Origin of the sequence: Pseudomonas iranensis (assembly GCF_014268585.2) — a bacterium.
Classification (GTDB): Bacteria; Pseudomonadota; Gammaproteobacteria; order Pseudomonadales; family Pseudomonadaceae; genus Aquipseudomonas; species Aquipseudomonas iranensis.
Genome location: NZ_CP077092.1, coordinates 2,002,304 through 2,115,901 on the forward strand (window position 1 = coordinate 2,002,304; position 113,598 = coordinate 2,115,901).

Consider the following 113,598-nt stretch of genomic DNA (forward strand, 5'->3'; position numbering starts at 1 on the left):
TGCCGGTGCACTGGGCGTCGAGTTGGGTGGCCCGGCGATCTATCACGGCGAACTGCATGAACGTCCGCAACTGGGCGAAGGTGCGCCGGCTGATGCCGATTCCATCGACCGTGGCTGGCAATTGGTCCAGCGCGGCGTATGGTTATGGCTGCTGATGCTTTGCCTGGGGGCGGAATTTTATGCTTGAGCACGGTGGCCGGCTGCGCAAGGCTGCACTCGATTACGGGATTGCCGAAGCCGACTGGCTCGACCTGTCCAGCGGCCTCGCGCCATGGCCGTTCCCGATCCCGGAGATCCCGCTACGCGCCTGGGCGCGCTTACCGGAAACCGATGACGGTCTGGAACAGGCGGCCTGCGATTATTACGGCGCCGCGCAGGTGCTACCGGTGGCCGGCTCGCAAATGGCTATCCAGTTGCTGCCGCGTCTGCGCCGGGCCGGCAAGGTCGGCGTGTTGTCGCCGTGCTATGCCGAGCATGCCGAAGCGTGGCGGCGCAGCGGTTACATTGTCCGTGAAGTGCTCGAGCAGGAAGTCGAATTCTTTCTCGACAGTCTTGATGTGCTGGTGGTGGTCAATCCGAACAACCCGACCGGCCTCAGCCTGACCCCGGCGCGCCTGCTCGACTGGCATGCGCGGCTGGCGCAACGCGGCGGCTGGCTGGTTGTCGATGAAGCGTTCATGGACAACACGCCGCAACTGAGCCTGGCGCCCTATGCGCATCAGGTCGGGCTGGTGGTGTTGCGTTCGTTCGGCAAGTTTTTCGGTCTGGCCGGGGTGCGCCTCGGTTTCGTTCTGGCCGAGCGCAAGTTGCTCAAACTGCTCGCCGAACAGGTCGGGCCGTGGGCGGTGAGCGGGCCGACGCGGGTGCTCGGTACGGCGTGCCTGCAAGACACCGAGGGCCATACCCGTCAGCGGATTCGCAGCGATGAAGCGAGCGAACGGTTGGCGGCGCTGCTGACCCGTTGCGATTTTGCACCGCAGGGTGGCTGCGCGCTGTTTCAGTGGCTGATCACCGAGCACGCCGAAGCGCTGCACGAATTCCTCGCCCGGCGCGGCATCCTCCTGCGCCTGTTCAGCCACAACAGCAGTGTGCGTTTCGGCCTGCCAGCGGATGCCGCGCAAGCGCTGCGTCTCGAACAGGCTTTGCAAGCTTTCACCAAGGACCATCCATGACCACGCTGATGGTGCAAGGCACCACGTCCGATGCCGGCAAAAGCACTCTGGTGACGGCGTTGTGCCGCTGGGCCACCCGCCATGGCGTGGCGGTGGTGCCGTTCAAACCGCAGAACATGGCGCTCAACAGCGCAGTGACCGCTGACGGCGGCGAGATCGGCCGCGCGCAGGCAGTGCAGGCGCAAGCGGCCGGTCTCGAGCCGCATACCGACATGAATCCGGTATTGCTCAAGCCCAACAGCGACACCGGCGCGCAGGTGATCATTCATGGCCGTGCGGTGACGACGATGAACGCCGTCGCCTATCACGATTACAAGGCCATCGCGATGCAAGCGGTGCTCGCCTCGCACGAGCGACTCAGCGCTGCGTATCCGCTGGTAATGGTCGAAGGCGCCGGTTCGCCGGCCGAGATCAATCTGCGCGCCGGCGACATTGCCAACATGGGCTTTGCCGAAGCGGTGGATTGCCCGGTTTTGCTGATCGCCGACATCAATCGCGGCGGCGTGTTTGCGCATTTGGTCGGTACCCTGGAATTGCTTTCACCGAGTGAACAGGCGCGGGTCAAAGGCTTCATCATCAACCGCTTTCGCGGCGATATCGCCTTGCTGCAACCGGGCCTCGACTGGCTGGAACAGCGCACCGGCAAACCGGTGGTCGGCGTGTTGCCCTACGTGATGGATCTGCACCTCGAGGCCGAAGACGGTATCGACCAACGCCAGACCGACAAGGCCGAGCAGGTGTTGAAAGTGGTGGTGCCGGTGCTGCCGCGCATCAGCAATCACACCGACTTCGACCCGCTGCGTCTGCATCCGCAGGTGGATCTGCAATTTGTCGGCCCGGGCCAGGCGATTCCCGCCGCCGATCTGATCATCCTGCCGGGCTCGAAAAGCGTGCGCAGTGATCTGGCTTATCTACGCGCCAATGGTTGGGACGCGGCAATCAATCGGCATCTGCGCTACGGCGGCAAGGTGCTGGGGATTTGCGGCGGTCTGCAGATGCTCGGCGAGCAGGTGCACGACCCCCTCGGGCTGGAAGGCGCTGCCGGCTCCAGCGCGGGGTTGGGGCTGCTGGCGTTCGATACGCAGCTCGAAGCCGACAAGCAATTGCGCAACGTGCGCGGGCGGCTGGCGTTGGAAAACGCCGCAGTCAGCGGTTACGAAATTCATGCTGGCGTAACCACCGGGCCGGCGCTGGAAAGTCCGGCGGTGCATCTGGACGACGGTCGTTGCGATGGTGCGCAGAGTGCCGATGGCCAGGTGTTCGGCACCTATCTGCACGGCTTGTTCGAATCCCCCGAGGCGAGCGCGGCGTTGCTGCGCTGGGCCGGGTTGAATGATGTGCAACAGGTTGATTACCACGGCTTGCGCGAACGCGATATCGAACGGCTGGCGGATCTGGTGGAGAAGCATCTGGATACCGGGCTGTTGCGTCAGCTCTGTGGGATTTGAGTTGTCCGGGCTGGCCTCTTCGCGAGCAGGCTCGCTCCCACAGGGAAATGCGATCAACGGTGGGAGCGAGCCTGCTCGCGAAGGGGCTGGTTGCCTTACCACACATTTTTGGATGAACCCATGCTCCAACTGATTCTCGGCGGCGCCCGCTCCGGCAAGAGTCGTCTGGCGGAAAAACTCGCCAGTGACAGCCATCTGGCGGTGACTTACATCGCCACCAGCCAGCCGCTGGACGGCGAAATGAACCAGCGCGTCGCCCATCACCGCGCGCGTCGTCCGGCTGAATGGGCGTTGATCGAAGAGCCACTGGAACTGGCCCGCGTGCTGCGCGAATCCGCCGGCGCCGAGCGCTGCCTGCTGGTCGATTGCCTGACCCTGTGGCTGACCAATCTGCTCATGCTCGACGACGCCGAACGTCTCGCGGCCGAGCGTGAAGCCTTGCTCGATTGCCTGGCGTCGTTGCCGGGCGAAATCATTTTTGTCAGCAACGAAACCGGAATGGGTGTCGTGCCGCTGGGCGAATTGACCCGCCGCTATGTCGATGAAGCCGGTTGGCTGCATCAAGCTCTGGCCGAGCGTTGTCAGCGAGTTGTCCTGACCGTCGCCGGCCTGCCCCTGACTTTGAAAGGACCTGCGTTATGAGCCCGACCTGGTGGCTGAACCCGTGCAAAACCGTGAACTCGGACATCATCGCGCAAGCGACCGAGCGCCAGCAGCAACTGACCAAACCGGCCGGTTCGTTGGGGCGCCTTGAATCGGTGGCCGTGCAACTGGCCGGTCTGCAAGGTCAGCTCAAGCCAACGCTGGAGCAAGTCTGGATCGCGATTTTCGCTGGCGACCATGGCGTGGTAGCCGAAGGCGTATCGGCTTATCCGCAAGAAGTTACCGGGCAGATGCTGCTCAACTTTGTCAGCGGCGGCGCGGCGATCAGCGTGCTGGCGCGTCAGCTCGGCGCGCAGCTGGAAGTGGTCGATCTGGGCACGGTGAATCCGGCGCTGAATCTGCCCGGCGTGCGCCATCTGAACATTGGCGCGGGAACGGCGAATTTCGTCCAGGGCGCAGCGATGACTCAGGCGCAGGGCGAATCGGCCTTGCAGGCCGGTCGCGACAGCGTCTTGCGCGCGAAAGCCGCCGGCACCCAGTTGTTCATCGGCGGCGAGATGGGCATCGGCAATACCACGGCGGCCAGTGCGCTGGCCTGCGCGTTGCTCGATTGCCCAGTGGCGCATCTGGCTGGTCCCGGCACCGGGCTGAATGCCGCTGGCGTCAGCCACAAGGCGCACGTCATCGAACGCGCTCTGGCGCTGCATGCCGCGCAGCGTGGCGATGCCTTGCAGACGCTGTTCAATCTCGGCGGGTTCGAGATTGCCGCGTTGGTCGGCGCCTATCTGGCCTGCGCGCAGGAAGGCATTGCGGTGCTGGTTGACGGCTTTATCTGCACGGTCGCGGCACTGGTCGCGGTGCGCTTGAATACGGCGTGTCGCGAGTGGCTGTTGTTCGGCCATCGCGGTGCCGAGCCGGGCCATCGCCATGTGCTGGAAACCTTGAGCGCCGAGCCGCTGCTCGAGCTCGGCCTGCGCCTGGGCGAGGGCAGTGGCGCAGCGTTGGCGGTGCCGTTGTTGCGTCTGGCCTGTGACCTGCACGGGCAAATGGCGACGTTCGCCGAAGCGGCTGTCGCGGATCGCCCGGCATGAGCCTGCGCCTGGATCTGCTGCGCCATGGCGAAACGGAACTCGGCGGCGGCTTGCGCGGCAGCCTCGACGATGCGCTGACCGCAAACGGCTGGACGCAGATGCGTGCAGCGGTGGTCGACGGCGGGCCGTGGGATCGTATCGTCAGTTCGCCATTGCAGCGCTGCGCGCGCTTCGCTGCTGAACTCGGCGAGCAACTGAACCTGTCCGTGCATCTGGACAAGGATCTGCAGGAACTGCATTTCGGCGCGTGGGAAGGGCAGAGCGCGGCGGCATTGATGGAGACGGATGCCGAAGAGCTGGGGCTGTTCTGGGCTGATCCCTATGGCTTCACGCCACCGCAGGGGGAGCCGGTCAGCGCGTTTTCCGCGCGGGTGTTGGCGGCGGTCGCGCGATTGCACGCGGCTTACGCCGGCGAACGGATTCTGCTGGTCAGCCACGGCGGCGTGATGCGTTTGTTGCTGGCGCAGGCACGAGAGCTGCCACGTGAACAGTTGCTCAACGTCGAAGTCGGCCACGGCGCGCTGTTTGCGCTAACGGTCGCTGCGGACGGCGCGCTCAAGGAAGGTCACTGAGATGTTGCCGCTGTGGATCGCCTTGCAGTTTCTCAGCAGCCTGCCGATTCGCCTCCCGGGCATGCCCGAGCCGCAACAGCTCGGCCGTTCGCTGCTGTTTTATCCGCTGGTGGGATTGCTGTTCGGGCTGATCCTCTATGCGTTGAATCTGTTGTTGGCCGGCGCGCCGTTGTTGCTGCATGCGGCGCTGTTGCTGACCGTGTGGGTATTGCTCAGCGGCGCGCTGCATCTCGATGGCCTGGCCGACAGCGCCGATGCCTGGCTCGGCGGTTTTGGTGATCGCGAGCGCACGCTGACGATCATGAAAGATCCGCGCAGCGGGCCGATTGCGGTGGTCACGCTGGTGCTGGTGTTGTTGCTCAAATTTGCCGCGCTGCTGGCACTGATCGAACAAGGGCATACCCTGGCGCTGATCATCGTGCCGGTGCTCGGGCGAGCGGCGCTGTTGGGGTTGTTTCTGACCACGCCGTATGTGCGTGCGGGTGGCTTGGGTCAGGCACTGGCCGATCATCTGCCGCGTAGAGCGGGGTGGTGGGTGCTGGGGTTGAGTGCGCTGGGCTGCGTGTTCGTCGCGGGTATCGGCGCGGTGCTGATTTCGCTGGTCGGGTTTGTCTGGCTGCGGCGTTTGATGATGCGGCGGTTGGGTGGGACTACCGGGGACACGGCGGGGGCGCTGCTGGAATTGCTGGAGATGGGGGTGTTGGTGGGGCTCGCTTTGGTCTGAAGGATTTGCGTAGATGATGCCGGCCCCTTCGCGAGCAGGCTTGCTCCCACCTTCGAATGCAATCCCCTGTGGGAGCGAGCCTGCTCGCGATGGCGGCCTCACCGGCGACAATGATGTTCAGAGTAAACTCATCTGTAACTTGATTTAACACACTCGCGGGTATATACACGCATCATGCTTCCTTCTCAGTGTTTGTGCACCAACCTGCGTCGCGCCGCGCGTGGCGTCAGCAGGCATTACGACGGCGCTCTCGACGGCTTCGGGATCAACGTTGCCCAGTATTCTCTGCTGTGCAATCTGCAGCGGCTGGAGCAACCGAGCATTTCCGAACTGGCAGAGGCCATGGGCCTGGATCGCAGCACGCTCGGGCGTAATTTGCGTGTGCTGGAGGGCGAAGGTCTGGTGGCGCTTGCCGAAGGCGAGGACATGCGCAACCGTATCGTGCGCCTCACCGAAACCGGCGTGCAGCGGCTGGCAGCGGCATTGCCGGCGTGGGAAGCGGCGCAACAGCGGCTGATCGACCGTCTCGGTGCCGAGAAGCGCGAAACCTTGCTCAAATTGCTCGACGAACTGGCCTGACGCCGGTTTTTTCGCGCTCAAGCGGGTATATACCCGCGACTGGAGAATAACAATGACATCGATGTGGCGTACGTGCGGTTGGGTGTTGCTGGGGAGTGCGCTGATCCTGGCGTTGTCATTGGGCGTGCGCCACGGGTTCGGTCTGTTCCTGTCGCCGATGAGCGCGCAGTTCGGCTGGGGTCGCGAAGTGTTTGCCTTCGCCATAGCCCTGCAAAACCTGATCTGGGGCCTGGCGCAGCCGTTCACCGGCGCGCTGGCTGACCGCTTCGGCGCGGCGAAAGTGGTGCTGGTCGGTGGGATCCTCTACGCGGCGGGCCTGGTGTGCATGGGCCTGTCTGATTCGGCAGTGACTCTGTCACTGAGTGCCGGCCTGCTGATCGGTATCGGTCTTTCGGGCACTTCGTTTTCGGTCATTCTTGGTGTTGTGGGTCGTGCTGTGCCGCCAGAGAAACGCAGCATGGGCATGGGTATCGCCAGCGCCGCCGGTTCGTTCGGCCAGTTCGCCATGTTGCCGGGCACGCTCGGTTTGATCGGCTGGCTCGGCTGGTCGGCCGCGCTGTTGGTGCTGGGCCTGTTGGTGGCGATGATTGTGCCGCTGGTGAGCATGCTCAAGGACAAGCCGCTGCCGGTGCTTGGCCATGAACAGACTCTTTCCGAAGCGCTGCGTGAGGCCTGCTCGCACTCCGGTTTCTGGCTGCTGGCGTTCGGCTTTTTTGTCTGCGGTTTCCAGGTGGTGTTCATTGGCGTGCACCTGCCGGCGTATCTGGTCGATCAGCATCTGCCGGCGACAGTCGGCACGACGGTGTTGGCATTGATCGGGCTGTTCAACATTTTCGGCACGTACACCGCTGGCTGGCTTGGTGGACGCATGTCCAAACCGCGCCTGCTGACGGCGTTGTATCTGCTGCGCGCGGTGGTGATCGTGCTGTTCCTGTGGTTGCCGGTGACGACCACCACGGCGTATCTGTTCGGCATGGCCATGGGCTTCCTGTGGCTGTCGACGGTGCCGTTGACCAACGGTACGGTGGCGACCTTGTTCGGCGTGCGCAATTTGTCCATGCTCGGTGGCATCGTCTTTCTGTTCCATCAGCTCGGCTCGTTCCTTGGCGGTTGGCTGGGCGGGGTGGTGTACGACCGAACCGGGAGTTATGACTTGATCTGGCAAGTGGCGGTTCTCTTGAGCCTGCTCGCGGCGGCGCTGAACTGGCCGGTGCGCGAGCGTCCGGTGGCCCGCCTGCAAGCCGCTGCGAGCGCAGCATGAACCGGATATGCACGCGGGTCGTTGTTGTCGCACTGGCGGCAGCGCTGTTGGCGCTGGTGTGGTGGGGCTGGCAGCGCGGCGGTCTGGCGCTGATGCAGTTGGGCATGAGTATTTGCTAGATGCCAGCGTGGCGAGTAACGTCGAAGCCTGATGACTGCCCAAGGAAATTCGACATGTTGATGCGCTGGTGTGCTGTTCCCGCGTTGCTGATGGCGTTGACTGGCCTGGCCCAGGCCGCCGATTGTCCTGAGCTGCTGCAAGGCTCGCTGCCCAAGCTGCGCGCCAAGGAATCCATCGATCTGTGCAAGCAGTACGCCGACAAGCCGCTGGTGGTAGTCAATACCGCCAGCTTCTGCGGTTTCGCCCCGCAGTTCGAAGGCCTCGAGGCGCTGAACAAGCGCTACAAGGCGCAAGGGCTGGAGATGCTCGGCGTGCCGTCCAATGACTTCAAGCAGGAGTCCAAGGACAGCGCCGAAACCGCCAAGGTCTGCTACGCCAACTATGGCGTGACCTTCAACATGACCGAGCCGCAGAAGGTTCGCGGCGACGACGCCACGCATCTGTTCCAGGTGCTGGCCGCGCAGAGCAATGCGCCGAAGTGGAATTTCTACAAGTATGTGGTCGACCGGCAGGGCAAGGTGGTGGCGAGTTTTTCCAGTTTGACCAAACCGGATGATCCGGAATTTATTGCGGCGATCGAAAAGGCCATTGCCTCCAAGCCGCTGAAGCCCTGATTAATGCTGTTCTCTGTGGGAGCGGGCCTGCTCGCGAAGCGATGTGTCAGTTAGCACATCAACATCTAACATACCGCCTTCGCGAGCAGGCTCGCTCCCACAAGGGTGATTTTGTCGTTCCAGTGAAAAGTTGCAGGCAAGAAAAAGCCCCGCCTCTGTAAAGAGAGCGGGGCTTTTTGGTGGGCGAGGGGTTAGCCTCGCCACGGTGCATCAGAAGCGGTAAGTCGCGCCGACACCGAAGCCGTTTGCCGAGTTTTCATACTTGGCATCGTAGGTCTGGCCACGCGCGTTTTCGTTGCGGATGTTGACCGACTCTTCTTTCAGGTACGAGTACGCGACGTCGATGGTCAGGTCGTCAGTCGGGCTCCAGCCGGCACCGATACTGAAGATGGTGCGGTCGCCAGTCGGGATGCGTGGCGAGCGGTCTTCGTTATTGGTTGGCGACTGGTCGAAGGTCAGACCGGTGCGCAGAACCCATTCCTTGTTCAACTGGTACGAGGTACCCACGGCGTAGGCCCAGGAGTCATGCCAGTTCTGGTCTTCGTTGATCGTACCGAACTGACCGGCCAGCAGAGGCTGCACCCCGGAGTTCTTCACGGTGATCTTGTCCAGCTGGCTCCAGCGGGTCCAGGTGGTACCGGCGTAGACGTTCCAGCGATCGTTGATCGCCTGGGTCACCGACAGGTCAACGGATTCCGGCGTGGTGATCTTCAGCGAAGCGTCGTACTTCTGGTTGGCGCCAACGCCCACCAGCGCCAGAGCGTTGTAGTTGACCTTGGTGTCGCCTTCGAGCTTGTAGTCGACCTTGGAGTGGTAGGTCAGGCCGACACGGGTGGTGTCGGTGGCCTGGACCAGCAAGCCGACGTTGTAGCCCAGCGCGGTGTCGTCACCCTTGATCTTGACCTTGCCGTCCGGCAGTGCCTGGGTGATCGACAGGTTGGATTCCAGCGAGCCGTCGATGCGGTTGATGGTCGGGCCGAAACCGATCGACACCTTGTCGTTGAAGGCGTAGCTGACGGTTGGCTGGAAAGTGATGACTTGTACTTCGGACTTGCTGCCGAAGTAACGACCGGCGAAGCCGTTTTCGTAATCCGTGATCAGACCGAACGGTACGTACACACCGAGACCGAATGCCCAGTGGTCATCGATCGGTTTTACATAGAAGCCCATAGGTACAGCGGTGAAGGGCACCATGTCGCCTTTGTTGCTACCGCCGTTAGGGCTGGAGCTGGCGTTGCTGATATCGGTGTGTGCATCGACGACGGCGACACCGCCGGTGACTTGTTCGCGCTTGATGCGCGCCATGCCGGCCGGGTTGCCATAAACAGTGCTTGCGTCGTCGGCAGAAGAAGATCGCCCGGCAAAACCAGTCCCCATCCCACTGATGCTTTGTTCGTTGAGGGCAAAACCTGCCGCGAAGATTTGTGTGGAGGCAAGGGTAACGGCGAGGCTAAGGGTGGTTTTGAGCATGACTTTTTTCATTATTAGAACTCCTGGTGATCACCGGGGCGAAAATTACCAACATTTTCGTCCCAGCGCTATAGCCTGTATGCCTTGAGTTAGAGCGGTTTTGTAGGACAATCCGACCAAAATGGCGGCCTGATGCAAGAACTTGTGAAACCGCCCGGTCAGCAAGCGACCTGATTCAGCGGTGAAACACAGGTTTGCCAGGCATAGGTGAAGTCGCGCAGACGACCTTGCGGTTGAAAGGTCTGGCGCCAGATACGCGCCATGCCGAGCAGGTCGGTCGGAGCGGGGAGGGTGGGGTTTTGTTCTTCTACCAGCAGCCAGGCGATGGCAGTGGCGTAACGCAGGTTGACGGTCAGTTCCAGATGCGGGCCGCTGAGGAACGCATGCTGACTGGCCAGGCCGCGCACCAGGCTGGCGCGCTCCGGATCGAGCGCCAGATAATCATCCCAGAGGGCCTGATGGCGATGCTCGGCAATCCGGTAGAGGCCGTGGCCACGGCGGTCATGCAGGGCAGACCCGAGGGCGGACTGGCTGGCGGCGATACCCAGCAGCAGGGATTCGGCAGTTGCGCAGTGGCGTCCCAGATAAATCAGTGTGGGACGGATCACATAGCGGCACAGTTCGCTGGCAGCGATACCCATAACACCCTCGGTTCTTGTTGTTGAGGGCGAGTCCTGAAGGGGCCTTGGCAGCAGTGGATCGACTCAGGCTCGCCGCAAGCGGGTCAAGCCGCTTGAGTTGAAGTGTAGTGTCATATTCAGCGTGTAAAGGCCTGTTTTTAAAATATTTCCGCCATCGCATCCCGGGCGTTAGATCGGAACATGCTTAGATGCGCAGCGCTAAAAGTGAAATATCAGGCGATAAAAAGCCCCGCTTTTCAGCAGGGCTTTGCTTTTTCAGCCTGTCCGGCTTTCAGGCAACCAGTGCCTGACGGGTACGCTCGATCACGGCCTGCAGCGGTTCGGCGCTGGAGTATTGATCGGGGTACAAACGCTCGCTGTGACGAGCGATGCCGTGTTCATTGACCACGGTGAAGCTGAAGCAGCCTTTGCGAGCGGCCATGATCAGGCAGTTCATTGGAGCAAAAGCGTTGGTTAGGGTGCGAATGGCATCCTGAGTCTGGATTTGAGTAGACATAGTTATTAGGTGTTCCTACAAATGACACGGATAAGAACCGTGCAACGTTAAAACGTTCCAGTAACGTTGATCACCATTGATCGAACGAAGAACCCGACTGGAACAAAGCAGCCAGTTTGAAGCGCTGATAAATGTGCGCGCTTGGGCTGGCAGGTAGGTACTTAGGAGGACAGGCATCACAGCGAGGGCAAAGGTTCTGGGCCCGGGGTGAAGATCCTGATCAATTTGCAGGTTGGTTCGGTCAGAGTAAGTGTTCTTCGCAACGCCCTTTGTTTTCGTTCAAAGGCAGCGTCGTCGCAAGATTTACCTGGAAACCATCGAGGGGTCGTTCCCGCTTTTTTCGGCAGTGTCTTCCTGTTGGAAGTTGACCGTGGGGAGATGTTCGACCGGAATTGACTTTCAGCTTGGTACTAACGCCGCGGATAGTAACGGATCCGTTCGGGCGAAGCAAACCCCCTGACCAAAAAAAGGATCACAGGGAAAGGTCGTGTCGCACCGTCCGTCGGCGTGCATGCTTTTCGCAGAGCCTCTCGGTCGCTCGCAGCTACGCAAAATGACCCGAAAAAGCGCACGCATATAACCGGCTCACAGGTACTTGTGCACATTAGTTGCGCAGAGCGTAACGCAACTGTCACATCGATCCTGACTCCAGTCGCTGCCTGTATCAAAAGTTTAAGTCAATGAAAAATATCGTCTTTTTTTGTTGGTGAAAAAATCGTCAGTTTGACTGCGAGCCCCATTCCATAAGGCTTTGCGGGGATCGTAGAGCGGTTGTCCACTGACTTATCCACAGCTTCTGTGGATTGTCCCTAGCGCTTGCTCTAGCACGGGCGTGCCGGGTTTTTTTCGACTTTACCTGTAAGAAAAAGAGAGTAAAGTGGCGCGCCTTCCGATCTGTCCCGCAGTGCTTTATGAAGTTTCGCTCAGTATCAGACTCTGTTACCTCCAACCCGACCTCTGTTACCGCTCCCAAGCGTTTTTCCGTGCGTGTGGCCGAATGGCTGCTCGATGCGCCGCGCCTGAGCGACAGTCCCAGCGCCAAGCACCTGGCCGGCCGTCTGCTCAAGCAACCGGCCCGTGAAGGTGTGGTCGCTGCACAGAGCCGTCTCGGCCAATTGATTTGCCGGGAGTGCGGCAATGCCCGTGACCGGCGTATCGGTCAGGAGTTGCTGCGTCAGGCCGCCCGTGCCGGTGACCGTCGCGCGCAGCAGGAACTCGGTCTGATCGAAGACTGAGCTGTCCAAGCCCTGACACCTTGGTTAACCTTCAGGCTTTATCCGATTGGCAGGAGTCGCTATGGCTATGGACTTGACCAGCGTATTGCTCGGTCTTGCGGCGGCAGGGTTGCCGCTGTTGGCGCTGGCTTGGCAACTGCAACGCAGGGCCAGCAACGCCCAGGCCGATCTGGCCTTGCTCGAAGAGCGCCTGGCGATGGCGCAACTGGCCCAGGACGGCCTCACCGCGCAGCTTGAAGCGAGTCGCGATGAGATCGCCGACCTCGGCCAGGCCAACGCCGCCAAACAGGCAGACCTCGCCGCGCTGCGCCGCGAAGTTGAATTGCTGCAGATCGAGCGCGACGACGCCCGCGACGCCTCCCACGCCTGGAACCTCGAACGCGCCAACAAGGATGCTGAGTTACGCCGCCTCGACGCCCACGCTGCCTCGCTGAGTGCCGAACTGCGCGAGCAACAGGAAAGCCATCAACAACGTCTCAACGACCTGCAAGGCTCACGCGATGAACTGCGCGCGCAATTCGCCGAGCTGGCCGGCAAGATCTTCGATGAGCGTGAGCAGCGCTTTGCCGAAACCAGCCAGCAGCGGCTCGGGCAGTTGCTTGATCCGTTGAAAGAGCGCATCCAGTCTTTTGAAAAACGCGTTGAAGAAAGCTATCAGGCCGAAGCCCGCGAGCGCTTCTCGCTGGCCAAGGAGCTGGAGCGTTTGCAGGCGTTGAACCTGCGCCTGAGCGACGAAGCGACCAATCTGACTCGCGCGCTCAAGGGCCAGAAAACCCAGGGCAATTGGGGCGAATTGATCCTCGAGCGCGTTCTTGAGCACGCGGGTCTGGAGAAGGGCCGCGAGTATCAGACTCAGGTCAATCTCAAAGGCCCGGACGGTGAGCGCTTCCAGCCCGATGTGATCATTTATCTGCCCGGCGACAAGCAGGTGGTGGTCGACTCGAAAGTCAGCCTCACGGCCTATCAACAATATGTTGCGGCTGATGACGACACGTTGGGGCAGATCGCGATCAAGCAGCACGTATTGTCGCTGCGCAATCATGTCAAAGGTCTGGCCGGCAAGGATTACAAGCGTCTGGAAGGCTTGCACAGCCTCGATTTCGTTTTGCTGTTCGTACCGATTGAAGCGGCGTTTTCTGCGGCATTGCAGGCTGAGCCGTCGCTGTTTCAGGATGCTTTCGACCGCAATATCGTGATCGTCAGTCCGACTACGCTGCTGGCCACGTTGCGGGTGATCGACAGTCTGTGGAAGCAGGAACGGCAGAGCCAGAACGCCCGGGAAATCGCCGAGCGCGCGGGCTGGCTGTACGACAAGTTCGTGTTGTTTATTCAGGATCTGGACGAAGTGGGCAATCGTCTGCAGCAACTGGACAAGGCTTACAGCTCGGCGCGTAACAAGCTGACAGAGGGGCGCGGTAATCTGGTCAGCCGCAGTGAGCAGTTGAAGCTGCTCGGTGCGCGGGCGAGCAAGAGCTTGCCGGCGGATTTGCTGGAGCGGGCGATGACGGATGTTGATGGGTTGGTTGAGTTGCCTGAATAAAGGCTTTGTTTGGCTGATTGGGGGCATATCCGTTGCTGCGGTGATGGCGGCTGGCGGTTTCGCCCTTACGGCGACTCACTTTTTTTACAAACGCCTAAAAAAAGTAAGCAAAAAAACGCTTGCTCCTACGTTCGGCCCTCGCAAGCTCGGGTCCCTTCGCTCCGGGATCGATCCGGGCGCAGCGGCTACGGTTTGCTTCGCTGCACCTCCTTCCGCTGTGTACGACTGCGTCGTACGGTCGCTGCGCTCCCACGCCCGGATCAATCCCTCCACTCAGCCTTCCGACGTCGCCGGTGGATCAAAAGCAAGATCAAAAGCACTCGAGCTAACGCTCATTGTTGAGTGGGGCGGCTTCGCCGCGGGCAGCTGCGCTGCCTTGCTTTTTGCTTTCTGTGGGAGCGAGCCTGCTCGCGAAGGCGTCTGCAAGATCACTCTCTACAACGGCAAATACCGACTCAGCAGTGCCCGCAATGCCGCCGGCTTCACCGGTTTGGCCAGGTAATCCAGGCCCGCCGCATGCACTTGCGCCACGGTCTCCGGGCGTCCATCCGCGCTGATGACCACGCCTGGCACGGGTTCACCCAGGCGTGTGCGCAACCAGGCCATCAGCTCTGTGCCGGTGTCGCCGTGGTCGAGGTGATAATCGACCAGCGCCAGTTGCGGCCGCACGCCTTCATTCAATATCGCTGCGCATTCTTCGCGATTGCGCGCCGTCCACACTTGGCAGCCCCAGCGGCTCAACAGGCTGTTCATGCCGATCAGGATGCTGTCTTCGTTATCGATGCACAGTACCTGCGCGCCGCTGAGCAGTTTTCCGTTCAGTTCCACCGTGGCGCTAACTGGAGGCGTTTGCGTGCGGGCGATCGGCACTGTCACGCTGAACACACTGCCGCGCCCCGGCCAGGAGCGAACGCGCAGGGTATGCCCGAGCACGCGGCACAAGCCATCGGCGATCGCCAGACCCAGGCCCAGGCCTTTTTCGGCGCGGGTCTGGTGGCTGTCGAGGCGTTTGAATTCTTCGAAAATCACTTGCTGCTTGTCTTCCGGAATGCCCGGGCCGCGATCCCAGACTTCCAGGCACAGTTCGCCACCGCGCCGACGCACGCCCAGCAGCACCGGGCCTTTGGCGTATCGGAACGCGTTGGTGAGGAAGTTTTGCAGAATCCGCCGCAGCAGTTTGATGTCGCTGTCGATGCGCAATTGACTGCCGCGCACCCGGAACGTGAGCTTTTGCTCTTGGGCCAGCGCCTTGAATTCTGCGCCGAGGGTGTCGAACAGTTCGTTGACAGCGAAGGCTTTGCGATCCGGGTTGATCTTGCCGTTTTCCAGGCGCGAGATGTCCAGCAGATCGCTGATCAGGTCTTCCGCCGAACGCAGCGAGCTGTCGAGGTGTTGCACCAGCTGCTGCGCCTCTGCGCTCAAGCCTTCATTCTGGTGGGAGAGGGCGGCGGAGAACAGTCGCGCGGCGTTCAGCGGTTGCATCAAGTCGTGGCTGACGGCGGCGAGGAAGCGGGTTTTCGACTGGTTGGCCGCCTCGGCATTGCCCTTGGCTTCGGTGAGCGCGACGTTGAGTTGCGACAGTTCCTGGGTGCGTTCGCTGACCCGTTGTTCCAGCCCTTCGTTAGCCTCGGTCAGCGCCTGTTCGGCTTCGCGGAACGCGGTAATGTCGGTGAAGCTCATGACAAATCCGCCGCCGGGCATCGGGTTGCCGATCAGCTCGATCACCCGGCCGTTGGGGAACAACCGTTCGGAAGTATGCGCGCGGCCCTGACGCATCCAGTGCAAGCGTCGCGCGACGTGCACTTCTGCTTCGCCGGGGCCGCACAAGCCGCGTTCGGCGTTGTAGCGAATGATGTCGGCAATCGGCCGGCCGACGCTGATCAGGCCGTCGGGGTAGTTGAACAGCTCCAGATAACGCCGGTTCCACGCCACCAGTTTCAGCGACTGGTCGACCACGCTGATGCCCTGGGTGATGTTCTCGATCGCGCCTTGCAGCAGCGCGCGGTTGAACTGCAGCACTTCCGAGGCTTCGTCAGCGATTCGGACTACGTCCTCCAACTGCATTTCCCGACCTTCGATGGCGGCCTTTACTACGGCGCGCGTCGAAGAAGCGCCGAGGACACCGGCGAGCAAGCGTTCGGTGTGGGCAATCCATTCGCTGTCGGCGTTCTGGTTGGGGTTGAAGCCCTTGCCCTGACGGTAGGCGAAGCGAATGAAGCTCTGCCGCGCGCGTTCTTCGCCGACGAAACGTGCCGCCAGTTGCAGCAGATCGTCGATCTGCACCGCCAGCATCGAGCGAGCATTAGGTCGCGCGCTGATTTCCTGGCCGATGAAACGCCCGGCCTGCCAGTGCTCGGAAACCCGCGTGCGCGAGAGCACCGAGACCCAGGCGAACAGGGTGAAGTTACCCGCCAGCGACAACACCACGCCTTGGGTCAGCGGCGTGATCGGCAGGTTCAGTGGATTGCTGTGCAGCCACGCCAACCCGGGGAAACTCGCCAGCGACCAGCCGAGACTGTGCGCGGCAATCGGCAGCACCAGCGTGTAAAACCACAGGAACGTGCCGGTGGCGAGGCCGGCGAACACGCCCCGGCGGTTGGCCTGTTTCCAGTACAGCGCGCCGAGCATGGCTGGCGCCAGTTGCGTCACCGCCGCGAAGGCGATCTGGCCGATGGTCGCCAGGCTCGCGGTCGAGCCAAGCAAGCGATAACTGACATAGGCCAGCAGCAGAATCACCACGATGCTCACGCGGCGCACCGAGAGCATCCACTGGCGGAACACCTCGAACGGGCGCTCGGCGTTGTTGCGGCGCAACAGCCACGGCAACAGCATGTCGTTGGAAACCATGGTCGACAGCGCGACGCTGGCGACAATCACCATGCCGGTCGCTGCCGATGCGCCGCCGATAAACGCCAGCATCGCCAGCGCCGGATGGGCCTGGGCCAGCGGCAGGCTGATCACGAACGAGTCGGGCAGCACATCACTGGGCAGCATCATCTGACCGGCAAGGGCGATCGGTACTACAAACAATGCGGCCAAAGCCAGATAGGCGGGGAACACCCATTTCGCCAGTCGCAGATCCTGCGGGTCGATGTTCTCCACCACGGTCACGTGAAATTGCCGCGGCAGGCAGATGATCGCCATCATCGCCACGCCGGTCTGCACCACCATCGATGGCCAGTTGATGGTTTCCTTCCAATACGCCTCAAGGCGCGGGGCGAGCATCGCCTGATTGAACAGGTCGTCGAAACCGTCATACAGGCCGTACGTGACGAAGGCGCCGACGGCGAGAAAGGCGAACAGCTTGACCAGCGATTCAAAGGCAATCGCCAGCACCATGCCACGGTGGTGTTCGGTGGCGTCGAGGTTGCGCGTACCGAAAACGATGGTGAACAGGGCTAGCACCAGCGACACGATCAGCGCCGTGTCTTGAGCGCGGGTGCCCATGGCATCGGCGCCGGCGCCGATCAACAGGTTCACGCCGAGGACGATGCCTTTGAGTTGCAGGGCAATATAGGGCAACACGCCGACCAGACAGATCAGCGCCACCACCACCGCCAGCGATTGCGATTTGCCGTAGCGCGCGGCGATGAAGTCGGCGATGGAGGTGATGTTCTCCTGTTTGCTGATCATCACCATTTTCTGCAGGACCCACGGCGCGCCGACCAGCAGCAGGATCGGCCCGAGGTAGATCGGCAGGAATGACCACAATTGTTCCGCCGCCTGACCGACCGCGCCGAAGAACGTCCAACTGGTGCAGTAAACCGCCAGCGACAGGCTGTACACCCAGGCGCGCACCCGTGGCGGCAACGGCGTGCTGCGACGGTCGCCGTAGAAGGCGATAGCGAACATGATGGCCATATAGGCCAGGGCAACGACGGCGATCAGCCCGGTGGACAACGACATGCAGCACTCCCGACAAAAAGACTCCCCGGCACTCCTGCCCGGGCGGACAGTCTCGCACGGGCGCGGCGGTTAGTCAGTGTCGACCAAGGTCGTGGCGTGGCGGGGTGTCGCAGGCGGGGTACCGGGTGGTTTTTGTGGTGACCGGGCGGGCCTCTTCGCGAGCAGGCTCGCTCCCACAATTGGAATGCATTTCCTTGTGGAAGCGAGCGCGTCAGTCCAGATGCAGCGCAATATCGATCAACCGATGCAACTCATCCACCTCCAGCGCCGTGGCCGAAAACAGAATCCGGAACACCACCGGCGCCACCACCAGATTGATCAAGCGGTCGACACTCGGTGTCTTTTCATCCGAATAGCGATCGACAATGGTCTGCAACTGCGCACCAATGATCGCCACGCAATAGCCCGGCGTCGCGCTCGCTTGCACGTCGCGCATCATGTTGCGCCCGACCTCTGAACTCATCTCGTCGAAATATTGCTCGGCCCAGGCGCGGATATCGCCGCGCAGGCTGCCAGTGTCCGCCGGCTCGCTGTCCGGGCGCATGCGGGCGAGGGCGACGTCCGCCAGCAATGCTGCCAGATCACCCCAGCGGCGGTAGATCGTCGACGGCGTAACCCCCGCGCGGGCGGCGATTTGCGGGACGGTCACGGTGGAACGTTCCTGCTCTTGCAGCAGCGCATTGACCGCCGAATGAATCGACTCCTGCACCCGGGCACTGCGGCCACCGGGGCGTAAACCTTCTTTAATAGCCATGCGGCAGACCTTAACACAAAGAATTTGCTTTAAGCGCTGGGCGGTAGCACACTGCGCAAAAGCAAAAAATTAGCTTTTGCGGAGTGTGCCCATGACCAGCCCCTTGAATAATTTCGCTTCCCACCGGTCCAGCTTGTGGTTTCTGGCGATCACCTTACTCAGTTTTCTCGCCGCTTCCACCGCGCCGACGCCGTTGTATCACTTGTATCAGGATCAACTGCGTTTCTCGGCAGCGATATTGACGCTGATCTTCGCCGTTTACGCTTTCAGTCTGTTGGCAGCGTTGCTGACGGTCGGTTCGCTTTCCGACCATTTGGGCCGCAAACCGGTGATCTTTACCGCCGTGTTGCTCAATGCGCTGGCCATGTTGCTGTTCATCCATGCCGATAGCGTGGCTTGGTTGATCAGCGCACGGGTGTTGCAGGGTTTTGCCACTGGCATGGCCACTGCCGTTTTGAGCGCAACGCTGCTCGACACCGACCGGCAGCAGGGGCCGCTGGTTAACAGCGTCGCGCCGTTACTGGGTATGGCTCTGGGCGGTTTGGGCTGTGGCTTGCTGGCAGAATTTGCACCCGCGCCGTTGCAACTGACCTATTGGTTGCTGTTGGCGTTGTTCGTGTTGCAAGGCATCTATGTCTGGCGTCTGCCGGAAAGTGTCTCGCGGCAAGGTGGGGCGCTGGCGTCGTTGCGGCCGACCCTGCACGTGCCGGTGCAAGCGCGTTCAACGTTGTGGCGCGTGCTGCCATTGAACACCGCAACCTGGGCGCTCGGTGGTTTCTACGCCTCGCTGGCGCCGTCATTGGTGCGCACGGCCACTGGCTCTACCTCCAATCTGATCGGCGGCGCTACGGTCGCGGCGCTCACCGTGACCGGTGCGTTGATGATTTTCATGATGCGCAATCGTCCGGCCGCTCAGGCGCTGCGGCTGGGCGCGAGCCTGCTGCCGGTCGGGCTGGTCCTGATTCTGCTCGGCGTGCATGGCGCCAGTCTGTCGTTGTTTTTCTTTGGCACCCTGGTCGCCGGTTGCGGCTTTGGTTCGGGCTTTCTCGGAGCGGTGCGCAGCCTGGTACCGCTGGCTTTGCCGCATGAACGAGCCGGGTTGATGTCGGCGTACTACGTGCTCAGTTATCTGGCGTTCTGTTTGCCGGCGTTGCTGGCCGGGTATCTGGCGCGCAACTTTGGACTGCTGGCGACCACCGACGGTTACGGCGTTGTGTTGATCGTGCTGGCCGTTGCTGCGCTGGTGCTCAGTCTGCGTCCGCAGACGGGCAGAGTTTGCAGCGCTCCTTAGCGCGTGTGGACGCTTATCTGCAAAATAGATAACAGTTAGAGATATTACCCGTTATATCGATATTCGATTCGGATCTACCATGGACTCAACCTCACCAGAGGACAGGAGTTCATGATGATTTGCCCCAACAGTGTCACCCCCGGCTACAAACCTTTCAGTCAGCTTCAACATCCTCGTGAAGTGATTCGTCAATTCACGCCGAACTGGTTCGCCGCAACCATGGGCACCGGTGTGCTGGCATTGGCACTTGCTCAGTTGCCGCTGGCCATTCCCGGATTGCGCGCCGTGGCCGAGGGGCTGTGGCTGTTCAACATTCTGTTGTTCAGCCTGTTTACCGCTGCCTACGCCGCGCGCTGGATTTTGTTCTTTGACGAGGCGCGGCGGATTTTCGGTCATTCCACCGTGTCGATGTTCTTCGGCACCATTCCCATGGGCCTGGCGACGATCATCAACGGCTTTCTGTTGTTCGGGCTGCCGCGCTGGGGCGACGGTGTCATTCAGCTCGTTGAAGTGCTGTGGTGGATCGATGTAGCGATGTCGCTAGCTTGCGGTGTGTTGATTCCGTACATGATGTTTACCCGTCAGGAACACAGCATCGATCAGATGACCGCGGTCTGGTTGCTGCCGGTGGTGGCAGCGGAAGTGGCAGCGGCCAGCGGTGGCCTGCTCGCGCCGCATCTGCCCGACGCCCATGGACAACTCGTCGCACTGACCACCAGCTATGTGCTCTGGGCATTCTCGCTGCCAGTGGCGTTCAGCATTCTCACCATTTTGTTGCTGCGCATGGCCTTGCACAAACTGCCCCACGAAAACATGGCCGCGTCGAGCTGGCTGGCGCTGGGGCCGATCGGCACCGGTGCGCTGGGCATGTTGCTGTTGGGCGGTGAGGCACCAGCGATTTTTGCCGCGAATGGTCTGCCCGGCGTCGGTGAAATTGCTTCAGGCCTGGGTCTGGTCGCTGGGATCACGCTGTGGGGTTTTGGTCTGTGGTGGATGTTGATGGCGCTGCTGATCACCGTGCGTTATCTGCGTGACGGCATTCCGTTCAACCTCGGCTGGTGGGGCTTCACCTTTCCATTGGGCGTGTATTCGCTGGCGACGCTGAAACTGGCAAGTATCCTCAACCTGACATTTTTCAGTGTGTTCGGTACGGCGCTGGTGATTTTGTTGGCGGCAATGTGGCTGATCGTCGGCAAGCGCACCGTGCAGGGCGCGTGGCGAGGCGAGCTGTTTGTCTCGCCGTGTATTGCAGGTTTGAAGAAATAATCCGAAAAGTTTAGGTAAGGTGTGGCCTGGATCGTGGTGCGGGATTCCAATAACAAGCACCCAGGCCTCACTACCTAACATCAGGAAACACGGAAGATGAGTCACCCCTCACAGTTCAACCTGTTGCGCACCCGGCGCTTTTTGCCCTTCTTTATTACCCAGTCGCTCGGCGCGTTCAACGACAACGTGTTCAAGCAGTCGTTGATCCTCGCCATCCTCTATCGGCTGACCATCGAGGGCGATCGCTCGATCTGGGTCAACCTCTGCGCGCTGCTGTTTATCCTGCCGTTTTTCCTGTTCTCGGCGCTGGCCGGGCAGTTCGGGGAAAAATTCGCCAAGGACGCGCTGATCCGTCTGATCAAACTCGCGGAAATCGCCATCATGGCCGTAGGATCGATCGGCTTCCTCTTCGATCATCTGTCGCTGATGCTGGTGGCACTGTTCGCCATGGGCACTCACTCGGCGTTGTTCGGCCCGGTGAAGTATTCGATCCTGCCGCAGGCCTTGCGCGACGATGAATTGGTCGGCGGCAACGGTCTGGTGGAAATGGGCACGTTTCTGGCGATTCTCGCCGGCACCATCGGCGCCGGGATCATGATGTCGTCCGAGCACTACGCGCCGGTAGTCTCCGCAGCGATCGTCGGCATTGCCGTGCTGGGTTATCTGGCCAGCCGCAGCATTCCGCGCGCGGCGGCCTCGTCGCCGGAAATGCGCCTGAACTGGAATATCTTCAGCCAGTCCTGGGCGACGCTGAAACTCGGTCTGGGCCAGACACCTGCGGTGTCGCGCTCGATTGTCGGCAACTCGTGGTTCTGGTTTGTCGGGGCGATTTACCTGACGCAGATCCCGGCCTACGCCAAGGAATGGATGCACGGTGACGAAACCGTGGTCACGCTGATTTTGACGGTGTTTTCGGTGGGCATCGCGCTGGGTTCGATGCTCTGCGAGAAGCTCTCGGGGCGCAAAGTCGAGATCGGACTGGTGCCCTTTGGCTCGTTTGGCCTGACCGTGTTCGGCCTGTTGCTGTGGTGGCATTCCGGTGGGATCCCGGACAGCGTCACCGGCCATAGCTGGATTGCCGTGCTGGGCTTCGTGCACACCTGGGCGGTGTTGATCGACATCCTTGGCCTGGGCATTTTCGGCGGCTTCTATATTGTGCCGCTGTACGCGCTGATCCAGTCGCGCACGGCTGAAAACGAACGGGCGCGGGTGATTGCCGCCAACAACATTCTCAACGCGCTGTTTATGGTGGTGTCGGCGATTGTTTCGATCGTCTTGTTGAGCGTCGCCAAGCTGTCGATCCCGCAACTGTTCCTGGTGGTGTCGCTGCTGAACATCGGCGTGAACGCCTACATCTTCAAGATCGTTCCGGAATTCAGCATGCGCTTCATGATCTGGCTGCTCAGCCATTCCATGTACCGCGTCGAGCACCGCAACCTTGAAGCGATCCCGGACGAGGGCGCGGCGCTGCTGGTGTGCAACCACGTGTCGTTCGTTGACGCCTTGCTCATCGGCGGTGCCGTGCGTAGGCCGATTCGCTTTGTCATGTACTACAAGATCTACAACTTGCCGGTGTTGAACTTTATTTTCCGCACGGCGGGCGCTATTCCGATTGCCGGACGCCAGGAAGATATCCAGATCTACGAAAAAGCCTTCACTCGCATCGCTCAGTATCTGAAGGACGGCGAACTGGTGTGCATTTTCCCGGAAGGCAAATTGACCGCCGATGGCGAGATCAACGAGTTTCGTGGCGGCGTGACGCGGATTCTCGAAGAGACCCCAGTACCGGTGATTCCGCTGGCGCTGCAAGGATTGTGGGGGAGTTTCTTCAGTCGCGATCCGAACAAGGGTTTGTTCCATCGCTTGTGGTCGCGGGTGACGCTGGTGGCAGGGCCGGCGATTACCGAAGGGACGGAGCCGGCGAAGTTGCAGGTGTTGGTGGGGGAGTTGCGCGGATCTGTTAGATAGTCGGTGTATCAAAAGGCCCCTTCGCGAGCAGGCTCGCTCCCACAGTTGACCCTGTTCCAATGACGGAACGCGGTTGAACGTGGGAGCGAGCCTGCTCGCGAAGACGGTATCGGCTTAAGCGCTGACTTTAAGGCCAATCAAACCCGTGACGATCAACGCCACACTGACCAGCCGAATCAACGCCATCGATTCACCAAACAGAATGATCCCGGCGATCACCGTACCCACGGCACCGACACCGGTCCAGATCGCATACGCCGTACCCAGCGGCAATTCCTTCATCGCCAGACCGAGCAAACCAAGGCTGATGGCCATGGCGGCAACGGTGAGGGCAGTGGGGAGCGGGCGGGTGAAGCCGTCGGTGTATTTCAGGCCGACGGCCCAGCCGACTTCGAACAGGCCGGCGCAAAACAGAATGATCCAGGACATGCAGGACCTCCATCGAGTGACGGGGTCGTCCCCAGATTAATGACTCGAGCGAGCCGCAGGGTCGTCCCCGCGTTGCGCAATATACTGACGAGCATTAACCCGAGGATCAAGTTTTCAGCCTCAATCGGCAGCCCGCTGTGCGAGGTTGTCGCGGTCTTCTTTTTCGCTCATGCGCCGGAAGTACGTCGACAGCAGTGCTCCGGAAATATTGTGCCAGACGCTGAACAGCGCGCTCGGCACCGCCGCCAGTGGCGAGAAGTGCGCACTGGCCAACGCGGCGCCCAAGCCAGAATTCTGCATGCCGACTTCCAGTGCCAGCGACTTGCGCTGAGCCAGCGGCAGGCCGAACAGGCGCCCGGTGAAGTAGCCGAGCAGATAACCGAAGCTGTTGTGCAGCATGACCACGGCCATGATCAGCAGGCCGGACTCGGCGATTTTCGCCTGACTGGCCGCCACCACGGCGGTGACGATAATCACGATGCTGACCACCGACACCAGCGGCAACACATCCACCGCATGCCGCACCTTGTCGCCGAGCAGACGCTGCGCGACCACGCCGAGAACGATCGGCAGCAGCACCACTTGCAGGATCGACCAGAACAGCTCCATGAACGATACCGGCAACCACGCCGAGGCCAGCAGCCAGATCAGTGCCGGGGTCAGCAGCGGGGCGAGGAGGGTGGTGACGGCAGCAATGGCCACGGAAAGCGCCAGATCACCGCGTGCCAGCCAGGTCATCACGTTTGACGAGGTGCCGCTCGGGCAGCAACCGACCAGAATCACCCCGACGGCGATTTCCGGAGGCAGGTGAAACACCTGGCAGAGCAACCACGCCACACCGGGCATGATCACGAAATGCGCAACCACGCCCAGCGCCACCCGCCACGGATGGCGAGCGACGGCAGCGAAGTCGTCGAGTTTGAGGGTCAGACCCATGCCGAACATCACCAGACCCAGCAGCGGTACGATCGCGCTTTTCAGGCCGATGAACCACGCCGGTTGCAGAAAGGCCACGACGGCGAATATCAGAACCCAGTAAGCGAAGGTATTGCCGACAAAGCGGCTGAGTGCAGCCAGTGCGCGCATGGCTTGATCCTTATTTTTGGTTACACCACAAAACATTGTGGGAGCGAGCCTGCTCGCGAAAGCGGTGAGCCAGACACATTAATGTTGTTGGCACACCGCATTCGCGAGCAGGCTCGCTCCCACAGGTTAGATACTCGTCAGAGTCAGATCCCCTGCGGCATCTCTTCCCCACCCAACGCTTCAACCAGTGCCGGCAGGAAGTCGCCGAAGGTCAGCATCATCAGGGTGAAGCTGGCATCCAGTTGGCCCAGGGCTTCGTCGCCACCGTCCTGTTCCGCCTGATCCTGCAACAGATCCTCGAATTTCAGGCGTTTGACGGTCATCTTGTCGTCGAGCATGAACGACAGTTTGTCCTGCCAGGCCAGCGACAGCTGAGTGACGACTTTGCCGGTGCTCAGGTGCAGCTGGATTTCTTCGCTGGTCAGGTCCTGACGCTTGCAACGGACGATGCCGCCGTCTTCGTGGGTGTCGCGCAGTTCGCACTCGTCCAGCACATAGAAATCGTCGGCGGCTTTCTGCGTGGTGACCCACTCGGTCATCACCGCAGTCGGTGCCATTTTCACGGTGAGCGGACGCACGGGCAGGGTGCCGATCACTTCGCGCAGGGTCGACAGCAGGTCTTCAGCACGTTTCGGGCTGGCCGAGTTGACCAGGATCAGGCCCTGTTTCGGCGCGATCGCGGCGAAGGTCGACGAACGACGAATGAACGCGCGCGGCAGAAACGCCTGGACGATTTCATCCTTGATCTGGTCGCGTTCCTTCTTATAGACCTTGCGCATCTGCTCGGCCTCGATCTCTTCGACCTTTTCCTTGACCGCGTCACGCACAACGCTGCCCGGCAGAATACGTTCTTCCTTGCGCGCAGAGATCAGCAGGAAATCGCCGCTGACGTGTACCAGCGGCGCATCTTCGCCCTTGCCGAACGGCGCAACGAAACCGTAAGTGGTCAGCTCCTGGCTTGCACACGGCCGCGCCAGTTTGGTCGCCAGTGCAGTTTCCAGCGCCTCGGCGTCGACAGGCAGGTCTTGGGTCAGGCGATAGATCAGCAGGTTCTTGAACCACATGGGGCGAGTCACTCCTTTATACAAAGGGGGGCATTATTGTCTTCGCCGGGGCATAGGCCAACCCTTCTCTAAGCCTTTGGAAGGCCTCGGAAAATTATTTAAAAAAGTGCTTGCCAGAGGTGGGGGTGCTCCGTAGAATGCGCGCCACACCGAAGCGAAGGGTGATTAGCTCAGCTGGGAGAGCGTCTGCCTTACAAGCAGAATGTCGGCGGTTCGATCCCGTCATCACCCACCATTCGTTTCAAGTGTTTAGCGCAGCGGTAGTTCAGTCGGTTAGAATACCGGCCTGTCACGCCGGGGGTCGCGGGTTCGAGTCCCGTCCGCTGCGCCATATTCGGTAACCTGGACCACTGAACGCCAGGTCGCCACGGAAAAACCCGCTGAAGCGGGTTTTTTTCTGTCTCAAGGTTGTACCCGCGGGATGTATCGTTTCACCGGTTTTCAGATTTTTTTGAAAAATATTCAATTAAATCAACACTTTACGAAAACCTGTGGCATAATGCGCCCCGTAACGAAGCGAAGGGTGATTAGCTCAGCTGGGAGAGCGTCTGCCTTACAAGCAGAATGTCGGCGGTTCGATCCCGTCATCACCCACCATTCGTTTCAAGCGTTTCGCGCAGCGGTAGTTCAGTCGGTTAGAATACCGGCCTGTCACGCCGGGGGTCGCGGGTTCGAGTCCCGTCCGCTGCGCCATATTCGGTATCTGGAACTGAACGCCAGACACCACAAAAAGCCCGCCTTGTGCGGGCTTTTTGCTGTCTGCGATTTATAAAATCGCCGCGCTACTGCACCGCATTGCGGGCATGCCGATAATCGCTCACCGCCTCGTACACTGCCTTGCGCAAGCGATTGATCCCGCCAATCGGCCGATGCGCCTCGATGCCGAACCACGGGTTGAACGACAGGTTGTCGCATTGCAGATTCAGCGCCGGCGTGTCGAAGTCCTGCGCGGGCAGGGTGATCCGCGCCACGGTTTCAAACGGTGCATCCTGCTCACGCCACTCAATGCTCGTGTCCTCGATCGGCATGTATTTGTTCGCGTCCTGGCGCTGGATCTGCAAGGCGAAGCACGCCGGCACCCGATCCGTCGACAACTGTTGATTCAGTGCACTGCGCAGGAAATTCGGCAAGTCGTGATTCTGTTTGGGCAGCGTATACGCCGGGCAACGCTCCGGATCCGGCACGACGCGGAATTTCGCATTGGCCTCACCGAACTTGTAGGGCGATACCGAGAAATATGTAGTCTCGGTCGGACTGTCCGGCGGCGGTGACAGAGTGGCCAAGGCGATAAACAGATGGCGGACCTGCCAGGTGCGCGGATCCCATGTCGGAAAAAACGCCATGACCTTCTTGCCGTCAGCCTGCGCCGCCACATTCTGACGGTACTCGGCGACATTGCTGACAAAGAAATTCGGATGGCTGAACATCACGAAATCCTGTTCATGCTGCTCCTGGCGATTGCCGAGCAGTTGCTTGCCAGGAACCTCGAACAGCTTGATTGCCATCCCTCGCGCGTCGCGAATGCTGTCGAATTGCGGATAGGCATTGCCGTTGGACAACCGGATCAGCGCCTGCCAGGTCTTGCCCGGCTCGCTGAACACACCCTGTCGCAGCGATTGCGCCAGTTCCGGTAACACCTGCACTTGCGCCTTCACGCAGCCATGCGCCTTGGCGTGAGCATCGCGCAGATAACGCGTGGGTTCGCGGTGCTGGTCGACGATGCGCACTGCGGTTTGGATGACGTCCTGGGTCATCGCCGCTTCGCCTGCTGGAATCTGTTCCTGCGCCGACACCGGCCCACGATGCTGCCAAGCGAACCACGCGGCGGCGATGGCCCAGCCGAGCATTGCGATGACCAGCAGGATCAGCAGCGTCTTGCCAAGCAAACGCCCCAACCACAGCCAGAAACGCGCGAGTGGCGGCAGTTCTTTTTTGAATGTCGGCATGATCATGGCAACTGCGCCTCCAGTGGACCGCCCAATACTTTCAGGTATTCGAGCAGCGCCCAGCGCTCCTCGGGTTGCAAGAGTCGGCCGATCACCCCGTTGCCGCGAGCGCCGGCGCGGAATTCGTGGCCGCTGTTGCGGTTGCCGCTGATGCGCGTGTCGAACAGAAAACCGTTGGTGAAAGGCTCGGTGCGATAGCCGAGGTGGCGCGGATCGTATTCGAGCGTGCCTTTATAGAAAGTAGTGGCGCGCTCATCCTGCGGTGACAGCAACTGATAGATGCTCGGCACCGAACCGTTGTGCAGAAACGGCGCAGTCGCCCACACGCCAGCCAGCGGTCGGGCCTTGTAAGCCACTTTCTCGCGCACGCCGATCGGCAGGCCGAAACCATCCATGCGCGGTTTTTCTTCCGGCGTGATCTGCGCGTCGCGATAGGCACGGTTTTCCACGAACGCGGTGACGTAAGCCAGGCCCTTGGCCACCGACATTTGGCTCAGATCAAGCGGCTCCTTGGGTTCGGGGTGCAGTTTGACGTCCATCTTTTCCAGCTCATTGACATCCCATTGCAGTGCGCTCAGGTCGAAACGGTGACTGGCAATGTTGTTGGCCGCATTCGGATCGGTGCCGATCACCTCCACGGGAATCATGTGCAAGTGCTGCACCCAGCGTTCGCCTTCCTGCGATTGGCGCGGGACATGGCAGCCGGCGCAGTTTTCCGCGAACAGCGCGCGGCCTCTGGCGGCCAGCGGCTTGTCGATCGCACCGAACAGATCTTCCGGCCAGGTCGGCGGCTTCAGCTGCTGCAAGGTTTCTTCGATGGCGTGCAGATCGCGCACGCGCACGCTGGAGGGATAGCGCGCAGCGCCTTGCAGCGGCTGACCGTTGGCGTCGAAGAAATTCAGCGTGGCACCGACGCCGAGCGCCTCGCCGATATTACGCGCCATCGGCTGCTGGGCAGAGCCGTTCCATTGCACCCAATCGAACGTCCACATGTCCCATAGCTGCGGGTAGTCCACCGGGGCATCGGCCACTCGGTAGTTGGCAGGGGAAATCGCATCACCGAACGTGGCGTTGGCTATTCGGCCGAACGCGTCGGTGCGGCCCGGGCCTTCTTCGGTCGGATAGAGGCCGCGATGGGTGTCGTTCCAGGCTACTTTGACGAAGGTGTTCAGCGAGGTCTTGAACTCCTTGCGCAATTGTTCGCGGCGCGCTTCGTAATCATCTCCGAGTACCTGACGGGCGAAGCGCTCAAACTTCCATGGGTTGTAGTAAGTCGAGGCGAGACTGGCGACCAGGGCCTGTCCGAAACTGCCACCGCGCAATGTAGGAACGCTGGAAGGCAACACGTGCTGTGCGGTGCCGCCATCAATGCGCACGGCCTGGCCTTTGAAGCGCAACTCGCCGGTGTGGCAAGCGGCGCAGGTGATGTCCAGATAATGCTCCGAGACATTGCCGGGATTCTGGTGCCGGGCAAAACCGACGGGGAGGTTGCCGGGGTTGTTCGCGCTCGCTTTCTGCCGCGGGTCGACCAGGAAGCCGAAACGGGCGAGATATTCAGGGGAGGCGAAGCGCTGCTCGGAGAAGGGCAATTCCAATGCCTGGAACCACTCGTAACGCAGGCCTTTGACTTGCGTACCTTGGGGCGTGAAGTAGTAGGTCTGCCGTTGCTCTTCGCTCCATTGATCCAGGTAACGTACCTGTTGCGGCGGGGTGTAGAAGGGCAATTTCGGATTGGCGACGTAATAGACGATCACTGCGAGGACGATTACCGCCAGCACGATCAGCAGAGCGAGAATGCGGGAGAAGAGGCGCAAGTTGAACATCCTTGTCGAATTGTTGCGCTGTTATGCCTGAGCGGCGCTGGCTGGGCAAGTGGCCATTACGCCAGATACTGAGTCAGGAGCCGACGAGCCTTGTCGTCCGTGAATGACAGAAGCTTCATCCAGCCATCGTCCAAATGCGTTTTAATCCCTGAACTTATCGGAAGATTCCTGCTCTCATGCCGGTAGCCATTGGTCGTGGCGGCCTGATAAGCTCGCGGCTTTACTCGATTGCCCATTCGGCGCATGAACAAGGAAATAGCATGAAACAGCATCGGTTGGCGGCGGCGGTAGCCCTGGTTAGCCTGGTACTCGCGGGTTGTGACTCGCAGACCAGCGTAGAGCTGAAAACCCCGGCGCAAAAAGCTTCCTACGGCATCGGCCTGAACATGGGCAAAAGCCTTGCCCAGGAAGGCATGGATGATCTGGACTCCAAAGCGGTAGCCCAGGGCATCGAAGATGCCGTTGGCAAGAAAGAACAGAAGCTGAAAGATGAAGAACTGGTCGAAGCCTTCGCCTCGCTGCAAAAGCGTGCTGAAGAGCGCATGGCCAAGATGAGCGAAGAGTCGGCAGCCGCCGGCAAGAAATTCCTCGAAGAAAACGGCAAGAAAGCCGGTGTCACCACCACCGCTTCGGGCCTGCAGTACGAAGTAGTGAAGAAAGCCGATGGCCCACAGCCTAAGCCGACCGACGTCGTCACTGTTCACTACACCGGCAAGCTGACCAACGGCACCGTGTTCGACAGCTCCGTCGAGCGCGGCAGCCCGATCGATCTGCCAGTCAGTGGCGTGATCCCGGGTTGGGTTGAAGGTCTGCAACTGATGCACGTTGGCGAGAAGTACAAACTGTACATCCCTAGCGATCTGGCTTACGGCGCTCAGTCGCCAAGCCCGGCAATCCCGGCCAACTCGGTTCTGGTTTTCGACCTGGAGCTGCTGGCCATCAAGGATCCAGCCAAAGAAGACGCCGCTGCCAAGTAACACGCAACGGCTCGAAAACAACGCCTCGCACATGCGAGGCGTTGTTGCATCTGCAGGTCAGGGAAGGTAAACAGAGCGAACTGACAGCGATCAGCACAGTCATAGCTTTGAGGCTGCCCGCGCTAGACGCCCTGAGCCGCCAAGTCAATGAAATCTTGGGCTTTTTTATGTGAGTAAAAAACGCCCGATCTGAGCGCAGCCCTTATGAAACGGGGTTCTCAGCGCTCAAATGCAGCTCTGTTCACAAGGTTATCCACAATTTGTGTGGATAACATTTCAACGGGAAGAATAGATGAAAGCTCCGTGGAATTTCGCTCGATTCCTGCCGTTGGCCGGTCGTCTGCTGGCCCGTGGACGTCTGCCGACCCTGTTGTTTGCCGTGGCCAGCAAAGGCGCCGCGCAAGGCAATCGCTTGGGCAAACTCAAGGATGATCTGCGCTTGCTGCAGTCGTTATGCCTGGCCTACTGGCGTGGCGAGTATCGCGCGATCAGTGCCAAGTCGCTGATTTCGGTGGTGGCGGGCCTGATGTATTTCCTCAGCCCGGTCGATGCCATTCCGGATTTCATTCCCATGTTCGGCATGCTCGATGACATCGCTGTCCTCGCCTGGCTGATGAAAACCCTCGATGACGAGCTCAACGCCTTTCGCCTGTGGCGCAAACGCCAGCAGCCCGAAAAGCTGGCGGTGGTTGAACGCCTCCCTGATACCCCTGAACAATTGCAGCTGCAAGGCCCGAAAAAAACCTGATTGACCAAGACTGCCTACAGATAGATACCACTCGCGACCTTAGCCGCTGTTAGGATTACACTTCTAGGGAAAAGTGCCGACTCGCTAAGTGGTGTTGTCCTACGGGGTAGTCATGGATATTCAGATAATTGCACGCGATGGCGAACCCGAATACGCGGTTCTGCCGTGGGCTCAATATCAGGCTTTACTGAAAGCAGCAGGGATCAACGCAACACCGGCGCAGCAGCCAGCAGCGCCGCTCGCCACTTCGCCGGAGCCGATTCTTCCGGGTCTGGATCAATTACGCAGTTTGCGCGAAGGGAAGGGCATCGCCATCGAGGCGCTGGCCCGCACGGTAGGCATCAGCCCGTCTTACCTGGCCATGATCGAAAGTGGTGAGCGTCAGCCCGACGCCGCGATTCGCCGCAGCCTGGCCTGGGAACTGACGGTGCCGGGTTGGAGGGACGAATCGTGAGCGTACGCATCAGCCGTCAACATTGGGACGGATTGCTGGGGGAACTGGACCAGGCGCGCCGTCAGCGCCATCTTCTGACCTATCGAGCCTTGCTTGAGCGTTTGCAGCTGCCGACACCGGCGATGCAGACACTGACGGCTGCGCTGGAGCATCTGGCCGCACTGGATGCCAAAGCCGAGCAGCCGTTGCGCAGTTCGCTGGTCATCAGCCAGGGCGCGAGTCGTTTGCCGCGTACCGGGTTCTTTGAATGTGTCGAGCGTCTGGGGCGTTTTTCCGGGCCTTCGGATGGCGTTGCGGCGGCGTCCTGGCATGCGTCGGAAGTGGTGCGGGTCTTCGAATACGAATACCCGGAATCGGCGGAGGCCTGAGTGTTTCTGCGGCTCAAGGCGCGGGCCGGTTATTGGCTGGCCCGCCGGCTTTTTCATTGGTCGTGGTTCGTTCGCCAGCCGCGTGGCTGGGGCTGGCTTGAAGGCCAGTTTGCGCGCATGGCCAACCTCGGCGATGTCGATGCTCAAAGCTTTTATGGGCACATTCTGACTTTTCGCGGCGTCGGGCTAGGCGCGCGTGAAGAAGGCGTGCGTCTGCTGCGTCTGGCGGCGTTGGCCGGCGACGGTAAAGCGGCGTATCAAGTCGGCGTGATCAGCCTCGCCGGTACCCCGAGCAAGGCGCCGGATCCCGCTGAAGCCGCTCGTTGGTGGAGCATGGCTGCCAAAGCCGGCCACCCGTTGGCCGAGCTGAAGCTGCAGCAGCTGAGGGCTGGTGATTCAACGCAGTAATTCCATGTATGTCTTCTAAGTAAACGCGGCGTGAGGTTTTCCTCACGCCGCGTTTACGTTTCTGCCTGCACGTTTTTCGCTTGATGCTGGATTGCAGATTAGTCCTACATCCTTTGCCTACTCGCCTGACTTCTTTCCTCTTTGATCCCCCGCACAGTTCCCGCGACTAATTTCTTGCGCGAGGGACCGCTCATGCTTCAGCCCGTTTTTCAGTCCACCTTGTTTGCTCGCGTGTGTTGATGGAAGCCATCGCGCGCATCGAGCAGGAACTCGACAGCTTTCCGCAAACGCTCAGCCTCTACCGCAAACAGCTTGATCACTGGTTCAGTCGCAGGGCGGACCAGATCAGCGAGGCAGCAGACCTGCCGTCGCTGGTGGGTATGGAGCGGATCATCCGCTTCGGCGATAGCAGTACGTCGGTCAGCAGCAGCGACGACGAATTTTCCTCCAGCGTCTTCCAGTGCCCGCACGGCGGGCTGATGCAAATCGAGAGCAAGTTCGAATCGGTCTACGACATCCCGCTGGGCAACATTTCCGTCGATGTGGTCGACGTGGATAGCGGCAAGACCAGTCCGGTCACCCTTGATCAGCAGGGCAAGGCTGAATTCAGAGGCGAAGAGGGCAAGTTATACCGCGTTCTGGTCCACAGCGCTGTCACCTCCAGTCAAGTCGACGAGCTGTTCAAATCCTATGACGGTTTGACCGGCGAACTTGAGCGCTGGCTGCGTAGCGAGTGGCAGGGTTTCAAGCCGCAGTGGTCACAGTCGGTGGCAACCGCAGCCAGCAACGGCATGCTCGCCGGCAGTTGGGCGGCCATCGAGGGGGTATGGGACAGCCTCGGTCTGCTCTCGGAAATTCTTCAGGACCCCGGCAAGTTTGCCGAGCGTTTGGGCAGTGGCGCGGCTGAGCTGATCGAGCTGGCACAGACCGCTCCGGATCTCATGGAAAAGCTGCAGTTGCTGGTCAGTGACGAAGCGGCGATGTGCTTGCTGCTACGGTCGGCGAGTCTGTGGCTGGACATGCTGCCGCCCAGCGCGATTGCCGGCAAGTCCGCTGAAGTGGCGTCGATGATGATCGTGCAACTGATCATCGATGTGTTGATCAGCGTGGTGCTGACGTTTGTCGGAGCGGGGGCGGGGATCGCTTATCTGACGCTACGTCTGGCCGATCGTGCAGCCCAGTTGTTCAGCGTTGCCAAGCGTCTGGTCAAAGCGCTGTTTGGCATCGTCAGCACGTTTATTGAATACGTCGATCGTTACAAAGCCGTTGCCGCGCGAGGCATTGCCGCCGGGGTGAAAAACGGCCGGATGCAATTGCGCTGGGATGCCAAGCGCAACGCCATGTTGAAGAAAGACGAGCCCCACGACGACGTCCCCGACCAGGCAAAAAACCCCAACGGCGATGCCGCCGATTGCGTACCCAACACCTGCAAGAACGGCTGCCCGGTGTCGATGGTCACCGGCGAAGAACTGCTGACCCTGACCGACGCCGTGCTCGACGGCGTGCTGCCGTTCGAGTTCACCCGCTTGTACCGCAGCAGCGCGGTCGAGATCGACATCGGCCTGGGTTTCGGCTGGAGCCATACGCTCGCCCATCGGCTGGCCTTCGACGGCGATGGCGTGATCTGGATCGATCACGAAAACCGCCGCACCCGTTTTCCCTTGCCCAATGTCGCGCGCCCGGCGATTCACAACAGCCTGTCGCGGGCGGCGATCTTTCTCGGCGATGAACCGGAAGAACTGATTCTCGCGTTGGCCGGTGACAGCGCGCGGTTTTACCACTTTCGCGCTGGCCGGCTGACCGCAATCAGCGATGTCTACGGCAATCGTCTGACCCTGCAACGCGATCGCTCCGACCGCATACAGCGTCTGGACAATGGCGCCGGCCGCTCATTGCTGTTGCGTTATGACCGCACGCAACTGGTGGCGGTCGATTACCAAGTTTTAGTTCAGGGCGAGTGGACCACCGAGCAAAATCTTGCCACCTACAGCTTCGATGCCCGGCAATGCCTGCTGGTCGCGACCAACGCGGTCGGCGACAGCGAACGCTACGACTACGACGATCACCACGTCATCCTCCAGCGCCAGCTGACCGGCGGCGCGAGCTTCTTCTGGGAGTGGCAGCGCGAGGGCAAAGCGGCGCGCTGCGTGAGGCACTGGGCGTCGTTCTCGCAGATGAACACCCGTTACGTCTGGAACGATGACAACGCCAGCGTGACCGTGCATTACGTCGACGGCACTGAAGAAGTCTACGTCCACGACGAGCGCGCGCGACTGGTGCGGCAGGTCGCGGCCGATGGCGGCGAGCAGCTCAAGGCCTATGACCAGCAGGGGCGCTTGATCGCCGAGCAGGATGCATTGGGCGCGGTCACCGAATATCGCTACGACGAAGTCGGACGGCTGATCGCGCTGATTCCGCCGGACGATGCACCAACGTCCTACGAGTACCGCAACGGGTTTCTCTACAAGCGTTGCCGTGGTGAGGCGGTGTGGATCTACCGGCGCAACGCTGAAGGCGCCGTTACCGAAGCGGTCGATCCCGACGGCCAGGTCACGCATTACTACTACAACCTGCGCGGGCAATTGCTGTCGCTGCGTTATCCGGACAGCAGCCGCCACCGCTGGGTGTGGAACGAGCTCGGCCAGCTCATCGAAGAAACCCTGCCCGATGGCGGCGTGCGGCGCTTTTCCTACGATGCGCTGGGCCGGCGGATTACCACTCAGGACGAATTTGGTGTTGTCAGCCGTCAGCAGTGGGACGCGGCTGGCCGACTGATCCTGACGACTTCTCCTACGGGCAGCACGCGCGCCTACAGCTACGGCGCCTACGGCCAGATCACCGCCGAACGCGACGAGCTCGGGCGCATCACCCGCTATGAATATGACGATGATCTGCACCTAGTCTCGCGGCGGATCAACCCCGACGGCACCCGCGTGCAGTATCGCTATGACCATGCGCGGTTGTTGCTGACCGAGATTGAAAACGAGTCGGGCGAAAAATACCGACTGGATTACACGCCGACCGGATTGATCCGACAGGAAACCGGGTTTGATGGGCGGCGCACGGCTTACGTCTACGACCTCAATGGTCATTTGCTGGAAAAGACCGAGTTCGGCGAGCAGGGTTTATCGCTGGTCACCCGGTACGAGCGCGACGCGGCTGGAAGGTTGCGAGTCAAAACCCTGGCCGATGGGATCAAAGTCCGCTACGACTACGACCGCCTCGGCCGATTGATCGGTGTCGATGACGGCCAGAACCATCCGCTGGCCTTCGAGTATGACCGTCAGGATCGCTTGATCACCGAGCATCAGGGCTGGGGCACTCTGCGCTACGCCTATGACGCCTGCGGTCAGCTCAAACGCCTGCGCCTGCCGGACAACAGCAAGCTCGATTATCACTACGCCAAGGGCGGTGCGCTGTCGGCCATCGACCTCAACGGCACGCCGCTCACGCGCCACGTCTACCAGTCCGGTCGCGAGCAGCAACGCCAGCAGGGTCTGCTGCTCAGCGAATATGCCTACGACGATCAGGGCCGCTTGCTCGCCCATGCTGTAGGTCATCGCCACGCCTCGCTGTACCGCCGCGATTATGCCTACAGCGCCAACGGCAATCTTGAGCACATCGCCGACAGCCGCCACGGTCAGCGCACCTACGGCTACGACGCCCTCGACCGGTTGATCCGCGTACGCCACTCGCGCGACGAACTGCCCGAATCCTTCGCCCACGACCCGGCCGGCAACCTGCTGATGCAGGACCGCCCCGGTCCCGCCCAGATCAAAGGCAATCGCCTGCTGATGCAGGGCGACCGCCATTACGACTACGACGCCTTCGGCAACCTGATCCGCGAACGCCGTGGCCACGGCCAGACCCTGGTCACCGAGTACCGCTACGACTGCCAGCACCGCCTGATCGGCCTGACCCGCCCCGACGGCCAGACCGCCACTTATCACTACGACGCCTTCGGCCGGCGCATCCGCAAAACCGTCGACGGCGCCGTCACCGAATTCTTCTGGCAAGGCGAACACCTCGTCGCCGAAAGCAGCACCAGCCAATACCGCAGCTTCCTCTACGAACCCGGCACCTTCCGCCCACTCGCGATGCTCGACGGCAAAGGCCCGAAAAAGGCCTGCCCCTTCTACTACCAACTCGACCACCTCGGCACCCCACAGGAACTCACCGACTACAGCGGCGAAATCGTCTGGTCCGCGCAATACGACGCCTACGGCAAAGTCGCCGCTGTGACCCTGGCCGGCGAAGACTACCTGGATCAACCGCTGCGCTTTCAGGGGCAGTATTTCGATGCGGAAAGCGGCCTGCACTACAACCGGCATCGGTATTACGACCCGAGGTTGGGACGGTATCTGACGCCGGACCCGGTGAAGCTCGCGGGTGGGTTGAATCAGTACCAGTACGTACCGAATCCGACGGGGTGGGTGGATCCGTTGGGGTTGACGTCCAATTGCCCGCCGCCGAATAAGCCTGGGTGTGCGGTGCCGGGGGCGATTGATGGGGCTAAAGTGGATGAGGGTGAACCTGCGCTGCCGAAGATGACGGCGCAGGAACGACGGGCGAGGATTGATGAGTTGGCGGAGGCGAATGCGAAGCGAGAAGTCTTGAAACTGGAGAAAAAACACAATATGCATACCGTTGCGAAGCATAACCCAGAGATTTCAGATAAAGCCCTGAAACAGAGATCAATTGACGGTAGTCATCCAACCAAAAAAGGTCAGAACGGACCAACAAGGCCTAGCTCGCAATTCAAAACATGGTTGCTGCAACTGAATGCAATAAATGATGCGATAACTAGAATGGAGCGAAAAACTCCTATTCCTACGGGCTATACCAAAGATGGTGATCCTGTCATTAGAAAGGAAATGCCGAGAGGGGGGAGGGGGTACAAGCCAAACAAAAAGGACAAGGAAAATCCCAAGTTTATAAAGGATTTGAATTTCTCAGAAGTGCGATTCGATCAGGCGAGTGGCAAACCTTACACGGCTTTTCCAGATTAGAGAGTGCGATATGTTAATGTGGCCAAAATTTAATACACCATTTGAACCCACTATGCATTATTGGTTGGGCGGCATCTCCGTTTTTGGTCGAGAGGAAACTCTCGGTGCTGAGTTGTGGAAGTACAATCCCAATAACCGAGAAGAACGAAGGGGTGTCATTCATAAGTATATTTTGCGTAGATTTGATTGCTTGACATATCGGCACAAATTTCTGCTATTTGATGTGCTAAGGAAGGCGCTGAGTTCGCCAGGTTTTGATTTTTCTTCATTATTTCAGAGTGATGAGGATGCTAATTTTTATTTGGCTTGGGATGAAACAGAAATTCATGATTCGAGAGTTTTTTTTGAAGATATATATAATGCAGTACTCATAGAGTGGAAAGATGATTTGCTTCGGGCGAGCTCGGAAGCTTAAGCTCCTAATGAGGGCGTTTTTGGAATTTATAATATAAAAAGGATTTTTTTGTGGTTGGGTTGTCAGTTATTAATAATGTGTTTACTTGTGTAGTTCTCTGGAATTTTGTGACCGCCGTGATCGCGGGCGAATCTCAAGATCCTCTAAGATCAATTGAGCAGGGTGATTGTCATCCATCAATTGATAAGCTTTATAAAATTGCTATGAGTGGTAACGTAGATGGCCAGTTGGCATTTGGATATGCTGCAAGTAAAAACCTTTGTGAGGCTGTCGAGTTAGGAGGAAAGTATTCCATTGATTGGTTTCGCTCTGCTGCGCACCAAGGCAACGCGGTTGCACAAGCTGAACTTGCTAAAAAGCTTGTTAGTACGTGGAATGCGAAAAATGAAGAGGAGGCTTTAGGTTGGTATCGATTGGCTGCAGACCAAGGAAATGCTAATGCCCAATTTGGATTGGCACAAATGTACGATCGCGGCTGGACGATGTCTAAGAATATTCCAAAGAGTGATAGCGAGGCCATGGATTTGTACTTCAAGGCTGCGGCGCAAGGCCACGTAGGTTCGTTCTTTGTTTTGTCTCAGATTTATCGAAAAGGACAGATGGTGAAGAGAGACGTGTCGAAAGAGGCTTATTGGAATAAGAAAGGAGCTGAAAACGATGATCACCACGCTCAAGTTAGGTTGGCCGATATGTATAAAAAAGGGGCAGGTGTAGCTCAGAGTGATGCGAAGGCAAGGTATTGGTATAGCCAAGCTAATGCACTAGGCAATAAATATGCAAAAACTAGCTTGGCCAGAATGCTTCGAGATGGCGAAGGAGGACCTGTTGATAAAAAAATAGCAGTTAAGCTATTTGCTGAGGCAGCTGAAGCGGAAGAGCCTAATGCCCAATATGAACTTGGAAGGATATATTTACACGGCTTGCTTGGGGTACGGAAAGACACAGCGATAGCTAAAGTTTGGATGATGAAAGCGGCCCAAAGATTACATCCTCTCGCAATCGAGGAGTTGGAAGGCTTAGAGTAAAAGTTCGTGTTTTGTGTGTTGTGGGGTTCGAACATGATATTTGCTACGATTCAGTAATAGTTATTGGTTTACCTTTCTCAGATCGATCAGAGACGCGTTCACAGAGGTACGTATTGTTTGAGGTTCACCGTTGACCCATCAACTGCGAATGGTGGAGGGCTTCGGTCGTTAGGCTATCCAACAAATACACACTAAACCCCACAACCCCCTTCGCATGATGCTTAGCCTGCGAAGCCATCTCCGCAAGCTGGCTGGCATCAAGCGCTGCACAAGCCTCAGGGCGCAGATGCACCACCCCAATCGATAACGACAACAACGCAAATTCCTGCCGCACGCCCTGGCGATTCGGCGCAATAAAACATCCTGCCTCAAGGTGTTCAGGCCGATAGAAGCGGCGGCATTGGCTTTGGAAGTCGTCGAGCAGTTGGTTGAGGCGTTTGCGCCAGTCTTCGGGGCCGAGGACGAGGAGGAAGTCGTCGCCGCCGATGTGGCCGACGAAGTCGCGGGTGGGGTCGATGCGTTCGTTGAGGCATTGGGCGAGGCAGAGCAGGACTTCGTCGCCACGGCCGTAGCCGTAGATGTCGTTGAAGGGTTTGAAACTGTCAATGTCGACGTAGCAGATGATCGACTCGCGGGCCTGTTGCAGCAGGCGCGTGAGGCACTGCTGGATCGGCACGTTGCCGGGCAGCAGGGTTAGCGGATTAGCGTAGCGCGCCTGTTGGATTTTCAGTTCGGTGATCAGTTTGAGCACATCGATCACCCGGCCGAGGCCGAGGTAACTGCCGTTGAGGGTGATGATGAAGTCTTCTTCGATGCGCTGGCGGGCGCGGCTGGTGATCAGGCGGCTGACTTGCTGGAGTGACTGGCTGATTTCCACGGCGAGGAAGTCATCGTTCATCAGGCGGCTGATCGGTTTGCGCGCGAACAGATCGGTGGCAAACGGTTTGAGCAGTGCGTCCGACAGCGAGTGGCGATGGACGATGCCGCAGGGCTGGCCTTGTTCGTCGAGCACCGCGAGCGAATTGAGGTTGGCCTGGCGGCGAAAGGCTTCCAGCACGGTCGCGGTAGGTGTATCACGCTGCACGGCGGGCTGGTCGTTGAGCAGGGCGCTGAGGTCGCTGCCTTCGTCATTCAGCGCGACGGCGCTGCTGTCGTGTTTGGGCATCATCGCGCGAGCGTCGCGGGATGGATGTTCCTGAGGGCGGCCGAGCAGGTAGCCCTGCACCAGGTCGACGCCCATTTCAGTCAGCACCGCGAGTTCTTCCGGCAACTCGATCCCCTCGGCAATCACTTGCGCGCGGGAAGCCTTGGCAATTTGCAGAATCGAACCGACAAACTCTCTTTTCAACGCATCCTGATGAATGCCATCAATGAAGTGCCGGTCGATCTTCACGTAATCCGGACGCAATTCCGACCACAGGCGCAGGCTCGAATACCCTGCGCCCAAGTCATCCAGCGCAATGGAAAAACCCATCGCCCGGTAATGATGCAGGGCGGTTTGCAGCAACTGGAAGTCATCGATCGGGGTTTGCTCGGTGAGCTCGATGACCACCTGGCTCGGCGCAATGCCCAAGTCTTGCAGCAATTGCAAAGTGCGTCCCGGTTGGTGCGCGGCTTCGAGCAAGGATTCCGGCGAGACGTTGAGGAACAGCTTGCCCGGCAGTTGCTGCTCATTGAAGCGGCGACAGGCGCTTTGTCGGCAGGCGATTTCCAGTTCACTCAATCGTCCAGCCTGTCGCGCCACGGCGAACAGGGCAATCGGCGAGTGAAGAGGGCTGTTGGACGGCCCACGGGTCAGGGCTTCGTAACCGAGAATGCGGCGTTCGGAAAGACAGATGATCGGCTGGAACAAGCTGTGTAAACCGCTTTGAGTCAGGATCGAGCTCAACGCGCTCAGCTGTTCGGTCGTGGTCATGGCAGTCTCTGGCGATAAAAAAAGGACCGGGAGCGCTTGCTCCCGGTCCTTTATTGCACGACAGAATGATGACTGTTTGATGACGATCCGGGGATCGCCAGCACTAAATTGCCATCACTTACTTTTTGGCCACCTGATTGCTCAGTTTCAGGTAATCCAGCAGCACGCGCCCGGTTTCGCTCAGGTAGGCATCGTCTTCCGGTTTGACCTTGTCCGGCTCGGCAGCGGCCAGTGCGTCTTCGTCTTCTTTCTTCAGCTCTTTGAGCGGTTCTTCGCCTTTGGCCTTGCGACGGATGTTCTCCATCGCCAGTTGCTTGGCGTCGATGTCGGCGTGCTGGGCGCGACGATCGGCTTCGTTGAGGCTGACGGTTTTTTCTTCCATCAGTTTCTGCGCCAGGGCCAGCTTGTCGCGGATGAACACGAACTCGGCATCCTTGTTGGTGCGCGCGTCATGTTCGGACTTCAGCTGGGCGAGGAACGGCTTGAACGGATCGGCCGCTGGTTTGATCGCCGCGCGGATGGTGTCCCACGGCATGGCTTCCGGCAGGGCGCTTTCACCGATTTCCTTGGTGTCGATCAGCGACGGGTAGTCGATGTCCGGCAGCACGCCCTGATGCTGGGTGCTCTGCCCGGAGACACGGTAGAACTTGGCCAGGGTCAGTTTCAGTTCGCCATGGTTCAGCGGCTGAATCGTCTGCACGGTGCCTTTGCCGAAGGTCTGACCACCGATGATCAGCGCGCGGTGGTAGTCCTGCATGGCGCCGGCGAAGATCTCCGAAGCCGAGGCGGACAGGCGGTTGACCAGCAGCGCCATCGGGCCTTTGTAGAACGCGCCCGGGTTTTCATCTTCCAGCACGTCGACACGGCCATCGGCATTACGCACCAGCACGGTCGGACCTTTGTCGATAAACAGGCTGGTCAGTTCGGTGGCTTCCTGCAGGGAGCCGCCGCCGTTGTTGCGCAGGTCGATGACCACGCCGTCGACTTTGTCCTTCTGCAGCTCGGTCAGCAGCTTCTTGACGTCGCGAGTGGTGCTCTTGTAGTCCGGATCGCCGGCACGGAAGGCCTTGAAGTCAAGGTAGAAGGCCGGGATCTCGATGACGCCAAGTTTGTAGTCCTTGCCGTCCTGTTTCAGGCTGAGGATCGACTTCTTCACGGCCTGGTCTTCAAGCTTCACCGCTTCACGGGTGATCGGCACGATCTTGGTGGTCTGGTCGTTCGGCGCATTGCTCGCCGGGATCACTTCCAGGCGCACCACGGTGCCTTTCGGACCACGAATCAGTTTGACCACTTCGTCCAGACGCCAGCCGACCACGTCGACCATTTCCTTGTTGCCTTGGGCAACGCCGATGATCTTGTCGGCCGGAGCGACCTGCTTGGTCTTGTCCGCCGGGCCTGCCGGCACCAGACGCACGACTTTCACTTGATCGTTGTCGCTCTGCAACACGGCGCCAATGCCCTCGAGGGACAGGCTCATGTTGATGTCGAAGTTTTCCGCGTTATCCGGCGACAGATAGTTGGTGTGCGGGTCGTAGGACATGGCGAATGTGTTGATGTACGCCTGGAAGATGTCCTCGGCACGGGTCTGGTCGAGGCGCGCCAGCTGATTCTTGTAGCGCTTGGTCAGGGTTTCCTGGATCTGCTTCGGGTCTTTGCCGGCGATCTTCTGGCGCAGCACTTCGTCCTTGACGCGTTTGCGCCACAGGTCGTCGAGTTCTGCGGTGGACTTGAGCCAAGGCGCGTCCTTGCGATCGATCAGCAAGGTCTCCTTGGTGTTGAAGTCCATCTTGTCGACGCCTTTGTTCAGCTCGGCAAGGGCGAAGTCCAGACGCGCCTTGACGCGGTCCAGATAGCGCTTGTAGATGGTGAACCCGGCGTTGAGGTCGCCGCTTTTGAGGAAGTCGTCGAACTGCGTCTTCCACTTGTCGAATTCGGCGATATCGCTGGCCATGAAATAGCTGCGCGACGGGTCGAGCAGCTTGATGTAGCTGTCGTAGATGATCACCGAGCGCGCATCGTCGAGCGGCGGCTTGCTGTAGTGGTGACGCTTGAGCAACTCGACGACGTTCAGGCTGGCGATGACTTCATCGCGATCAGGCTGCAACTTGTCCCAGCTGTTGGCTGCGAATGTGGTGCCCGACACCGGCAACAGGCCGATACCGATGAAAAGAGCGAGGGCGGTGCTGGGGAGCAGATGCTTCATGCTGATTCGACGCGGGGACAATTGATAACGCATATTAGGCCGTCTTTGAAGTCGCCGGTTCTTTGAGAGCCGGTCGCATAATGCAAAAAGCCCGGCGCTACAGCTTCGGGCTCAGTCCAGACTCACTATGGAGGCAGTGTGAAGGCATTGCAAGGCGTTGAAGGTCAAGTGGCATGGGTTGAAGAGCCGAGTCCTACCTGCGATGTAGGACAAGTCCGCATCCGGGTGGCGGCAGCCGGCCTCAATCGAGCCGATTTATTACAGAAGGCAGGGCTTTATCCGCCGCCCCCCGGTGCCAGCCACGTGCTCGGTCTTGAGTGCTCCGGGGTGATCAGCGAAGTCGGTGCGGGCTCGTCCTGGCAAGTCGGCGATCGGGTTTGCGCCTTGCTGGCCGGGGGCGGCATGGCCGAAGAGGTGGTCGTCGACGGACGGCACGTGCTGCCAGTGCCCGAAGGTGTTTCGCTGATCGAGGCGGCGGCATTGCCCGAGGTGTACGCCACCGTCTGGCTGAATGTGTTTCAACTTGCAGCGTTGAAGCCCGGTGAGAAAATTCTCCTGCACGCCGGCGCAAGTGGCATCGGTTCAGCCGCCATTCAGCTGTGCAAAGCCTTCGGTAACCCGTGCTGGGTCAGCGTCGGTTCCGCCGAGCGCCTGGCTTACTGTGAAGCGCTGGGTGCGCAGGGCGGCGTGGTGCGCACCGATGATCTGGAGAGCCTGCGCGACTTCGGGCCGTTCGATGTAATTCTCGATCCTGTGGGCGGCAATTATTCAGCATTGAACCTCAAGCTGATGGCGCTGGACGGGCGTTGGGTGCTGATCGGTTTGATGGGCGGGCGCGAGGCGAAACTGGATCTGGCGCAGGTGTTGGCCAAGCGTGTGCAACTGCTCGGTTCAACGTTGCGCAGTCGTGGCGATCAGTTCAAGGCGGATCTGCTCAGTGACCTGGGCCAGCATGTCTGGCCGCTGTTTGCCGAGGGCCGCTTGCGTCCGCAATTGGCCAAAGCGTTTGCGGTGAAGGATGCCGAAGCAGCGTTTGCCGAACTGGCGAGCAATACGGTGGCGGGCAAGTTGGTGTTGGTGATCAATGAAGGTTTGAGCTGACAGCAAAACAAGGTCAAAAGATCGCAGCCTTCGGCAGCTCCTACAGAGGCACGCATTCCAAAAGTAGGAGCTGCCGAAGGCTGCGATCTTTTGCTTTTATTTCCAGAGATGGATCGGCCAGCCGGCCTTTTCTGCGTGCTCAAGCAGCACCGGATCCGGATTGACCACGTGCGGGAAGTCCACTTTAAGCAACAACGGCAGATCATTGCGCGAATCGGAATAAAAACTCGCGCCTTCGAGGTTTTCTTCTTCGGCATCCAGCCATTCCAGCAGGCGGGTGATCTTGCCTTCGCGGTAAGTCAGGGTGCCGACGGTGTTGCCGCTATACACGCCATGGGCGACTTCCAGTTCGATGGCCAATATCTCGTCGATGCCCAGACGATCGGCGATCGGGCGAACCAGGTGCGCACCGGATGCCGAAATCACCAGAATCCGGTCGCCGGCCTTGCGGTGGGCGGCGATGGTTTTGGTCGCGTCGCTGAAGATGATCGGCTCAATGAAATCTTCCACCCACGGGCCAACCAAGTGCTCGATTTCCTCAGGGGTGCGGCCTATCAATGGTTCGAGACTGAAGGCCATATAGTCTTCCATCGCCAGATGTCCGCGGCCGTAGGCATCCATCAGTTCCTTGTCGCGCTGCATGAACGACTCGCCATCGACCCAGCCGAGGCGGACCATCTGCTCACTCCATAGCGAGGAGCAGTCGCCGTGGATCAACGTTTCGTCCAGATCAAAAATTGCCAAAGCCATCGGGTTCTCTCCGAGAACAGCTGCAAGCTACGAGCTAATAGCTGCAAGAATTAAAATCAGGTGCACCGCAGTCTACAACTTGAAGCTTGTAGCTCGAAGCTTGCAGCTGCTTTTAAGCTACTTCGCACAGGGCGGTCGGATCGATGGAAAGTGCCAGGCGCTGTCCGTCGGGATGCAGATCGGCGGCGGAGCGGTTGAGCACATCGACCACCAGTTCCACGCCGCGCGCTTCGACGCGATAGCGAATGACGTTGCCGAGCAGGCTGTGGTTGCGGATCTGCGCGTCGAGTTCGCCGTCAAGGCTCAGTTCGATGGCTTCCGGGCGGATGGCGATGCGGTGGTTGATCGTTCGTTGCAACAGCTTCGACGCAGCCTCGGCGTCGAGCAGGTTGTAGTTGCCGATGAAGCCGGCGGCGAACACATCGACCGGCGCGGTGTAGAGGGTTTCGGCGTCGCCGCTCTGGACGATCTTTCCCTGATTCATCAGGAAAATCCGGTCCGACATGGTCAGCGCTTCTTCCTGATCGTGGGTGACGAAGATCGTGGTCAGGCCGAGTTCGCGCTGGATCTGACGAATCTGTTCGCGCAGGTGTTTGCGAATTCGTGCGTCGAGCGCCGACAGCGGCTCATCCAGCAGCAACAAGCGCGGGCGGGTGACCAGCGATCGGGCGAGGGCGACACGCTGGCACTGACCACCGGACAGTTGATGCGGATAGCGGCTGGCGAAGTCGTGCAGTTCAACCAGTTTCAACACTTCAGAGACCCGCTTGTGGCTGTCATCGGCGTTGACCTTTTGCATGCGCAGGCCGAAGGCGACGTTCTGTTCGACGGTCATGTTGGGGAACAGCGCGTAGCTCTGAAAGACCATGCCGATACCGCGTTTCTGCGGACTCAACGGCACGATGTCGACGCCATCGAGCAAAATCTTGCCGCCATCCACCGGGGTCAGCCCGGCGATGCAACGCAGCAAAGTCGACTTGCCGCACCCGGACGGGCCGAGCAGGGTGACGAACTCGCCTTTGTTGATTTCGCAATCGATGTCGCTGAACACCGTGGTGCCGGCATAACTTTTCTGCAGGTGTTGGACGCTGACGTAGCTCATTCGCTTTTGTCCTTGTTCAAGATGTTGGCGATCCAGGTCAGGACCAGCACGAAAAAGAAATACGAAATGACCAGCGCACTGGTGAAGTGGCCGCTGCTGTTACGCATGTTGTTCAGGTACACCTGCAGAGTTTCGTAGCGGGTGCCGACGAGGATGTTGGCGAACACGAATTCACCGAAGAGGAACGAGAACGACAATAGCAGCGCCACCATCAGGCCTTTGCGCAGATTCGGCAGCACCACCAGAAACGCCGCTTGAAAAGTGCTGGCGCCAAGCAGTTGCGCGGCGTCCATCAGGTCGCGCAGGTTGATCGCTTGCAGGTTGTTGGTGATCGCGCGGTACATGAACGGCAGCGCCACGGTGAAGTAGCAGCCGATCAGAATCCACGGTGTGCCGACCATCGCCATCGGCCCGGAACCGTAGAGCTGCAACAGCCCCACCGAGGACACCACCGGCGGTACCGCGAAGGGCAGCAGGATGAGGATGTTCATCAGCGCATCGAGTTTCGGAAAGTAGTAATGCACGACGAACAGCAACGGCAGGATCAGCACCACCGACAGCACCAGCGCGCCGACACACACAATCAGCGACTGGCCGAATGCATGCAGAAAGCGCGGATCGCTCCACAGCTGGATGTACCACTTGAAGGTGAAACCGCTGGGCAGAATCGTTGCCGACCAACTGCTGGCGATCGAATAGACCAGCGTGCCCAGCAGCGGCAACAGCAGAATGGCGAACAGCAGATAAACCACGACGCGGTGGTAGAGGCCGGCCGGGCCGGATTCAGCGCGAGACATGGTAGCTCCTCTTCAACAGCAATTGATGCACGACGGTGACAATGGTCATCAGCGCCACGAGCACCACAGCCAGGGCGCTGGCCAGGTTCGGGTCCAGGGAAATGTCGCCGGAGACCATCGCCGCAATACGGATTGGCAGAACGTTGAAATTGCCGGTGGTCAGCGCATAAACCGTGGCGTAGGCGCCGAGGGCGTTGGCCAGCAGGATCACGAACGTGCCGAGCAACGCCGGGGTCAACACCGGCAGGCCGATGTGCCGCCAGAACTGCCAGCCGTTGGCGCCGAGCAGTGCGGCGGACTCGCGCCAGTCTTCACGCAGAGCGTCGAAAGCCGGGTAGAGCAGCAACACGCCGAGCGGGATCTGGAAGTAGGTGTAGAGGATGATCAGGCCGGTTTTCGAATACAGATTGAAGTCCTGAATGATCCCCGACTGTTTGAGCATGATGGTGATGCTGCCGTTGAAACCGAGCAGGATGATGAACGCGAACGCCAGCGGCACGCCGGCAAAATTGCTGGTCATGTTGGCGAAGGCATTGACGAAGTTGCGCAGCTTCGAATCGACCCGGCGCAGGGAGTACGCACCAAGCACGGCGATGATGATGCCGAATACGCTCGACCAGAAACTGATCTCCAGGCTGTACTGGATCGCCTGCCGATAGAACTTCGAACCGAAGATCTTGCTGAAGTTGGCCAGGCCCCAGCCGGACTCTTCCGATTGCAGGCTGTTGATCATCACCCAGACCAGCGGGGCGATTTCGAAGATGATGAAGAACAGCGCGAAGGGCACCAGGCACAGCGCCGCGAGCCATTTGCCGCGAGTCATGGCATTCACTTGAACAACTCCCGGCATACAGGTTTGTCATGGGGCACGCCGAGCAGTTCGCAGATCGTGCCGCACAGCTCGGTCTGCTTCGGTGTGACGTCAGGGTTCAGGCTGAAGACCTCGCCGAGGACGAACAGCGGCACCTGACGTTCTTCCGCCAGCAGGCCGTTGTGCGAGCGATCATTGTTCATGCCATGGTCGGCAGTCACCAGCACTTGATAGCCGGCGTCTAGCCAGTTTTGTAGATAGTCGGCAAGGATGATGTCGGCCGAACGCGCGCTGTTACGGTATTGCGAGCTGTCGAGGCCGTGCTTGTGCCCGGCGTCGTCGATGTTCATCGGGTGGACCAGGAGAAAGTTCGGCGCGTGGCGCAGGCGCAGGTCCTCGGCATCGGCGAACAGGTGCGAATCCGGATAATGATCGTTCCAGTAGAAGTGGCCGTACTGGATCGGCAGCGTCGGATCGTTGGTGTGGCGGTCGCGCGCCGCCACGAACGGTGAGCGGTTATATAACTCGCTGACCCAGTGATACGCCGCAGCGGCGGTTTTCAACCCGGCATCGCGGGCGTAGTGATAGATGCTGCGCTGGTTGGACAAGCGCGAGACATTGTTGTGGACGATGCCGCTGTCGATCGGCGGCACGCCGGTGAGAATACATTCGTAAAGCGGTCGGGACAGGGCCGGCAGTTCGCACTCCAGTTGATAGAGCGCCGCGCGTCCTGCGCCAACATAAGCCTGCAGATGCCCCATGGCGTGACACGCAACCTCGTAGTTGAGGCCGTCGAGCACGACAAGGATGACGTTGTGCTTCATAGGGGCAAGAACTCCGCGAAATTCAGTTATTCCGAAATCAACCCGATCCCCTGTGGGAGCGAGCCCGCTCGCGAATGCAATACATCATTCAACAGTGATGTCGACTGACGCGCCGCCGTCGCGAGCAGGCTCGCTCCCACATTCGGATCTTCAGCGGATCCCGAACAGGGGGATCACAGGATTACTTCATCTCGACGATGACTTCCTCGTTCCACTGCTGCGGCAGGGCTTTGGAGGTCTTTTCCCACGCCTCGGCGTCCTTAACCGGCGTGACCTTCTTGTACTGCTCGTTTGGCAGCAGTTTGGCTTTCACGTCTTCCGGCAGTTGCAGGTGTTCGGCGCGGATCGGCCGGGCGTTGCCACGGGCGAGGTTGGTCTGGCCGGCGTCGCTGAAGATGTATTCGCGGGTCAGCTTGGCGGCGTTGGGGTTTTTCGCGTACTTGTTGATGATCGTGGTGTAGCCGGAAATCACCGAGCCGTCGGATGGAATCAGCACTACGTAATCATCCGGGTTCGCCATTTTGGCTTTGTAGCTCAGACCATTGAAGTCCCAGACCACGCCGACTTCGATCTCGCCTTTTTCCATGGTGGCGATGGTCGGGTTGGCCATCGACAGACGACCTTGTTTGGCAAGGTCGGCGAACAGCAGCAGGGCAGGCTTGATGTTTTTCTCGTCACCGCCATTGGCCAGTGCGGCAGCGAGGACACCGTTGGCAGCCTGGGCAGCGGTGCTTACGTCGCCGATGGAGACTTTGTATTTACCGGTTTTCAGGTCAGCCCATTTGGTCGGTACGTCGGAGCCGTGCAGCAGCTTCTTGTTGACGATGAAGGCGATGGTGCCGGTGTAGGCCAGCGCCCAGTTGCCGTCCTTGTCCTTGGCCCAGTCCGGCACCTGATCCCAGGTGCTTGGTTTGTACGGTTGCACCACGCCTTGCTTGACCGCGATCGGGCCGAAGGCGGCACCGACGTCGCCGATATCAGCGGTGGCGTTGTCTTTTTCAGCAGCGAACTTGGCGATTTCCTGGGCCGAGCTCATGTCGGTGTCGATGTGTTTCAGGCCGTATTTCTTGGCCAGATCTTCCCAGGTGCCTTTCCAGTTGGCCCAGTCATCGGGCATGCCGACGCTGTTCACGGCGCCTTCCGCCTTCGCAGCGGCTTCGAGGGTTTTCAGATCGGTGTCGGCCGCCATGGCGGCGGTGCACATAGCGATGGTCGAGCCTAACAGTGTTGCCAGGAAAAGCTGTTTCATTCCGAAGCTCCTTGGTCGTGTTCAACGCTGCGATTGCGGTTGGTGTTGGTCTAGGTCAGCAATACCTGAGCCAATTTAGGTCGGCTGGATGACATTTTGATGTCGATGGCATCGTGGCTGATCTTTTATCAACCATTGTCAGGAAGGTGCCAGATCAGCGTAGACCATACCCAAAGGCCCGTAGGGAAGGGGACTTGGCCGATGTATTGCAAGCCGTGAAAGCGACCGTTCGGTAGTTTTGTCATCTGTCGGTCATCTGCACTGCCTAGGCTTGCAACATACGAAGGCGCTTTGATCGGCGTTCGGATTTGCCCCGAAACAGTGCTGGTCTAGTCCAGATAGGTAACGTTGATGCGCGATGAGGCAACGAAAGCGGTGACAGCGATTGGCCAGGTGCTGCTGGAGCAGATCGATCACGGTTTGCTGGCGGCCGGGAGCAAGTTGCCCGCTGAACGCAAGCTCAGCGAGCTGTTCGGGACGACGCGGATCACTGTGCGTGAAGCGCTGTTGCAGCTTGAGGCACAGGGGCAGATTTACCGTGAGGAGCGGCGCGGCTGGTTCGTGTCGCCGCCGCGTTTGGCTTATAACCTGATGCAGCGCAGTCACTTCCACGCCATGGTCAGTGCGCAGGGACGCGAACCTTCGACCGAGGTGATTTCGGCGCGGTTGCAACCGGCTTCCGCGGCGGTGTGTGCGTGGTTGCAACTGCCGGCTTTGTCGAGCGTGATTCAGATTTGCCGCTCGCGGCGCATTGATGGGCGACTGGTGTTGTATGTGGAGCACTATCTGAATCCGCGGTTTTTTCCGGGGATTCTTGATTTCGATTTGAATCAGTCGATCACCGAGTTGTATGCGCGGCATTTCGATTTGCACTATGGGCGGGTGCGGTTCGAGATCGTGCCTACGTCTTTATCTGTCGATGCGGCGGCGGCTTTACGGGTGTCGGTGGGGAGTCCGGGACTGAGGATTGCTCGGGTCAATTATGATCAGCATGGGCGGTTGATTGATTGTGATCTGGAGTTTTGGCGGCATGATGCGATTCACGTTGGGGTTGATGTGGTTTGATCCTTGGCGGCCTCTGGGCCGACCAGGTTCTGGTTGTTTTCGGGTGTTTATCCGTTGCTTCGGGTGGTGCTGATGGCGGTTTCGCCCTTACGGCGAGTCCCTTTTTCAAACGCCAAAAAGGAACCAAAAGGCTTTGCTCCTGCGTTCGCCCTCGCAGGCTCGGGGCCCTTCGCTCCGGGACCGATCCGGGCGCAGCGGCTACGGTTTGCTTCGCTGCACCTCCTTGCGCTGTGTCTGGCTGCGCCAGACGGTCGCTGCGCTCCCACGCCCGGATCGATCCCTCCACTCAGCCTTCCGATGTCGCTGGCTAGGCAAGATCAAGAGCACGCGAGCTAACGCTCATTGTTGAGTGGTTAGAAGCGGGTGGTTGGCTTGGGATTTGTGGTGGGGCTGCCCCTCACCCCAGCCCTCTCCCGAGGGAGAGGGAGCCGATCGTTGGGCTTTTCAGAATCTGAGTTCGACTCGGTATCTCAGTCGGCGTATCTCTCACATTCACCGCGGTCAGTCCCCTCTCCCTCTGGGAGAGGGCTAGGGTGAGGGGCTTTTACGTTGAGGGTGTCTTATTTGCCCACCTCGGCGTTCGCATGCAGATAATCCGTCGCCAACGAAGCCAATGTCCTCACCCCGACCACTAACGCCGACTCATCGACAAAGAACCCCGGATTATGATTCGGCGCAGCTTTGCTCATGTCCTGATCCCGCGGGGTCACGCCGAGAAACACAAACAACCCCGGCGCTTCTTTGGCGAAGAACGAGAAATCTTCCGCGCCGCCCACCAGCGGTCCCTGCACCACGTCATCCTTGGCGGCCCACTTCAACGTCGGCAGCATTTTCTCGGTCAGTGCCGGGTTGTTAATGGTCGGGTCGTATTTCTTGATGATGGTGACGTCGGCTTTGGCGCCGCCGCTTTCGGCGATTTTCTCGACTGTCTGGCGCACGTCGCTGTGCAGTTTCTGGCGGATGCCGTAGTCGTAGGAGCGGATGGTGCCGGTCATGTCGAGCGATTCGGGGATGATGTTGTAGCGGGTGCCGCCATTGATGGTGCCGATGCTGACCACCGACGGGTACGAGGAAATGTCGGTGCGGCGGCTGACCACGGTTTGCAGGCCGACGATGGTTTGCGCGCCGACGGTGATCGGGTCGATGCCGTCCCAGGGGCGGCCGGCGTGGGTTTGTTTGCCGTGGATCTTGATGCGCAGGTCGTCGGAGCTGGCCAGGGTCGGGCCGGGGCGGTAGGCGATCTGGCCGGCGGGGACGCCGGCCCAGACGTGCAGGCCGAACACCGCGTCGGGTTTCGGCGATTTCATCACGCCTTCCTCGACCATCATCTTCGCGCCCCAGGTATTTTTGCCGTCGGGAATGAAATCGCTCGGACCTTCCTCGGCGGGCTGGAAGTAGAACACTACGGTGCCGGGCAAGGTGTCGCGCATCCCTGTCAGAATTTTAGCTGCGCTGAGCAGGATCGCGGTGTGGGCGTCGTGGCCGCAGGCGTGCATGACGTCGACTTCCTTGTCGAGATACGTGCCTTTGGCTTTCGAAGCGAACGGCAAGTCGGAGACTTCCTTGACCGGCAGCGCGTCCATGTCGGCGCGCAGGGCCACGGTCGGGCCGGGCAGGGCGCCTTTCAGCACGGCTACTACGCCGGTGCGGGCGACGCCGGTTTTCACTTCCAGGCCCATGGCTTGCAGCTGTTTGGCGACCAGTTCAGCGGTGCGTTTTTCAGTGTTGCCAAGTTCTGGATGAGCGTGAAGGTCGCGGCGGGTTTCCAGCAGCTCCGGTTCGAGCTTCTGCGCCTGCTCGGCGATGCGCGTGCGGGCGCTGTCCATCGTCGCGGCGCTGGCGTGGCTGGCGACCACGGTGAGCAAAAGGGTCTGGGCAATGCGCGTCAGTTGCATGGGCTTCTCCTTGATTATTGTTGTTGGCTTCCTTGCCTGTGACAAAGGCTTTGCACGCAAGTGCGATCGGGTCCGGAAAACGCTATGCGCTCCGACAGATTTACGTTTGAGCATAAGTTATCAGCGAAAACTCCTACCGCATTATCAGTTCCGTCCGGCGTGACAGATAAAACGCGGGCGATAACCATGTACCGCACCGCACAACATCTATTTCCATAAATTTCTCCAGGTACCGGTCACGTTATTGGCTGTTTGAGGGTAATGGGTCAGTGCGACAAAACTATTGTCCATGGAGGACTTATAAATGCAGCGTAATGGAATAACGCTTCCGCCGATTGTTGTGCGTCCGGATAAACAAGATGAATATTTACATTATTTAGGTGCAGGGGACGGCTCGGGACCAGGCATTAACTTTGCGCCGTTGGGTGAAATACTCGATATGGAAAGTATCTACAAAGATACTTCCAGAAATATTGCTCAAGTCATCGAACATGAACTGGCAGAAGTGCGCGCAGCAGGCGACCAAAGTGTATTGCCGCCTTTGGATGCGCTGGCGCGGGAGATGCGATTCAGGGAGTCGCTGACGACACGAAAATTCAATGCGTTTTTCGTGGCGAGAGACGTTGCCATTCAACGTTTCAGTCATGCCCAAATTGAAACGTTTTTTAACGGTGGCCGGTTACCGCAGGTAAATCGGCGAGGCAGTAGTGTCAGCGTTCGGCAGGCCTATAGCGCCTTGTTCAATGCCAAGTTGTTGGTCGAAGGCATCAACTTGTTGAACAGCCAGTCGGCCACGGTCAAGGGCATGATTGCCGTGGTGCAAGCGCAGGAAGCCGAGCGGATCGCTCAGGAGCAGGCGCGGTTGGCGGCGGAACACGCCAGGCAGATTGCACAGGAACAGGCCCGCGTTGCTCAAGAGCAGGCGCGACGGCTGGCGGAAGAACTGGCGCGGCAGGCCGCCGCCAATGAACTCAGGCGGATCGAAGAAGAACAGGCCCGTTTGGCGGCTGAGGCACTGGAGCGCAAGCGTGCCGAGGAACAGGCGGCGCTTGAGGCTGAAGCCGAAGCACGCAGGGTGGCTGACGAAAAGCGCCGGCAGGACACCCCCGGTGGGCACAGTAGCCTTTTGCGCTTTCAGGGCAATACCAGCCACGCCCAACTGGTATTTGCGACGTCCGCTGGTGCGGTCGCAATTGCCGACAGCCTGATGGCGGGTCTTGCCGGTTCGATTCGCTCGGCGGTGGCAGGTTTATCGGGGCTGGCTGCTGGCACGGCGTCGGGTCTGATGGTGGGGGTAAGTGCGTTTGTCTACTCCCCGGTGTTGGGCAATGGGGAATTGCCTGAACGCTTTCTGCTCAGCCTCCCACTGGCAGATCTGCTGCCCGGTCAACTGCCTGATCTGGACAGGCTGGCAAGCGAAAGGGCACGACTGAATCTGCCGGTGCGTTTGAGCGCCCGGCCGCTGACGGGCTCTCTCGCCGAACTGCTTGTCGTTCCGGTAGCGGGGACAAAACGGCCTTCCGGCGTTCGCGTGGTTGCAGCTGGTTTCAACGCAGGGAACAACACTTACAGCGCGACCCTCACTGACATCCCGCCGACAACCGCGGTCTGGACTCCCGCAGTAACGCCGGCAGACAGTTCAACGCTGTTCCCCATCGAGAATCCGGCCCCACCGCGATATATCGGCGGCAACCTCGTGCCGATTGAAGGGCGGATCGACACTTATCCGGGTCGGGGCAACATCCGTTTCGACGACTTCATTCTGGTGTTCCCGTCGGAGTCGGGTGTGCCACCGCAGTACGTCATGTTCCGGGATCCGCGCAATGATCCGGGGGTGGCCAGCGGTTATGGGGAACCGGTTGCGGGTGGGTGGCTGGAGGCGGCTATGCAAGGTGAGGGGGCGGCAATTCCATCGAGAATTGCAGATCAGTTGCGAGGCAAGCAGTTCAACAGTTTCAGGGCTTTCAGGGAGACTTTCTGGAAGGCGGTGAGCGCTGACGTTGAGCTGGCGATGTGGTTTGATCCAAATAGTCTCAGTGCAATGAGCAAACGGCGGTCAGCGTTTGTGAGAGCGGGTGATCGAGTCGGTAAACGAGTGAAACTTGAGCTGCACCACGTCTCATCGTTATCGGACGGTGGGCAGTTGTACGATATTGATAACCTGCGTTTGCTAACTCCGAAGCAGCATTTGGCAGTTCATAAGGGAGTCGAGTAATGAAAAAGTTAATGATCAGTGATATGTCCGAAGAGCAGTTTTTGCATTTTGTACAAAAGATATGTCAATCGGATTACGCGACTGAAAAGGGGCATACCTCAGCTGTTATGGAGTTTGAACGACTGAGCGAGCATCCAGCCCGTTCCGATTTAATCTATTACCCGGAACCGGGCAAAGGTGGTCCGGAAAACATTGTGGCGGAAGTAAAAAGATGGCGGGCCGCCCACGGCAAACCTGGTTTCAAAGACCAGTAAGCGCTGCCCCCTATTGGCGCATCTGCCGATAGGGGGCTCAAGGGGACTCAATCGCTTTTCTTGACCTCCACCCCAGGCGTAATCACCTGCACACTCATCCGCGGCGTCGCCAGATCCAGCCCCGCCTCATCCAGTTGCCGCTTCAGCGACAAATTGAACGCCCGGGAAACCTCCCACTGTTTGATCGGCGCAGTTTTGAACCGTGCGCGGAGGATCGCGCTGCCGGACTCGAAACTTTCTACACCCTGAATCTCCAGCGGCGACCAGATGTTGCGGCGTTGAAGCGGATCGCTGCGCATCTTCTGGCCGACGTCGCGCATCAGTTTGATCGCGTCGTCGATTTCCATGTTGTACGGCACGGCGACGCGGAAGATCGCGTAGCCGAATTCCCGCGAGTAGTTCTTGATGCTCTTGATTTCGCTGAACGGGATCGTGTGGACGATGCCGTCGATGTCGCGCAGGCGCACGGTGCGGATGGTCAGGCCTTCGACGGTGCCGAGGTGACCACCGACGTCGACGTAGTCGTCGATGGCCAGGGAGTCTTCGATGATGATGAACAGGCCGGTGATCAGGTCGGCGACCAGCGACTGCGCGCCGAAACCGATGGCCAGACCGATCACACCGGCACCGGCCAGCAGCGGTGTGACGTTCATGCCCATATTCGCCAACGCGACGATCAGCGCGATGATAAATATCGCCACGAACAGCACGTTGCGGATCAGCGGCATCATCGTCTGCGCCCGGGCGTTGGCCAGGCCTTTGCGCGAGCGGGTGAGGGCGTGGTGCACGGCGGTGTCGGCGAGGATCCAGATCAGCCAGGAGAAAATCAGCGTGCCGATCAGGCTGAATAGTTTGACGCTGATGTCATGGCCATCGCCTTCGGCGAACGCGATCAGCGAATGGCCCCAGACGCGCAGGCCCAATTCGATGAAGATCAGCCACACCAGCAAATGCGTCAGGGTATAGAAGAAGTTTTTCAGGCGCTCCGAATACAGCGCATGGCGTTTCGGCCCGCGTTGCGGTTTCAGTGAATGGCGGCGCACCAGGCCGTTGATGACCATGCACAACACCAGCAGCACTGTGCAGATCAGCGACTGCCGCAGGGCGGTGCTGGTGTCGCCGGCGGAGACAAACGTGGCGAACAGCGAGATGCCGACCAGGACCAGTGCCGGCACGTACCAGAAGGTGCCGAGGATTTCGATGGTGTCGCTGAGGGCGCGGCGTGTCAGGCGCCGCGACAGCGGTTGGTTGCGGATCAGGTGCGCGATCGGTCGGCGGAATCGCAGAATGAACAGGCCGGTCGACAGCGCCGCCAGCACATTGGCAGTGGTCGCGGCGGTGTGCGCCAGATGCACGCCCAGGCTCTCGACCAGACGCGGATCACTCAGCGCTTCACCAAACGCGGCGAAGCTCCCGATCAGCCACAGCGGCCGAAACGCCTGATGACGCAGAATGTACAGCGCGCGATGGCGGTGCGGGCCATCGAGCAGGGAGAAGGCGATCACGCAGATCGCCGAAAAACAGGTGCCGACCACCAAGGCATAGGCCAGCACCATCGCCAGGCTTTTGCCCAGTGACGACGGCAGCACGTAGCTCATGTACACCGTTATCACCAATGCGATCAGCCACGGCCCGAGCTTGCGCAGGGCAAAGCGCAGCATGTCGAGGGCCTTGGGGTGTTGCGGCAGTTCTTCGGTGAGGCCGAAGCGCAGACGCACGCGGTGGCCAAGCCAGATCAGCGCGGCGGCGAGCAGGCTCCAGACCATCAGGATCACCGCGAAACCGAAGATGATCGGCAGCCATTCATTGGCCGGCAGCAGCTTGCTGGTCAGTTCGTCCTTGGCCAGATCGAATTCGTTGGACCAGCGGGTGATCGGGCTGTCGGCGCCGGAAAACTGTTTTTCGAAGTTGGCGAGGGTGCCGCCGATCAGGCCCAGCACGCCTTCTTCGGGGGTGGTCTGCGCTTTCTTCGTGGCGTCGCGCAGCTTCTTCAGATCACTGAGCAGCTGCGCGCGTTGCTTGTCGTTTTCCAGCGACTTGATCACTTCGTCCAGCGACTGGCCGAGGGGTTCTACGGCTTCAGGCTGCGGTTTTGAAGTGTTGAGCAGGCCGGGCAGACCGACTGCCTGGGCGGGCGCCAGCGGCAGCAGCGTCATCAGGCAGACAAGCAGCAGACCGGGCAAAGCAAAAAGACGAGCAAACACCAGAAGACAACCTCGCGATAGGCGGATGCGCTGGAGTGTACGAGGCCCCTTGGCGCAATGCGAGCCGGGCGCGGTCATTCGTTGAGTTTGGCGAGGATCTTGTAGACCACCGTGGCGAGGATCATCAGCATGCCGATCCACATGGCGAAAACCCCGGCGTTCTTGTCGCGGAAGTTGAAGCCGATGGCCAGCAGGATCATTCCGCTGAGGATGGGAATGAGCATGGCGTGGAAGGAGGACATCGAGATCATGAAGACTGCCTTGTCTGTAGAGGATTCTTGCAGTCTAGGCGGGTTTTCGAGGCAGGGTGTGATGTGGCTCAGGAATGCATCAGGCCGAGAGGATTCTGCTGTCTGCACAGGCGCTTTCGCGAGCAGGCTCGCTCCCACAGGTCGATTGGCATTCCAAGGGGAGGTGACTGGCTCCCACAATGAAATGCAGTTCAATTGTGGGAGCGAGCCTGCTCGCGAAGCTTGTCAGCCGTTACGGCAATTCACGGCTGGCATAAAACGCGCTGAGCACTTTGACCAGATGCGCCAGGTCATGGCTGCCGCACAGTTCGCGAATCGAGTGCATGGCAAAGGTCGGCAGGCCAATGTCGACGGTGCGCACACCCAGATGGCTGGCGGTGATCGGGCCAATGGTCGAACCGCAACCCATGTCGCTGCGCACCACGAAGCTTTGCACCGGGACTTCTTCGGCCATGCACAGATGGCGGAAGAAGCCGGCGGTTTCGCTATTGGTGGCGTAGCGCTGGTTGCTGTTGACCTTGATCACCGGGCCGGCGTTGAGTTTCGGGCCGTGGTTGGCATCGTGCTTGTCCGCGTAGTTGGGATGCACGCCGTGGGCGTTGTCGGCCGACACCAACAGGGATTTCTGGATGGTGCGGACGAACTCGTCACCTTCCGGCAACAGGCGGCGCAGGGTCTGTTCGAGCATCGGGCCGTCGGCGCCGCACGCCGAGCACGAGCCGACTTCTTCGTGGTCATTACAGACCAGCACGCAGGTTTCGTCGGTTTCGGCGGTGACCAATGCTTGCAGGCCGGCGTAGCACGACAGCAGATTGTCCAGACGCGCACCGGCAATGAAATCGCCGTTCAGACCGATCACCGCCGCGCTTTGCGTGTCGTAGAAACTCAGCTCGTAATCGAGGACGACGTCGGCATTCAAGCCGTGCTCGCGGGCCAGTTGATCAGTGAGCACGGCGCGGAAATCGACGCGCTCGTCACCAGCGAACTGGGCGAGGATCGGCGGCAGTTCGGTCTGCGCGTTGATCGCCCAGCCCTGGTTGGCTTCACGGTTGAGGTGAATGGCCAGGTTGGGAATGATCGCGATCGGTGCCTTGAAGTCGATCAACTGGCTCTCGACCTTGCCGTCACGGCGGAAGGTCACGCGGCCGGCCAGCGACAGATCACGGTCGAACCACGGCGCCAGCAGCGCGCCGCCGTAGACTTCGACGCCCAGTTGCCAGAAACCCTGACGCTGCAGTTCCGGTTGCGGCTTGACCCGCAGGCACGGGCTGTCGGTATGGGCGCCGACCAGACGGATACCGTCGTGCAGTGGCGAGTTGCGGCCCATTTTGATCGCGACGATCGAGGAGTCGTTACGGGTGACGTAATAGCGGCCGTTGGCCTCGGTGGACCATGGCTCGCGCTCGTCGAGACGCACATAGCCGGCGGCCTCCAGACGCTGAACGAGGCTGGCGGTGGCGTGGAACGGGGTAGGAGAGGCCTTGAGAAAGTCGATCAGGCCCTGGTTCAACTCTGCGCGCATAAGAAACTCCAGACAGCAATGGGCGGCAGTTTAACGCATCACTCGGCGCCATTGGGCAAGTGGTTTGCGCAAGCACGCTCAGGAGTGCTGATCGATGCGCTTGCGCAGGTAGGCGATGATGGCTTGTTGATCATCCTTTCTGGCGGGTTTCGGCAGGTGCTTCGGCCAGCCCTTGCCGCTGCCGAAGAAGGCCTTTTGTGCAACGCTGTCCCAACGCAGGATTTCCCGCGACGCCGATTCCCACCATTCGTGACGGCAGATCTCGTAATACGGGTGGGCAGGTGCAGCACTGCCGAACAGCAATGCCCGGCCGACTTTCTTCATGCCGCCGCGCTTTTTGCGCAGCTTCCACTTGATGCGCAGGCGCTGCCAGGTCGAGGGGACGGGCTTGCTGCGCGGAACCTCGGTGCACAGCGCTGGCAGTTCGGGGTGGAAGGCCTCGCCATGGCGGGCGAAAAAGTGTTTCTGCATGGCGTGGAAGAAGTTTTTGTCGGCGAAGTAGTGATAGACGAATTTCTTCGCTTCCTGGATCGGTTGGTCGCGCATGGCGAACGACAGTGCAATCTGTTCGATCGTATGGATGTCGAACGGGCCCTGCGTCCACTCTTCGATCAGCCGGATCGACTTGTCCAGCAGCGCTGAATCGCCATCGGTGACGCCGCACAAGCCACTGTTGTAGAGCTTGAAGCTGTTCGCCGACGAAATCCCGTGGACTTGCAGGCAGCGCGCGAGTTTTTTGTAGTCTGCCCGGTTACAGACGTAACTCCAGTCGTATTCGAAGCGGTCCATCACGTAACGCCCGGGCGTGATCATGCTGAACAGCCGGTGCGGCGAATCAAGAAACAGCGTGTCGGTATCGACGAACAGGGTTTTTTCGGCGAGTGTCAGGCCCAGCGCAATGGCGCACGCTTTGCGGCGGTGGTGGTAGCCGTTTTCACCCTGCCACTGGATCAGGGTCTGCTCGCTCAAAGTGACGGTATCGACCGGCCAGCCGGCATAGTCCTGCGGACGATCGGTCAGCACTCGGATGCACAGTGATTCACTTGGCTGCAGTTGTGCCAGGGCGGTGAGGATGCTGAATTTCGCCTCGCGCCGATAAACGTCTTTGTCACCATAGATCAGGTAGAGCAACTGGTGCGGTACTTTTTCCATGGGGGGGAAGGCTTCGCGCATAAGCGGCTCCATACGGCGGGGGCGCGAGTCTACCGTATTGCTCCGCTGATTTGCAGGCCGGGCACTTGCTTCAAAGTGTTGCCGGGGTGGGCGTCAACCGGTGATCAGTCTGCCACTGAGGAAGACTTCTCGGCGCTGCTTGCGACCGACGTATTCATGTTTGCTCAACTGATAGACTGCCTCGAACCTGTCTCTCGATAGACCGGGCAGCGCGCTGAGATATTGATCGACCAGGCGATCGTAGGCGGCTTCGGTAATGAACTTGTAGATATCCCGACGATAGAAGAAGCCGAGTTGAAAACCGAGTGTTTCACTTGCGTGCGCGGTCGGGCCGGCGAAGCAGTTTTCAAAGTCGATGGCTTTGAGTGGCCTTTGCGTTTGCTCGGGCACCATGATGTTGCCCACCCAGAAATCCATGTGAGTGATGTTCTTGCTGGCGAGCGAGCTGAGCAGTTGAAACGCGTCGAGGATAAAGGCTTCGATGTTTTCGGGATTGCGTCTGATGCATTCGGCGCCGTCGATATGGCCTTCGAGCAGGTGAGTCAGGAGGAAAAATTCCTCGGTCAGGCCGAGTCTGCTGCGGGTATAGCCATAGCCCTTCAGCGCAGGCATCTCCACGCCCCGGCGCTGAGCTTCGAGGGAATTCATCAGTTCTTCGAGCGGCCAGTCGAAGCGCCCGTTGCGTTGCGGTTTGTTCAGACTCACCCGCACCTTTGCCTTGAACGTGTCCAATGGCTGGACCTTGGCAAAGAGTGGTGTTTCACAGGACGATAACGGTGCGCTGGCTCGGGTCAGTTTGTGCGCGCGGCGTTTTTTAATGAGCTGCTCCAGGGCTTGGCGTGCCTGGATGCTGGGTGCTTCGCTCAGGTGCAGGGTGGTGTTACCGAATGCGCACACAATGGGGTATTCGGATTGAAGTGTTTTGCTGCAGAACACGGAAGAGGCCTCCTGCCTGATATCGAAGTGCCATGATTTTATATTTGATTACAATTTTATGACAGTTCTTTACGTCAATCTATTGCCGGTGGAATTCTGGCAGGACAAAAAAAGTCCTTCGCAAGGAAGGGCTTTCAAATTATTTACGCATTTCAGAATGGCGCCGGGCACTCGAAGCGCAGGCGTTCGCCGGTTTGCGGATGAGTGAAGCTGAGCATGCTCGCGTGCAGGCACAGACGTGGCCAGGCCGCCAGCGCTTGCTCGTGGGCGTAGAGTCCGTCACCGAGCAGCGGATGGCCGATCGACAACATGTGCACGCGCAATTGATGCGAGCGCCCGGTGATCGGTGTCAATTCGACCCGGCACCAGTCGCCGCAACGTTCCAGCACCTTCCAGAACGTCAGCGCGTGTTTGCCGAATTCGTAATCGACCACATGCCGTGGTTTGGTCGGTGGATCGTAGCGCAGGGGCAGGTCGATGCTGCCGCTGTCCAGTTCCGGCTGACCCCAGGCCAAAGCGGTGTAGGCCTTTTCGGTTTCGCGATCATGAAACTGCCGCGACAGCTCGCGATGGGTGTCGGCATCCCGGGCCAGCAGGATGATGCCCGAGGTTTCCCAGTCCAGACGATGGACGATGCGCGCTTCCGGGTAGCCGTTTTCCTGCAAGCGGGTAATCAGGCAGTCCTTGTTGTCGTCAGCGCGACCGGGCACCGAGAGCAGCAGGGTCGGTTTGTCGACCACCAGTACGGCGGCGTCCTGATGGATGATGCGGATGTTGGACAGCGGCATTAAAACAGCCTCGTAACAAATGCCAACGGCGGTTCAGGACCATTCCACTGGGGAATGGCCCTGAACCGCCGTCATACCTGCCGGATCGACTCAGCGATCGGGCAGGGTGATGTTGAGTTCCAGAATCGAGCAACTGCCCTGGCTTTCCAGTGCAACATGTACGTCGTCGTTGCCGATGTTGACGTACTTGCGGATCACGTCGACCAGTTCCTTCTGCAAGGCTGGCAGGTAATCCGGCGTGCTGCGCTGGCCGCGCTCATGCGCCACGATGATCTGTAGACGCTCTTTCGCTACCGAGGCGGTACTTGGCTTTTTGTTGGCACGAAAGAAGTCAAAAAGGTTCATTACCTACCTCCAAACAGGCGCTCGAAGAATCCCTTCTTCTCGACATCGAGGAATCGGTGGGCTTTTTCTTTGCCCAGCAGGCGGTCGACGGTATCGCTGTAAGCCTGACCGGCATCGCTCTGGTCGTCGAGAATCACCGGCACGCCCTGGTTGGAAGCCTTGAGCACCGCCTGGGATTCCGGGATGACGCCGAGCAGGGTCACCGAGAGGATTTCCTTGACGTCTTCAACGCCGAGCATCTCGCCCTTTTCAACGCGCTCCGGGTGGTAGCGGGTGATCAGCAGGTGTTCCTTGATCGGGTCTTCGCCACGTTCGGCGCGGCGCGATTTGCTTGCCAGCAGACCGAGCATGCGGTCCGAGTCACGTACCGAGGACACTTCCGGGTTGGTCACGACGATCGCTTCATCGGCGAAGTACATGGCCAGGTGCGCACCTTTCTCGATGCCCGCCGGGGAGTCGCAGACGACGAACTCGAATTGTTCCTTGAGCTCCATCAGGACTTTTTCCACGCCTTCGACGGTCAACGCGTCTTTGTCGCGGGTCTGGCTGGCCGCCAGTACGTAGAGGTTTTCCAGGCGCTTGTCTTTGATCAGTGCCTGTTGCAGGTTGGCTTCGCCGTTTACCACGTTGACGAAGTCATACACTACGCGGCGCTCGCAACCCATGATCAGGTCGAGGTTACGCAAGCCCACGTCGAAGTCGACGATCACTGTTTTGTGGCCGCGCAGAGCGAGACCGGTACCGATAGCGGCGCTGGTGGTGGTCTTACCCACACCACCCTTGCCGGATGTAACCACGAGAATCTTGGCCAAGGTGTTTCACCCCTAAGGAAGAAGGACTGTTCAGCCCCTGAAAAACATCTCTTGAAAACTACTGCAGTCGGACAGCCTTGGCTGGAATTTGGCTTTGGGCCTTTTTCCTACTTCGTTTGAGCCGTTTTCGCTACGTTTTAGAGATGCTTGGAAAATGCGGCAGTATCCGTTAAAGCCGAATGATGTTCAACACGTCGCCTGACAGGCTGACCTGGACGCCCGAGCCCCACATCGGATCGCGACGCAAATCCTCGGAGACCTTGTAATGACCGGCGATGGAGATCAGTTCAGCGCTCAATTGCTGACAGAAAATCCGTGCCTTGGTGTCACCTTTGACGCCGGCCAGCGCACGGCCGCGCATCGGGCCGTATACATGGATGTTGCCATCGGCAAGAAGTTCCGCCCCCGGACTGACCGATGAGACCACGACCAGATCGCCACCCTGGGCATATATCTGTTGGCCACCACGTACTGGCGTGGTGATCACGCGGGTCGGTTTGACGCTCGGCTCAGGTGGCTTTTCCGGCTTCTTTTTGACTTCGGCTTCCGGTGTTTCGAGCGGACGCTCGCGGGCGCCGGAGGGCGGCAGCACGGGGATGTCGATGGCGATGGCGGCGGCGATGTCTTCGATGCGGCTGGCGCGAATGGCCAGGGTACGCAGGCCGTGTTGACGGCAGACGCGCATCAGCCCCGGCAGGTCAACCGCGCCCTGATTCGGCGGCAGTTTGTCCAGCGCCAGGACCAGCGGTGCATTGCTGAAAAAATTCGGCGCCTGGGCGACTTTGGCGGCCAATTGCCGATCGAGGCTTTCGAGGTCGTTACGGGCCAGTTCCAGCACAGTGATGGCCAGCATGCTGCCCTTGAGCTGGAATACGGGATCTTGGTCTAACGGGTCGGTTTGGCTCATGTCGGCATACAACGGCTTGTCACTAAAAGTGCCGAGACTTATAACGAGAACGCCCGCGAGCCGCAAGCCGGGTCGAACGATGTAGAATGCGCGGCCACTGTATTTACGGAAGCTTTAATGGATCGCCCGCGTTTTCGAAAAGCATATCTTGCTCCGCGCTTCTGGCCGCTCTGGTGCGGCCTGGGGCTTTTGTGGCTGATCGTGCAGTTGCCGTATCCGGCGCTGCTGACCATCGGTCGAGTTTTAGGCGCGTTGATGTATCGCGTCGCCAGCGACCGGCGAACCATCGCCCGGCGCAATCTGGAATTGTGCTTCCCGGAAAAATCCGCCGCCGAGCGCAAACGCCTGCTCAAGGAAAACTTCGCCTCCACCGGCATCGCCTTCTTCGAAATGGCGATGAGCTGGTGGTGGTCGCGCGAGCGTCTGGCGAAACTGGCCCACGTCGAAGGCCTTGAACATTTGCAGAAGGCCCAGCGCGAAGGCAAAGGCGTGATCCTCATGGCCGCGCATTTCACCACGCTGGAAATCGGCGCGGCGCTGCTCGGCCAGCAGCACACCATCGACGGCATGTACCGCGAACACAAAAACCCCTTGTTCGACTTCGTCCAGCGCCGTGGCCGCGAGCGGCACAATCTCGATTCGCTGGCGGTGGAGCGCGATGACGTGCGCGGCATGCTCAAACTGCTGCGCTCGGGACGGGCGATCTGGTATGCGCCGGATCAGGATTACGGCGCCAAGCAGAGCATCTTCGTGCCGTTGTTCGGCATTCAGGCCGCCACCGTCACTGCGACGACCAAGTTTGCGCGGCTGGGCAAAGCGCTGGTGGTGCCGTTCACGCAGGAACGTCTGGCCGACGGCAGTGGTTATCGCCTGGTGATCCATCCGCCGCTGGAAAACTTCCCCGGCGAGAGCGAGGAGGCCGATTGCATCCGCATCAATCAGTGGGTCGAGAGCGCTTTGCGTGCCTGCCCCGAGCAATATCTATGGGCGCATCGGCGCTTCAAGAGTCGCCCGCCGGGTGAGCCAAAACTTTATCCCAAGCGTCGTTGATTAGCCGATCTGACAAGCACCGTGGAGTGTTGCGATGAGTCCTGCTGAACCGGTCACAGGTTTGATTCTTTCCGGCGGCGGGGCTCGGGCGGCTTATCAGGTCGGGGTGCTGGCGGCGATTGCCGAGTTGCTGCCGGTCGGCGCGGACAATCCGTTTCCGGTGATCGTCGGCACCTCGGCCGGGGCGATCAATGCGGTCAGCCTGGCCAGTGGCGCCACGGACTTTCGCGCCGCCATCGAACGCCTGACCCAGTTCTGGCAGGGCTTTCGCAGCCACCGCGTGTTGCGCAGCGACTGGCCGGGCGTGATCCATCAAGCCAGCCGCTTCGTCAGCCACAGCCTGCTCGGCCTCGGTCGACAGATGCCGGTGGCGCTGCTCAACAGTTCGCCGCTGCGCGAACTGCTCGAGGAAAAACTGCACCTGCCCGGCATCGCCGAATCCATCGCGCGCAAGCAATTGCATGCGGTGGCGGTGACCGCGTTCGGCTACGAATCGGGGCAAGCGGTGACGTTCTATCAGGGCGGCGGCACCATCGACGCCTGGCTGCGGCACCGCCGCATTGGCGTGCCGACGCAATTGTCGGTCGAACACCTGTTGGCCAGTTCGGCGATCCCGCTGTTGTTCGCGCCGGTGAAAATCGGCGAGGAGTATTTCGGTGACGGCGCAGTGCGCCAGTCGGCGCCGATCAGCCCGGCGCTGCATCTGGGTGCCAGTCGCGTGCTGGTGGTGGGCGTCAGCGGCAACCCGCGCGGCGTTGATCCGCAGCAGCCGCTGGAGCGCGCCTACAGCGGCCAGCAACCGACGCTCGCGCAGATCGGCGGGCACATGCTCAACAGCACGTTTATCGACAGTCTGGAGAGCGATATCGAGCTGCTGCAGCGTCTGAATCAGTTCAGTCATTTGCTCCCGGCCGGCACGCCGACCCGTGCGCTGGGTGTGGCGCCGGTGGAGGTGCTGGTGATTGCGCCGAGTCAGCCGATCGACGAAATCGCCGCGCGGCATCGCCAGGAGCTGCCAGCGGCGTTGCGCCTGTTTCTGCGCGGGCCGGGGGCGACGAAGACGAGTGGGGCGGGGGTGCTCAGTTACCTGCTGTTCGAGGCGGGGTATTGCAGCGAGTTGATCGAGTTGGGGCGGCGGGATGCGTTGGCCAAGCGCGAGGAGCTTTGCCGGTTTTTGCGGATATCTGAAGCGGTGGCTCCTGCCTGAAATCTGCGGTGAGGCCTTCGCGAGCAGGCTCGCTCCCACATTCGATCCAGTTCCAATGTGGGAGCGAAGCTTTTAGGGTCAGAAGTGGAACTTGACCAGGAAGCTTGTGGTGCTCTGATCGGTCTTGAAGTACTGGCTGTCCTTGATCCCGTACTTGTCCGACCAGTAGTCGTACTCGACACCGACATACAACTGCTTCTCGCCGAAATTCAGCGCCTTGCCCAGGTCGTATTTGACCTGCGGATTGAAGTGCAGGTTGGCGTGGTAGTCGCCTTTGGAGTTGGAGTCGTTGTCGACCACCCAGTCCATGAAGCCGTCGATGAGAATGTTCGATTTGCCCACCGGGATGGTGTAGGACCACACCGGGGTGATCTGCCAGACATTGTCACCGGCGCGCGCGCCCTGGGTGTGACGCTGATAGAAGTTCAGCTGGAAGTAGTCGAAGCCAGGAATCGCCAGGTCGAAGCCCGGACCGATCAGGTACGACTCGGTATCGCCTTCACCGAACTCGTAGGTCATGGCCAGCAACACGTCAGTCACCGGGCCGAAGGCCAGTTTCTGATCGAAGATCTTGCCGAACGACAGGCGCGGGCTGAGCTCGCCGTAGTAGGTGTTGGAGCCGACGCCGCCATCATCCTTGCCGTTGTAGAAAATCTTGTCGATGAACAGGAAGTTGTCCCCATACTTCCAGGCATCGGCGTGCTCGAAGGTCACGGTTTGCTGAATGCGCGGGTTGACCTGGAAGTCCTTGCCATACAGGTAGGTCAGGCTGTTGTTCTGCCACTGCAGCAGGCCTTCGGCCATCGCCTGGCCGCCGGCGAACATCGATCCGGCCAGCATCAGGCTGGTGCACATACGTTTCATTCGGTTGCTCCCAAAGTAGGTGTTCCACGTTATTTTTTTAAGTTCGGCGCTCTGATGTGGCGCCTTTTTTCGTACCGCAAATTTCATCCGATCGGTCAGCTTTCATTGCTGGTAGCAAAAGCTGCGCCAAGGCTTTTGAAAAACCAAAAAACGCCCGTTCGGCTGCTGAAAAACAGTCGACGAGCGTGTTTTCGGGATGCCTCAGGACTGACCGTAGCCGGGATAAGTTGGCTTTTCGGTCAGAAATTGAATTCAGGCTTTTTTTTAGAGCGAATTCGGAAGGCCGCGGAGAATACTGACTCCTCGGCCGGCGCTCAAGTGCCCCGCAACAGAGCACCGACGACAGGCATGGCGCACGGTTGCGGGCCATCTCAGAAGTGCACCTTCAGCAGCAGGCTGGCGGTGTTCTGGTTGGTATCGAACGCGTAGCTGTTTTCGATGCCGTATTTGTTCTTCCAGTAGCTGTACTCGGTGCCGACGTATACCTGTTTCTGGCTCCAGCCCATGGCTTTGCCGAGGTCATATTTGATCTGCGGATTGATGTGCAGGTTGGCGTGGTAGGTACCGCGCGAGTTTTCGTCATTGTCGACGACCCAGTCGAGGTAGCCGTCGATCAGCACATCGGAATTGCCCAGCGGAAAGCTGTAGGACCATGCGGGGGTGATTTGCCAGACACCATCGCCGGGCCGCGGGCCTTCGGTCTGGCGGCGGAAAATGTTCAGGGTGACGTAGTTGAAGCCGGGCACTTTCAGATCGAAGCCGGGACCGATCAGGTAGGCCTCGCTTTCGCCTTCGCCGTACTCGTAGGTCATCGCCAGCAGCACATCCTTGATCGGGCCGAACTCGATCTTGCGGTCGAGGATCTTGCCGAAGGACAGACGCGGGGTGAACTCGCCGTAGAAGGTGTGCGGACCTTTGTTCGGGTCCTCCTTGCCGTTGTAAAAGATCTTGTCGACGAACAGAAAGTTGTCGCCGTACTTCCACTTGTCGGCGTGCTCGAAGGTGACCGTCTGCTGATAGGACGGGTTGATCGCGAAGTTCTTGCCGTACAGATAGCTGAGGCTGTTGCTCTGCCACAGCAGCAGATCGCCGGCCATGGCCTGACTCGCGGCCAGCAGGCCGCCACTCAACAGAACGTTGCTTTGCGTGCGGATCATCTGTTGCTCCCTGTTGTTTTTATTGTTTGAGGCACAAGCAGTTGCGTAGTCCTGTGGGAGCGAGCCTGCTCGCGAAGCGGTTGTGTCAGTCGCCATCAATGTTGAATGACACAGCGCTTTCGCGAGCAGGCTCGCTCCCACAGGTGGTGTGGTGGTTTCAATCAGTGCGCATGGCAATCATTGATCGCCGCACGCTCCTTGCCGCCGAGGATGTTGAACAGCAGGTTCAGCGTCAGCGCGCTGAGGGTGGCCATGGCGATGCCGCTGTGGGTAATCGGGCTCATCCACAGCGGCAGGTGGGCGAAGAATTCCGGACGTACCACCGGGATCAGGCCCATACCGATGCTCACCGCGACCAGCAGCTGATTGCGGCGGTCACCGATGTCCGCCTCTTGGAGGATCTTGATACCCGTCGCGGCGACCATGCCGAACATCGCAATCGCCGCACCGCCCAGCACCGCCGGTGGAATCGATGCCACCAGAAATGCCGCTTTCGGCAACAGGCTGAGGACGATCAGCAGACCGCCGGCAACGATGGTCACCGAACGGCAGCGCACGCCGGTCATCTGCACCAGGCCGATGTTCTGCGCGAACGAGGAGTGGGTGAAGGTGTTGAAGAAACCGGCGAAAAACGACGCGCCGGCATCGCACAACAAGCCACGACGGAGCATGCGCGGGCAGACTTCCTGGCCGGTGATCTTGCCCAGCGCGAGGAACATCCCGGTGGACTCGACGAAGATGATCACCACTACCAGACACATCGACAGAATCGGTGCCAGCTCGAATTTCGGCATGCCGAAATGCAGCGGGGTGACGAACTGAATCCACGGTGCGCTGGCCATGCCGCTGAGGTCGACCATGCCGATCACGCCGCACAATACATAGCCCAGGCACATGCCGATCAGTACCGAAATATTGACCCAGAATCCGCGCATGAAGCGATGAACCAACAGAATGGTCGCCAGCACCAGCGCAGCGATGGCCAGATAAATCGGCGAACCGAATTGCGCGGCGTCGACCCCGCCACCGGCCCAGTTCACGGCCACGGGGAACAGCGATAAACCGATCGAGGTGATGACCGTGCCGGTCACCAGCGGCGGGAAGAAACGCACGACCTTGGACATGAACGGCGCGATCAGCATGCCGAAGAAACCGGCAGCGATCGTCGCACCAAAGATCCCTTGCAGACCGATGCCGGGCATGCCGGCCATGGCCACCATGCTGCCGACCGCAGCGAAACTGGCACCCATCATCACCGGCATGCGAATACCCATCGGGCCGATGCCGAGCGACTGCACGATAGTGGCGATGCCGGCGACGAGCAGGTCGGCGTTGATCAGGAAGGCGATTTCTTCACGACTCAGGCCAGCGGCCTGTCCGATGATCAGCGGCACCGCGATGGCACCGCCGTACATCAGCAGAACATGTTGCAGACCGACCAGGATCAGTTGCAAAAGGGGCAAACGCTGAATGGCGGGTGCGTCGGGGATGCGCGCTTTGGACAGCTCGGACATGCAACACCTCGGATCTTTTTTATTCTTGTGATTAACAGCTGCCGGGTTGCTTGCAGCTGTTTCTTTGCATCAGGGGAGACCGCGTTGCGGCGGCTATTCGCGAGCAGGCTCGCTCCCACAGGATCTCTGTAGGCGTGAGCCTGCTCGCGATGCTTTCAACGATTAATTGGTCTGCGCTCCCTGAGCGATCCATGCACCGATCAGGTCACGTTCCTGCTGGGTCATCTGGGTGATGTTGCCCAGTGGCATGATCTGCGTGGTGATGGCTTGCGCCTGGATGCGCGCCGCGTTCTGGCGAATCTGCTCGGGGGTGTCGAACATCACACCGGCCGGGGCTGCGCTGAACAACGGGCTGGTCGGCTTGGACGAGTGGCACACCGTGCAACGCTCTTGAATCACGTTGTGCACTTTGTCGAAACCGGGGCCGGCATTCGAGGCTTGCGCGGGTGCCGCCGCAGGGGCTGCGGGTGCCGCAGGTTGCGCCGCTTCGGCCGGTTTCGCGCCACCGCCCAGTGCCGTTTCCGGCAGCGGTTGGTACTCGATTTTCGCCGGTGCCTTGGCCACTTCAGGTGCAGTCGACATCGGCGTCGGGCCAGTGACGTAGGCCAGGCAGATCATGCCCACCGCTGCCACCGGCAGGGTCCAGGCAAACTTGTGGCTGTCGTGACGAGTGTTGAAGTAGTGACGCACCAATACCGCCAACACTGCGATCCCGGCGAGGATCAACCAGTTGTACTGGCTGCCGTAAGTGCTCGGGAAGTGGTTGCTGATCATGATGAACAGCACTGGCAGGGTGAAGTAGTTGTTGTGACGCGAACGCAGCAAGCCTTTGGCCGGCAGGGCCGGATCCGGCGTACGGTTCTCGGCAATCGCAGCAACCAGTGCCCGTTGCGCCGGCATGATGATGCGGAACACGTTGCCGACCATGATGGTGCCGATGATCGCGCCGACGTGCAGGTACGCACCACGACCGCTGAACACTTTGCTGAAGCCATAGGCGGCGGCAATGATCAGCACGAACAGGATGAAGCCGAGCAGGGCGGGTTTCTTGCCCAGGGCCGAATCGCAGAGGAAGTCGTAGACGAACCAGCCGACGATCAGCGAGCCGATACCGATGGCCACGCCTTCAGGACCGCTGAGGCCACTGCCGGGTGCCACGAGGTAGAGCACCGGATTGGAGTAGAACACCACGCACAGCAGCGCGATCCCCGACATCCAGGTGAAGTAGGCTTCCCACTTGAACCAGTGCAGATTGTCCGGCATGGACGGTGGGGCCAGTTTGTATTTTTCCAAGTGGTAGATGCCGCCGCCGTGGATCGCCCACAGATCACCGGCCAGACCGGTTTTCGGGTTGACGCGGTTGAGGTTGTTCTCCAGCCAGACGAAGTAGAACGACGCGCCGATCCAGGCCACGCCAGTGATCATGTGAACCCAGCGCACGCTCAGGTTCAGCCATTCCAACAGATGTGCTTCCACAGTCTTTACCTCTCGCCTGTCACTCTTGTTGTCGAGTGATCAGACCTTCTCTTATTGGTGGGGGGCGAGGATCAACCGCTCATCCTCTTTGAAAAAATGCTCATCGCAGTTATTGCCTGTGCCACTGCGATCAACCACCAGGAAGTCATCCCGCTTTTCGATCGTCAGCACCGGGTGGTGCCAGACGCCGCGATGGTAATTGATGCCCTGCCTGCCGTTGGTGACGAAGGCGCGGACCAAGCCTGATACAGGTGCATCGCCAACTGGCGCGACCACGATCAGAAAGGGGTTGCCGAGCAGCGGAATGAAAGCCTGGCTGCCCAGCGGATGGCGTTCCAGCATGCAAACGGTCAGCGGCATGTCCTGCGCGTCGGCGCGGAAAATACTGATGATCGCGTTGTCCTCAGGCTGAGCGGTTTCGACCGTCGCCAGTTTGTGGAAGCGCATGGTCGAACCGTTGTTGATCATGAAGTGATCGCTGCCGTCGGTTTCGATCACGTCACCGAAAGGGGCGAAGGCTTCTTTGGTCAGCGGTTCAATCGTCAATGTGCGCATGCTGTTCTTCTTATCCGGATTCTGTTTTGTTGGTTCTGACGCTTTCGCGAGCAGGCTCGCTCCCACCTTTGGAATGCTATCCCCTGTGGGAGCGAGCCTGCTCGCGAATGGGTTCAACCCTATTTAGCGACCTTGCCGAGTACACGCAGGCGACTCACGCCACCATCCGGGAACACGTTCAGGCGGATGTGGGTGATCGGGCCGAGTGCCTTGATCTGCTCGACGAAGGTGTGTTCGGCGTGCATTTCCAGCTTCTGGCTTGGCAGCAGTTCGCGCCAGAACAGCGACTGGGTTTCGATCTGGCTGTCGGTGCCGCCTTTCACGAACGCGCCCTGGATCGAGCAGGTGTCCGGGTAGTTGCCTTTGAAGTGCAGGGTGTCGACGACGATCTTTTCGATCTCGCCCGGATGACCCAGCGCGACGATCACCCAGTCATTGCCCGGCGTGCGACGACGCGCGGTTTCCCAGCCGTCGCCCATGTTGATGCCACGGCCCGGGTTGAGGATGTTGCTCATGCGGCCGAAGTGTTCGTCGGAGCAGGCGAGGGCGCGGCCACCGTTGAGGGCTGCTGCCAAGTCCACTTGCTCGTTGTCGCCCACAGCGGACCAGTCGCGGAACGGAATGCCGTATACGCGCAGACGGGCAACACCGCCGTCCGGGTAGATGTTGAAGCGCAGGTGGCTGAACGCTTTGTCGTTGCTGATTTCGTGGTAGTGGTGGCTGTTGCCCTGCAGCTCGACGGCCGACAGCACTTCGGTCCACTGGGTGTTTTCATCCGGTTCGCCCGAGGCCAGGAAGCACGCTTCCAGCGAGGCCGATGGCGGGTAGTTGCCGGTGAAGAATGAAGTGTCGATGTCCACGCCTTTGATCGAGCCCGGTACGCCCAGACGGATCACCGCGCTGTCGAAACCTTCGAAGCGCTTGCGGCGCGACTCCCAGCCGTCCATCCACTTGCCGTTGTCGTCGAACACGCCCTCCTTCCATACGGCCGGGGTCGGTTGGAACAGACGATTGGCGTCTGCGAACCAGTCATCGGTGACCGAAATGATCTTGGTGCCCAGACGGGCGTCGGCCAGGTTGACGTATTTTTCGAAAGGTACGGCGTAAGCTTTCATTCTTCTTGTCTGCCTTTAAATTAGTGGCTGGGGATGCTCGCAGGGCCCTGGGCGTTTGCGCGTTCATTCACGCTCGGGCCAGGCTTGCTAAAGAGTCAGTAAACGGAACAGGGCAATCTTGTTGATCTCCGCCAGCGCGCATTTGAACTCGGCTTCCACCGAATTGTTGATGCGCGTTTCGAACGCCGCGAGGATCTGATGCCGGTTGCTGCCTTTTACCGCCATGATGAAGGGAAACTTGAACTTGGCTTTGTAGGCGTCGTTCAGCTCGGTGAAGCGCTGGAACTCTTCGGCCGTGCATTGGTGAATACCGGCGCCAGCCTGTTCATTGGTGCTGGCTTCGGTGAGTTGGCCCTGGACGGCGGCTTTGCCGGCCAGGTCCGGGTGAGCGTTGATCAGGGCCAGTTGGCTGGCATGATCGGCGCTCAACAGGATATCGCTCATGCGCTGGTGCAAGGTTTCGATCTCGTCGATCGAAGCGTCCGCACCGAGGTCGTAGGCCTTTTCGGCCACCCATGGCGAATGTTCGTAGATGTCGGCGAAGGCTTTGACGAAAGCGTCGCGGCTCAGGGTCGACGGTTGCAGGGTTTGAAAGCGGCTCATTTTGCAGTCCCTTGGTACGGGTGGGTTTCTTGCCAGTGACGCGCGATGTCGACGCGACGGCTGAACCACACCTGTTCATGACTTTTGGCGTATTCGATAAAGCGCTTGAGCGAAGCGAGGCGACCAGGACGGCCGATCAGGCGGCAGTGCAGACCGATCGAAAGCATTTTCGGCGCTTCGGCACCTTCGGCGTAAAGCACGTCGAACGCGTCTTTGAGGTATTCGAAGAAATCGTCACCCTTGTTGAAACCCTGCACTTGCGTGAAGCGCATGTCGTTGGTGTCGAGGGTGTAGGGGATCACCAGATGCGGTTTGCCGGTCGGGTTGTTCGGTTCCCAGTAGGGCAGGTCGTCGTCGTAGGTGTCGCAGTCGTAGAGGAAACCGCCTTCTTCCATCACCAGCCGGCGGGTGTTCGGCCCGGTGCGGCCGGTGTACCAGCCCAGCGGACGTTCGCCGGTCAGTTCGGTGAGGATGCGGATCGCTTCGAGCATGTGCTCGCGTTCCTGCGCTTCATCCATGTACTGATAGTCGATCCAGCGGTAGCCATGGCTGCAGATTTCGTGGCCGGCCTCGACCATCGCACGGATCACGTCCGGGTGACGCTGGGCGGCCATGGCCACGGCGAAGATGGTCAGCGGAATGTCGAATTCCTTGAACAGCTTCAGAATCCGCCAGACGCCGGCACGGCTGCCATACTCGTAAAGCGATTCCATGCTCATGTTGCGCGCGCCTTGCAGCGGCTGAGCGGCGACCATTTCGGAGAGGAAGGCTTCGGATTCCTTGTCGCCGTGCAGAATGTTGCGCTCGCCACCTTCTTCGTAATTGAGCACGAAGGACAGGGCGATCCGGGCATTGCCCGGCCAGTGTGGGTGAGGAGGGTTACTGCCGTAACCGATCAGGTCGCGTGGGTAGTCAGCGCTCACTGCAGTCTTCCTTCTTGTACGTTGACAGATTGGTGTGGCGGCCTGGCAGGCTGGCGTCACAGCGATGGGCTGATTGTATACAACTTTATTTACATTTTGTAAGCCTGAATTTTCGCATTTTTCACCGGCCGTCATCTTTTGCTGCTAATGGTTCAAGCCTGCAAGAAACCTGCCTGACCAGTCAGCTAATGAATAGAAGGTTCAATGATCAGGCGCTTTGCTGGTTGATTGGCGATAAACGCCCGGATGGCGGGGGTGAGGCGAAAAATGTCGTTTTTATTGTGTACAATTTTTTTGGAAAGTGTCTTAATCAGTCGCTCGCCGCAGCGTTTCGTGCTCTGAAACGGTGCGGTCTCCTTTTCAACTGACTTCGGGAGGCGCGAAGTCTGACCGTTCGTTGCGGTCAGGCGCGCAGAATCAATGGGACGTTTGACAACACACGTTTTGGACGCTGCACACGGTTGCCCGGGCAGCTCGATCAAGGTCGAGCTGTACCGCGTTGAAGGATCGCACCTGGAATTGGTCGCCAGTGCGACAACCAACAGCGATGGCCGGGTCGATGCGCCGTTGCTGCAAGGCGACGATTATCGCACCGGGGTTTATCAGGTGCAGTTTCATGCCGGCGATTACTACCGCGCCCGTGGCGTACAACTGCCCGAGCCGGCGTTTCTCGATGTCGTCGTACTGCGTTTCGGCATTTCCGCCGAGCAGGAGCACTATCACGTGCCCCTGCTGATTTCGCCTTACAGCTATTCCACGTATCGGGGCAGCTGACCCCCAAGCAGCTGCCCCCACCGGGAAGCGACTGCGCATATAGCTTCTTTGGTCTTTCGCCCGCTCACACTGCGGGCTTTTTTTTGATCAACCGCAGCGTCGCCTTCAGCGCTCCCGGATAATGAATACCGAATCCGGAATGCCGTCGACTTTCAGCACACCGCCAATCAGCCACGTCACTTTGTGTTGCGCGGCAGCGACGGTCAGCGCCGCAAAAGCCTCGGCACCAATCCTGGCGGGCAGACTCGGTTCTGTCAGTTCATTGCCCGGTGTGTGAGACAGGCCAGCCTGATCGACACTGCCCAGTTTCAGAAAGAACACCCGATCATGGTTCGCGCGCTTGAACACCAGCGTCGGCACCCGATGCTCGTATGTCAGCGGAAACACTTCATAACCGCTGCGCACCAGCAATGCGCCGAGCAGGCGCCGCAGATTCAGCTCCGTCGGATAGGTTTTGTAGTGAGCCCATTCGACGGCAAAACGCTGCGGGTCGAACGTCAACCGCTGCAATTCGCTGTCGGCTTGCGAGGGCATGGGAATCAACCTCTTCCCCCTGACTTCGATATCGGGGGCCACGGCCAGCATGCTCACAGGGTCGGCAAATTCCGGCGCGGTGGAAAATGGTCGTTGTTTCCATTGATTCAGCGCGGTATGGATGTTCACCAACCCGGTACCAGTGATGGTCAAAGAGTGGTCGGCGAGCTCGAACAGGCGTCTGGCGACGGCCCGGGCAGTGTGGTCGGAAAAATCGGGAAACGCTTGGCCAACAGTTGTCGAAATCGGCGCTTCGAAAAAACGTTTGCCGGGATGAATTTCTCCTGGGTCGTTGCCGATTCGGAACGTGGCCACCGGTTGCAGCTGCGGTGCGGTCCGTAACATGTGCTCGAAAGAGTTGAAGTCTGTCGGGAAAAAATCCGGATGGAGAACGAAATACACTTTTGGTGCCGGATTGGAGCCCACGGGCACGATGGGGTAGTGCAGCCAGCCCAGTTGCACGGATGGCACGGCGGGAGGCGTATTCAAACGGCCCCAGGGCAACCAGAAATAAGGCGTCTGGTCGCTTTGTTCAGGAGACGGGCGAGCCAATGTCTGCGCTGGCTCGGCAAGCCGTGGCCGCTTGCTCGGGCCGGGTATTGCGTCGTCGGGCTCGGTAGGTCGAGGACGGCTGGCGAGCGCGGTCTCGGTCCATGCGAAGACAGCAGGTTTTCGCCGCCAGAATACCGTGCCGGCAATCTGTTCGAAGAAAATCGGCGGCGCGTCGTTTGTCGACGCGAAGGCTTGCTGATACTCGCCGGCCGTGTTTTTACGGACCATGACGGTGCCATCTACCGTGGTGACGAAAGTCTGCTTGAGCTTGTTGTAACGCAGCCCATCGGTGGCGAGCTCAGGTTTGGTCAGTGTGTTGGCGTCGGCGGCGGAAAGGTACGAAGGGCTTAGCGATGCAGCTGGCGTTATGCCGCGAACCGACGCGGATTGCCCGTCCGGACGCTGGATGCGCCAACTCGCCTGGCCTTCGATCCTCGTCAGCAGCGGACCGGCAATGCCGGGGGCAAAGCTCAACGGTAAGTAATAGTTGCCCTGCAGATTCTGTTCCACAGCAAATCGGCCTTCGCCACCGATTTGCGCATAGGTGCGTTGATCAGGCCCGGTAAAAAGCCCGCTGTTCTCGGCAATGGCGGTCAACTCGTTCCAGCGTTCCTGCGGCCAGGCGATCGCACCTCGAGCGGCGTCGTGGAAGGCGAGGGCGCTGTCCGGTATCCCGCTCAGAACAACAGCAGGCTGGCGAGCGATCGAGCTGGAGGATGTGCGCGGTGTTTGCAAGTGGGTGGCTGAATCGGTGCGAGGCAGTGAGCTGTCACCGCCAATATTTGGGCTGCGACCTGAAGTTGAGGAGGCAGGCTTGGGTGTGGCGGACGAATCAGTTGCAGTGATCGTGGCAATTTTCTTGGGCGGGTTGGCCATTTCAAAAAACTCATGTAGATAAGGCGCGAGGCGCCATCAAGCGCCCCGACGCGAGAGGTGAGCGCACTCATCCCCAGCGTGGGGAAAGGGGCTGCGAGAGGTGCGTATTGGGTTGGCGAGGGTCGACCGGTTTGCGGTCAGGCTGGCGGCACGGTGATCAAGGGTCGTGGTTTGAACAGGTAAGGCGATTGATGGACACACTGATTCAGAACGCGCAGCTCGGATGATTCAATGCGCGACTTGTCTCTGCTCAGCACCCAGCCGTGCGCAGGAAATTTGTAATTCACTGCTTGCCCGTCATATGCGGCGACGATATGTCGGCCGCGCATTTCTGCATTTGCCATGAGGAGCAATGCTTCGGGCAACCCTTTGGAGGCGTCAGGCTCGGTAAAAAAACGGCCATCAATGCCGTCCAGGTACACTCGGTCGAAAGACAGGTCGACGGTATGTACAACTCCGTGTTCGGTAATCACCCGGATCTGATCGATCAAGTCCTCGCTTTCATATACGGGTAGATGGATAACGCAGGTGCCGATACGCAACTGGCTGTTTTCCAGAGAAATATCGACCTTGCCGAGTTTCGTCGCGTCAAGTTCCCACAGGGAGGAATAAGGCAGCCTGATCTCTGCGTTGGCCAGCGCGCCGGGCGTCGAAAGGCGTATCGTCATGTCGGCCACCAAGTGGATCAGATAAGTGGAACCATTGCCTTCAAGGCTTTCCATTGCGATCTGGCGGGGCGATGAGAACAGTTCGGCGCATTCGTTGTGCGAGCTCATAGCGTGAGCTTCGTTCTCTGGTAACTCGAAGAAGTACTTGCCGCTGCGCATTTTCAACGGCAGGGGAGCTACATGGGTCCAGGTCGTAAGTTTGTGAAAACCATAGTTTTGAATTTCGGGGACTAAATAGTTCTCCTGAGAAATAGTGGCGTTTGCAGCGACTCCGTCGTTGAAAATGATGACGTATTTCTGTTGTACCGGGTAAGCGATAGTCCGCAGTATTTTTTCCATATTCATGGGGTCCGTACCGCCTCGGGCGAAAGCGAGTTGAAACAATGTCACTGTCTTGTTTCCAAAGTGGTAAACAAGGTCGCACTTCACCATGAGGTCCTTGGCAGTTTCCGATTGGCGGGCCGTATACTTTTCCTCGACTTTCGTCAGCTCGTCGCTGGCATAATCCAGGTAGATTCTGGTGACTGTGTCGGTTTTTTCCGTCGAATAGAAAACGTTGTTTTGGCGAGAACGCGGAATGAAGTAGCTCTCGTTTTCATGCAAACTGATGCGGCACTCTTCCTGATAGAGAATGCTTGGCGTCCTGGGATTGCCGTACTTGATTATGGAGTAATCGATAGCCACCGGTTCCTCGGGCTCGATCATTTCAGGCAAGACAGGTTTTAGATGGAAATCGTCCCGTGTCAGGAAAGTAAGGTTGTTGTTGCTGCGCTTGTATTTATTTTCCACTTTCTCGTAGACACCGTGAATTGTGACGACGTTTTGCCTGTCCGAATAATCGAAAGTTGAAGTTATCACCAATGATCCGTTACTTATCTTCCAGCTTTCTATCAGATCCTTTGCCCAGTTCAAGACAATATGACTCGGCTGCCGGCCATCCTCGATAATGGAAAAGTGACCAATCTGATGGTCGATGAAATATTCATCGCTCCCGGCTTCTCCGGATGCGATGGCACCGCAGTGCAACAGATAGATCTGGTCGTTGCCGCCGCCTGCGGTGATAGTGTCGAATCCGCGCGATTTGATGATGTTACGGTCAGAGGTGCCGACTACAGTGCTCGCTGCAGAGTCTACAGTTTCAACATTTTCGATACTTTCAATCAGACTGTGGAAAATGTACTTCTTCCCGTCCTCTTCGGCGGCATCCGGCATTACGGTGTGCAACGTACCTGCCGATAGGTCCACGTCGTAGCCGATGTCAGGTTTCACCGGCCTGTGCAGGACGCCGCCCAGCACCAGCGTGTCATTTCCCGCACCGCCCTTGAGCTTCGAATATTCTGCAACGTTCTCGCGCTGACGGATGTGGTCCGCAGCGCCGTCAAAGACGAAGCGGTCGTCCTTATCGCCTCCGGTCAGCTCCTTTCTACCGGATTTGTAATGAAAGGCGTTGGGTTTGGCTTCGACGCCCTGAATCGAGTCCCGGCCATCGCCGATAAGCCACAGAACACCTTTATTCCCGGCGGCGGTACCCAGCTCGGCGCCGGGGGTGTCCGTGGTGACGCCAGCGCGGGCATCAATTGTGTCGTCAGCGCCTTTTATCACCGGCACCTTGACCGTTTTCCACGAGTCCTGTTTGGTCCACCAGTTACGCGTCCAGACCTCGGTCGGCTCAAGGTGTACTTGCGTTTTGCCGTTGACGATGGCTTCGGTACTGCCCTTCAGCGCACCATCGAGCAGTTTTCTCGCGGTTTCCTTCGCTTGCCGTGTGTGCTGCAGCATGGCCTTTGCCTGCGAATAGCGATCCTGGACATCCTGATCGACGTCCATCATGCAGAACGAAAACCAGCCCGAGCGCCAGCGCTCTTCGACACTCAGCTCGATGTAATCATCGATGTCATCGACGATTCGCACTGCACCGTAAACCTGGGAGCCGATCGCCAGGATCGCTCCGGCCGCCAGACCTACAGGCCCTGCGAAGGCGAAACCGGCCATTGCGGCTGCGCCGAGTATGACCGTCATGGCCGCGCTCGCGATGCTCAGTCCGGCGCTGACGTAATGGTCCATGGCTTCCTTGCCCGTCGCGTTTTCAGCGGCGTTCAACGACCTGACTGCGGTGAAGATGTCGAAGGGCAAGGTCAGCACGCCGCCGATCAGTCCACCGGAGCGACCGAGCCTGACGGCGAATCGGGTTTTGGCGAAATCCTTGTAGGCGTTCTGTCCCGCGGTGAGCATTTGCGTGGCGATCTTGTTCACCGCGACGTCAGTGGCAATGGAGGCGACTTCTGTTCCGATACCGGCGCTGTTTATTACAACTTCCGTTGTATTGTTGGTTTTAATGGCATCGACAACACCGCGCAAGCCCATGAAGATACCGAATCCCTGAATGCCGATACTCGAGCCCAGGGCCGCGTAACTCTTGGCGGCCGCCGCCCAGCGTGAATTATTCCTGGGCATGCGGGCATGACCTAGATCGAGCTTCTGCGCAGAATCAAGGAGTTGTGCCAGTTTGCCGCGGTAAGGGTGCAAATCAACATCGCTTGCCGTTGGTTCGCGAATCAGAGCAGGGGCGGTCAATGGGCGTTGGCTGGCCAATTCAAATAACAGCGTCGATAGCAGATAACCATCTCGCCCGGTAGAGGTCGTTATAAGACTTTCAATTTTCTCGGCACTAAACTGCAATGAGTTGATAAGTGAACGTCGGGGGCGGCGGAAAAATGTGTTCTGACCGTTTAGCGGTTGACCGTCAATAGTTGCGCCCAGAGCGTCCAGCGAAACTCGCGTAATCGACACTTCCCCAAGTTGTAATGGGCCAAATAGAGTGTCCACATGTTTCAGTTGGTTCGCTTTGCTGTGCGCAATGCTCAGCGTCGATTCGTTATGCTCGTTGGTTTTAAGCAGCATGTCAGTGATGACAACGCTGTCGGCGGGTTTTTTATCGTTTTTCAACGAGTCGGTAGAAATCGACGGCTCGATAAGAGTGGCCATTTGAACTTCCTTGTTCTGGCAGGTTGTTGTTTAAGCGTGGCGGGGATCTTACGGCCAGGTTTCGCAATCTGTACATCGCCGGGTTGTTGCGGTGTATTGCGCCTTGATCATTCAGCTAATCACGCTGAAGTTGATACATGACAAGCCATCGACTTTCGAATCCATTCGATAGGGATGGCTTGATAAGTTGCAATCGGTCTGGATTCGATTAGTGACTACTGAGCAAAGAAGCCGCGCCGGCGCCCCCGAAAAGGCCTGCGCTGATGCGGTTGAACCAGCTCTGGCCCTTGCCGCTGCGCAGATAGCGTGCAGCGCCATGCGCGCCCAGTCCGTAAGCCAGTTTGCAACACAGATCAAGCACCACCCACGTCGCGATCATGATCAGCAACTGCGGCAGAAACCGCTGTTGCGCACTGAGAAATTGCGGCAGAAACGCGGCGAAGAACAGGATGTCTTTCGGATTGCTCGCGCCCAACACAAAAGCGCGCCCGAACAGTGTGCGAAAGCGCGGCGCCGGTGCAGCCAGGGGCACTTCAGCGCCGACCGACGGCTGGCGCGATTGCTGCCAGCTCTGCCAGGCGAGGTAGAACAGGTAGAGTGCGCCAACGATTTTCAGCGCACTGAACAACTGTTCGGAGGCCAGCAGCAGTGCGCCGAGCCCTAGTGCCGAAGCGCTCAACAGGCAGATCGAGGCAATCACTCCGCCGAGAAATGCCGGATAGGACCGGCGCAAGCCGTAATTCAGACTGTTGCTGATCATCAGCAACGACAGCGGCCCCGGGATCAGGATCACTACCAATGCAGCGCCACTGAACAGCAGCCAGGTTTCCAGACTCATCGCTTTGCTCCTTTGTTGTTATCGAAATGCACAAAAGCCCCACCCGCGAGGGTGAGGCTGAATTGAAGCGTGAACCGCGCAGCGCTTACAGGAAGATGAACTTGGCGATGAAGATCGCGCAGAGCACCCACAGGCTGACGGAGATTTCCTTGTATTTGCCGGTGCCGGCCTTCAATGCCACATACGTGATGAAGCCCAGAGCGATGCCGTCGGCAACCGAAAAGGTCAGCGGCATCATGATCGCCGTGACGATCGCCGGAATCGCGTCAGTCGCTTCGTCCCATTCAATGTGGGCCATGCCGCCCATCATCAGCATGGCTACGTAGATCAGTGCACCTGCTGTGGCATAAGCGGGAATCATGCCAGCCAGCGGTGCGAAAAACATTGCCGCTATAAATAGCACACCCACAGTGACCGCGGTAAGACCAGTCCGACCGCCAGCGGCCACTCCAGCGGCACTTTCCACATAGCTGGTTACTGGAGGGACACCGACCACCGCGCCGAATACGCTGGACGCGCTGTCGGCTTTCATCGCCCGCGAGAGGTTTTCGATGCGCCCGTCAGCCGCGACGAGGTTGGCGCGCAGGGCAACGCCCATCAGGGTGCCGGCGGTGTCAAACATGTGCACGAAGAGGAAGGCCAGCACCACGCTGATCATGCTGACGTTGAACACGCCTGCAACGTTCATCGCCATCCAGGTCGGCGCCAGGCTCGGCGGCGCAGACATGATGCCCTCGTAGTGCACCAGGCCCAGGCCCCAGCCGGCAAGGGTGACGGTGATGATGCTGATCAGAATCGCACCGAATACGCGGTGGTAACTGAGGATCGCGATCATCAGAAAGCAGATCGCGGCGAGCAGCGGGCCGGGTTCACGCAGCGAGCCGAGTTTGATCAGCGTCGCTGGGCTGTCGACGACAATACCGGCGGTTTTAAGCCCGATCAGGCCGAGAAACAGGCCAACACCAGCGCCCATCGCAAAACGCAGACTGACCGGAATGCTGTTGAGCAGCCATTCGCGAATCCGCGAAAAGGTCAGGAACATGAACAGCACGCCCGAGACGAACACCGCGCCGAGGGCGGTTTCCCAGTTGTAGCCCATGGTGCCGACCACGGTGTAAGTGAAGAACGCATTGAGGCCCATGCCCGGTGCGAGGCCGACCGGCCAGTTGGCGTAGAGCCCCATCAACAGGCAGCCCAATGCGGCAGCGATACAGGTGGCGACGAAAGCCGCACCGTGATCGATGCCGGCATCGGCCATGATGTTCGGGTTGACGAAAATGATGTAAGCCATGGTGATGAAGGTTGTCAGACCGGCAATCAGCTCGGTCTTCACCGTGGTGCCATGCAAGCTGAGTTTGAACAGACGCTCCAGCAGGCCATTGCGTAATGGCGGCGTGAGCTCGAGCGGCGGTGCTTCGGATTTGCGGCTTTCCACAGCGAGTACTCCTCAAGAGTTTTATTGTTATTTCCAGGGCCGGACCCATGAGGGGTGGCAGCGGCCCTTTGAGGCATACGCGAATTTGTTGACCGTGTAGTCAGGAACTCGCACGCAGTGGATTATGCTTTTGTGTACAAATAAAGCAAATATTGTTTTGGGTTTTGTCGACGATTTTTTTGCTGATAGGGATATATGGCCATCCAGGATAGGTTCGCGAGCAGGCTCGCTCCCACCTTTGTAAAGCGTTCCCATGTGTTGGAGCGAGCCTGCTCGCGAAGAGGGCGGTCCTGTCATTCGAGATGTGTCTGACTGCCCCCTAACGCCAGATTCACCGCCAACCAACCATTCACCGCCGCTTCCCCTGCTTCTGCAAATACCCGCTCGAGCAATTTCACCTGCTCACGCCGCAGCGCCTGTTCGAACTTCGCACCTTCCGATGTCAGCTCCAGCAGCCGCTTACGCTTGTCCGTCTGTGAAGCGACGCTGTCGACCAGATGCATTTCCTGCAACTGGCGCAGGGGCATGTTCAACGCCTGCTTGCTCACGCCCAGCAGGGCTAGCAACTCTTTTACGCTGAGGTTCGGATAGCGCGCGATGAAAAACACGATGCGCTGATGTACCCGCGAGAGTCCGCGGCGCTCGAGCATTTCATCCGCCTTGGCCGTAAACGCCTGATAGCCGAAGAAGAACGCTTCCATGGCCTGTTGCTGACTAGTGGGGTTTTTAAGGTCAAGCATGTTGACGTACTCGCTTAAGCTGTCGTAGTTTCAGTCAACCAGTTTGACTCATTTTTTACCTGCCTCGCTACGGTGACCTCCATGGCTTTTTCCGAACGTGTCTCGCGCCTGAAAAGTTCTTTGATCCGAGAAATCCTCGCCGCCGCCCAGCGTCCAGAGGTGATGTCGTTTGCCGGCGGTTTGCCCGCTGAGACGATGTTGCCGAAGGTGGAGTGGGACGAGATGCCGCTGTCGCTGGGGCAGTACGGCATGAGCGAAGGCGAGCCGGCCTTGCGCGAGGCGCTGGCGGCAGAGGCGAGGGCGCTGGGCCTTGAATGCGAGGCGAGTCAGGTGCTGGTGGTCAGCGGCTCGCAGCAAACCCTGGATCTGGCGGCCAAGCTGTACATCGACAAGGGGACGGAAATTCTGTTGGAGGCGCCGACTTATCTGGCCGCGCTGCAAATCTTCCAGCTGTTCGGCGCCGATTGCCTGACTGTGGCGCAGGAAGCCGACGGACCTAACCTGGCGCAACTGCGCAGTCGTCTGGAACAGCACCGCCCGGCGTTTATCTACCTGATTCCGACGTTTCAGAATCCTTCCGCCGTGCGCTACAGCGAGGCCAAGCGCTCAGCGGTCGCCGCGTTGCTTGATGAATTCGGCGTCACGCTCATTGAGGACGAGCCATACCGCGAACTGACTTTCGATGGTGGCAGTGCCAAACCTATTGCGGCGCGCCTGAAAAAAGCCAGTTGGATCTACACCGGTACCGTGTCGAAAACCTTGCTGCCGGGTTTGCGTGTCGGTTATCTGATTGCCAGTCCAGACCTGTTTCCGCACCTGCTCAAGCTCAAGCAATCGGCGGACCTGCACACCAATCGCATCGGCCAATGGCAGGCCCTGCAATGGATCGGCACCGAAAAATATCAACAGCATTTAAGCGAGTTGCGTGATTTCTATCGGCAGCGGCGCGATGCGTTTCAGTTGGCGCTGGAGGAGCATTTTGCCGATCTGGCTGAGTGGAACATGCCCCAGGGCGGGCTGTTTTTTTGGCTGACGTTGAAGCAACCGCTGGATACCCGGTCATTGCTCAATGAGGCGTTGGCCAATGATGTGGCATTCATGCCCGGTGAGCCGTTCTTTCCCGAACCGGACAAGCATCACGGGCATTTGCGCTTGAACTTCAGTCACATCGATCCGTCGCGGCTGGATGAAGGGCTGAAGCGGTTGACGGCGGTGGTGCGGCGGGCGCAGATGGGAAGGGCGGCCTAGCAAAAACGCCGGCTCAAGGGCTGGCGTTGTCAGTGTGGGCCTCATCGTGAGCAGGCTCGCTCCCACAGGGCGGGATGCGTTTCAAGGGTGGGAGCGAGCCTGCTCGCGAAGGCGGCTAGCGCTCCAACCCATTAACATCAGACCGCCGCAAACCGCTTATCCAGATAATCGATAATCACCTTGGATTCATACATCCAAGTGGTTTGCCCGTTCTCTTCGATACGCAGGCAAGGCACTTTGATTCGGCCACCCTGTTCCAGCAGGGTCTGGCGATCCTGCTCGTTGTTCTTCGCGTCTTTCAGTGCCACCGGCACATTCAGACGATGCAGGGCGCGGCGGGTTTTCACGCAGAACGGGCAGGCGTGGAATTGATACAGCGCCAGATCTTTCGCCGCAGCGTCGACTTGCGCCTGAGCAGCAGCGGGGCGCTTTTTCTTGCCCGGGCGGGTAATGAAGTCGATGAAGATAACCAGTTGGCCGAGGCCGACACGAAGCGCTTTGACGAACACGTTGAAAGCCTCACGGTGCAAATGAAGAAAGGCGCGCAGCTTACCCGATTTTTCACGGGCGAAAAAAAACCGGCGATCAACGCCGGTTCTTTTCTGTTGCGAATTACTTGATGAGGCTGAGGAATTCGCTACGGGTTGCCGCGTTTTCACGGAATTCACCGAGCATCACCGACGTGATCATCGACGAATTCTGCTTTTCGACGCCGCGCATCATCATGCACATGTGCTTGGCTTCAATCACCACGGCCACGCCCAGCGCACCGGTGACTTGCATTACCGCATCGGCGATCTGGCGGCTGAGGTTTTCCTGAATCTGCAGGCGGCGCGCGTACATATCGACGATGCGCGCAACCTTCGACAGGCCCAGCACTTTGCCGCTCGGGATATAGGCGACATGCGCCTTGCCGATGAACGGCAGCAGGTGGTGTTCGCACAACGAATACAGCTCGATGTCCTTGACCAGCACCATTTCGCTGTTGTCGGAGCTGAACAGGGCACCGTTGGTGACCTCTTCGAGCGTCTGTGCATAACCGCGGCAGAGGTACTGCATGGCTTTGGCGGCACGCTTTGGCGTGTCGAGCAGGCCCTCGCGGGACACGTCCTCGCCCAATTGGCCGAGAATCGCGGTGTAATTCTGTTCCAGGGACATGAAACTACCTGTGGGGATTTTCGCAAAGGGCAAGGGTACGGTGGCGGACACAACCCTGCAAGTTCGGTGTGACGGCTTTATTCGTCGCGGCCTTCCATCATCGTCCGTTTCAGCATCACATAAACCGCGCCAGCGCCGCCGTGGCGGGCCTGGCAGGAGCAGAAACCGAGCACTTGCGCATGCTGGCGCAGCCAGGTGTTGACATGACTTTTGATCATCGGGCGCTTGCCATCCAGGCGCACGGCTTTGCCGTGCGTCACGCGCACGCAGCGGATTTCGAATTTGGTTGCCTCGGCGAGAAAGGCCCAAAGTGTCTCCCGGGCCTTTTCCACGCTCATGCCGTGCAGGTCGAGGCTGCCTTCGAACGGGATCTGCCCGACCTTGAGCTTGCGCATCTGGCTTTCCTGCACGCCATCGCGAGACCACATCAGCTCGTCTTCCGGGCCTACGTCGATCACGAACTGGTCGGACAAGCCGTCAATGATAGTGGTGTCGCTGCGCACGGTGGCGGACTGACGCAGCTTGGCGATCTGCGCGCGGTCAGCCTTGGGTTTGCCGGTGTCGGCGCGGTCGTGCTTGATCGGCTTGACGCCCTGGATCGCACTTTTGAACAGAGAAAAATCGTCGTCTTGCATGTCAGCCTCCGCGAAGGGCGGCCAGTTTAACCAAGTCGACAGAAAACGGCCCGGCAAAAAGCCAGACCGTTGGGTCAGTCGTGTTTTTTCATCAGATGCGGGGACATGTTCAGTTCCCGCGATTGCCGTGCGCGACGACGGCAGCGGCGCCACAGGGCAACGCCGAAATACAGAAACAGCAGACCGACGGCAAGCATGATTGCCGAGCCCAGCGGTGATGCGTTCAGGTCACCCAGCGCCGGCGGGCGGCCGAGCAGGCTGGCGGCGCCGGCCATCGCCAGCAGCACGCCGAACGTCGCCAGAATGGCCGAGATCGCCGCGCCAAATCGAAAACGCCAGTTGCTTTGGCCTTTGGGCCGCAAACGGCGTGCGTCAAATCCATCGGATAACTTCATTCCGACCTTCCTCAATGGTATCGGCCCTTCGACCGGGAGTTGACCGGGTTGTTCCTGAGGCTATGGCATTTGCGGCAAATCAGCGGATATAGCGGATGAGCGGCGCCGTGCACCGCTCACAAGGGCAGGATCAGATCAGGTCCTGAGTCTTGGCCAGCGTGGCGAAGTTGTCAGCCATGATCGCCATTTCCGCTTCCTGCACGCGTTCGGCGCTGAGCACGCCGCCCTTGAACGGCAGATCGCGGGTCGCGCAGGCGTCTTCGACCAGGGTGCAGCGGAAACCGAGGTTCTTCGCCGCGCGCACGGTGGTGCTGACGCTGGAGTGACTCATGAAACCGCAAACGATCAGGTCCAGCGAGCCGAGGTTCTGCAGGCGCTCGAGCAGTTCGGTGCCATGGAACGCGCTCGGCAGCAGTTTGCCGATAATGGTTTCATCGCCTTGCGGTTCCAGACCGGGGATGAATTCGCCACGTTCGCCCTGCGGGTCGAACAGGCCACCAACGGTGCCGAGATGACGCACGTGCACGATCGGCCGACCGGCGGCACGGGCTGCGGCAACCACTTGTTTGATGTTCGCGACGGCCGCGTCCATGCCGCTCAGGGCCAGCGGGCCACTGAGGTATTCCTTCTGGGCATCGATGATGACCACGGTGGCATGGCTCAGGGTGGCCGCTGCGTAACCGCGACCGCTGAGTTGAAACATCGTTTTTGGAACGGACATTCTGGGGCTCCTCGGGGTGGGGCTTTTGCGACATTGTCCTCTGGCTGAGCGGTTCTGTGAATCGCTACCATCGTAGGCGCCGTCGTTCTTGGCCTGCAGCCTTGTCAAGTTACACGTTCCGTTCAATGCCTGATGCAAAAAAAAGAAATCTCCTACCGGAACCGCACGGTTTTTCCTGCGTCGTCGTCGCGCGTTTTGGCTGCTAGAATCGCCAGTCGTTTTTTCTGGAGTTCTACGCCGTGATCACTTCCCGACTTCGTACCCTGCGCGACCACATCCGTTGGGCCGTCAGCCGCTTCCATGGGGAGGATCTGTTTTTCGGTCATGGCACCGACAACGCCTGGGACGAGGCGCGCCAGTTGGTGCTGGGCGCTTTGCACCTGCCATGGGAAATCGCCGACAGCTATCTTGATTGCGCGCTGGAAGATGACGAACTGGTCAATCTGCAGCGCTTGCTCAAGCGTCGTATCGAAGAACGTATTCCTACCGCCTATCTGCTTGGTGAAGCGTGGTTCTGCGGCATGTCGTTCATCGTCGACCAGCGTGTGCTGATTCCGCGTTCGCCGATCGGTGAGCTGATCGAAAACCGCTTTGCGCCGTGGATCGGCAGCGAGCCGGCACGAATTCTCGACCTGTGCGCGGGTTCCGGCTGCATCGGCATTGCCTGCGCTTACGAATTCCAGAATGCCGAAGTGGTGCTCGCGGACCTGTCGTTCGAAGCGCTGGAAGTGGCCAATCAGAACATTGAGCGCCATGGTGTCGATGAGCGCGTCTATACGGTGCAGGGTGATGGCTTCGATGGTTTGCCGGGTCAGCGTTTCGATCTGATCGTGTCGAACCCGCCCTACGTCGACGCCGAAGATTTCGCCGACATGCCGGACGAATATCAACATGAGCCGGAACTCGGTCTGGCCTGCGGCGATGATGGTCTGAATCTGGTCCGGCGCATGCTCGCCGAAGCGGCGGATCACCTGACCGAGAAGGGTTTGTTGATTGTCGAAGTGGGCAACAGCCAGGTGCACGTCGAGGCGTTGTACCCGGAAGTCGATTTCGCCTGGCTGGAATTCCAGCGCGGCGGGCATGGCGTGTTCATGCTGACAGCCGAGCAGTGCCGCGCGCATCAGGCCCTGTTCGCCTCCCGCGTCTAAGGTTGTGGCAGATCGTTCCCACGCAGAGCATGGGAACGATCAGTACGCGCTCAAGCCCTCAGCGGTGCGTAGCAATCCAGATCAACAACCCCGCCTGAAACACCGCAAACGCCACTAGACACGTAATGGTGAAGCGCAGCCCGGCGTCTTCGCGCTTGAACTTGCTGACTTTCTCTTCCTGCTTCTTCAGCTTCACTTCCTGCTCGGCCAGGTTCTGTTCGGCCTGCTGCAGCATCTGCGCGGCTTCAAGAATCTCGACGATCTGCAGTTTCTCGCTGTTCCAATCACCCAGCAGATCACCGACCTGAACCGCCTTGATGCTGCCTTTCAAATGCTGGGCATCGGCGTAAGCCACATCGAAACCGTGCACGCGCAGGAAATGGTCGCGGCGCAAGCGAGTGTCTTCGTTTAGCGCGTCCTTGTTGTTCAGGTCCATGCCGTCGACGGTGTAGCCGGGCCAGCGTTTTTTCGCCCAGTTGATGCCTTGCGCGGCCATGAAGCGGCCGATACCGCGATTCAGCGGTTCGATCTGCAAGCCACTGTCGGGACCGAAACTCACACGTTTGCTCGCGTGGTCGACCCAAACATCGAGATGATTTTGTTCTTTGCGCACGCGCTGATTGGGCAGTTTGATCGCCATGCGCATCAGGCTGCGTTCTTTGCTGTTGCGCTCGGCGTAACCGAATTCGACAAAGCGCAACGGCCGGCCGCCGGTGTTGCGGTCGGTCTGTAGCGGCGCCAGGCGGAGCATCTTGTGGTGCTCGGCCTGAACATCCGCCCACGGCAGTTCGACCGCTGGCGGTGCGTCTTTTTCAGCGCTGGTGTCGGGTGAAGTCTGGGTTTCAGTCATAACGGCGAGATCCTGTCCAAGCCCTGCTTGCCGCCAGACGTTGCGCTGGCGACAAAGGCTTATCGGCCGTTTTCTGTGAGGCTGGAGGGTAAAACGCAGTTAACTTGCACGAATTCCGTCAATAAATTCGATGACGGCAGCGCCCAGTTCGGCGGCCAGGGGCAAATTCGGGTCCTTGTAGGAGGCCAATTGCCGCTTCATGTCGTTGTGGACGATGCGCAGCACATGGTTCATGCCTTCGATCACCGTCAGTTGCGCGTCCGGTTTCGCCGCCTTGAGCAGCTTCGCGTCTTCGGTGCCGACCTGAATGTCGTTGCTGCCCTGGACGATCAGTGCCGGCATTTTCAGCTGGGCAAAGGCTTGCGCCGGGTCCTGACGGAACAGCGAAATCAGGTATGGCTGCACGCTCGGGCGAAAGATCACCTGCAACGGTTGCGGCACGTTGTCATCGGTGTGGCCGGCCTTGAGGCTGTCGAGCAGTTCGTTGCTGCGCAGCATCAGTGGCGGCGGCAGGCTGCGCGCCAACTGTTCGCGGATTACCTGATCGACCGGCCGCGCGCTGCCGGACAGCGAAATCACCGCCGCTGCGTCCAGCTTCGGCGCAGCGAGGCTGGCAATCAGCGCGCCTTCGCTGTGGCCGAGCAGAATCAGTTTACCGAAACGCGGATCGGCCTTGAGCTTCTGCCCCCACGCCACGGCGTCCGCCGCATAGCCCTCTACTGACAGCTCACGTTCATCGGGAGCGGCCGCCAGACTCGCCGCGACGCCGCGCTTGTCGTAGCGCACACTGGCGATGTTGTGTTTGGCCAGCACCCAGGCCAAGCGCTTGAGGCTGTCATTGCGCCCGCCGTCGGGGTTGTTTCCGTCGCGATCTGTAGGACCCGAGCCAGAAATCATCAGAACAATCGGCACCGGGCTGTCGGACTTGGGCAGCAACAGCGAGCCGAAAAGTTCGCCGCTGCCGGTGTCCAGAGTGACCGGGCGCTGTAGGACTGTCGCTTGGGCAAAGCCGGTAAAGAGGGTAAGACTCAAGATCAGAACTCGCAGCATCATCACGCCATCATTGGTCAAGGTGCCGGTTGGACTCGCCAGCACCACTAAGGTTCGAGGATGAACTACTCGGTTAGCCTGCGTATACTGGCGCGCATCAAGAATTCGGGTTTGATTTCACGGAGCGTCCTGCATGTCCGGCAATACCTACGGCAAGTTGTTCACTGTCACCACCGCTGGCGAAAGCCATGGTCCGGCGTTGGTCGCCATTGTCGACGGCTGCCCGCCGGGTCTGGAGATTTCCCTGGAAGATCTGCAGCGCGACCTCGATCGCCGCAAGCCTGGCACCAGCCGCCACACCACCCAGCGCCAGGAAGCCGATGAAGTCGAAATCCTTTCCGGCGTGTTCGAGGGCCGCACCACCGGTTGCTCGATCGGCCTGCTGATTCGCAATACCGACCAGAAGTCCAAGGACTACTCGGCGATCAAGGACCTGTTCCGCCCGGCCCACGCCGACTACACCTATCACCACAAATACGGCGAGCGCGATTATCGCGGCGGTGGCCGCAGTTCCGCGCGGGAAACCGCCATGCGCGTAGCGGCCGGTGCGATCGCCAAGAAGTATCTGGCCAGTCAGGGCATCGTCATCCGCGGTTACATGAGCCAGCTCGGCCCGATCGAAATACCGTTCAAGACCTGGGATTCGGTCGAAGAAAACGCTTTCTTCAGCCCTGACCCGGACAAGGTCCCGGAGCTGGAAGCCTACATGGACCAGTTGCGCCGCGATCAGGACTCGGTCGGGGCGAAGATTACCGTGGTCGCCGAAGGCGTGATGCCGGGTCTTGGCGAACCGATTTTCGACCGCCTCGACGCCGAACTGGCCCATGCGCTAATGAGCATCAACGCGGTCAAAGGCGTGGAGATCGGCGCCGGTTTCGCCTGTGTCGCCCAGCGCGGCACCGAACACCGCGATGAACTGACGCCGGAAGGATTCCTCAGCAACAACGCCGGCGGCATCCTCGGTGGCATCTCGTCCGGCCAGCCAATCGTTGCGCATCTGGCATTGAAACCGACCTCGAGCATTACGACGCCGGGCCGTTCGATCGACGTGAATGGCAACCCGGTCGACGTGATCACCAAGGGTCGTCACGACCCATGCGTCGGCATCCGCGCGACGCCGATCGCCGAAGCGATGATGGCCATCGTGCTGATGGATCACCTGCTGCGCCACCGTGGGCAGAACGCCGATGTGCGCGTGAGCACGCCGGTGCTGGGCCAGCTCTGATGGCTGCGCTCAAAGCCGTCGCGGCATAACCGGCGTGGCGGCGCTTCCTTACTGGCGGCTGTCCAGTTTCTATCTGTTCTATTTCGCCTTGCTCGGTTCGACAGCGCCGTTTCTGGCGCTGTACTTCGATCACCTCGGCTTCAGCGCCGCACGCATCGGCGAGCTGGTGGCGATTCCGATGCTGATGCGCTGCGTGGCGCCGAACATCTGGGGCTGGCTCGGCGATTACACCGGCAGGCGTCTGGCCATCGTGCGCTTTGGCGCGGTGTGCACGTTGCTGACCTTTTCGCTGATTTTCGTCAGCCAGACCTACGCCTGGCTGGCCATGGTCATGGCTCTGCATGCGTTCTTCTGGCACGCGGTGCTGCCGCAGTTCGAAGTCATCACCCTCGCGCATCTGCAAGGGCAAACATCGCGCTACAGCCAGATTCGCCTGTGGGGCTCGATCGGTTTCATCATCACTGTGGTAGTGCTGGGGCGGCTTTTCGAATGGCTAAGCCTGGACATCTACCCGGCGGCGCTGGTGCTGATCATGGCCGGTATCGTCCTGAGTAGCCTGTGGGTGCCGAATGCACAGCCGGCGCAAGGCAATCGACCGCCGGGCGAGGGCTTTCTCAAGCAATTGCGCCATCCCGGCGTGTTGGCGTTTTATGCCTGCGTCGCGCTGATGCAGGTCAGCCACGGGCCGTATTACACCTTTCTGACGTTGCACCTTGAGCGCCTCGGTTACAGCCGTGGCGTCATCGGCCTGCTCTGGGCCGTGGGAGTGGTGGCGGAAGTGCTGATGTTCATGGCCATGAGCCGCATTCTGGCGCGCTTTTCCCTGCGTCGGGTGCTGCTGGCGAGTTTCCTGCTGGCGGCGTTGCGCTGGGTGCTTCTCGGATCATTCGCTGAATTTCTCTGGGTGCTGTTGTTCGCCCAAGTGCTGCACGCAGCGACTTTCGGCAGCTTTCATGCGGCTGCCATCGCTTTCGTGCAACGTAGTTTCGGCGCCCGCCAGCAAGGCCAGGGCCAAGCGCTGTATGCGGCACTGGCCGGCACCGGCGGGGCGCTCGGTGCGCTGTATTCCGGTTACAGCTGGAATGCCCTCGGCGCGACAATGACCTTTAGTATTGCCAGTCTCGCAGCGCTTGCCGCTGCCGTTATCATTGCCACACGTATGCAAGAGGACAGGCCATGAGCCTTAGCCGTGAACAGCTCGCCCAGCAGATCGTCGATGCCGGGCGTTTTCTATATGGCCGGGGCTGGTCGCCAGCCACCAGCAGCAACTATTCGACACGCCTGTCGCCGAGCGAAGCGCTGTTGACCGTATCGGGCAAGCACAAGGGCCAGTTGGGTGTGGATGACGTGCTCGCTACCGATCTGTCCGGCAATAGCCTGGAACCGGGCAAGAAACCCTCCGCCGAAACCTTGTTGCACACCCAGCTCTACCGCTGGCGCGCGGAGATCGGTGCGGTGCTGCACACTCATTCGGTGAATGCCACGGTGCTGTCGCGCCTGACTCCGCAAGACTTCATCGAGTTCGAAGACTACGAATTGCAGAAAGCCTTCAGCGGCATCTCGACTCATGAATCGCGGGTGCGTGTGCCGATTTTCGACAACGATCAGGACATTGCGCGCCTCGCCGCCAAGGTGCAGCCTTGGCTCGACGCCCATCCCGATTGCGTCGGTTATCTGATTCGCGGCCATGGCCTCTACACTTGGGGCGCGCAGATGAGCGACGCGCTGCGGCAGATCGAGGCTTTTGAATTCCTGTTTGAATGCGAGTTGAAAACCCGCAGCGTCATGAACCGCCAAGGCTGAGTTCACCAGAAACAGCCCGTTTGCCTGATGCCACGCGGCGCCCGACCGGTCTGCAAGAGCCGGACGGCGCCGCCGCTACCGAGGAATTGCCCATGAGCAGCCTGTCCGTTTATCACATTTCCAGCCCTGAGATTCCCAACAAGGTGCTGACCCATTTCGAAGACATCGCCTCGACGCTGGCCGAGCAGGGCGTGCGTTTCGACCGCTGGCAGGCCGCCGCGAAGATTCAGCCTGGCGCCAGTCAGGAAGAGGTCATCAGCGCTTATAAAGAGCAGATCGACAAACTGATGACCGAGCGCGGCTACATCACCGTCGATGTGATCAGCCTCAACAGCGATCACCCGCAAAAAGCCGAGCTGCGCGCCAAGTTCCTCGAAGAGCACCGCCATGGCGAAGACGAAGTGCGATTTTTCGTTGCCGGTCGTGGCTTGTTTACCCTGCACATCGACGATTACGTCTATGCCGTTCTCTGTGAGAAGAACGACCTGATCTCGGTTCCGGCCGGCACCAAGCACTGGTTCGACATGGGCGAACATCCGCACTTTGTGGCGATCCGTCTGTTCAACAACCCGGAAGGCTGGGTTGCCAATTTCACCGGCGAAGACATCGCCGGTCGCTTCCCGCGTCTGGAGGACTGAAACCGTGTCGATCAAAGCCATCCTCACCGACATTGAAGGCACCACCAGCGCGGTGAGTTTCGTCTTCGACGTGCTGTTTCCCTACGCCGCCGAACATTTGCCCGAATTTGTGCGGCAGAACGCTTCGCGTGCTGATGTCGCCGAACAGCTCGACGCCGTGCGTCGCGAGAGCTTTGAGCCGCAGGCCGATGTTGAACGGGTTGTTGAAATCCTCTTGAGCTGGATCGCCGAAGACCGCAAGGCCACGCCGCTCAAGGCATTGCAAGGCATGGTCTGGGCGCAGGGCTATCAGGCCGGGCAGTTGAAAGGGCATGTTTATCCGGATGCCGTTGAAGCGCTGCAACGTTGGCATGCGGCCGGTTATCAACTGTTTGTTTACTCGTCCGGCTCGATCCAGGCGCAGAAGCTGATCTTCGGTTGCTCGGAGGCGGGGGATCTGACACCGCTGTTCAGCGGCTATTTCGACACCACATCAGGGCCGAAGCGTGAAGCGCAGTCCTACCGCAACATTCAGCAGGCGGTAGGTGTTGAAGCCGATGAAATCCTGTTCCTCTCGGACATCGTCGAAGAACTCGACGCTGCCCAGTCGGCCGGCATGAAAACCTGCGGTCTGGCGCGTGAAGGCGGGGAGTTGGCAGGGCACGTGACGGTGGACAGCTTTACTGGAATCGAACCGGAAGCGTTTTGACCATTGCACACATCCCTGTAGGAGCTGTCGAGTGAAACGAGGCTGCGATCTTTCGATTTAGGCCTGAAATCAAGATCAAAAGATCGCAGCGTGCCGCAGCTCCTACAAAAATCCTGAGCACATAAAAACAGGCCGTGAAGCACATGCTCCACGGCCTGTTTTTGTTTAAAGCAAATTACAGCGAGTGATACGTCGGCAGAGCAAAACGCTGCTGGCTCTGCAGCATTGCAATTTGCGGCAGCTCGCTGGCTTGTTCGGCCAGGTCGCGGCGGATCGCGCTGATCGCCCACGACAGTTGGTCACCGGCATGCAGTTGCTGATACGAAAGGGCGCGTTTGAAGACTTTGCCGTCGCTGCTACGCAGAGTGAGCAGGATGCCACCGTCAGGACGTGGGGCAGTGCTGACTTCGTAGTTGGAGAACAGCGATGTAAATTTTTCTTGAATAAGGCTCATGTCATCAGCTCCGTATGTACTTGAATGGCAAGCATGCGGAGGTAGTTGCAGCGTTTGTGCCAGTATTGATGCGAATAAAATCCCTTTAAAATCAATAAGTTGAAGGCATTGCATTTTGCAGGCGTCGTGCAATCTGCATGAATGGCCATCGTGCATCCTGCATTTTGCGTGATTTTTCTCCGTACAACGGAACCAAACGTCCGTACCAGAATCCGCTCTTCCCCGGAGGCGCGACGGGATACAAATCATTGCAAAAACCGCGTGTACAGCCCCGCGATCACTGACGTACTTTCCTTCTCGACCCACGGCGTAAACGCGTCGGTCGCAGTCATTACCCGATAACAAGAACAGCGGTCTGCACGTCAAGATCGAACGGGGAGCTTTCATGCGTCACGCACCAAGCGACACGATTACCTGGGGCATGATGCTCCGCAAACTGCCGATGATCGCCAAGGCCATCCCCCGGGTGGTCAAAGGCATGAAGGTGGCCAACGTCACGGATCCGACCCAAACGTGCGGCCTGGGCTGGACGTTCGAGCAGGCGACGCTGCGCAATCCCGATGGTGTGGCGTTGTTGCAGGGCGACGTGGCGTTGACCTATACACAGGTCAATCAGTGGGCCAATCGCATTGCGCATTACCTGAGCGAGCAAGGCATCGGCAAGGGCGATGTGGTCGCGGTGTTTATCGAGAACCGTGCGGAATTACTGGTGACAATCCTGGCGCTGGCCAAGCTCGGCGCGGTGAGTGCGCTGCTCAATACCTCGTTGATGCGCGACACGCTTGTTCACAGCATCAATCTGGTTGCGCCGGTGGCTATTGTGGTTGGCGAAGAACTGACCGCTGCCTATGCCGGCGTGCGTGATCAGGTTGCGATCGCAGCGCCGCGCACCTGGTTCGTCGCCGATCAGGACACCTACAGCCATCCGGGCATCGCGCCCGAGGGTTACGTCAATCTGATCAGCACCAGTGCTGACGCCAGCAGCGATAACCCGCCGAGCAGCGCGCAAGTATTCTTCGACGATCCGTGTTTCTACATCTACACCTCCGGCACCACCGGCCTGCCCAAGGCCGGAGTGTTCAAGCATGGACGCTGGATGCGCAGTTCGGCGAGCTTCGGCATGATCGCCCTCGATATGCGCCCGGATGATGTCGTTTACTGCACCTTGCCGCTGTATCACGCCACGGGCCTGTGCGTGTGCTGGGGATCGGCGATCAACGGCGCCTCGGGTTTCGCCATCCGCCGCAAGTTCAGCGCCAGCCAGTTCTGGACTGACGTGCGCCGCTATCGCGCAACCACCATCGGCTATGTTGGTGAGCTGTGTCGCTACCTGGTCGAGCAACCGGTCAGCGCCGATGACAGCCGCCACGACGTGCGCAAGATGATTGGCAATGGTTTGCGTCCTGGTGCCTGGGCCGAGTTCAAGACGCGTTTTGCCGTCGAGCACATTTGTGAGCTGTACGCGGCGAGCGACGGCAACATCGGTTTCACCAACATCCTCAATTTCGACAACACCGTCGGGTTTTCGCTGATGGCGTGGGAACTGGTCGCTTACGACCATGACAGTGGCGAGCCATTGCGCGGCGATGATGGTTTCATGCGCAAGGTCGGCAAGGGCGAGCAGGGCCTGCTGCTGGCGCGGATCGACGACAAGGCGCCGCTGGACGGTTACACCGACCCGCAGAAAACCGCCCGCGTCGTCCTCCACGATGTGTTCAACAAGGGCGATCGCTTTTTCAACACCGGCGACCTGCTGCGCAATATCGGTTTCGGCCATGCGCAGTTCGTTGATCGCCTCGGCGATACCTATCGCTGGAAGGGTGAAAACGTGTCGACCACCGAAGTCGAAAACCTGTTGCTGCAACATCCGCTGATCGCTGAAGCCGTGGCCTACGGTGTGGAAATCCCAAACACCAACGGGCGTGCGGGGATGGCTGCAATCACTCCCGCCGAATCCTTGGCCACGCTGGATTTTGCCGAACTGCTGAGCTTCGTCCGGCAACGCATGCCGGCTTATGCCGTGCCGTTGTTCTTGCGGGTGAAAGTGAAAATGGAAACCACCGGGACCTTCAAATATCAGAAGACACGCTTGAAAACAGAAGGCTTTGACCCCGGGCTCACCGGCGATGACCCGATCTTCGCCTGGCTGCCGGGCAGCGAAACCTATGTGCATGTCAGTGAGCAAATCCTCGCTGAAATTCAACATGGCAAACATCGATATTGAGTGTGGCTATCGGGACGCTCGGAAAAAACCGAGTGACAGCCACCGTCGCGCTCGGGAAACTGTCGGCTTTCCGATAGACCGAAATGGAGTGCCCCATGTCCGACCAAAGCCGCCAGATGACCCCTGAAGAAGCTGCCGAATTCACCGAGCAGGTTTTCAACAAGGCGCGCGACGGTGATGCCGAGATGCTTGATCGCCTGGTCAGCGCCGGGCTGCCGGTGAACCTGAAAAACAGCAAGGGCGACACCTTGTTGATGCTCGCCAGCTATTACGGCCATGTCGATGCGGTGAAGGTCCTGCTTAAACACAAGGCCGATCCGGAAATGCGCAATGGCAACGGCCAGAGCCCGATTGCCGGCGCTGCGTTCAAGGGCGATCTGGCGGTGGTCAAGGCGCTGGTCGAGGCGGGCGCCGAAATCGAAGGTTCTTCCTTCGACGGCCGTACCGCGCTGATGATGGCGGCGATGTTCAACCGCGTTGAAATCGTCGATTACCTGATCGGCCAAGGCGCTGACGCGAAAGCCAAGGACGCTAACGGCGTGACCGCGCTGGATGCGGCGCGGACCATGGGCGCGGTCGACACCACCGCGCAGCTGGAAAAGTTGCTGGCGTAAAGTCCACGGACTGTGGCGAAGGGCAGAATGCGCTATCCTTCGCGCCCTGAAAATTCACCTCCGCCACAGGATCCGCCCTCATGAAAGCCGCACTCGTCGAACTCATCAGCAAAATCAGCTCCGGCTGCATGGGCGAGGACGAGATCCTGAAGGTGGCCGACGAAGCCGCTCAGGCCTACGCCGATGCCGAGGCTTTTCTGGCCGCCAATCCGGACATCAACTACGACGACACTTTCCCGATCCCGCTGGGTGAGTGGGTAGTGGTCGGCAGCCTGCCGGAAACCGTGCTGTTTCAGGCCGATACCTACGTCGATCTGTTCGCACAAATCGTTGCTTCGTTTGGCCCGGGCGTGGATTTCAATCTCAAGCCCAAACAACTGGCCAAGACCGAAGCACTGACCGCACTCAACCGTATTCAGGTGCAGATGAGCAGCCTGAACAAGGAGAACGGCGGTTACACGTTGATGAACTTCAGCCAGTTGCTCGACGATGAATTGCAAATGGTCCTGGTCTACGGCAACGATGTGCCCCGCGTGCTGGAGTTATGCGCCGAGGTTGGCATCGCCGCCGCGCCAGCGCTGGAAGCCTTGAAGGTCGCCGTTCACGTCTGAACGCAATAAAAGGGAACCCTGCGCGCGACCGTCTATCCTAAAAGTGCATGCCACTATTCTGGAGCGACACCATGGGTTCCACGTTCAACGGTCTGATTGGCCTGATCATCCTTGCCCTCGACATCTGGGCCATCATCAACGTGCTGAAAAGCGGCGCCTCCACCGGAATGAAAATCGTCTGGGTGTTGCTGATCATCCTCCTGCCGGTGCTGGGCCTGATCATCTGGGCGATTGCCGGGCCGCGGGGCAACGTCCGGATCTGAGCTGATTTTCGATCACACGGTCATCCCTGTGGGAGCGAGCCTGCTCGCGAAGACGTTGGGTCAGTCGCCATCACCGGCAACTGATGCTGCGCTTTCGCGAGCAGGCTTGCTCCCACATTGGTTTGCGCTGGTAAAAATTAAGCTGAGGTTCGACCTGTCATCTTCGGCAACGTAGAATGCGCGCCTTTCCCGGGCAATCGTCCCCACGATGGCGCCCGCGCATTTATCGGAGCACTTGACCATGACCGTCACCAAGACCAGCGAGTACCTGGAAACCCTCTACGAAGGCTACGGCCAGCGTTTTCGCATGGAAAAACTGCTGCACGAAGTGCGCACCGAACACCAGCACCTGGTGATCTTCCAGAACCCGCGCATGGGCCGGGTGATGGCGCTGGACGGCGTGATCCAGACCACCGAAGCTGACGAATTCATCTACCACGAGATGCTCACCCACGTGCCGATCCTCGCCCATGGCACTGCCAAGCGCGTGCTGATCATCGGCGGTGGTGACGGCGGTATGCTGCGCGAAGTGACCAAGCACGCCGGCGTCGAGCACATCACCATGGTTGAAATCGACGGCACCGTGGTCGACATGTGCAAGGAATTCCTGCCGAACCATTCCGCCGGTGCCTACGACGATCCGCGCCTGAACCTGGTGATCGATGACGGCATGCGTTTCGTCGCCACCACCACTGAAAAATTCGACGTGATCATCTCCGACTCCACCGACCCGATCGGCCCGGGCGAAGTGCTGTTCTCGGAGAACTTCTACCAGGCATGCCACCGCTGCCTGAACGAAGGTGGCATCCTCGTCACTCAGAACGGCACGCCGTTCATGCAGATCGACGAAGTCAAAACCACCGCCGGTCGCCTGCGCAGCCTGTTCCCGGACTGGCATTTCTATCAGGCCGCCGTGCCGACCTACATCGGCGGTTCGATGACCTTCGCCTGGGGCTCGACCAACCCGGCGTACCGCAAGCTCAGCCGTGAAACCCTGCAACAGCGCTTCATCGGCAGCGGCATCGTCACCCGTTACTACAACCCGGAAATCCACATCGGCGCGTTCGCCTTGCCGCAATACGTGCTGCAAGCGGTCAACAAGCCGAGCAACGACTGATCACGCTGACGTCGCTCTGCAAGGGAGCCTTTGTGGCGAGGGGATTTATCCCCGTTGGGATGCGCAGCATCCCTGAACCGGCCTGCGCGGTGATCCGTTTAGCCGCATTGGGCGGTATTACGATTGCTGCGCATCCGGACGGGGATAAATCCCCTCGCCACAGAGTTCGCCCTATCGATAGGATGGTTATTTTCACCGTTGTCGGCTGTAATCCTTTTGAACCAACTATCGCGGAAAAAAGTCGAGATAGAGGTAAGCCCATTTACGGGTTGATCGAGGAGGCACTGATGCAAAAGTGGAAAGTCACTTTCGTGGATGATCACGGTGAAATTGTCGATGAAATCTTCGAACGTGAGGAATGCCCGTCCGATGATGAAGCCGCACGGCTCGTCAAAGAGCGGCTTCTTCCGGTCGCCGCCCAGCTGGATCTCAACGATCTGGAAGGGCGCACCGCCGATGCCGGGGTGAAAAACCTCAAGACCCAGAACGGCATCGAAATCCGCAGCATCACCCCTGCCTGAACACTTCCTGTCATCTCGTAAACCAGGCCTTGGCAGCGGCGCTCTCTTGGGGCTACTCTGCAAGCGAGATCAGCGAATGGATCGCTAAGGTCTGGTCTTGTCAGCTACATGCTTGTTTCCCGCGCGCAACCACGTTGCCTTAGTACTTAGGCCAAAAGGCCCGGGGCGGGAATACGGAAAGTCTATCCATCAATCGAGGGGGACGATTCATGAGCACAGCCTATCAAGAAGACATCAGCAGCAACGTTCTGCGCCGCATGAAAGAAGGCGGTTTCGATTTTTCCCGGTTCCATCCCATCGAGTTCTACGCGATTTTCCCGGACGAGGAGCGGGCGCGCAGGGCAGCAGGCAAATTTCGTGGTGAATCCATCAATGCCCAGGTCAGTGCGCGCGACGACGGCGCTTGGTCGCTGGAATTGAGCAAAGTGATGTACGCAACCTATGACGACATCGGCGATTTCGAGCAAGGCTTTTCAGCCGTGGTCGAACCGCTGGGCGGCATTATCGAGGGTTGGGGCGTGAAGCAGGAGGTGCGCAATCGTTACCGGTTGAATTGATATTGCGCATTGTCTGTCGGGCAACGGCTGACCTTCGGGTCGGCCGTTGTCGTTTCTGGCTTCTGCATATCGCAGTGGCAAAACCCTGAAACAAGAATCCCGGGCAAAAAAAAGCCACCGGAGAGGGTGGCTAAAAGGGAAGACGGGTATGCAATAAAGTCCTGTCGGGACGGGGCTGCCAAGGCAGTTCAGATCATTTGAGCTGTCTACTTCGCGGCGGCGTGCCGGGGAAGTTTTGCAGCGAATGCGCGGATTATCCGCGGTCGCGGCCGGGCAGTGAAATCAACTCTGACTATGCTGGTGATAGGCGATGCAGTGCGTCGCAATGAAGCGGGGGCAATCGGGCCGGGGCATTTGCCGCACAGGAATGGTGCGCAGCCTTCGGCGTGGATCTACAACCGATTGAAATCAAAGCGTTTATGCCGATGGCACGGGCCTTGCGAAGGCCTGTATGTCCGGAGTGACAAGGAGTACGGCATGATCCGCACCTATTTTGACGAGATGTACGATGCCGGCGGCCTGGTCCGCCCGCATTACCGGGAATTTGCCCGCTGGCTGGCCGAGACGCCCGACGAGCTGCTCGCGCAGCGCCGCCGCGAGGCCGATCTGTTGTTTCACCGGGCCGGGATCACCTTCACGCTCTATGGCGACGAGCAGGGCACCGAGCGCCTGATTCCGTTCGATACCATTCCCCGCAGCATTCCGGCCAGTGAATGGCGGATTGTCGAGCGCGGCTGCATCCAGCGGGTCAAGGCGTTGAACATGTTTCTCGCCGACCTCTACCACGAGCAGCGCATCATCAAGGCCGGGATCATTCCCGCCGAACAGGTGCTGGCCAACGAGCAATACCAGTTGGCAATGCAGGGCCTGGATCTGCACCGCGACATCTACTCGCATATCTCCGGCGTCGATCTGGTGCGCGATGGCGATGGCACTTATTACGTTCTCGAAGACAACCTGCGCACACCCAGCGGCGTCAGCTACATGCTCGAGGACCGCAAGATGATGATGCGCCTGTTCCCCGAACTGTTCTCCGCCCAGCGCATCGCCCCGATCGATCACTATCCCAATCTGCTGCTCGACACCCTGAAAAGCTCAAGCCCGATCGACAATCCGAGCGTGGTGGTGTTGACGCCGGGACGCTTCAACAGCGCGTTCTTCGAACATGCGTTTCTGGCGCGGGAAATGGGCGTGGAACTGGTCGAAGGTGCGGATCTGTTCGTGCGTGACGACAAAGTCTTCATGCGCACCACTGACGGCCCGAAAGCGGTCGACGTGATCTACCGCCGGCTCGACGACGCCTTCCTCGATCCGCTGGCATTCAACCCGGACTCGATGCTCGGCGTGCCGGGGCTGTTGTCGTCCTATCGTTCCGGCAACGTGGTGCTGGCCAACGCCATCGGCACCGGCGTGGCGGACGATAAATCGGTGTACCCGTTTGTCACCGACATGATCCGTTTCTACCTCGACGAAGAGCCGATTCTGAAAAACGTCCCGACCTGGCAGTGCCGCAACCCGTCCGAGCTGTCCCACGTGCTGGCCAATCTTCCGGAACTGGTGGTCAAGGAAACCCAAGGTTCCGGCGGTTACGGGATGCTGGTCGGGCCGGCCGCGACGACGGCGGAAATCGATGCCTTTCGTGAGCGCATCAAAGCCAAACCCCATGCCTACATCGCGCAGCCGACGCTGTCGCTGTCGACCTGTCCGACCTTTGTCGAGAACGGCATTGCACCGCGCCATATCGATTTGCGTCCGTTTGTGTTGTCCGGTCGCGAAACCCGTGTGGTGCCTGGCGGTTTGACCCGTGTCGCGTTGCGTGAAGGCTCCCTGGTGGTGAATTCCTCCCAGGGCGGCGGCACCAAGGACACCTGGGTAGTCGAGGATTGAAGGAAGCTTGCCATGTTAAGTAGAACTGCCTCGGATCTGTACTGGATGTCGCGTTACCTGGAGCGTGCAGAGAACCTCGCGCGCATGCTCGACATCAGTTATTCGCTGTCGCTGATGCCGCAGGACGGTCGCGGCGACGGTCTGCACGAACTCGCCATGCCGTTGCTGATCACCGGCACCCTGGACGATTATCTTGAACGCCACGGCGACCTGCACGCAGAGCGCCTGCTGCATTTCTTTGCGCTCGATGCGGCCAATCCGGCGAGCATTTACAGCTGCCTCGGCTCGGCGCGGGCCAGTGCCCATGCGGTGCGCGGCCGAATCACCGCCGACATGTGGGAAAACATCAACGCGACCTGGCTGGAGATTCGCGGCATCGCCGAACAAGGCCTGAGCCGCTACGGCATGAGCCGCTTCTGCGAATGGATCAAGGAGCGGTCGCACCTGTTTCGCGGCGCGTCCTACGGCACGATCATGCGCAACGACGCGTTTCGCTTTATTCGTCTGGGCACGTTTATCGAGCGCGCGGACAACACGCTGCGCCTGCTCGATGCCCGTTACGAAATGGCCGGTGATCAGGCCGAAGCAGTCAGCGACGGCACGGCGCACGCCTATTACCAATGGAGTGCGCTGCTGCGCGCCTTGTCCTCATTCGAGGCCTACACCGAAATCTACCGCGACGCGCCCGGCGCCCGGCATGTCGCCGAACTGCTGCTATTGCGCGCCGATGTGCCGCGTTCGCTGCGTGCCTGTACCGAAGAGATCGACCAGATCCTCGCGCAACTGCCCGGCGCCAACGGCCGCCCGGCACAACGCCTGGCGGCGGAAATGGACGCGCGCCTGCGCTACACCGGCATCAACGAAATCCTCGAAGAAGGCCTGCACGCCTGGCTGACCGAATTCATCCCGCTGGTGCGCCAGTTGGGCAACGCCATTCACAGTTCCTACCTGGAGGCTGCATGAGACTTTCCATAAGCCACGAGACCACCTATCACTACGAAGATCAGGTGCGCGCGAGCATCCAGTACCTGCGCCTTACGCCCCACGACAGCGAGCGCCAGCATGTCCTCAGTTGGCAACTCGACCTGCCGCGTCCGGTGCGTGCGCAGCTCGATCCGTTCGGCAACATCCTGCATGTGCTGACCATGGACGAGCCGCACGAAGCGATCATCATCGGCGCCCGTGGTCAGGTCGATATTGACGAATTGCGCGAGGCCGAACATGAGAGCCAGTCGGCGCTGCCGTTCCTGCGCTTCACGCGCCTGACCGAAGCCGATGAAGCCTTGCGCGAATTTGCCGCGAAGAACTGCAAGCAACGGCGTGATCGCACCGCGCTGATCGACTTGATGCACGGTCTGAATCAGCACATGACCTACACGCCGGGCTCCACCGAAGTCGACACCAGCGCCGCCGAAGCTTTCGCCGGTCGCGCCGGGGTTTGTCAGGATCATACCCATGCGTTTCTCGCCTGCGCGCGCAGCCTCGGGGTGCCGTCGCGTTACGTGTCGGGTTATCTGTACAGCGAAGATTGCGAGCATCTGGCCAGTCATGCCTGGGCAGAAGCGTGGCTGGATGACGCGTGGTACAGCTTCGACGTGACCAACCAACTGGCGCGCCCGGAGCGACACTTGAAGCTGGCGGTGGGCCTGGATTATCTCGATGCCTGCCCGGTCCGCGGCATGCGCCGGGGCGGCGGCTGTGAGCAGATGCACGCCAAGGTATTCGTCTCGCCGACGCCGGTTATTTCCGTGCAGCAACAATAGATTCGGGATACCGCTATCGCTGGCAAGCCAGCTCCCACAGGATGACCGGTGATTCGAACTCTGCGCATACCCTGTGGGAGCTGGCTTGCCAGCGAAGAGGCCAGTAATAACACCCTAAGGCTTACGGCTTGGCTTTGCGGCCGGCCATGTGCTTGAGATAGCCCACCAGCATTTCAAGGTCTCCATCCGGCAACACCTGCGCGGAAAACCCCGGCATCTTCGCCTGCGGCCACTGACGCAAACTCTGCGGATCGCGGATGTAGCGCTTCAAGAAATCCGCCCCAAAATACTCGGTCGGGCTATACGGAATATTCAGATCCGGACCGAACTGCGCGTCTCCGGCACCATTCAGCCGGTGGCAGGCCAGGCAGTTTTTCTGAAACAGGGCAAAACCCTTGTTCACCGGATCATCGGCCTTCAAGGCAGGATCGGGCAGCAGGGCAGGGAATCGTTGGGCCACCGGCGCCATCAGCTTGATGCTGGCGACTTCGAACGGCCACTGTTCGGGGCTGATATTACCTGCCTGCGGATCGGTCCAGACCAGATAGAACGGCCCGGCGCTGTGCTTGCCGGCAGACAGCGGTGGCCACGGCCGCGCCGGGTCCTCGATTGCCAGCCATGCGCGTGCGCCGTCCTTGTTCAGCAAGGGCGCGGCGGCCAACTCTGCGGCAAAGCCGTCCAGCGCCACCGCTTGCAAGTGATCCTCCGGCTTGACCCCCTTCAGCAATGCGGCCAGAGGCACAGCCTGATAGGTCATGTCCTTCTTGTAGGAAACATCATTGTTGATCGTGAGAGTTTGCAGCTGAGGATGTTTGAGCAGCTCTTCGGTCTGCCAGGTGCGGCTGTTTGCCCCCAACTGCAAATCCAGTTGTGCGGCAGACAAGGGCAAGCTCAGCAACAAGGCACCGAGCGCAATGAGCGTTTTCAAATGATCGCCGTCCATGTCGTGGAAGTGCGCAAAGGTTGGCACAACCACGCTGGCCCGGGTAGCGGGCCAGTCACATTTTCAGTGGCGATATACAGCACGCGACGTTTGAATCAGCCGATGACCTTGGTCAGATTCGGCAAGATCAACAACAGCGTCGTGGCGAAAAGAATGAGTCCTGCTTGACGTACTTTCGGTTGTTTGAACATGGCTTGACCGCCTTTATTGTTATTTCCTGATGCATGCCTGACTGCATATCCCTGACGGCACGCGTTGCACTTCCTGTTGAAGGACGCCCGTCTCGGCAAAACCCGACGACGATGGCGTACATCTTCACCTTAGAGCCCGCCTCTGCCTTCGCTTAGATCCATTTCATATGGAGTTCTTGGCAAAAGCTCTTAAAACGGCATGAGGCGTATTGCCAGCTTCTTTGCCGCCCGCTGGCTAGACAACTCGGCGACCTGAACCGGTTCACCTCATGCCGGATGACCGTCCGTCTGAGCGTGTGCGTCAAGCGCTTTGAGCAAAGTGGTCATTGCTTGCCAGCCGGCACAGGGCGAAAGTGAAGTGCCAATAAATCAGGTTCGAGGACGTCATGACTGAAGCTTTGATTTTCGATGCGTTGCGCACCCCGCGTGGCAAAGGCAAGGCCGATGGCGCGCTGCACAGCGTGAAGCCGGTCAACCTGGTGGCCGGTTTGCTGAACGCCTTGCAGGTGCGCACGGCGCTGGATACCAGTCAGGTCGATGATGTGGTTCTCGGCTGCGTCACGCCGATCGGCGATCAAGGTTCCGACATCGCCAAGACGGCGGTGCAAGTAGCCGATTGGGATGTCAGCGTCGCCGGCGTACAGATCAACCGTTTCTGCGCTTCGGGTCTGGAAGCCGTGAATCTTGGCGCTATGAAAGTGCGCTCAGGCTTCGAGGATCTGGTGGTGGTTGGCGGCGTCGAATCGATGTCGAGGGTGCCGATGGGTAGCGATGGCGGCGCCTGGGCGCTGGACCCGCAGACCAACCTGCACAGCCATTTCACCCCGCAAGGGGTCGGCGCCGATCTGATCGCCACCCTCGAAGGCTTCAGCCGCCAGGACGTCGATGCCTACGCGCTGCACTCGCAGCAAAAAGCCGCACGAGCGCGGGCCGATGGCTCCTTCAACAAGTCGCTGGTGCCGGTGCAGGATCAGAACGGCATCGTCCTGCTTGATCACGATGAGTTCATCCGCGCCGAATCGACCCTCGAAGGCCTGGGCAAGCTCAAGCCAAGTTTCGAAATGATCGGGCAGATGGGCTTTGATGCCACGGCGTTGCGGGTCTACAGCCATGTCGAGCGGATCAACCATGTGCACACGCCGGGCAACAGTTCCGGAATTGTCGACGGTGCGGCGCTGATGCTCATCGGCTCCGAAGCCAAGGGCCGCGCGCTGGGGCTGCAGCCACGCGCGCGCATCGTCGCCACGGCCGTCACCAGCACAGATCCGACCATCATGCTCACTGGCCCGGCGCCGGCGACTCGCAAAGCGCTGGCCAAGGCCGGACTGCGCGTGGAGGACATCGATCTGTTCGAGGTCAACGAAGCGTTCGCTTCGGTGGTGTTGAAATTCATCAAGGACATGGCCGTCGATCCCGGCAAGGTCAACGTCAACGGCGGCTCGATCGCCATGGGCCACCCGCTGGGCGCCACCGGTTGCGCGATCCTCGGCACCCTGCTTGATGAACTGGAAGCGCGGCATCTGCGCTACGGCCTGGCGACGCTGTGTGTCGGCGGCGGCATGGGCATTGCCACCATCATCGAACGCCTCTGAGCCCCGACTTCAAGGAACCTTGTTATGAGCGAAGCCATTCGTTACGAAAAAGGCCAGGACGGTATCGTCGTGCTGACCATGGATATGCCGGGCCAGAGCGCCAACACCATGAACGCCGTGTACCGCGAGGCCATGGCCGCTTGCGTCGCCCGCTTGCTGGCTGAGAAAGACAGCATTGCCGGAGTGATCATCACCTCGGCGAAGAAAACCTTTTTTGCCGGCGGCGACCTCAATGAACTGATCAAGGTCGGCAAGCCCGAAGCCAAAGCTTTCTACGACATGGTGCTGACCCTCAAGGCGCAATTGCGCAGCCTGGAAACCCTCGGCAAACCGGTGGTCGCGGCGATCAACGGCGCTGCGCTGGGCGGCGGCTGGGAAATCTGCCTGGCCTGTCACCACCGCATTGCTGTTGATGACGCCTCGGTGCAACTCGGTCTACCGGAAGTGACCTTGGGCCTGCTGCCGGGAGGCGGCGGGGTGGTGCGCATGGTGCGCATGCTCGGCATCGAAAAAGCCCTGCCGTACTTGCTTGAAGGCAAGAAGGTGCGCCCGCAACAGGCGTTGCAGGCCGGGCTGATTGATGAATTGGCAGCGGATCCAGATGAATTGCTGGCCAAGGCGCGTGCTTGGATTTTGGCCAATCCGGCGGCAGTGCAGCGCTGGGACGTCAAGGGTTACCAGATTCCCGGCGGCACGCCATCGAACCCGAAAGTGGCGCAGATGCTGGCGATTGCGCCGTCGATCCTGCGCGCGAAAACCCAGGGCACTCTGCCGGCGCCGGAGAAGATTCTGTGCGCGGCGGTGGAGGGCGCTCAGGTCGATTTCGACACGGCGCACCTGATCGAAACCCGCTACTTCACCGAGCTGACGACCGGGCAAATCTCGAAAAACCTGATCGGTACGTTCTGGTTCCAGTTGAACGAGATCAACGCCGGCGGTTCCAGACCGCAAGGTTTTGCGCCCTATAAAACCCGCAAAGTCGGTGTGCTCGGCGCCGGAATGATGGGCGCAGGCATCGCGTTCGTCAGCGCCTCGGCCGGTATCGACGTCGTGCTCAAGGACATCAACCTCGCCGCTGCCGAGAAAGGCAAAGCGCATTCCGCTGCGCTGCTGGACAAGAAAGTTGCCCGTGGCCAAATGACCGCCGAACAGCGCGAAGCGGTGCTGGCGCGAATCGTTGCGAGCGAAAGCGATGCCGATCTGGCCGGTTGCGATCTGATCATCGAAGCGGTGTTCGAGGATCGCCAACTCAAAGCCAGGGTGTCCGCCGCCGCGCAACAGGTCGTGGGCGGCGAAGCGGTCATTGCTTCCAATACGTCGACGCTACCGATCACCGGTCTGGCGACGGCGGTGGCCGATCAAAGCAAATTCATCGGCCTGCATTTCTTCAGTCCGGTAGAAAAAATGCCGCTGGTGGAAATCATCAAAGGTGCGCAGACCAGCGCCGAAACTCTCGCTCGCGGTTTCGATTTCGTGCTGCAAATCAAGAAAACTCCGATCGTGGTCAACGACAGTCGCGGCTTCTTTACCTCGCGGGTGTTCGGCACATTCACCAACGAAGGCATTGCCATGCTCGGCGAGGGCGTCAGTGCGCCGATGATCGAGACCGAAGCGCGCAAGGCCGGGATGCCGGTCGGGCCTCTGGCAATCTCCGACGAAGTTTCCCTCAGCCTGATGAGCCATATCCGTCAACAGACGGCCAAGGACCTACAGGCTGAAGGGAAACCGCTGATTGAGCACCCGGCCTTTGCCGTGATTGACTTGATGCTCAATGAATTCAAGCGACCGGGTAAAGCTGCCGGAGGCGGTTTTTATGAGTATCCAGCCGGTGCCCAGAAGCATTTATGGCCGGAGCTGAAAACGCGCTTCGAGAAGGCAGACGGACAGATCTCTGCGAAGGATGTGCGTGATCGGCTGTTGTTTGTGCAGGCCATCGAAACCGTGCGCTGTGTGGAGGAGGGCGTGCTGACCTCGACGGCGGACGCCAACGTCGGCTCGATCTTCGGTATCGGTTTCGCCGCATGGACCGGCGGTGCGCTGCAGTTCATCAACCAGTATGGCCTGAAGGACTTCATCGCCCGCGCGCAGTATCTGGCCGAGCAATACGGCGAGCGCTTTACCCCGCCAGCGCTGTTGCTGGACAAAGCGGCGAAGGGTGAAATGTTCTAGGGCCAGCGAGCATTTCGGGGCTTGCCTTGGCCACGTGTTTCAAGGCAGGCTCTGGGGTGTTCATTATTCCCATCACGTGTCAGGTATTTTTTATGTCGCTGCGCATCTGCATTCTCGAAACCGACATCCTGCGGCCCGAATTGATTGACCAATATCAGGGCTATGGGCAGATGTTCCAGCGCCTGTTCTCGCAACAACCGATTGCTGCTGAGTTCACTGTCTATAACGTGGTGAAGGGTGAGTATCCAAGTGACGATGAGACTTTCGATGCGTACCTGGTCACTGGCAGCAAGGCCGATTCGTTCGGCACGGATCCGTGGATCCAGACCCTCAAGACCTATCTTCTGAATCGCTACGAACGCGGCGACAAATTGCTCGGCGTGTGCTTTGGCCATCAATTGCTGGCGCTGCTGCTTGGTGGCAAGAGCGAGCGGGCCTCCCAGGGTTGGGGAGTCGGCACTCACAGCTATCAGCTGGCAGCCAAGGCGCCGTGGATGAGCCCGGTGCGCGAAGAGCTGACACTGCTGATCAGCCACCAGGATCAGGTCACCGAACTACCGGAAAACGCGACAGTCATCGCCTCCAGCGATTTCTGCCCGTTCGCGGCTTATCACATCAACGACCAGGTGCTGTGCTTCCAGGGCCACCCGGAATTCATTCACGATTACTCGCGCGCGCTGCTCGATCTGCGCCAGGAAGCGCTGGGTTCGCAGATCTACAGCAAGGGTGTCGCGAGCCTTGAGCAGGAGCATCATGGCGCGACCGTTGCGGAGTGGATGATGCGCTTTGTGGCGCACAAACCAGAAACGGCTCAACGCTAAAAGGGCCTGCTCCCACAATCCCTGTGGGAGCGAGCCTGCTCGCGAATCGCCGGGGCAACGCGGTCCCGGCTACAACCACCCCGACCGCTTGAAACTAGCCCACAAACTCACACACCCCACCGCAATAAACCCCAGCACCGCAAAATAGCCGTAGTGCCAGGTCAACTCGGGCATGTTCTGGAAATTCATCCCGTAAATCCCCGCCACCGCTGTGGGGAACGCCAGAATCGCCGCCCACGCCGCAAACTTGCGCTGCACCACGCTCTGCCGTGATGCCTCGAGCAACACGCCAATCTCGATGGTCTGGCTGGCAATGTCCGCCAGCGTACTGAGGTCTTCCATCTGCCGTGTCACGTGAATCTGCACATCGCGAAAGTACGGGCGCATGTTCTTGTCGATGAACGGGAAACTGAGCTTTTGCAGCTCTTCGCCGATTTCCACCATCGGCGCCGCATATCGGCGCAAGCGCACCACGTCACGGCGCAAACCGTGCAGCTTCTGGATGTCTCGCTCGTTGAGGGCGCTGCACAGCACGTTGCGTTCCAGCTCATCAATCTCGGCGTGAATCGCTTCGCCCACCGGCTGATAATTCTCGATGACGAAATCGAGCAGCGCATACAGGACAAAATCTTCCCCGTGCTCGAGCAGCAGCGGACGCGCCTCACAGCGTTGGCGCACCTGGGCGTAGGACGCAGAGTGGCCGTTGCGCGCGGTGATGATGTAGCCTTTGCCGGCGAAGATATGCGTCTCGATGAATTGCAAAACGCCGTGTTCGCGAACGGGCGAGTAGGTGACGATAAACAGAGCGTCACCAAAGGTTTCCAGTTTTGGCCGGCTGTGTTTTTCCAGCGCATCTTCGATGGCCAGCTCGTGCAGATTGAACTGGCGTTGCAGGTTGAACAGCTCCTGTGCGTCCGGCTCTTCCAGGCCGATCCAGACGAAATGGCCGGGTCTGGCGGCCCAGGCGGCGCCTTCATCAAGCGTGATATTGGTGACTTTCTTGCCTTCGCTGTACACCGCAGCAGCAACAACTCGACCCATGGTGGTGGTTCACTTCTTCTTGGCAGATGGCAGGGGTTACAAGGCTTCAGCTTAGCCGTGTCGATGCTTGAGAGTCAGTGAAACTTGTACAGTTCACCCGGCAAAAGAAAACCCGCACAGGGCGGGTTTGTTTTTTAAGCGGCTTGCAATTGCAGATCCATCGACTCAATGCACTCACGCATCTGCTCGCGGCATCGCTCGATGAGCATGGGCATGTCATCCATGCTTAAACCGGCTGTAGGAATTGCTGGCAAGGAACGTATGAGAACGTTGCCGCTGCGCCAGCGATTCAGGCGCATGTGTTTGATGTAGCTGCTCACGCACACCGGAACGATTGGCACGCCGGCGGCAATTGCCATCTGGAATGCGCCTTTCTTGAACGGCAGCAAATCTTCACCGAGGTTGCGGGTGCCTTCCGGGAATACCCAGATCGAGGTGTCTTCGTTCTGCAAGGTGTGGGTCGTCGTCAGCATCGACTGCCGCGCCTTGTGCGCATTGCCACGGTCGATCAACACATTGCCGGCCAGCCAGAACAACTGGCCGAACAACGGCACCCACTTCAGGCTTTTTTTGCCGATACACACGGTACGGCGCGGGACGACATTGCCGAACACGAACAGATCGTAGTTGGACTGATGGTTGGCAATGATCACGCAACTGTCGGGCTTGTTCATCAAGCCGTTGACCTCGGACCTGACCCGCAAACGCAAGATACACATCGCCGGTAAAGCGTAGAGGCGGGCGCAGAGTCGGCTGTTGTCCGGGTTGAACGGGCGGCACAGTCCAAGGATCACGCCGAGCACGCCGGCCAGAATAAAATGCAGGCCCATCAACAACATACGAAACACAAACAGCATTTTTGCAGGCCCACCGGGACAAAAGGTGGCGCAGTGTACGGATGTGCACTGTTTTCGGCAATTGCCGCTATAGAGTCCGGAGATGGCCGATGTTTAAGCGCATGTTTCAGTCTTGCCTGTCAGGCGCGTCCTAGAGCTTTCCGCGAATCTTCGACGTGTGACGTAAGAAAAAGCCCGACACGAGGGTCGGGCTATTCACTTACCGGCAGATCCTGGACGAGTCACCCCAGATGTTGCTGATCCTGCAGGATGGCGTCGTCAAGAGTTTCCAGCAGTTGCTTGCGCACTTTCAGCTTGGTGTTCTTGTGCGCGAGCATGTTGATCTTCTTCAACTGCCGCGCGGCAGCCAGCGCGGCGCCCTGCAATTCTTCGGCTGTGACGACTTTGTCGAGGAAGCCTGCATCAACGGCACTTTGCGGATCGAACATCTCGCCATTGATCACCGAGCGATGGAAAGCCGAACGCCGCAAGCGATCACGCGCCAGCTCGATACCGGCGTGGTGCATGGTCATGCCGATTTGCACTTCGTTCAGACCGATGTTGAACGGGCCATCGACACCGATGCGGTAATCGGCGGACAACAGCAGGAAAGCACCCTTGGCCACAGCGTGTCCCGGGCAAGCGACGATCACCGGGAACGGGTGAGAGAGCAGGCGGCGGGCCAGCGTCGAACCGGCTGTCACCAGCGCAACGGCTTCTTTCGGGCCGGCGGTCATCACCTTGAGGTCATAACCACCGGAGAGAATCCCCGGCTGCCCGGTAATGATCACCACCGCGCGATCCGCCACCGCCTGATCCAGCGCCGCGTTAAACGCCGCAATCACATCCGGAGAAATCGCGTTGACCTTGCCATTGTTCAGGGTCAGGGTCGCGATACCGTCTTCGAGGTGGTAGGCAATCAACTCGCTCATGACGCTATTCCTTAT

Annotated in this window: 105 protein-coding genes and 4 tRNA genes (1 of these 109 running past the window's edge); 56 read left to right on the plus strand and 53 right to left on the minus strand. The window is 59.5% G+C overall.

What is annotated here, in order from left to right:
* The 11 genes from cbiB to HU724_RS08950 form a co-directional block, all read left to right on the plus strand.
* Nucleotides 1-187: the 3' portion of an adenosylcobinamide-phosphate synthase CbiB gene (cbiB, locus tag HU724_RS08905; RefSeq protein WP_186565904.1), read on the plus strand. It extends 722 nt beyond the left edge of the window; the window shows 187 of its 909 coding nt (coding positions 723-909); the start codon falls outside the window, past its left edge; it ends in the stop codon at nucleotides 185-187.
* Nucleotides 180-1,172, plus strand: coding sequence for a threonine-phosphate decarboxylase CobD (cobD, locus tag HU724_RS08910; protein WP_186565902.1), 993 nt, complete (start codon nucleotides 180-182; stop codon nucleotides 1,170-1,172). Before cbiB ends, cobD begins: the two co-directional genes overlap by 8 nt.
* The gene (locus HU724_RS08915) at nucleotides 1,169-2,620 is read left to right on the plus strand and encodes a cobyric acid synthase (protein WP_186565900.1); all 1,452 of its coding nucleotides are present in this window, start codon (nucleotides 1,169-1,171) and stop codon (nucleotides 2,618-2,620) included. Before cobD ends, HU724_RS08915 begins: the two co-directional genes overlap by 4 nt.
* Nucleotides 2,621-2,740: 120 nt before the next feature.
* Nucleotides 2,741-3,262 carry a bifunctional adenosylcobinamide kinase/adenosylcobinamide-phosphate guanylyltransferase gene (cobU, locus tag HU724_RS08920; protein WP_039763697.1) on the plus strand — a complete coding sequence of 174 codons (522 nt, stop codon included), beginning with the start codon at nucleotides 2,741-2,743 and terminating at the stop codon, nucleotides 3,260-3,262.
* Nucleotides 3,259-4,314 carry a nicotinate-nucleotide--dimethylbenzimidazole phosphoribosyltransferase gene (gene cobT / locus HU724_RS08925; RefSeq protein WP_186565898.1) on the plus strand — a complete coding sequence of 352 codons (1,056 nt, stop codon included), beginning with the start codon at nucleotides 3,259-3,261 and terminating at the stop codon, nucleotides 4,312-4,314. Before cobU ends, cobT begins: the two co-directional genes overlap by 4 nt.
* Nucleotides 4,311-4,886 (plus strand): alpha-ribazole phosphatase family protein, encoded by a 576-nt coding sequence (cobC, locus tag HU724_RS08930; RefSeq protein ID WP_186565896.1) that lies wholly within the window; start codon nucleotides 4,311-4,313, stop codon nucleotides 4,884-4,886. The genes cobT and cobC overlap by 4 nt, the downstream gene beginning before the upstream one ends.
* A gap of 1 nt (nucleotide 4,887) precedes the next feature.
* Entirely contained in the window at nucleotides 4,888-5,610 is a 723-nt protein-coding gene (locus HU724_RS08935) for an adenosylcobinamide-GDP ribazoletransferase (protein ID WP_186565894.1), read from the plus strand.
* 174 nt (nucleotides 5,611-5,784) lie between these two features.
* Nucleotides 5,785-6,189 (plus strand): MarR family winged helix-turn-helix transcriptional regulator, encoded by a 405-nt coding sequence (locus HU724_RS08940; RefSeq protein WP_016773714.1) that lies wholly within the window; start codon nucleotides 5,785-5,787, stop codon nucleotides 6,187-6,189.
* Between the two features lie 52 nt (nucleotides 6,190-6,241).
* Nucleotides 6,242-7,450 (plus strand): MFS transporter, encoded by a 1,209-nt coding sequence (locus tag HU724_RS08945; protein ID WP_130912546.1) that lies wholly within the window; start codon nucleotides 6,242-6,244, stop codon nucleotides 7,448-7,450.
* Nucleotides 7,447-7,569 carry a hypothetical protein gene (locus HU724_RS27740; protein WP_262137478.1) on the plus strand — a complete coding sequence of 41 codons (123 nt, stop codon included), beginning with the start codon at nucleotides 7,447-7,449 and terminating at the stop codon, nucleotides 7,567-7,569. Before HU724_RS08945 ends, HU724_RS27740 begins: the two co-directional genes overlap by 4 nt.
* 54 nt (nucleotides 7,570-7,623) lie before the next feature.
* Nucleotides 7,624-8,184, plus strand: coding sequence for a glutathione peroxidase (locus HU724_RS08950; protein WP_071171497.1), 561 nt, complete (start codon nucleotides 7,624-7,626; stop codon nucleotides 8,182-8,184).
* Nucleotides 8,185-8,394: 210 nt separating this feature from the next.
* On the opposite strand, the gene HU724_RS08955 is transcribed toward HU724_RS08950, so the two are convergent.
* The 3 genes from HU724_RS08955 to HU724_RS08965 form a co-directional block, all read right to left on the minus strand.
* Complete coding sequence (locus tag HU724_RS08955) at nucleotides 8,395-9,666, minus strand: OmpP1/FadL family transporter (RefSeq protein WP_186565892.1); 1,272 nt, start codon at nucleotides 9,664-9,666, stop codon at nucleotides 8,395-8,397.
* 146 nt (nucleotides 9,667-9,812) lie between these two features.
* Nucleotides 9,813-10,295 (minus strand): hypothetical protein, encoded by a 483-nt coding sequence (locus HU724_RS08960; RefSeq protein WP_024012180.1) that lies wholly within the window; start codon nucleotides 10,293-10,295, stop codon nucleotides 9,813-9,815.
* 271 nt (nucleotides 10,296-10,566) lie between these two features.
* Complete coding sequence (locus HU724_RS08965) at nucleotides 10,567-10,791, minus strand: hypothetical protein (protein ID WP_016773719.1); 225 nt, start codon at nucleotides 10,789-10,791, stop codon at nucleotides 10,567-10,569.
* Between the two features lie 911 nt (nucleotides 10,792-11,702).
* Here HU724_RS08965 and HU724_RS08970 point away from each other — a divergent pair.
* The 3 genes from HU724_RS08970 (at nucleotide 11,703) to HU724_RS08980 (ending at nucleotide 14,068) form a co-directional block, all read left to right on the plus strand.
* Nucleotides 11,703-12,026: an SEL1-like repeat protein gene (locus HU724_RS08970; protein ID WP_024012181.1), complete on the plus strand. Its 324-nt coding sequence runs from the start codon at nucleotides 11,703-11,705 to the stop codon at nucleotides 12,024-12,026.
* 175 nt (nucleotides 12,027-12,201) lie between these two features.
* Nucleotides 12,202-13,566 (plus strand): DNA recombination protein RmuC, encoded by a 1,365-nt coding sequence (locus tag HU724_RS08975; protein ID WP_163012219.1) that lies wholly within the window; start codon nucleotides 12,202-12,204, stop codon nucleotides 13,564-13,566.
* A complete protein-coding gene (locus HU724_RS08980) occupies nucleotides 13,541-14,068 on the plus strand; it encodes a hypothetical protein (protein WP_186565890.1) in 528 nt (175 codons plus the stop codon). Before HU724_RS08975 ends, HU724_RS08980 begins: the two co-directional genes overlap by 26 nt.
* Here HU724_RS08980 and HU724_RS08985 read toward each other — a convergent pair.
* Nucleotides 14,002-17,472, minus strand: a complete 3,471-nt coding sequence (locus HU724_RS08985; RefSeq protein ID WP_024012183.1) for a hybrid sensor histidine kinase/response regulator — start codon at nucleotides 17,470-17,472, stop codon at nucleotides 14,002-14,004. The genes HU724_RS08980 and HU724_RS08985 overlap by 67 nt on opposite strands.
* A gap of 211 nt (nucleotides 17,473-17,683) precedes the next feature.
* On the minus strand, nucleotides 17,684-18,226 hold the full coding sequence (locus HU724_RS08990) for a TetR/AcrR family transcriptional regulator (RefSeq protein ID WP_186565888.1): 543 nt from the start codon (nucleotides 18,224-18,226) through the stop codon (nucleotides 17,684-17,686).
* 103 nt (nucleotides 18,227-18,329) lie between these two features.
* On the opposite strand from HU724_RS08990, the gene HU724_RS08995 reads away from it, so the two are divergent.
* From HU724_RS08995 to HU724_RS09005, 3 genes are all read left to right on the plus strand, one after another.
* A complete protein-coding gene (locus HU724_RS08995) occupies nucleotides 18,330-19,517 on the plus strand; it encodes an MFS transporter (RefSeq protein WP_186566072.1) in 1,188 nt (395 codons plus the stop codon).
* A gap of 114 nt (nucleotides 19,518-19,631) precedes the next feature.
* The gene (locus HU724_RS09000; protein ID WP_186565885.1) at nucleotides 19,632-20,783 is read left to right on the plus strand and encodes a TDT family transporter; all 1,152 of its coding nucleotides are present in this window, start codon (nucleotides 19,632-19,634) and stop codon (nucleotides 20,781-20,783) included.
* 96 nt (nucleotides 20,784-20,879) lie between these two features.
* Nucleotides 20,880-22,751, plus strand: a complete 1,872-nt coding sequence (locus HU724_RS09005; protein ID WP_122602267.1) for an MFS transporter — start codon at nucleotides 20,880-20,882, stop codon at nucleotides 22,749-22,751.
* A gap of 114 nt (nucleotides 22,752-22,865) precedes the next feature.
* Here the strand turns inward: HU724_RS09005 and sugE are convergent, their stop codons facing one another.
* From sugE to rdgC, 3 genes are all read right to left on the minus strand, one after another.
* Complete coding sequence (gene sugE / locus HU724_RS09010) at nucleotides 22,866-23,180, minus strand: quaternary ammonium compound efflux SMR transporter SugE (RefSeq protein WP_024012188.1); 315 nt, start codon at nucleotides 23,178-23,180, stop codon at nucleotides 22,866-22,868.
* Nucleotides 23,181-23,300: 120 nt separating this feature from the next.
* The gene (locus HU724_RS09015) at nucleotides 23,301-24,266 is read right to left on the minus strand and encodes a bile acid:sodium symporter family protein (protein ID WP_041479525.1); all 966 of its coding nucleotides are present in this window, start codon (nucleotides 24,264-24,266) and stop codon (nucleotides 23,301-23,303) included.
* Between the two features lie 143 nt (nucleotides 24,267-24,409).
* Nucleotides 24,410-25,330: a recombination-associated protein RdgC gene (gene rdgC, locus HU724_RS09020; RefSeq protein ID WP_186565883.1), complete on the minus strand. Its 921-nt coding sequence runs from the start codon at nucleotides 25,328-25,330 to the stop codon at nucleotides 24,410-24,412.
* Between the two features lie 159 nt (nucleotides 25,331-25,489).
* Between rdgC and HU724_RS09025 the strand changes: the two genes are divergently transcribed.
* From HU724_RS09025 to HU724_RS09040, 4 genes are all read left to right on the plus strand, one after another.
* A tRNA-Val gene (locus HU724_RS09025) sits at nucleotides 25,490-25,565 on the plus strand.
* Between the two features lie 19 nt (nucleotides 25,566-25,584).
* A tRNA-Asp gene (locus tag HU724_RS09030) sits at nucleotides 25,585-25,661 on the plus strand.
* A 190-nt stretch (nucleotides 25,662-25,851) separates the two neighbouring features.
* Nucleotides 25,852-25,927, plus strand: a tRNA-Val gene (locus HU724_RS09035).
* Nucleotides 25,928-25,946: 19 nt separating this feature from the next.
* A tRNA-Asp gene (locus HU724_RS09040) sits at nucleotides 25,947-26,023 on the plus strand.
* A gap of 89 nt (nucleotides 26,024-26,112) precedes the next feature.
* Here HU724_RS09040 and HU724_RS09045 read toward each other — a convergent pair.
* Nucleotides 26,113-27,282: a catalase family protein gene (locus HU724_RS09045; RefSeq protein ID WP_186565881.1), complete on the minus strand. Its 1,170-nt coding sequence runs from the start codon at nucleotides 27,280-27,282 to the stop codon at nucleotides 26,113-26,115.
* Nucleotides 27,279-29,090, minus strand: a complete 1,812-nt coding sequence (locus tag HU724_RS09050) for a di-heme-cytochrome C peroxidase (protein ID WP_186565879.1) — start codon at nucleotides 29,088-29,090, stop codon at nucleotides 27,279-27,281. Before HU724_RS09050 ends, HU724_RS09045 begins: the two co-directional genes overlap by 4 nt.
* 269 nt (nucleotides 29,091-29,359) lie before the next feature.
* Between HU724_RS09050 and bamJ the strand changes: the two genes are divergently transcribed.
* The 8 genes from bamJ to HU724_RS09090 all read left to right on the plus strand — a co-directional run bounded on the left by bamJ (nucleotide 29,360) and on the right by HU724_RS09090 (nucleotide 38,503).
* Nucleotides 29,360-30,076, plus strand: a complete 717-nt coding sequence (bamJ, locus tag HU724_RS09055; protein WP_016773732.1) for a BamJ family beta-barrel-assembly machinery protein — start codon at nucleotides 29,360-29,362, stop codon at nucleotides 30,074-30,076.
* 292 nt (nucleotides 30,077-30,368) lie between these two features.
* Entirely contained in the window at nucleotides 30,369-30,824 is a 456-nt protein-coding gene (locus HU724_RS09060) for a YkvA family protein (RefSeq protein WP_073472643.1), read from the plus strand.
* Nucleotides 30,825-30,936: 112 nt separating this feature from the next.
* Nucleotides 30,937-31,278 (plus strand): helix-turn-helix domain-containing protein, encoded by a 342-nt coding sequence (locus tag HU724_RS09065; protein ID WP_076566752.1) that lies wholly within the window; start codon nucleotides 30,937-30,939, stop codon nucleotides 31,276-31,278.
* Nucleotides 31,275-31,646, plus strand: a complete 372-nt coding sequence (locus HU724_RS09070) for a hypothetical protein (protein ID WP_003223109.1) — start codon at nucleotides 31,275-31,277, stop codon at nucleotides 31,644-31,646. The genes HU724_RS09065 and HU724_RS09070 overlap by 4 nt, the downstream gene beginning before the upstream one ends.
* Nucleotides 31,647-32,054 (plus strand): SEL1-like repeat protein, encoded by a 408-nt coding sequence (locus tag HU724_RS09075; protein ID WP_186565877.1) that lies wholly within the window; start codon nucleotides 31,647-31,649, stop codon nucleotides 32,052-32,054.
* A gap of 239 nt (nucleotides 32,055-32,293) precedes the next feature.
* Nucleotides 32,294-37,063, plus strand: coding sequence for an RHS repeat-associated core domain-containing protein (locus HU724_RS09080; RefSeq protein WP_186565875.1), 4,770 nt, complete (start codon nucleotides 32,294-32,296; stop codon nucleotides 37,061-37,063).
* A gap of 52 nt (nucleotides 37,064-37,115) precedes the next feature.
* Nucleotides 37,116-37,478, plus strand: a complete 363-nt coding sequence (locus HU724_RS09085; protein ID WP_225927674.1) for a hypothetical protein — start codon at nucleotides 37,116-37,118, stop codon at nucleotides 37,476-37,478.
* A 107-nt stretch (nucleotides 37,479-37,585) separates the two neighbouring features.
* Nucleotides 37,586-38,503 carry a tetratricopeptide repeat protein gene (locus tag HU724_RS09090; protein ID WP_186565871.1) on the plus strand — a complete coding sequence of 306 codons (918 nt, stop codon included), beginning with the start codon at nucleotides 37,586-37,588 and terminating at the stop codon, nucleotides 38,501-38,503.
* Between the two features lie 124 nt (nucleotides 38,504-38,627).
* On the opposite strand, the gene HU724_RS09095 is transcribed toward HU724_RS09090, so the two are convergent.
* Together HU724_RS09095 and HU724_RS09100 are read right to left on the minus strand one after the other, a co-directional pair.
* Nucleotides 38,628-40,418, minus strand: coding sequence for a bifunctional diguanylate cyclase/phosphodiesterase (locus HU724_RS09095; protein ID WP_186565869.1), 1,791 nt, complete (start codon nucleotides 40,416-40,418; stop codon nucleotides 38,628-38,630).
* 118 nt (nucleotides 40,419-40,536) lie between these two features.
* Nucleotides 40,537-42,621, minus strand: coding sequence for a carboxy terminal-processing peptidase (locus tag HU724_RS09100; protein ID WP_162999827.1), 2,085 nt, complete (start codon nucleotides 42,619-42,621; stop codon nucleotides 40,537-40,539).
* Nucleotides 42,622-42,759: 138 nt separating this feature from the next.
* Here HU724_RS09100 and HU724_RS09105 point away from each other — a divergent pair, with 138 nt between their 5' ends.
* A complete protein-coding gene (locus HU724_RS09105) occupies nucleotides 42,760-43,722 on the plus strand; it encodes a zinc-binding dehydrogenase (protein ID WP_133340149.1) in 963 nt (320 codons plus the stop codon).
* Between the two features lie 96 nt (nucleotides 43,723-43,818).
* On the opposite strand, the gene HU724_RS09110 is transcribed toward HU724_RS09105, so the two are convergent.
* The 6 genes from HU724_RS09110 to HU724_RS09135 form a co-directional block, all read right to left on the minus strand.
* Nucleotides 43,819-44,472, minus strand: a complete 654-nt coding sequence (locus tag HU724_RS09110; RefSeq protein ID WP_016773740.1) for an HAD family hydrolase — start codon at nucleotides 44,470-44,472, stop codon at nucleotides 43,819-43,821.
* A gap of 112 nt (nucleotides 44,473-44,584) precedes the next feature.
* Nucleotides 44,585-45,574: an ABC transporter ATP-binding protein gene (locus HU724_RS09115; RefSeq protein WP_186565867.1), complete on the minus strand. Its 990-nt coding sequence runs from the start codon at nucleotides 45,572-45,574 to the stop codon at nucleotides 44,585-44,587.
* The gene (locus tag HU724_RS09120; RefSeq protein ID WP_016773742.1) at nucleotides 45,571-46,371 is read right to left on the minus strand and encodes an ABC transporter permease; all 801 of its coding nucleotides are present in this window, start codon (nucleotides 46,369-46,371) and stop codon (nucleotides 45,571-45,573) included. The genes HU724_RS09115 and HU724_RS09120 overlap by 4 nt, the downstream gene beginning before the upstream one ends.
* Nucleotides 46,358-47,194, minus strand: a complete 837-nt coding sequence (locus HU724_RS09125; protein ID WP_186566070.1) for an ABC transporter permease — start codon at nucleotides 47,192-47,194, stop codon at nucleotides 46,358-46,360. The genes HU724_RS09120 and HU724_RS09125 overlap by 14 nt, the downstream gene beginning before the upstream one ends.
* Nucleotides 47,195-47,199: 5 nt before the next feature.
* Nucleotides 47,200-48,006: an alkaline phosphatase family protein gene (locus tag HU724_RS09130; RefSeq protein ID WP_186565865.1), complete on the minus strand. Its 807-nt coding sequence runs from the start codon at nucleotides 48,004-48,006 to the stop codon at nucleotides 47,200-47,202.
* Between the two features lie 181 nt (nucleotides 48,007-48,187).
* Nucleotides 48,188-49,255: an ABC transporter substrate-binding protein gene (locus HU724_RS09135; RefSeq protein WP_122611955.1), complete on the minus strand. Its 1,068-nt coding sequence runs from the start codon at nucleotides 49,253-49,255 to the stop codon at nucleotides 48,188-48,190.
* 351 nt (nucleotides 49,256-49,606) lie between these two features.
* On the opposite strand from HU724_RS09135, the gene HU724_RS09140 reads away from it, so the two are divergent.
* Nucleotides 49,607-50,320: a UTRA domain-containing protein gene (locus HU724_RS09140; RefSeq protein ID WP_133340137.1), complete on the plus strand. Its 714-nt coding sequence runs from the start codon at nucleotides 49,607-49,609 to the stop codon at nucleotides 50,318-50,320.
* Nucleotides 50,321-50,880: 560 nt separating this feature from the next.
* Here the strand turns inward: HU724_RS09140 and HU724_RS09145 are convergent.
* A complete protein-coding gene (locus HU724_RS09145) occupies nucleotides 50,881-52,215 on the minus strand; it encodes an amidohydrolase (protein WP_186565863.1) in 1,335 nt (444 codons plus the stop codon).
* Nucleotides 52,216-52,519: 304 nt separating this feature from the next.
* Here HU724_RS09145 and HU724_RS09150 point away from each other — a divergent pair, with 304 nt between their 5' ends.
* Together HU724_RS09150 and HU724_RS09155 are read left to right on the plus strand one after the other, a co-directional pair.
* Nucleotides 52,520-54,430, plus strand: a complete 1,911-nt coding sequence (locus tag HU724_RS09150) for a pyocin-S2/colicin E7-DNase domain-containing protein (RefSeq protein WP_186565861.1) — start codon at nucleotides 52,520-52,522, stop codon at nucleotides 54,428-54,430.
* Nucleotides 54,430-54,684, plus strand: a complete 255-nt coding sequence (locus HU724_RS09155; protein WP_186565859.1) for a bacteriocin immunity protein — start codon at nucleotides 54,430-54,432, stop codon at nucleotides 54,682-54,684. Before HU724_RS09150 ends, HU724_RS09155 begins: the two co-directional genes overlap by 1 nt.
* 47 nt (nucleotides 54,685-54,731) lie before the next feature.
* Here HU724_RS09155 and HU724_RS09160 read toward each other — a convergent pair whose 3' ends face one another.
* From HU724_RS09160 to minC, 9 genes are all read right to left on the minus strand, one after another.
* The gene (locus HU724_RS09160; RefSeq protein WP_186565857.1) at nucleotides 54,732-56,888 is read right to left on the minus strand and encodes a mechanosensitive ion channel family protein; all 2,157 of its coding nucleotides are present in this window, start codon (nucleotides 56,886-56,888) and stop codon (nucleotides 54,732-54,734) included.
* A 74-nt stretch (nucleotides 56,889-56,962) separates the two neighbouring features.
* Nucleotides 56,963-57,139 (minus strand): hypothetical protein, encoded by a 177-nt coding sequence (locus HU724_RS09165; RefSeq protein ID WP_016773747.1) that lies wholly within the window; start codon nucleotides 57,137-57,139, stop codon nucleotides 56,963-56,965.
* A 232-nt stretch (nucleotides 57,140-57,371) separates the two neighbouring features.
* Complete coding sequence (locus tag HU724_RS09170; protein ID WP_186565855.1) at nucleotides 57,372-58,661, minus strand: M18 family aminopeptidase; 1,290 nt, start codon at nucleotides 58,659-58,661, stop codon at nucleotides 57,372-57,374.
* Nucleotides 58,662-58,739: 78 nt separating this feature from the next.
* Nucleotides 58,740-59,834, minus strand: a complete 1,095-nt coding sequence (locus HU724_RS09175; protein ID WP_186565853.1) for a hypothetical protein — start codon at nucleotides 59,832-59,834, stop codon at nucleotides 58,740-58,742.
* A 93-nt stretch (nucleotides 59,835-59,927) separates the two neighbouring features.
* Nucleotides 59,928-60,770, minus strand: coding sequence for a protein kinase family protein (locus tag HU724_RS09180; protein ID WP_186565851.1), 843 nt, complete (start codon nucleotides 60,768-60,770; stop codon nucleotides 59,928-59,930).
* 152 nt (nucleotides 60,771-60,922) lie between these two features.
* Nucleotides 60,923-61,558, minus strand: a complete 636-nt coding sequence (locus tag HU724_RS09185) for an RluA family pseudouridine synthase (RefSeq protein ID WP_186565849.1) — start codon at nucleotides 61,556-61,558, stop codon at nucleotides 60,923-60,925.
* A 90-nt stretch (nucleotides 61,559-61,648) separates the two neighbouring features.
* Nucleotides 61,649-61,903 (minus strand): cell division topological specificity factor MinE, encoded by a 255-nt coding sequence (gene minE, locus HU724_RS09190; RefSeq protein ID WP_003223146.1) that lies wholly within the window; start codon nucleotides 61,901-61,903, stop codon nucleotides 61,649-61,651.
* Nucleotides 61,903-62,715, minus strand: coding sequence for a septum site-determining protein MinD (gene minD, locus HU724_RS09195; RefSeq protein ID WP_007913953.1), 813 nt, complete (start codon nucleotides 62,713-62,715; stop codon nucleotides 61,903-61,905). Before minD ends, minE begins: the two co-directional genes overlap by 1 nt.
* A gap of 169 nt (nucleotides 62,716-62,884) precedes the next feature.
* The gene (minC, locus tag HU724_RS09200; protein ID WP_024012205.1) at nucleotides 62,885-63,622 is read right to left on the minus strand and encodes a septum site-determining protein MinC; all 738 of its coding nucleotides are present in this window, start codon (nucleotides 63,620-63,622) and stop codon (nucleotides 62,885-62,887) included.
* Between the two features lie 117 nt (nucleotides 63,623-63,739).
* Here minC and HU724_RS09205 point away from each other — a divergent pair, with 117 nt between their 5' ends.
* Both HU724_RS09205 and HU724_RS09210 read left to right on the plus strand, forming a co-directional pair.
* Complete coding sequence (locus HU724_RS09205; RefSeq protein ID WP_186565847.1) at nucleotides 63,740-64,672, plus strand: lipid A biosynthesis lauroyl acyltransferase; 933 nt, start codon at nucleotides 63,740-63,742, stop codon at nucleotides 64,670-64,672.
* A 34-nt stretch (nucleotides 64,673-64,706) separates the two neighbouring features.
* Nucleotides 64,707-65,879 (plus strand): patatin-like phospholipase family protein, encoded by a 1,173-nt coding sequence (locus tag HU724_RS09210; protein ID WP_122505994.1) that lies wholly within the window; start codon nucleotides 64,707-64,709, stop codon nucleotides 65,877-65,879.
* Between the two features lie 78 nt (nucleotides 65,880-65,957).
* Here the strand turns inward: HU724_RS09210 and HU724_RS09215 are convergent, their stop codons facing one another.
* The 8 genes from HU724_RS09215 to puuE all read right to left on the minus strand — a co-directional run bounded on the left by HU724_RS09215 (nucleotide 65,958) and on the right by puuE (nucleotide 74,086).
* Nucleotides 65,958-66,743: an outer membrane protein OmpK gene (locus HU724_RS09215; protein ID WP_056784020.1), complete on the minus strand. Its 786-nt coding sequence runs from the start codon at nucleotides 66,741-66,743 to the stop codon at nucleotides 65,958-65,960.
* 371 nt (nucleotides 66,744-67,114) lie between these two features.
* Complete coding sequence (locus HU724_RS09220; RefSeq protein ID WP_186565845.1) at nucleotides 67,115-67,900, minus strand: outer membrane protein OmpK; 786 nt, start codon at nucleotides 67,898-67,900, stop codon at nucleotides 67,115-67,117.
* 161 nt (nucleotides 67,901-68,061) lie between these two features.
* Nucleotides 68,062-69,414 (minus strand): nucleobase:cation symporter-2 family protein, encoded by a 1,353-nt coding sequence (locus HU724_RS09225; RefSeq protein WP_039763799.1) that lies wholly within the window; start codon nucleotides 69,412-69,414, stop codon nucleotides 68,062-68,064.
* A 162-nt stretch (nucleotides 69,415-69,576) separates the two neighbouring features.
* Nucleotides 69,577-70,890, minus strand: a complete 1,314-nt coding sequence (locus HU724_RS09230) for a urate hydroxylase PuuD (RefSeq protein ID WP_016773757.1) — start codon at nucleotides 70,888-70,890, stop codon at nucleotides 69,577-69,579.
* A gap of 51 nt (nucleotides 70,891-70,941) precedes the next feature.
* Nucleotides 70,942-71,445, minus strand: coding sequence for an ureidoglycolate lyase (locus HU724_RS09235; RefSeq protein ID WP_093103207.1), 504 nt, complete (start codon nucleotides 71,443-71,445; stop codon nucleotides 70,942-70,944).
* A 119-nt stretch (nucleotides 71,446-71,564) separates the two neighbouring features.
* Entirely contained in the window at nucleotides 71,565-72,560 is a 996-nt protein-coding gene (gene alc / locus HU724_RS09240) for an allantoicase (protein ID WP_016773759.1), read from the minus strand.
* Nucleotides 72,561-72,647: 87 nt separating this feature from the next.
* On the minus strand, nucleotides 72,648-73,163 hold the full coding sequence (uraD, locus tag HU724_RS09245; protein ID WP_016773760.1) for a 2-oxo-4-hydroxy-4-carboxy-5-ureidoimidazoline decarboxylase: 516 nt from the start codon (nucleotides 73,161-73,163) through the stop codon (nucleotides 72,648-72,650).
* Entirely contained in the window at nucleotides 73,160-74,086 is a 927-nt protein-coding gene (gene puuE, locus HU724_RS09250; RefSeq protein WP_024012213.1) for an allantoinase PuuE, read from the minus strand. The genes uraD and puuE overlap by 4 nt, the downstream gene beginning before the upstream one ends.
* A 420-nt stretch (nucleotides 74,087-74,506) precedes the next feature.
* Here puuE and uraH point away from each other — a divergent pair, with 420 nt between their 5' ends.
* On the plus strand, nucleotides 74,507-74,860 hold the full coding sequence (gene uraH / locus HU724_RS09255) for a hydroxyisourate hydrolase (protein ID WP_041479332.1): 354 nt from the start codon (nucleotides 74,507-74,509) through the stop codon (nucleotides 74,858-74,860).
* A 105-nt stretch (nucleotides 74,861-74,965) separates the two neighbouring features.
* Here uraH and HU724_RS09260 read toward each other — a convergent pair whose 3' ends face one another.
* The 5 genes from HU724_RS09260 to HU724_RS09280 all read right to left on the minus strand — a co-directional run bounded on the left by HU724_RS09260 (nucleotide 74,966) and on the right by HU724_RS09280 (nucleotide 83,488).
* Nucleotides 74,966-76,822 (minus strand): hypothetical protein, encoded by a 1,857-nt coding sequence (locus HU724_RS09260; protein WP_186565843.1) that lies wholly within the window; start codon nucleotides 76,820-76,822, stop codon nucleotides 74,966-74,968.
* 137 nt (nucleotides 76,823-76,959) lie between these two features.
* Nucleotides 76,960-80,475, minus strand: a complete 3,516-nt coding sequence (locus HU724_RS09265) for a calcium-binding protein (protein WP_186565841.1) — start codon at nucleotides 80,473-80,475, stop codon at nucleotides 76,960-76,962.
* 208 nt (nucleotides 80,476-80,683) lie between these two features.
* On the minus strand, nucleotides 80,684-81,313 hold the full coding sequence (locus HU724_RS09270; protein ID WP_186565839.1) for a LysE family translocator: 630 nt from the start codon (nucleotides 81,311-81,313) through the stop codon (nucleotides 80,684-80,686).
* Between the two features lie 85 nt (nucleotides 81,314-81,398).
* A complete protein-coding gene (locus HU724_RS09275; protein WP_186565837.1) occupies nucleotides 81,399-82,748 on the minus strand; it encodes an NCS2 family permease in 1,350 nt (449 codons plus the stop codon).
* A 293-nt stretch (nucleotides 82,749-83,041) separates the two neighbouring features.
* Entirely contained in the window at nucleotides 83,042-83,488 is a 447-nt protein-coding gene (locus tag HU724_RS09280; RefSeq protein WP_186565835.1) for a MarR family winged helix-turn-helix transcriptional regulator, read from the minus strand.
* Between the two features lie 81 nt (nucleotides 83,489-83,569).
* Between HU724_RS09280 and HU724_RS09285 the strand changes: the two genes are divergently transcribed.
* A complete protein-coding gene (locus HU724_RS09285; protein WP_186565833.1) occupies nucleotides 83,570-84,736 on the plus strand; it encodes an aminotransferase-like domain-containing protein in 1,167 nt (388 codons plus the stop codon).
* Nucleotides 84,737-84,873: 137 nt separating this feature from the next.
* Here HU724_RS09285 and HU724_RS09290 read toward each other — a convergent pair whose 3' ends face one another.
* The 5 genes from HU724_RS09290 to HU724_RS09310 all read right to left on the minus strand — a co-directional run bounded on the left by HU724_RS09290 (nucleotide 84,874) and on the right by HU724_RS09310 (nucleotide 87,645).
* Nucleotides 84,874-85,245 (minus strand): glutathione S-transferase N-terminal domain-containing protein, encoded by a 372-nt coding sequence (locus HU724_RS09290; protein ID WP_186565831.1) that lies wholly within the window; start codon nucleotides 85,243-85,245, stop codon nucleotides 84,874-84,876.
* Between the two features lie 103 nt (nucleotides 85,246-85,348).
* A complete protein-coding gene (folE, locus tag HU724_RS09295) occupies nucleotides 85,349-85,894 on the minus strand; it encodes a GTP cyclohydrolase I FolE (protein WP_016773769.1) in 546 nt (181 codons plus the stop codon).
* 77 nt (nucleotides 85,895-85,971) lie between these two features.
* Complete coding sequence (locus HU724_RS09300) at nucleotides 85,972-86,529, minus strand: Smr/MutS family protein (protein ID WP_016773770.1); 558 nt, start codon at nucleotides 86,527-86,529, stop codon at nucleotides 85,972-85,974.
* 74 nt (nucleotides 86,530-86,603) lie between these two features.
* Nucleotides 86,604-86,924, minus strand: coding sequence for a hypothetical protein (locus tag HU724_RS09305; protein ID WP_016773771.1), 321 nt, complete (start codon nucleotides 86,922-86,924; stop codon nucleotides 86,604-86,606).
* A gap of 130 nt (nucleotides 86,925-87,054) precedes the next feature.
* Entirely contained in the window at nucleotides 87,055-87,645 is a 591-nt protein-coding gene (locus tag HU724_RS09310) for a cysteine hydrolase family protein (RefSeq protein ID WP_016773772.1), read from the minus strand.
* Nucleotides 87,646-87,884: 239 nt separating this feature from the next.
* On the opposite strand from HU724_RS09310, the gene prmB reads away from it, so the two are divergent.
* Entirely contained in the window at nucleotides 87,885-88,793 is a 909-nt protein-coding gene (prmB, locus tag HU724_RS09315) for a 50S ribosomal protein L3 N(5)-glutamine methyltransferase (RefSeq protein WP_186565829.1), read from the plus strand.
* Nucleotides 88,794-88,851: 58 nt separating this feature from the next.
* On the opposite strand, the gene HU724_RS09320 is transcribed toward prmB, so the two are convergent.
* Both HU724_RS09320 and HU724_RS09325 read right to left on the minus strand, forming a co-directional pair.
* Complete coding sequence (locus tag HU724_RS09320; protein WP_125918579.1) at nucleotides 88,852-89,643, minus strand: hypothetical protein; 792 nt, start codon at nucleotides 89,641-89,643, stop codon at nucleotides 88,852-88,854.
* Between the two features lie 99 nt (nucleotides 89,644-89,742).
* Nucleotides 89,743-90,696, minus strand: a complete 954-nt coding sequence (locus tag HU724_RS09325) for an alpha/beta hydrolase (RefSeq protein ID WP_051600636.1) — start codon at nucleotides 90,694-90,696, stop codon at nucleotides 89,743-89,745.
* Nucleotides 90,697-90,826: 130 nt separating this feature from the next.
* Between HU724_RS09325 and aroC the strand changes: the two genes are divergently transcribed.
* The 5 genes from aroC (at nucleotide 90,827) to mtnC (ending at nucleotide 95,047) form a co-directional block, all read left to right on the plus strand.
* Complete coding sequence (gene aroC / locus HU724_RS09330) at nucleotides 90,827-91,918, plus strand: chorismate synthase (protein ID WP_024012223.1); 1,092 nt, start codon at nucleotides 90,827-90,829, stop codon at nucleotides 91,916-91,918.
* 34 nt (nucleotides 91,919-91,952) lie between these two features.
* A complete protein-coding gene (locus HU724_RS09335; RefSeq protein WP_186565827.1) occupies nucleotides 91,953-93,098 on the plus strand; it encodes an MFS transporter in 1,146 nt (381 codons plus the stop codon).
* Nucleotides 93,095-93,721, plus strand: coding sequence for a methylthioribulose 1-phosphate dehydratase (locus tag HU724_RS09340; protein WP_186565825.1), 627 nt, complete (start codon nucleotides 93,095-93,097; stop codon nucleotides 93,719-93,721). The genes HU724_RS09335 and HU724_RS09340 overlap by 4 nt, the downstream gene beginning before the upstream one ends.
* A gap of 92 nt (nucleotides 93,722-93,813) precedes the next feature.
* Nucleotides 93,814-94,359 carry a 1,2-dihydroxy-3-keto-5-methylthiopentene dioxygenase gene (locus HU724_RS09345; RefSeq protein ID WP_186566068.1) on the plus strand — a complete coding sequence of 182 codons (546 nt, stop codon included), beginning with the start codon at nucleotides 93,814-93,816 and terminating at the stop codon, nucleotides 94,357-94,359.
* A gap of 4 nt (nucleotides 94,360-94,363) precedes the next feature.
* A complete protein-coding gene (gene mtnC, locus HU724_RS09350) occupies nucleotides 94,364-95,047 on the plus strand; it encodes an acireductone synthase (protein WP_186565823.1) in 684 nt (227 codons plus the stop codon).
* 175 nt (nucleotides 95,048-95,222) lie between these two features.
* Here mtnC and HU724_RS09355 read toward each other — a convergent pair whose 3' ends face one another.
* Entirely contained in the window at nucleotides 95,223-95,501 is a 279-nt protein-coding gene (locus HU724_RS09355; protein ID WP_016773780.1) for a DUF3509 domain-containing protein, read from the minus strand.
* Nucleotides 95,502-95,886: 385 nt separating this feature from the next.
* Between HU724_RS09355 and HU724_RS09360 the strand changes: the two genes are divergently transcribed.
* From HU724_RS09360 to HU724_RS09405, 10 genes are all read left to right on the plus strand, one after another.
* Entirely contained in the window at nucleotides 95,887-97,725 is a 1,839-nt protein-coding gene (locus HU724_RS09360) for a long-chain-acyl-CoA synthetase (RefSeq protein ID WP_186565820.1), read from the plus strand.
* A 95-nt stretch (nucleotides 97,726-97,820) separates the two neighbouring features.
* The gene (locus HU724_RS09365; RefSeq protein ID WP_186565818.1) at nucleotides 97,821-98,339 is read left to right on the plus strand and encodes an ankyrin repeat domain-containing protein; all 519 of its coding nucleotides are present in this window, start codon (nucleotides 97,821-97,823) and stop codon (nucleotides 98,337-98,339) included.
* An 80-nt stretch (nucleotides 98,340-98,419) separates the two neighbouring features.
* Nucleotides 98,420-98,950 (plus strand): hypothetical protein, encoded by a 531-nt coding sequence (locus HU724_RS09370; protein ID WP_122699014.1) that lies wholly within the window; start codon nucleotides 98,420-98,422, stop codon nucleotides 98,948-98,950.
* Between the two features lie 71 nt (nucleotides 98,951-99,021).
* On the plus strand, nucleotides 99,022-99,213 hold the full coding sequence (locus HU724_RS09375; RefSeq protein WP_016773784.1) for a PLDc N-terminal domain-containing protein: 192 nt from the start codon (nucleotides 99,022-99,024) through the stop codon (nucleotides 99,211-99,213).
* Between the two features lie 241 nt (nucleotides 99,214-99,454).
* Entirely contained in the window at nucleotides 99,455-100,330 is an 876-nt protein-coding gene (speE, locus tag HU724_RS09380) for a polyamine aminopropyltransferase (protein WP_016773785.1), read from the plus strand.
* 287 nt (nucleotides 100,331-100,617) lie between these two features.
* On the plus strand, nucleotides 100,618-100,851 hold the full coding sequence (locus HU724_RS09385; RefSeq protein WP_186566066.1) for a hypothetical protein: 234 nt from the start codon (nucleotides 100,618-100,620) through the stop codon (nucleotides 100,849-100,851).
* A 209-nt stretch (nucleotides 100,852-101,060) separates the two neighbouring features.
* Entirely contained in the window at nucleotides 101,061-101,408 is a 348-nt protein-coding gene (locus HU724_RS09390) for a ribonuclease E inhibitor RraB (protein WP_003223226.1), read from the plus strand.
* 477 nt (nucleotides 101,409-101,885) lie between these two features.
* The gene (locus HU724_RS09395; protein WP_016773787.1) at nucleotides 101,886-103,295 is read left to right on the plus strand and encodes a circularly permuted type 2 ATP-grasp protein; all 1,410 of its coding nucleotides are present in this window, start codon (nucleotides 101,886-101,888) and stop codon (nucleotides 103,293-103,295) included.
* 12 nt (nucleotides 103,296-103,307) lie between these two features.
* Nucleotides 103,308-104,258 (plus strand): alpha-E domain-containing protein, encoded by a 951-nt coding sequence (locus HU724_RS09400; RefSeq protein ID WP_039763849.1) that lies wholly within the window; start codon nucleotides 103,308-103,310, stop codon nucleotides 104,256-104,258.
* Nucleotides 104,255-105,058, plus strand: coding sequence for a transglutaminase family protein (locus tag HU724_RS09405; RefSeq protein WP_016773789.1), 804 nt, complete (start codon nucleotides 104,255-104,257; stop codon nucleotides 105,056-105,058). Before HU724_RS09400 ends, HU724_RS09405 begins: the two co-directional genes overlap by 4 nt.
* A 121-nt stretch (nucleotides 105,059-105,179) precedes the next feature.
* Here the strand turns inward: HU724_RS09405 and HU724_RS09410 are convergent, their stop codons facing one another.
* Nucleotides 105,180-106,001, minus strand: a complete 822-nt coding sequence (locus tag HU724_RS09410) for a c-type cytochrome (RefSeq protein ID WP_186566064.1) — start codon at nucleotides 105,999-106,001, stop codon at nucleotides 105,180-105,182.
* Nucleotides 106,002-106,578: 577 nt separating this feature from the next.
* Between HU724_RS09410 and HU724_RS09415 the strand changes: the two genes are divergently transcribed.
* From HU724_RS09415 to HU724_RS09425, 3 genes are all read left to right on the plus strand, one after another.
* Nucleotides 106,579-107,784, plus strand: a complete 1,206-nt coding sequence (locus HU724_RS09415; RefSeq protein WP_186565816.1) for an acetyl-CoA C-acetyltransferase — start codon at nucleotides 106,579-106,581, stop codon at nucleotides 107,782-107,784.
* A 24-nt stretch (nucleotides 107,785-107,808) separates the two neighbouring features.
* Nucleotides 107,809-109,953 (plus strand): 3-hydroxyacyl-CoA dehydrogenase NAD-binding domain-containing protein, encoded by a 2,145-nt coding sequence (locus HU724_RS09420; RefSeq protein ID WP_186565814.1) that lies wholly within the window; start codon nucleotides 107,809-107,811, stop codon nucleotides 109,951-109,953.
* Nucleotides 109,954-110,045: 92 nt separating this feature from the next.
* A complete protein-coding gene (locus HU724_RS09425) occupies nucleotides 110,046-110,774 on the plus strand; it encodes an amidotransferase (protein ID WP_130887530.1) in 729 nt (242 codons plus the stop codon).
* 69 nt (nucleotides 110,775-110,843) lie between these two features.
* Here the strand turns inward: HU724_RS09425 and HU724_RS09430 are convergent, their stop codons facing one another.
* The 3 genes from HU724_RS09430 to HU724_RS09440 form a co-directional block, all read right to left on the minus strand.
* A complete protein-coding gene (locus HU724_RS09430; RefSeq protein ID WP_186565812.1) occupies nucleotides 110,844-111,815 on the minus strand; it encodes a magnesium and cobalt transport protein CorA in 972 nt (323 codons plus the stop codon).
* Between the two features lie 134 nt (nucleotides 111,816-111,949).
* Nucleotides 111,950-112,672 carry a lysophospholipid acyltransferase family protein gene (locus tag HU724_RS09435; protein ID WP_186565810.1) on the minus strand — a complete coding sequence of 241 codons (723 nt, stop codon included), beginning with the start codon at nucleotides 112,670-112,672 and terminating at the stop codon, nucleotides 111,950-111,952.
* A 221-nt stretch (nucleotides 112,673-112,893) separates the two neighbouring features.
* The gene (locus tag HU724_RS09440; protein ID WP_186565808.1) at nucleotides 112,894-113,583 is read right to left on the minus strand and encodes a crotonase/enoyl-CoA hydratase family protein; all 690 of its coding nucleotides are present in this window, start codon (nucleotides 113,581-113,583) and stop codon (nucleotides 112,894-112,896) included.
* Between the last annotated feature and the right edge of the window lie 15 nt (nucleotides 113,584-113,598).

Excerpts from the sequence above, each read along its gene's own strand:
- rdgC (WP_186565883.1), bottom strand. The coding sequence starts at position 25,330 with ATGTGGTTCAAGAACCTGCTGATCTATCGCCTGACCCAAGACCTGCCT.
- HU724_RS09425 (WP_130887530.1), top strand. The coding sequence starts at position 110,046 with ATGTCGCTGCGCATCTGCATTCTCGAAACCGACATCCTGCGGCCCGAA.
- HU724_RS09235 (WP_093103207.1), bottom strand. The coding sequence starts at position 71,445 with ATGCGCACATTGACGATTGAACCGCTGACCAAAGAAGCCTTCGCCCCT.
- aroC (WP_024012223.1), top strand. The coding sequence starts at position 90,827 with ATGTCCGGCAATACCTACGGCAAGTTGTTCACTGTCACCACCGCTGGC.
- HU724_RS09145 (WP_186565863.1), bottom strand. The coding sequence starts at position 52,215 with ATGCAACTGACGCGCATTGCCCAGACCCTTTTGCTCACCGTGGTCGCC.
- HU724_RS09375 (WP_016773784.1), top strand. The coding sequence starts at position 99,022 with ATGGGTTCCACGTTCAACGGTCTGATTGGCCTGATCATCCTTGCCCTC.
- HU724_RS09150 (WP_186565861.1), top strand. The coding sequence starts at position 52,520 with ATGCAGCGTAATGGAATAACGCTTCCGCCGATTGTTGTGCGTCCGGAT.
- HU724_RS09305 (WP_016773771.1), bottom strand. The coding sequence starts at position 86,924 with ATGAAGTTATCCGATGGATTTGACGCACGCCGTTTGCGGCCCAAAGGC.
- HU724_RS09320 (WP_125918579.1), bottom strand. The coding sequence starts at position 89,643 with ATGACTGAAACCCAGACTTCACCCGACACCAGCGCTGAAAAAGACGCA.
- HU724_RS09215 (WP_056784020.1), bottom strand. The coding sequence starts at position 66,743 with ATGAAACGTATGTGCACCAGCCTGATGCTGGCCGGATCGATGTTCGCC.
- HU724_RS09360 (WP_186565820.1), top strand. The coding sequence starts at position 95,887 with ATGCGTCACGCACCAAGCGACACGATTACCTGGGGCATGATGCTCCGC.
- HU724_RS09140 (WP_133340137.1), top strand. The coding sequence starts at position 49,607 with ATGCGCGATGAGGCAACGAAAGCGGTGACAGCGATTGGCCAGGTGCTG.
- HU724_RS09260 (WP_186565843.1), bottom strand. The coding sequence starts at position 76,822 with ATGGCCAACCCGCCCAAGAAAATTGCCACGATCACTGCAACTGATTCG.
- HU724_RS08950 (WP_071171497.1), top strand. The coding sequence starts at position 7,624 with ATGTTGATGCGCTGGTGTGCTGTTCCCGCGTTGCTGATGGCGTTGACT.
- sugE (WP_024012188.1), bottom strand. The coding sequence starts at position 23,180 with ATGTCCTGGATCATTCTGTTTTGCGCCGGCCTGTTCGAAGTCGGCTGG.
- HU724_RS09110 (WP_016773740.1), bottom strand. The coding sequence starts at position 44,472 with ATGGCTTTGGCAATTTTTGATCTGGACGAAACGTTGATCCACGGCGAC.
- HU724_RS09370 (WP_122699014.1), top strand. The coding sequence starts at position 98,420 with ATGAAAGCCGCACTCGTCGAACTCATCAGCAAAATCAGCTCCGGCTGC.
- HU724_RS08945 (WP_130912546.1), top strand. The coding sequence starts at position 6,242 with ATGACATCGATGTGGCGTACGTGCGGTTGGGTGTTGCTGGGGAGTGCG.
- HU724_RS09065 (WP_076566752.1), top strand. The coding sequence starts at position 30,937 with ATGGATATTCAGATAATTGCACGCGATGGCGAACCCGAATACGCGGTT.
- HU724_RS09185 (WP_186565849.1), bottom strand. The coding sequence starts at position 61,558 with ATGCCGCTGTCCAACATCCGCATCATCCATCAGGACGCCGCCGTACTG.
- cobC (WP_186565896.1), top strand. The coding sequence starts at position 4,311 with ATGAGCCTGCGCCTGGATCTGCTGCGCCATGGCGAAACGGAACTCGGC.
- HU724_RS09135 (WP_122611955.1), bottom strand. The coding sequence starts at position 49,255 with ATGAAACAGCTTTTCCTGGCAACACTGTTAGGCTCGACCATCGCTATG.
- HU724_RS09080 (WP_186565875.1), top strand. The coding sequence starts at position 32,294 with ATGGAAGCCATCGCGCGCATCGAGCAGGAACTCGACAGCTTTCCGCAA.
- HU724_RS09225 (WP_039763799.1), bottom strand. The coding sequence starts at position 69,414 with ATGTCCGAGCTGTCCAAAGCGCGCATCCCCGACGCACCCGCCATTCAG.
- HU724_RS09390 (WP_003223226.1), top strand. The coding sequence starts at position 101,061 with ATGAGCACAGCCTATCAAGAAGACATCAGCAGCAACGTTCTGCGCCGC.
- HU724_RS09355 (WP_016773780.1), bottom strand. The coding sequence starts at position 95,501 with ATGAGCCTTATTCAAGAAAAATTTACATCGCTGTTCTCCAACTACGAA.
- HU724_RS09155 (WP_186565859.1), top strand. The coding sequence starts at position 54,430 with ATGAAAAAGTTAATGATCAGTGATATGTCCGAAGAGCAGTTTTTGCAT.
- HU724_RS09325 (WP_051600636.1), bottom strand. The coding sequence starts at position 90,696 with ATGATGCTGCGAGTTCTGATCTTGAGTCTTACCCTCTTTACCGGCTTT.
- HU724_RS09420 (WP_186565814.1), top strand. The coding sequence starts at position 107,809 with ATGAGCGAAGCCATTCGTTACGAAAAAGGCCAGGACGGTATCGTCGTG.
- minE (WP_003223146.1), bottom strand. The coding sequence starts at position 61,903 with ATGAACCTTTTTGACTTCTTTCGTGCCAACAAAAAGCCAAGTACCGCC.
- HU724_RS09085 (WP_225927674.1), top strand. The coding sequence starts at position 37,116 with ATGCATTATTGGTTGGGCGGCATCTCCGTTTTTGGTCGAGAGGAAACT.
- HU724_RS27740 (WP_262137478.1), top strand. The coding sequence starts at position 7,447 with ATGAACCGGATATGCACGCGGGTCGTTGTTGTCGCACTGGCGGCAGCG.
- HU724_RS09270 (WP_186565839.1), bottom strand. The coding sequence starts at position 81,313 with ATGAGTCTGGAAACCTGGCTGCTGTTCAGTGGCGCTGCATTGGTAGTG.
- cobT (WP_186565898.1), top strand. The coding sequence starts at position 3,259 with ATGAGCCCGACCTGGTGGCTGAACCCGTGCAAAACCGTGAACTCGGAC.
- folE (WP_016773769.1), bottom strand. The coding sequence starts at position 85,894 with ATGTCCCTGGAACAGAATTACACCGCGATTCTCGGCCAATTGGGCGAG.
- HU724_RS09385 (WP_186566066.1), top strand. The coding sequence starts at position 100,618 with ATGCAAAAGTGGAAAGTCACTTTCGTGGATGATCACGGTGAAATTGTC.
- HU724_RS09265 (WP_186565841.1), bottom strand. The coding sequence starts at position 80,475 with ATGGCCACTCTTATCGAGCCGTCGATTTCTACCGACTCGTTGAAAAAC.
- uraH (WP_041479332.1), top strand. The coding sequence starts at position 74,507 with ATGGGACGTTTGACAACACACGTTTTGGACGCTGCACACGGTTGCCCG.
- HU724_RS09170 (WP_186565855.1), bottom strand. The coding sequence starts at position 58,661 with ATGCGCGCAGAGTTGAACCAGGGCCTGATCGACTTTCTCAAGGCCTCT.
- HU724_RS09060 (WP_073472643.1), top strand. The coding sequence starts at position 30,369 with ATGAAAGCTCCGTGGAATTTCGCTCGATTCCTGCCGTTGGCCGGTCGT.
- HU724_RS09220 (WP_186565845.1), bottom strand. The coding sequence starts at position 67,900 with ATGATCCGCACGCAAAGCAACGTTCTGTTGAGTGGCGGCCTGCTGGCC.
- HU724_RS09165 (WP_016773747.1), bottom strand. The coding sequence starts at position 57,139 with ATGATCTCGATGTCCTCCTTCCACGCCATGCTCATTCCCATCCTCAGC.
- HU724_RS09365 (WP_186565818.1), top strand. The coding sequence starts at position 97,821 with ATGTCCGACCAAAGCCGCCAGATGACCCCTGAAGAAGCTGCCGAATTC.
- HU724_RS09340 (WP_186565825.1), top strand. The coding sequence starts at position 93,095 with ATGAGCCTTAGCCGTGAACAGCTCGCCCAGCAGATCGTCGATGCCGGG.
- HU724_RS08970 (WP_024012181.1), top strand. The coding sequence starts at position 11,703 with ATGAAGTTTCGCTCAGTATCAGACTCTGTTACCTCCAACCCGACCTCT.
- HU724_RS09435 (WP_186565810.1), bottom strand. The coding sequence starts at position 112,672 with ATGCTGTTTGTGTTTCGTATGTTGTTGATGGGCCTGCATTTTATTCTG.
- HU724_RS09005 (WP_122602267.1), top strand. The coding sequence starts at position 20,880 with ATGAGTCACCCCTCACAGTTCAACCTGTTGCGCACCCGGCGCTTTTTG.
- HU724_RS09205 (WP_186565847.1), top strand. The coding sequence starts at position 63,740 with ATGGATCGCCCGCGTTTTCGAAAAGCATATCTTGCTCCGCGCTTCTGG.
- HU724_RS08955 (WP_186565892.1), bottom strand. The coding sequence starts at position 9,666 with ATGAAAAAAGTCATGCTCAAAACCACCCTTAGCCTCGCCGTTACCCTT.
- alc (WP_016773759.1), bottom strand. The coding sequence starts at position 72,560 with ATGAAAGCTTACGCCGTACCTTTCGAAAAATACGTCAACCTGGCCGAC.
- HU724_RS09000 (WP_186565885.1), top strand. The coding sequence starts at position 19,632 with ATGATTTGCCCCAACAGTGTCACCCCCGGCTACAAACCTTTCAGTCAG.
- HU724_RS08935 (WP_186565894.1), top strand. The coding sequence starts at position 4,888 with ATGTTGCCGCTGTGGATCGCCTTGCAGTTTCTCAGCAGCCTGCCGATT.
- HU724_RS08940 (WP_016773714.1), top strand. The coding sequence starts at position 5,785 with ATGCTTCCTTCTCAGTGTTTGTGCACCAACCTGCGTCGCGCCGCGCGT.
- minC (WP_024012205.1), bottom strand. The coding sequence starts at position 63,622 with ATGAGCCAAACCGACCCGTTAGACCAAGATCCCGTATTCCAGCTCAAG.
- HU724_RS09440 (WP_186565808.1), bottom strand. The coding sequence starts at position 113,583 with ATGAGCGAGTTGATTGCCTACCACCTCGAAGACGGTATCGCGACCCTG.
- HU724_RS09430 (WP_186565812.1), bottom strand. The coding sequence starts at position 111,815 with ATGGGTCGAGTTGTTGCTGCTGCGGTGTACAGCGAAGGCAAGAAAGTC.
- HU724_RS09395 (WP_016773787.1), top strand. The coding sequence starts at position 101,886 with ATGATCCGCACCTATTTTGACGAGATGTACGATGCCGGCGGCCTGGTC.
- speE (WP_016773785.1), top strand. The coding sequence starts at position 99,455 with ATGACCGTCACCAAGACCAGCGAGTACCTGGAAACCCTCTACGAAGGC.
- HU724_RS09045 (WP_186565881.1), bottom strand. The coding sequence starts at position 27,282 with ATGATCATGCCGACATTCAAAAAAGAACTGCCGCCACTCGCGCGTTTC.
- HU724_RS09345 (WP_186566068.1), top strand. The coding sequence starts at position 93,814 with ATGAGCAGCCTGTCCGTTTATCACATTTCCAGCCCTGAGATTCCCAAC.
- HU724_RS09400 (WP_039763849.1), top strand. The coding sequence starts at position 103,308 with ATGTTAAGTAGAACTGCCTCGGATCTGTACTGGATGTCGCGTTACCTG.
- HU724_RS08980 (WP_186565890.1), top strand. The coding sequence starts at position 13,541 with ATGGGTTGGTTGAGTTGCCTGAATAAAGGCTTTGTTTGGCTGATTGGG.
- HU724_RS09210 (WP_122505994.1), top strand. The coding sequence starts at position 64,707 with ATGAGTCCTGCTGAACCGGTCACAGGTTTGATTCTTTCCGGCGGCGGG.
- HU724_RS08915 (WP_186565900.1), top strand. The coding sequence starts at position 1,169 with ATGACCACGCTGATGGTGCAAGGCACCACGTCCGATGCCGGCAAAAGC.
- HU724_RS09300 (WP_016773770.1), bottom strand. The coding sequence starts at position 86,529 with ATGCAAGACGACGATTTTTCTCTGTTCAAAAGTGCGATCCAGGGCGTC.
- HU724_RS09410 (WP_186566064.1), bottom strand. The coding sequence starts at position 106,001 with ATGGACGGCGATCATTTGAAAACGCTCATTGCGCTCGGTGCCTTGTTG.
- HU724_RS08965 (WP_016773719.1), bottom strand. The coding sequence starts at position 10,791 with ATGTCTACTCAAATCCAGACTCAGGATGCCATTCGCACCCTAACCAAC.
- HU724_RS09175 (WP_186565853.1), bottom strand. The coding sequence starts at position 59,834 with ATGCGCGAAGCCTTCCCCCCCATGGAAAAAGTACCGCACCAGTTGCTC.
- HU724_RS09120 (WP_016773742.1), bottom strand. The coding sequence starts at position 46,371 with ATGTCTCGCGCTGAATCCGGCCCGGCCGGCCTCTACCACCGCGTCGTG.
- cobU (WP_039763697.1), top strand. The coding sequence starts at position 2,741 with ATGCTCCAACTGATTCTCGGCGGCGCCCGCTCCGGCAAGAGTCGTCTG.
- HU724_RS09015 (WP_041479525.1), bottom strand. The coding sequence starts at position 24,266 with ATGCGCGCACTGGCTGCACTCAGCCGCTTTGTCGGCAATACCTTCGCT.
- HU724_RS09415 (WP_186565816.1), top strand. The coding sequence starts at position 106,579 with ATGACTGAAGCTTTGATTTTCGATGCGTTGCGCACCCCGCGTGGCAAA.
- cobD (WP_186565902.1), top strand. The coding sequence starts at position 180 with ATGCTTGAGCACGGTGGCCGGCTGCGCAAGGCTGCACTCGATTACGGG.
- uraD (WP_016773760.1), bottom strand. The coding sequence starts at position 73,163 with ATGAGCCGCTTTCAAACCCTGCAACCGTCGACCCTGAGCCGCGACGCT.
- HU724_RS09405 (WP_016773789.1), top strand. The coding sequence starts at position 104,255 with ATGAGACTTTCCATAAGCCACGAGACCACCTATCACTACGAAGATCAG.
- HU724_RS09115 (WP_186565867.1), bottom strand. The coding sequence starts at position 45,574 with ATGAGCTACGTCAGCGTCCAACACCTGCAGAAAAGTTATGCCGGCACC.
- HU724_RS09285 (WP_186565833.1), top strand. The coding sequence starts at position 83,570 with ATGGCTTTTTCCGAACGTGTCTCGCGCCTGAAAAGTTCTTTGATCCGA.
- HU724_RS09130 (WP_186565865.1), bottom strand. The coding sequence starts at position 48,006 with ATGAAGCACAACGTCATCCTTGTCGTGCTCGACGGCCTCAACTACGAG.
- HU724_RS08985 (WP_024012183.1), bottom strand. The coding sequence starts at position 17,472 with ATGTCGTTGTCCACCGGGCTGATCGCCGTCGTTGCCCTGGCCTATATG.
- HU724_RS08960 (WP_024012180.1), bottom strand. The coding sequence starts at position 10,295 with ATGGGTATCGCTGCCAGCGAACTGTGCCGCTATGTGATCCGTCCCACA.
- HU724_RS09310 (WP_016773772.1), bottom strand. The coding sequence starts at position 87,645 with ATGTCCGTTCCAAAAACGATGTTTCAACTCAGCGGTCGCGGTTACGCA.
- HU724_RS09100 (WP_162999827.1), bottom strand. The coding sequence starts at position 42,621 with ATGAAGCATCTGCTCCCCAGCACCGCCCTCGCTCTTTTCATCGGTATC.
- HU724_RS09095 (WP_186565869.1), bottom strand. The coding sequence starts at position 40,418 with ATGACCACGACCGAACAGCTGAGCGCGTTGAGCTCGATCCTGACTCAA.
- HU724_RS08990 (WP_186565888.1), bottom strand. The coding sequence starts at position 18,226 with ATGGCTATTAAAGAAGGTTTACGCCCCGGTGGCCGCAGTGCCCGGGTG.
- HU724_RS09280 (WP_186565835.1), bottom strand. The coding sequence starts at position 83,488 with ATGCTTGACCTTAAAAACCCCACTAGTCAGCAACAGGCCATGGAAGCG.
- bamJ (WP_016773732.1), top strand. The coding sequence starts at position 29,360 with ATGAAACAGCATCGGTTGGCGGCGGCGGTAGCCCTGGTTAGCCTGGTA.
- HU724_RS09125 (WP_186566070.1), bottom strand. The coding sequence starts at position 47,194 with ATGACTCGCGGCAAATGGCTCGCGGCGCTGTGCCTGGTGCCCTTCGCG.